Consider the following 114218-nt stretch of genomic DNA (forward strand, 5'->3'; position numbering starts at 1 on the left):
AGGTAGGGCGGAATCCCCCCTGAACGTTGCTGCCCTCAGCCTTCCCCGGTCACGCACCGTAGAAAACCACTCACCAGTTACAGTCCAGTGAACGTCAGTCGTGTTCGACGACGGTCAGGGTCCACCCGGCCGCCGCGCGGTCCAGCTCGGCGTTCCACCGCTCACCGATCAGCTTGTGCAGCGACTTCGGCGTCCCCGGGTCCTTGCCGGACTCCAGCAGGTGCCGCGCCACCAGACCGCGGGTGTGCTTGGCGTTGTGCGAGACGACCGAGCGCACGCCGCCGCGTTCCCGGACGACGTTCACCGACACCCACTTGTCCGCCTGGTCGCCGCTCGGCCGCCACGCCGCGACGTACGTCGAGGAGCGGCAGTCCACGATCACACCGTCCACGTCGGCCAGCGCGGCGCTCAGCGGATCGCGCCACACCGACGCGAGCGGTCCGTGGCCGGGCAGCGTCGTCCCCATCGAGAGCCGGTACGGCGGAACGCGGTCGCCCGGTCGCAGCGCACCCCAGGCGGCCGAGATGACCAGCAGCCGATTCGCGGCCCGGCGCTTCGAGCCCGCCGACAGCGTCGAGTAGCAGAGCGCGTCGTACAGAACACCGGAGTACAGCTCCGACACCGGCACGGACGGCTCGGTGCGCCAGCGGGTGTTGCGCTCGACCTCGTCGCGCAGCGAGGCGCCGACCTCGAGAACATCGTGCGCGTCGGCCGACGCGGACACCTTCGCCAAGGTCTCGAGGACCTGCTCGCGGACCGGGTTCAGCTCCGGGAACGACAGCGTCGCGAAGTCCACCGCACGACCGCGCAACCGTCCGGTCTTGCCTTCGGACGGCGGCAGGAGGATCAGTGTCACGTCAGGTCGTCCAGTGCGGCGAGGTCGGCGGCCGTCGGCTCCCACAGGCCGGCCCTGACGTTCTGCGCGATCTGGTCGGGGCTGGTGGCGCCCGCGATCACCGACGCCACCGCCGGCTGGGCTGCGAGACCGCCGATCGCGACGTCGATCATCGTCAGGTCGCGCTCGGCGGCGAACGTCTCGAGGGCCTCGATCTTGTCGAAGTCCGCGTGCGCCAGTCGCTCGGGCTGCGTCGCCAGCCGGGTGCCTTCCGGCGCCGTCGTACCGCGCTTGTACTTGCCGGTGAGCAGACCCGACGCGAGCGGGAAGAACGGCAGGATGCCGAGGCCGAGGTGCTCGCAGGCCGGGACCAGTTCGTCCTCGACGTCGCGCTCGAGCAGCGAGTACTGGTTCTGGGCGCTGACGAAGTGCTCCAGACCGTTCGTCCGGGCGGTCCAGTCGGCGTCGACGACCTGCCAGGCCGCGAACTGCGAGCTGCCGACGTACCTGACCTTGCCTTCGGCAACCAGCTCGGACAGCGCCGCCAGGGTCTCCTCGATCGGTGTCACCGGGTCGGGGAAGTGCAGTTGGTAGAGGTCGATCCAGTCGGTGCCGAGCCGCTGGAGGCTCGACTCGACGGCCTTGCGGATGTACCGGCGGGAGCCGCGGACGCCCCAGTCGGGGCCGTTCACCCCGCCCATGTCGCCGCCGAACTTGGTCGCGATCACGACCTCGTCGCGGCGCGACCCGAGCGCCTTGCCGAGCAGTTCCTCGCTGAACCCGTGCTCGCCCCGGTAGATGTCCGCGGTGTCGAACAACGTGATGCCCGCGTCGACCGCGGCGTTCACCACGGCCTCGGTCCGGCCCGCGTCGAGCCGCCGGCCGAAGTTGTTGCAGCCCAACCCGACAACGCTCACCGTAAGACCGGAGTCACCCAGCTGCCGGTACTCCATATCACTCATGTGCTCAGCCTAATCACGGCATACAGTGACCCCCATGCCGAGTCTCACCGTCGACGGCGCCCGCACTCGGGCCGCCGCGCTCTCCGTCCAGTCGTACGACGTCGATCTCGACCTCACCCAGGGCGATCGGACGTTCGGGTCCACCACCACGATCAAGTTCCGGGCCACCGATCCGTCCACCTGGCTGGACGTGAAACCCGACGAGCTGATCTCGGTGACCCTCAACGGTGCGGCGGTCGACGTCGCCGGGCTGAACGACGGACGGCTCGAGCTGACCGGCCTGCAGCCGGACAACGAACTCGTCGTGGTCGCCTCGATGCTGTACTCGCACGACGGCGAGGGGCTGCACCGCGCGGTCGACGCCGCCGACGGACTCACCTACACCTACGCGATGTCGTTCCTCGACGCCGCCCCGCGGATCTTCGCCTGCTTCGACCAGCCCGACCTCAAGGCGCCGTACCGGATGACGGTGACCGCACCGCAGGACTGGCTGGTGCTCGGCAACGGCGCCTCCACGCAGGTCTCCCCCGGCCGCTGGGAGCTCGCCGAGACCAAGCCGCTGTCGACGTACTTCGTCACCGTCGTCGCCGGACCGTACTTCCAGATCACCGACGCGCACGACGGGATCAACCTCAGCGTCGTCTCACGGCAGTCGCTGAAGGACGCCCTCGAGCGCGAGGCCGCGGACATCTTCGAGGTCACCAAGCAGTCCTTCGACGCCTACCACCGGATGTTCGGCTACCGGTACCCGTTCGGCGACTACCACCAGGCGTTCGTGCCGGAGTTCAACGCCGGCGCGATGGAGAACCCGGGCTGCGTCACGTTCCGGGACCCGATGGTGTTCCGCTCGGCGGTCACCGACGGCGAGCGCAGCAGCCGGGCGCGGACGATCGTGCACGAGATGGCGCACCAGTGGTTCGGCGACACCGTGACGATGAAGTGGTGGAACGACCTCTGGCTGAACGAGTCGTTCGCCGAGTACATGGCGCACCGGGTCTCGACCGAGGCGACCCGGTACACCGACAACTGGATCGACTTCGCCTACATCCGCAAGTGGTGGGGCCTGCAGGCCGACCAGCGGTCCTCGACCCACCCGGTCGCCGCCGACGCGGTCAAGGACGCGCTCGCGTCGCTCGACGACTTCGACGGCATCTCGTACGCCAAGGGCGCCGCGGTCCTCAAGCAGCTCGCGGCGTACCTCGGCGACGACGTCTTCCTGGCCGGCGTCAACGCGCACATCGCCGCCAACGAGTTCGGCAACGCCACCTTCGCCGACCTGGTCGCGAAGTGGACCGAGGCCGGCGCGGCCGGTCTCGACGACTGGGCGCAGGCCTGGCTGCGGACGGCCGGGCTCGACACGATCAGCGTGTCCCGCACCGCCACCGGCATCAAGCTGCACCGCAAGGCACCCGAGGCGTACCCGGCGGCACGGCCGCACAAGCTCACCGTCGGCGGGTACGACACCGACGGGAACCGGACCACGGCCGACGTGCTGATCGACGCCGACGAGGTGGACGTCGACCTGGACCCGGCGCTCGCGGTCGTGATCCCGGACGCCGGTGACGACAGCTGGGCGAAGATCCGGCTCGACGCGGTCAGCCTGGAGAACCTCGCGGCGCTGCTGCCGAAGATCGACGACGGCGTCACCCGCGCCGTCATCCTCAACAGCGTGCGGGACGCGGTCGCCGACTCGGAGCTCGACCCGAAGGTCGGCTTCGACGTGGTGCTCGGCATGCTGCCGACCGAGACCAGCGACATCGCGGTCGGCACGCTGCTGAACTGGTCGGGCACGCACCTGCTCGGTGTCTACCTGCCGTACGAGCCGTACCGCGGGCAGCTGGCCGACGTACTGCGTGCGCGGCTGGAGACCGTCGAGGCCGGCAGCAGCGTGCAGCTGTCGGTGGCGCGCGGGTTCGCGCGGTTCACCGACGACGCCGACCTGCTGAAGGGCTGGCTCGCCGGTGACGGCGTACCCGAGGGCGTGACGATGGACGCCGACCTGCGCTGGATCGTGACGCTGCACCTGGCCCGGCTCGGCGCGATCAGCGAGGCCGACATCGACGCCGAGGTCGAGCGGGACTCCTCGTCCGAAGGCGTCGTGCACGCCACCCGGTGCCGGTCCGCGCTGCCGACGGCCGAGGCCAAGGAGCGCGCCTGGACGCAGATCACCACCGATGCGGACCTGGCGAACTACGAGCTGTACGCCGCGTGCGAGGGGTTCTGGCATCCGACGCAGGCCGCGGTCACGGCGCCGTACGTCGACCGGTACTTCGCGGAGATCGCCGGCACCGAGAAGCTCCGCTCCGGCTGGGTCGTCGCGACCAGCGCGAAGCTCGCGTTCCCCCGGTACACGGTCGAGCAGCGCGTGGTCGACCGGGCCGCCGACCTGATCGCCGACGATTCCGTGGCGGCCGGCATCCGGCGGTCCGTCGGCGACGGCGCGGACGACCTGAAGCGTGCGCTTGCGGTGCGTTCGGCCTACACGAACTGACAAGTCGGTTAGCTGTCACACCGTGTTGTGACTAGTGTGACTGGTGTGATCAGGAGGACCCTGGACCAGGCAAGATGTGTTTTCGTGACGTAACCTCCACAATGACCGCGCGGCACGGCGCGCCGGTCTTGGTCAGGCCCAGCGTCCGGGAGAGACTGTCTAGAACCGCACAGGAGAACAAGGTCAATGCGCGAGGCGAGGCTCGTCGGTCTGAGCCAGGACGGAACCCAACTCGTCCTGGCGATGGCAGAGACGGGTGAGGAGTTCGCCGTTCCGGTCGACGACCGGTTGCGTGCGGCCCTCCGCGGCGACCGTGCCCGACTCGGCCAGCTGGAGATTCAAATGGAGAGCGCGCTGCGCCCACGAGACATCCAGGCTCGTATCCGCGCCGGCGAAAGTCCCGAGGCGGTCGCAGCCGTCGCCCAGATGCCGATGGAACGCGTGATGGCGTTCGCCGGCCCGGTCCTCGCCGAGCGCGATCACATCGCCAGCCTCGCGCAGCGCGCGTCCGTCCGCCGTCGTGGCGGCGGCGACGCCCCGACCCGCAACCTCGGCGCCTGGGTCACCGATCGGCTGCGCACGCGCCAGATCGACCCGGCGTCGGCCGAGTGGGACGCGTGGCGCCGTGAGGACGGCCGCTGGGCCGTCCGCGTGTCGTACTTCGTCGAGTCCGAGGACAGCGAGGACTCCGGGACGGAGCAGAAGGAAGAGAAGATCGCCATGTTCGCGTACGACGCCCCCGGGCGGTACGCGGTGCCGGACGACGACGAGGCGCGCTGGCTGGTCGGCGAGCAAGCGCAGGTGATGCCGACGCCGGTTCAGCCGCAGCCCGGTGAGCGGCGGCTGGCTGCAGTCGCGGACATCGACCCGCTGATCGCCCCTGACCACGGCGCCGACAGTTACGAGGCGGGCTTCGAGGACACCATCGCGCTACGGCGCCGAAACCACCCGGTTTCCCGCGACGGCCGCGAGTTCGGTCTGGAGACCCGTGAGGTCACTCGCGACAACGGTCGAGAGCAGCCGCGCGAATTCCCCCGAGAGGTCGCGCGGGACGCTTCGCGGGAGGTGGAGCGCGGCCCGCGGCGTGTGCAGTCGGTGCCGGACCCGGACGAGGAGCCGACCCTGATCGACGTACCTGTCGACCAGCCTCCGGCGCCCCGGCCGTCCGTCCGCGCCGTCGAGCGTCCCGCCGAGCCGCCGGCGTTCGCCTCCCCCGCCACCCCGGACGACCGGGCCTCGGAGGAGCGAGCCGCGGACGAAGAGCCCGACGCGCCGCAGGCACCTCGCCCCGCGGAGCCGCGACCTGCTGCTACTGCTCCCGCTGCTCGCGCGGAACAGCCGCGCCGTCCGCAACCCGGGCCCGAGGAGCGCTCGCCTCGCCCAGAGCCCGTTCGCGGCCCGTCGCCAGAGGCGCCGCGTCCCGAGCCTGTCGCGGCTCCGGCTGCACAGGAGGCCCTGCCCGACGCCGCCGAGAACGCTCAGCCCGCCGACGACACCCCGGTCGAGCCGAAGAAGAAGCCCGCCCGCCGCGGCAAGCGCGCCAGTGTCCCGAGCTGGGACGAAATCATGTTCGGCAAGAAGGCCGACTGAACCCCTGGTCCAGTAGCTTCGCGGACCGTGCGCACGGACCTCGAGCAAGCTGCCCTGACCGCAACCGAACTGGCTGTACGACGCGACCCGGCAGCCGCCGACGCTGTCGAGAAGTGCCGCGAAGCGCTGGCCGAGCGGGTTCCTGACGCGCAGCGGATCGCGTTCCTGATCGGCTGGGCCTACCTGGCGCTCGACGACCCTGCCTCGGCCTGGGAAGCCTTCCGCGCCGCCGCCAGCTCCGACCGAACCGTCGACTCCGGTCCTGACGATGAACCGTCGGTGCTCGGCCGCGCCGCACTGCTCGCCGGACTGATCTCCTTCCGTTTCGGGCCCGAGGTCCACGGCCTCGCTGCGTGGAGCAGAGCCCACACCGAGGTGACCGCCGTACTCGGCAAGCTCGACTTCACTCGCGACCTAACTGGTCAGCTCACCGACGACCTGATCTGGCCGGACAACGAAGAGCTCCGATCCGGCGACCCGGTCCTCGCTCCGCTGCTGTCGAACTTCGACACCGCTGACCGGTCCCGGGCCGCGCTCGGCCTGTACACGCTGCATCTGATGCGGGACGAGGAGGAAGCTGCGGCCCGGGCTGCCAAGCAGGTCGTTGCGATCGGTCACCCCGACTTCGTCGGCGCGGCCTGGCTCGGCCTGGCCGACGTGCTGGTCGCGGCCGGCGACAAGACCGCCGCGGCGGAAGCCTGCGAAAGGTCCGCCGCCACCGCTCCCGGCGGGCGGCCGGTGTCCGCGATCCTCGGCGTCGAGGACGACTCGACCGCCGACGTACCCACACGCGCCAAGACACTCCTCGGCATCCTGCAGCGCGAAGCGGGCGACGACGACCTGGCCATACGGACGCTGACCGACGCCGCGCGCGGTGACGACCCCGAAGCCGTGTTCGCGTTGGCGCAGACGCATCAGAAGACCGGCGACTTCGAGGCGGCCCGCGCGGTCTACCTGACGATCGCCGACCGCAAGAGCCCGGTGCTCGACAAGACGATCTACCACCTCGGGCTGATCGCGAAGCACGACCGCGACCTTCCGGAGGCCAAGCGCTGGTTCGGGCACTTCGTCGAGTCCGGGTACGACGGTGCCCCGCTGGCGGCCGCGCATCTCGGGGAGCTGTGTTACTGGCTCGGCGACAAGGCCGGCGCTCTCCGCTGGTACGGGTACACCTTGGCCAACACCGAAGTGCCCGAACTCGTCGAGGAGGCCGAGCAGCGTACCGCGGAGCTGAACGGCTAAGCGCCGATACGGCTGAGCGCCTGCATGGCGTTGCGTTCGATCTGGGCGACGTCGTGGAGGGCGGCGCCGGCTTTCACGAGGTACTGCGGGTCTTCTGATTCGCCGGCGCGAGTGATCAAAGCTGCGACCTCGGTCCAGACGATGGCCGCCTCGGCGTACAACCTGTGGCCGGTGCGAAGGTCGTTGCTGTCGAGGATCTCGGTGCACTCGCCGAGGAAGTCGCGGTAGAGATTGCGGAACAGCGCGCCGCCCGTGCCCGCCTTCTCCATGAGCAGTGCGGCCTGTGGCAGGTCCCTCTCCGGGGTGTCGGTCCGCTGGAGCCACGTCCGCACGAGCTTGCCGGCCTTGTCGATGCCTCGGTGCCCCACGTTGGCGATCGGGGGATGCAGGAACGCGTCCGCGCACGCGGTGATCGCCGGAACGATCCGGTCGGGTAGGTCCGGCATGCCTCTCGGGGCGGTGAGGGTGAAAGACCTGTGCCTGGCTGTCATCGGTCCTCGCGCGGCCCTGGCCTCAGCGAGGCTCGTCAAGCTGGTGGTCACCTCGCCGCCCTGCTGGGGCGTGTCCACCAGATGTGCGGAGTGGTCGTCGTACCCGTACATGGCCACGACATGACCGCCGAAGTGCACCTTCGAGCTGAAGTACTCCAGGTAGTAGCTGTCCAGCTGCAATCCCACCGGCTGACCGTCGTCGATCGACGCGGCGACGTTCTCCCAGGCCTTCCGCGGCGACGCCGTCTCCCGGACCAGGAGCTCCAGCTCGAGCCTTCCGACCAAGTTCCTGGTCAGCTCGAACGGCTTGATCCGTCCGCCGAGGAAGGGAAAGTCCAGCTGCTTGCTGTCCCAGTAGATGAACGACAGCGCGGATCCCAGGCCGAAGATCATCGGCTCGGACAGCTCGAGCCCCTGATGCCTGAGCAGCACGCCCAGCGTTGTCGTCTCGCAGTGCTCGTGACCTGACACACCGGCATCATGGACCCTCCGGCAACCGGAGAGTCCAGGTCCCCTCAGACTGCGTCGACACTGTGCCTGACACATCACGGACAGTCGTCCCAGATCGCGGACGGTGTTTGGTGCTCGGCCGTCCGTGCTGTCATGATCTTCGGCATGCAGATGCTGTGTTGTTGCTGTTGTCGCTGACGAGCGCCGGCTCCCGGCGCACGAGGCCCTGACCTTTTCCGTGGCCCGCCCGCCGACACAGCACACACAGGAACATCGCATGAATCTCCCGGCTCTCGCCGATCTGCTCGCCTCTCGTGGTCTCCGGCTCCTCCCCGGCTCGTACGCCGTACCGGTCGAGCTGCTCGTCCAGTTGCCCGACGCAACGATCGCCCGGTTCACCGCCCGCGGTACGACGCTGCGCCTGCGCACCTACGCGCCGGACGCACTGACCGCGATCACGATCCCCGCCGAGTGCGGCTGCGGCGACCACCACCCGCAGACCGGCCCGTCCCGCGTGACGCTCAGCCGATACGCCGTACCGCTCGCGGAGCGCACGCTCGACGGCGAGCTCGAGTTCGGCTGGCGCCGGAACGAAGCGGGCCTCCTCCGCCTCCCCGACGCGACCACCCACTTCCTCGCCCTGCTCACCACCCTCCCCACCCGCGAACTGGCCGGCGTCGCCTGACCAGCCGAGCGGGACGGTGTGCACGGACGACAGGTAGTGCACCGGCGAGACACTGTACGCGCGGACGGATCCACGCTCAGGTGCACTACCTACCGGACTGACACGTCCTGTCGAGCTGACACGGGCCCCGAACTTCCGCACGCGAGGGGATATCCCCTCGCGTTGGGGGTTCTCAGTTGGTATGCGAAGGAAGAACCCCCAACGTCAGTGGATATCCCCTGGTACGCAGCCGGGCGGAGCCGCGGCGCGCGACCGGCGTGGGCCAGGAACGCCCAGCTCATCGGTGGCACAGGTCAAGGTGCGCGGATCAAGCCTGGAAGGCGGAGTGGGGCGTCGGCAATCCGACCCACGCGGCACGGCCAAGCCCGCGCGGGTCAGCGGTGCGGCAGGTCAGGGGTGCGGCGGAGCACGGCGGGTCAGGTGCAGGGTGGGTCAGGTGCACGGCGGGTCAGGGGCGGCGGTGGGCGGGTTCGTGGGTGTCGAAGTGGTGGCGGGCTTTCGCTACTTTCGCCAGGTTCGGGGACCACTCGGCGAGGGAGTGGAAGAGCGGGGCGAGGCTGCGGCCGAGAGGGCTGATGTCGTACTCGACGCGGGGCGGGACCTCCGCGTGGTACGTGCGGGTGATCAGGCCGTCGCGCTCCAACTGGCGCAGGCGCTGGGTGAGCACCTTCGGCGTGATCACCCCGATCCGCCGCTGTAGCTCGACGAAGCGCTGCCGCCCGTACTCGTTCAGCGTCCACAGGATCGGCGTCGTCCACCGACTGAAGACCAGGTCCACGACCGGCGCGATCGGACAGGCTGCGACCGGATCGACTGCTGTGTTCTCCTTCACAAACCCAATACTATCCTCTAGGTACCTACTATCCCGAGGCCAGTAGCGTCGTCGTCATGATCGTGATCACCGGAGCAACCGGCAACGTAGGCCGCCCACTCGTCCAGACCCTGACCGCCGCCGGCGAAGATGTCCTCCCCGTCTCGCGGCACGGCGACGGACACCAGGCCGACCTGACCCGTCCCGAAACCCTGACCCCGGCCCTCGACGGCGCGAAGGCCGTCTTCCTCCTCACCTCCGCCGACTTCCTTGCCGGCGGCAACCTCCAGCCCGTCGTCGACGTGATCCGCGACGCCGGTGTGCCGCGCGTCGTGCTGCTGTCGTCGCAGGGCGTCGCGACCGAGCGCCACCCGGCGATCCACGAGGACGCCGTCACCGGGTCCGGTCTGGAGTGGACGATCCTGCGTCCCGGCAACTTCGCCAGCAACGCGTTCGCGTGGGCCGAGTCGATCCGCACCCGGCGTGCGATGGCCGCGCCGTTCGCGGACGTCGCCCTGCCCGCCGTCGACCCGCAGGACATCGCCGAGGTCGCCGCCGCAGCTCTCCGCGAGCCCGGCCACGCCAACACCGTCTACACCCTGACCGGCCCCGCCGCCATCTCACCCCGCCAGCAAGCCGACGTGATCCAGACCGCGATCGGTACGCCGATCAGCTTCACAGAACTGACCCGCGACCAGGCACGCGCCGGCATGCTGACCTTCATGCCGGAGCCTGTCGTCGAGGCCACCCTCAACGTCCTCGGCACACCAACCCCCGCCGAACAACAGCCGAGCCCCGACATCGAGACTGTCCTCGGCCGCCCACCCCACACCTTCGCCGACTGGGTCCACCGAAACATCCACGCATTCCGCTAAACAAGCACAGCCGCTCCACGCCCCGCCGTCCAGCCGCCTGCCACCAACTCCCCCGCTTCGTCCTTGTCATGGTTGGCGGCGGGACCGAAGCGGAGGCCAGGCGCTCGACGATCCGTCGCTCCGTCGGGTGCCACCACCTTCCCGGCTCCCGCGCTTGCCGCAGGAAGCGGCGGGAAGCGGCGGGAAGGGAGCGGCGGCCAGGCGCTCGACGACCTGTGGTTCAGTTGCCTGCCACAACCTCTCCCACCCCGTGATCGCCGCGGGAGGCGGCGGATCGAAGCGGAGGAGCAGGCGCTCGACGACCCCGTGGTTCAGTTGCCTGGCCACGATCTGTCCTGCTTCTTCCTTGCCACGGGAAGCGGCGGCGGACCGAAGCGGAGGGCAGGTGCTCGACGACCTGTCGTTCTGTCGGCTGCCACAACCTCCGCCGCCCCCGTGCTTGCCGTGGGACCGGAGTGCGGGACTGTTGTTCAGTTGGCTGGGAGAACCTCTGCGGCTTCTTCCTTGCCGTGGGGGGAGGTTGGGGTCGGGGCGGGGCGGGTTTCTAGTTGGTGGCGGAGGGTTTCGGCTACCTGTTCTGCTGCTCGTTGGGCGGCGTTGAGTGCGGCGAAGCGGTCCTCGGCGGCCTTCTTCACGTCGGCCAGCTGGGACTGATGGTCCGCGCGTAGCTGCTCGCGGTCGGCACGGAAGTCGCTGCGCACCGCGTCGAGCTCGGCGCGGTGCCGCTCGCGCTCTTGGCGCAGCTCGGTGCGCAACTGGTCGGCCGACTGTTGCGCGGTCTGGCGCTCGGCTTCTGCCGCAGCCTGAGCGATCCGGGCGGCCTCGGCCTCGCTGCGGGCCTGGCGGAGCTGCTCCTCGGCCGCGGCCTGCAGGTCGCGGATCCGCTGCTCTGCCTCGGCGCGGACCAGCTCCACCTCCGCAGCCGCGGCCTCACCGGCAGCCGCGATCTCCTGCCGGGCCTTCTCCAGGTCAGCCGCTGCGCTCTCACGCACCGCCGCCGCGTCCAGCCGAGCCTGCTGTGCCGCTTCCTCGGCGACCGCTACATCGGCACGCGCTTCGTCGAGCGCGGTGACTGCTTCCCGTGCAGCCTCGTCGGCCTCATCCCGGGCATCCTCGGCCTCGGCCGCGAGCTGCTCCGCCTGGCGCCGGCGGTGCTCTTCCTGGCCTCGCTGCCGCTCGACGTCGGCGAGCTGTGCTCGCGACGACGCCTGCAGTTGCTCCACCTCGGCCGCGACCGCTTCCGCATCGCCGTACGTGCGGACTGCTTCCGCGATCTGCGCGAGGTATCCCTCCAGCTCCTCCACCAGACGCGGCAGGTTGCCCTTCATCAGCTGCTCAAGCGTCATCCGGGCCGCGGTCACCGGACCCGTCGCCGGTTCGGAGCCGGCCGGCGCCGCGGTGTCACGCCGCACCGGCTGTCTGGCCAGACGGTTCTTCGCAGCCCACGCGTTCGCCTTGTTGTGCAGGACGGGCTTCCCGTCGACGCCCGCTCCCTCTCGCCCGCAGTATTTCGGCGGGCGGCCCGGCGTCCCGGGGTCCACCTGCTTCGGGTTGGCACAGCTCACGCCCGGGAACTCGCACAGCCCTTGCCGACGCTGCGCGCCGAGATCCGTTTCCGTCATGACGCCACCCTACCGGTTTACGTCGATAAAGTTGCCCTTTTCGTTTAGTTTTCGCACTCTACTTTTGACTGAACGAAACGGAACTGAAGTAGCGCATAATCCCCGTTATGCGCTAGTTTCTCTGTGTGAACGATCTGCCGGAACCGCTCGTATTTCGCCCAGCCGAGACTGCGGTCGAGCTGCCGGCGCCTGACCCGATCACCGAAGCCGCCGTACGGCGCTCCCTCGGCCGGCGGCGTCCACTGCACGGCCAGGGGAACGAGCAGGTCGACCGCCTCGACCTGCTCGCCGAGGCGCTTACCCCGGAGTTGACCGCGCTGGTCGTGCTGTGGCTCGGCGGCTCCCGGCGGGCCAGCCACGACACCCGCATCGGGTATGCCGACGACCTGCTGCTGTGGGCCGACTGGGCCCGTCGCGAGCTCGGCCACGAGCGGTTCGGCCTGGATCTGCATCGTGGCGAGGTGACGATGTGGCTGACCTGTCAGCAAGATGCGGGAGCGGCCGCGTCGTCGATCTCCCGCCGGCTGTCGACGCTGTCCAGCCTGTACCGGTACGCCGCGGGCTGGGGTCTACCGGCGGTCTGCCCCATCTCCGACGACGACCACCGGCCGAAGTTCCACCGCGGCCGGCGCGCCACGTCCGCGCGGGTGCTGGACGCCGACCAGGTCGAGGCCTTGATCGCGGCAGCGGGAGATGTTCGTGACGCGCTGATCGTCGGCCTGCTCTACACCGGTGCCCTGCGAGTCTCCGAGCTGTGCGGGGCCGATGACACCGACCGCCATGACGAGGGCCGGAGGACGTGGTTGGTCGTGACTCGCAAGGGCGGGAAGTCGGTTCGGGTCCCGCTCGAGACCACGGTCGCCGAGCTTCTCGACCTGTATCGCGCGATGCGCCCGGCCTGGACCGGCACGGGACCGGCTCCCCTCGTCGCCGATGCCAATGGAGGTCGGCTCGACCGGCACGACGTCACCCGACTGCTGCGCCGCCTGGCCCGGGCAGCCGGTATCCCCCGCCCGGAGACCGTTGGTCCGCACGCACTACGCGCTACGGCGATCACCGACCAGAAACGCCGCGGCCACGGCGCCGAGGAGCTCCAGGAGCTGTCCGGTCACGCCGACGTCCGCACGGTCATGATCTACATCGACGACGACGGCCGCGCCGAGCGGGTCGCCGCACTCACCGACGACCTCGGCCGCGTCATGACAGCCGTCCCCCGCCACCTCAAGTCCCCCGGCTGAGCCACAGGTGAGGACCGCGCGGGCAGGTCGGCCGTGGCGAACTCACCGCGCCGCGCTGCACGATCATCGCCGTCGCGCCGGTCGTGCGGCCGTACACCTCCGGACCGACGTCCGGCGCCTCGGCCATCAGCCCGCGGATCGTGTCCGGTCCGAGCTGGGTGGGGCCTCTGCCGCGGCACATCACGGCTCAGGGACTCGATGTCCACCTGCGGAATGCTCGGCAACATCCACTACCCGGCCGGCGGCCCAGGCGGCGTCGACCGGGACCGCTTCCGGTTCGGCACGTCGACCGCCCGGGATCGGTGCGCAGTGCGAGCAGCACGATCGGCGCCGACGATGCCGCGCCGGCGCCGGCCGAGCAGCGGTACGACGGTCCGATCGGGATCGAGCCGACCAGGTTCGGCCGGTCGAGGACCTTCCCGGGCAACGACCACGGCGGTCGAGGGACCAGGCGTTCTTGTCGTGCACCGTCGGCGTCCAGTCGCCAACGAGACCGCACGTGAGCTTCAGCACCCGGATCATGCGGCAGCTCGGCCGACCGTCCGATGGGGCGACGTCCGTCGTCTTGCAGGCCGGCCGTACCCGGGATCGCCTCAGCTTCGGCCGTCGGATTCAGCGTGCTGGGCCTCTTCTTCCCGGCTCTTGAATTAGTAACACGCTTGGTTTAACTTATCCGCGCAGCTGCAGACGCATGTACTTCCGGTCCGCCACCTGGAGGTTTCGACATGTCCAGACGCCTGCTCGCGCGGGTTCTCCCTGCCGTCTTTCTCGGCACCTTCCTCGTCGTCCCGGCGGCACACGCCGCCGTCATGTATCCCAGCGGAGTCGGCGCCGACCTCGGGCCGACGCCTACAACGCTCGGCGTGCGACCCGCCGCCGGCGACGATCCGGCCGGGCTGCGTACCGGCACCGAACAAGGACGCACCTACTGGCAGACCGACCGGGCGGCCGGCACCGGCTACCTGGAGTTCGACGTCGACCACGACTATGTGGACGAGATCGGCACCGACGACGTCCTGGTGACGGTGACCTATCTCGACAGCGGCTCCGGCACGCTCGAACTGCAGTACGACGCCGCGTCGAACCCGCAGCAGGACGCGACCGATGTGCAGCTCACCAACACCGGTGTCTGGAAGACCGGCGTGTTCGCGCTCACCGGCATCGCGTTCACCGACCGGCTCGGTGACGCCGACGTCCGGCTGTTCGGCGGCAGCAGTGACATCACGGTCGCCGGCCTGCGGATCAGTACGGCGGGCGCCTCCGTGCAGCTCGGCGCGGCGCCGGTACAGAACGGGATCAGCCCGCGGGCCGGCGACGACGCCTCGCACCTGATCACCGGCGTCCAGGAGGGCCGCTCGTACTGGCAGACCGACCGCACCGCGCCGTCGCCGGGCACGAACTTCTTCTACATGAACGTCGCCGACACATACCTGTACGACAACCGCGCTCTCGTCCTGGTGAGCATCGACTACTTCGACGAGGGCAACGGCCAGTTCGGGCTGCACTACGACTCCCCCGGCGAGACGATCCCGGAGAAGTTCAAGAACTCCGAGGTGGTCCGGTACGGCGACACGAAGACCTGGAAGACGTACACCTTCGCGCTGCCCGACGCCGTGCTGACGAACCGCTCCAACGGCGGCGACTTCCGGATCCACAACGGCGACGGCGCTGTCGACCTCAAGGTCGCCGCGGTCCGGGTCGCCAAGGTCGCCACCACACTCGACGTCACCGAAGGCCTCGTCGACCTGATCGCCCAGGCCACCCGGACCGAGAAGGCGGCCCGCGAGGGGACACGCGACGGCCAGTACCCGGCCGGCAGCCGCGCCACGCTGCAGGACGCGATCGACAACGCTCAGGCGATCGCGTCCACCCCGGGCGTCACCGACGGACAGGTCAAGGACGCGCTCAAGGCGTTGCAGGCCGCCCTCGACACATTCACGGCATCCGTCGTCGACACGAACTTCGCCGACGACGGTACGGCGACCGCGAGCGGCGGAACCGGCGCTGCGAACGCGAACGACAACAACCACCAGACCACCTGGACCGGTGCGGCCGACTCGTGGTTGCAGGTCGACCTCGGTGCCCCGCGACCGGTCAACGACGTACGCGTGGAGTGGGCCGAGGCGTACTCCCCCGACTACACCGTGCAGGTCTCGAACGACGGCAAGAACTTCGTCGACGTCGGACTGACCGGATCGCCGGGCGGCAACCAGTTCAGCCGCACGCGGTTCGCGACGGTCAGCGCGCGCTACGTGCGGGTCGCGATGACCGGCGCCGACTCGTTCGGCGTCAAAGAGCTGCAGCTGCGGCTCGTGCCTGTCGTGACGCCGGCGCCGCGGCTCGTGACCACCGGCAACCCGACCGAGGACGGTGTGGTCGCGGACTTCGACGCCACGCAGTACGGCGCCGATCGCAGCGGCCGCCGCGACTCCACGAAGGCGATCCAGCAGGCGATCTACGCCTGTCAGGACGCGGGCGGCGGCACGGTCTGGCTGCCGGCCGGGCGGTACAAGGTCACCGACACGATCGAGGTCCACGCGTTCTGCAGCCTCCGCGGCGACCACGGCCAGAAACTCGGCACGGGCACGGTGATCGTTGCCGACCTGCGATCCGGTGACGACGGGCCGAGCCTGTTCCGGATCGGCGGCAGCGCCGGCGTTCTCGGCGTGACGACGTACTACCCGAACCAGAGCGCGGCCGCGCCGGTCCCGTACAACTACACGTTCGAGATCCCCGGCGGCGCCTGGATCGGCAACGAGAACTACATGATGGCGACGGTCTCCGACGTCACGATGCTGAACTCGTACCGCGGTATCGGCGTCAGCACGATGCCGAACGACCACGGCAACGCCCCGAGCTCGGGGCAGGTGCACGAGTCCACGACGATCCGCAACGTCCGCGGCACGGCGCTGTTCGAGGGTGCTCGTGCCTACAACGGCGCCGACGTCGGCACCTGGGAGAACGTGACGTTCAGCAACTCGTACTGGTCGGCCGCTCCAGCGGCGTTCCACCCGCCGGCCCGTGCGGCGCTGGACGCGTGGACCCGCGCGAAGGGCACCGGTCTGGTGCTCGGCGACCTCGAATGGGACCAGTTCTACCGGATCGCGTTGTCCGACTACGCGGTCGGCATCCACGTGGTCGCGGGCCAGCGGGCCCAGTTCACGGGCAGCTTCCTCGAACCCGACGTACGCCGGACCGCGCTCGGCCTCAAGGTCGACGTGATGGACGACCGGTGGGGCCTGACCCTGGCCGGCGGTCACGTCGACGGCGGCATCGCGAACAACTCCCGTGGCTACGTCAAGCTCACCGGCACCGAGGTCACCGGCGCGCAGACCGGCATCATCCACCACATGTCCGGCACCGCCCCGACGTACACGCAGAAACCCCTGCCCAAGCCGGTGCAGAAGTTGTACGTCGTGGACGCGCCGCACGGAGTCGGCTACCTGCCGGCCGCGGACACCACGCGTGCGGTGCAGAAAGTTCTCGACCGAGCCGGGCGTGAGGGCGGCGGGATCGTCTACCTGCCCGCCGGGTGGTACCGGATCAGCACGCACCTGAACGTCCCGGCGAAGGTCGAGTTGCGCGGCGCTTCCGCCGTACCGAACCGGGACCAGGGCGGTGCGAGTGGCGGGACTGTGCTGCAGGCGTTCGAGCGGAACACGGACACGGCGTTGATCACGCTGCAGAACCGCGCCGGAGTGCGTGGACTGCGGGTCTTCTACCCGGAGAACAACCCCGGCCGGGCCGAGGGTGTGCTGCCGTACCCGTACGCGATCCGCGGGCATGCCGGAGCGAACTACGTCGTCAACGCCGGTTTCCCGAACGCCTGGAACGGCATCGACCTGAGCGGTGACGACGTGGTGGTCCGCAAGGTCGCGGGCGCGTTCTTCGACCACGCGATCGCGATCGGCCCGGGCCGCAACGGCCGGGTCGAGGGCGTGCTGTCGAACGGGAACGCGGTCACCCGGGTCGGCTACCAGCAGCCGTACTGGATGAACGAGGGCCGCATCTTCGAGCTCGTCATCGACAAGTACATGCGCAAGACCGCGAAGATCGTCACCGTCGACGGAGCCCGCGGGCTGACCTTGCTGAACGTGTTCGCGTACGGGTTCCACGACGGTCTCGTGGTGAACTCCGGCCAGGTGGACGCGTTCAACCTCGGTACCGACAATCTCGGCGGCGACGGGCACACCGTGCGGGTGGCGAGCGGCGACGTCGAGGCGACGAACCTCGCCCGCTACAACGGCGCCACGCTGAGCGGGTCGGCGACGCTGCGCAACGTAATGGTGATCAACGTCGTGCAACGCAGCGTGTCCGTCCGGGCGGCCGGCAACGGCGCCGTGGCGATCGCGGGGAACGAGTCCGAGCCGGGAACGTACGAGGTCGGCGCGCAGGTCACCGTGACGGCGGCGTCCGGATCGGATAGCGTTTTCCGGGATTGGACCGTGGACGGGACCGTGGTGTCGACAGCGCCGTCGTACACCTTCACGGTCGGCACGGACCAGATTCTGACCGCTAACTTCACCCCGAAGTAGGAGCGAGATGGCTGACACACAACAGCAGGTCGCGATCGTCGGGTGCGGCATCATCGGCCGCACCCACGCCCAGACCGTCGCGGAACGGCCGGACGCGATCGTCACCGCCCTGGTGGACGGTGACGCCGCGGCCCGGGAGGCACTCCGGGCGCACCTGGTCGAACTCGGCGAGCCCGAGCCGAAGATGTACGACGACCTGACCGCGGCGCTGAGTGGGTCGGACGTCTCCCTGGTGGCGATCTGCACGCCCAGCGGCACGCACGCGGCGCTGGGCGAGCAGGCGCTGAACGAGAAGAAGCACGTCGTCATCGAGAAGCCCCTCGACGTCGACCTGGTCCGGGCCCGCCGCCTCGGCGCGGCGGCCACCCGGGCCGCGAACCACGGTGTGGTGTCGTCGGTGATCAGCCAGCACCGCTTCGACGCCGGCAGCGCGGTGGTCAAGCAGGCGATCGACGCCGGCCGGTTCGGGCAGCTGACGTCGTCGGTCGCGACGGTGGCCTGGTGGCGCAGCGACGAGTACTACGCGTCCGCGGGCTGGCGCGGGACCTGGGAGCAGGACGGCGGCGGCGCGCTGATGAACCAGGGTGTCCACACCGTCGATCTGATGCTGTGGTTCATGGGCCGCCCGGTGACCATCCAGGCCCAGGCGTTGCGGGCGGCTCACCACGCGATCGAGGTCGAGGACACCGTCGTCGCGACGCTGACATTCGAGAACGGCGCCGTCGGAACGCTGCACGCCACCACGGCGGCCTTCCCCGGTGGCCGCACCCGCGTCTCCGTCCACGGCACCGACGGCGGGGCCGAGGTAGAGAACGACCGCCTTCGCCGCCTGAACGTGGACGGCGACAAGAACGACGCCCCCACCGACGCCGGTGACCCGGGCGGCCACAAGGCGCAGTACGACGACATCCTCAAGGCCATCACGGACGGTTCCCAGCCCGCGATCACCGTCCAGGACGCGATCGACGCGCTGGCGACGGTGCGAGCGGTCTACATCGCCTCCACGCTCCAGCGCCCGGTCAAGTTCATCGACGTCCTCGAAGGCAGGTACGACGACGTCGACGTCTCCCGCGGCATCGGCCTGCCGCCGAACTGACGCCGAACTGACGCGCAGGGCGAGCCGTCTCAGGCCGGCGGCTCGCCCGGCGCGCGCGTGTTGAGAATGCGGTGGTAGAGCTTGCTGTCGCGCCACTGGCCGTTGATGTGCAGGTACTCCGGCGCGAAGCCGTACTGCTCGAAGCCGCACTTCTCCAAGACGCGCTGTGACCGGGTGTTGTCGTGGTTGGTGCTGGCCGCGATCCGGTGCAGCAGCAGCACCTCGTCGGCGAGGCGGCACACCTCGGTGAGCGCCGCCGTCGCCAGCCCCTTGCCGGCTTCCGCGACGTCGACCCAGTAGCCGATGTCGCCGTTGCGCCAGGCGCCGTGCACGATGTTGGTCAGCGTCGCCGTACCGATGACGCGATCGCCCTCGGCGAGGACCCACGGGACGGCGTTGTCGAGCTTCAACTGATCGGCGAAACGCGTCGCCTGGAACTCCGGGGTGTACCAGTGCTCCGGCCGCCGGGGCTCGTACGGAGCGACCTGCTCGCGGCTGCGCCGGATCGCCTCGCAGTACGAGGCCGCGTCCTCGGGGCGGACCGGGCGGAGGGTGACCGTGCCGGTGAGCGGAGCGGTCAGGGCATCGGTGAGGGTCGGATCCACCCGGGCATCCTAGATCGGCGCCGGGCGATCCCTACTTGGGCAGTCTCCGCGCCTGGCTGGAGCCCGACACCCGCGGCGTGAACGCGTCGTGGAAGATCGTCGACGCCGCGCCGACCGCGGCCGCGTCGGTCTGCAGCATGGACTCCTCGACCAGCACCGGCCGGGTCTCCCGGGCCACCGGGTGCGCGTTCACCGCGCGCCCGATCTCGGTCAGGAAGATCTCCGAGATCTCCTGGCCGAACGCCGGTCCACCGAGGACGATCAGGTCGATGTCGAGCAGGTCCACGAGGCCGACCGCGCCTTGCCCGATCACCCGCGCGACCTGCGCGACCGCCTTCACCGCCGCCTCGTTCCCGTCGGCCGCCGCCTTGCACACGGCGCGGTACCGCTTGGCCTCGTCGGTGGCTCCGGCATCGGTCTCGACGTACCCGAACTCGCCCGCGATCACTGGCAGCGACGCCGTCGGGTTGCACTCCGGCACCATCCGCGGGCCGTTCTCCGGGTCCCACTCCCCCATCCGGAGCGCCGCGATCTGCCCGAACTCGCCCGCGTTCGCGGTCCCGCCGCGATAGATCGAGCCGTTCAGGATCAGGCCGCTGCCGACGCCGGTACCGAGATAGAGGTAGGCGAAGTCGCGCGCCCGCGCCGACCGCCCGATCCAGCGCTCGCCGATCGCGGCCGCCGTGCCGTCCTTCTCCACCAGCACGGGGTGGTTCAGCTTCTGCTGCAGCAGTTCACGGATCTTCAGCCCGCGCCAGGCCGGTTGCAACGGCAGCGCGAGCAGGGTCCCGTGCGCGTCGATCGGGCCCGGCACCGCGACGCCGACACCGAGCATCGAGGCGAGGTCGATCTGGCTGATGCTGAGCGCCGCGGTGACCGTCGCCGCGGTCAGGTCGATCAGCTTGTCGGCCGCGAGACCGTCGGCGAGGTCGACCGTCTCGCGGCGCACGATCGTGCCGTCCAGGTCGACCACGGCGACGGTGAGCAGCTCGGGATCGATGTGGATGCCGACCGCGTGCGCGGCGTTCGACCGCAGCCGGACCGGCGTCCGCGGCTTGCCGAGCCGTTCGGCGCGCTCCTGCGCCTCCTCGACCAGCAGGCCCTGCTGGAGGAGGATGCGCAGGATCCGCGACACCGACTGCTGGGTGAGACCGGTCCGGCGGGAGATCTCGGTCCGGCTGATGATGCCGGCCAGCCGGATCGTCTCGATGATCACGGCCTCGTTGAACGAGCCCAGGTCGTACTGGTTCGCGCCCGCGCGCCGCAGCTCCGCGAGTCCCTCGACCGAATCGCTCATCGCCACCTCCCCGTCTCGTCCCTCACTGGCCGTGATCGTACTGCCGGACCGCCCGGATCACGGTGCCTCGAGCGCTCCGTCGATCCGCCGGACGCCGGCCGCCCACTCGTCGTGACCGGACAACTCCGCCGGATAACGGGCCGCCGCCTCCAGGTCGACGTCGATACCCCAGCCGGGCGCCTCGTTCGGCCGCAGCCAGCCGTCCTCGATCCGCAGCGTGCCGGGAAACACCTCGTACGTCGCCTCGTTGTAGAGGTGCCCCTCCTGGATGCCGAAGGCAACAGAGGTGACGTCCAGCGCCACGTTCGCCGCGGCGCCGATCGGCGAGGTGTCGCCCGGTCCGTGCCAGGCCGTCCGGACGCCGCAGAGCTCGGCGAGATCGGCCAGCTTCCGCGCCGGGGTGAGACCGCCGATGTCGGACACGTGCGAGCGGATGAAGTCGACACCGTGCTCGCGGACCAGCCGGACGGCGTCCGTCATCGACGTGGTCAGCTCGCCGACCGCCAGCGGTACCGGCGACGCCGCCCGCACCTCGGGCAGCCGGTCCCAGTGCTCGGGCGGCAGCACGTCCTCGAGGAAGAACAGCCCGTACGGCTCGAGAGAGCGCGCCAGCAGGACTGCTTCCTTCGGGGTCAGCCGCGAGTGCACGTCGTGCAGCAGTTCGATGTTGTCCGGCAGCGCCTGCCGCGCCTCCGCGAACAGCTCCGGCGTGGTGCGCAGGTAGTCGCGGGCCGACCAGCCGTTGCGATACGGCGAGTCGGGGTAGAGCGTCGGCACCTGCGGAGCGCCGTACCCGCCGCCGCCCGGGGTGGAGACCTGCAGCCGGATGTGCCGCCAGCCCTGCGCGATCAGCTTCTGCGCGTGGTCGATCGTGTCCTCGATCGACTTGCCGCTGGCGTGGATGTAGGTGTCGGCGGCGGCGCGGACCTTGCCGCCGAGCAGCTCGTACACCGGCATCCCGGCGCGCTTGCCGGCGATGTCCCACAGGGCCTGGTCGATGCCGGAGATCGCGTTGTTGGTGACCGGACCGCCGCGCCAGTAGCCCGAGTACGACGCGAGCCGCGTGAGGTCGCCGATGTCACCGGGGTAGCGGCCGACGAGCAGCCGCGCCAGGTGCTCGTCGACGAACGTCTGGACCGCCTTCCAGCGCTGCGTGAACGTGGCGCAGCCGAGCCCGTACAGGCCCGGTTCGGTGGTGTCGATCTTCACGACCACCAGCGGGATGCCTTGCGGTGCTGTGACGATCGCCTGCACCTCGCGGATCCGGATGTCGTCCCGCGCGGTCCACGGCTGGTCGAAGTTGCTCGGACTGTGCACAGCCATTCAGGGCTCCAGAGTCAGGGTCGGTAGGTCCAGTTCGTGCCGGGCCTCGAAGCCCAGCACGGTCCGTACGGCAGTCAGGTCGATCGGCACCTCGCGCCCGGTGAACGCGCGCGACCGCGGCACGTCCGGCGCGTACGCGTCGAGCAGGTCCTCGGTCGGGTACGGCGCGATCGTGGTGCTCGCGGTGACGAAGAAGGTGTGCGCGCCGGACAGCGGCGCCGTCAGTCCGAGCTCGACGGCGTACGCCGCGTCCCGGGTGTCGAGGTAGCTCCACGCCTCCCGCAACCCGCCGGCCGGATGCTTGCGGACATGCTCGGACATCTCCTGCAGCACGTCCGGCGAGTTCACGTGCGGGAACCGGAACGCGACCACGTCGATCCCCCACCGCCGCCACGCCATCCGCGCGGTGTTCTCGTCGTTCTGCTTCGACAGCGAGTACGCGTCGCCGACGTCGCTCGCCGCCTGCTCGTCCCACGGGAAGGACGGCGGCCGGATCTCGTGCGGGTTGAACGGCACGCCGGTGGCGTTGATGCTGCTCGCGATGACGGCCCGGTCGATGCCGAGGGCACCGGCCTGGGCCAGCACGTTGAACGTCGACACCACGTTGATCGAGTACACCTCGTACGGCGTGCCGGCCGATGGGTGCGGGAGCGCCGCCAGGTGGACGACGTACTCCGCGCCCTCCAGCGCGTGCGCGACGTCGGTCTCGGACCGGGTGTCGCCGATCAGCACCCGGTCCGCCTTCAGGTCCGGGTGCTCGACATTGCTCAACGCGGTCACCTTCGCACCCAGCGCGTTCAGGTGCTCGACCGTCGTCATCCCGATCCGCCCGGCAGCCCCCGTGACCAGCACACGCCGGTCGTTCAGTTCAGTCACTCTTTGATTCCTCCGGCCATTCCCACCCCGCGCAGGAACTGTTTCTGGAACAACAAGAACAGCACCACAGGGATCAGCACCGCGAGGAACAGGGCGCTCATCTGCAACGAGATCTCTGTGGTTTTCTGCACCCGCGGCAGCGCCACCGAGATCGGTTGCAGCCGTGGATCCGGCAGCACCAGCAGCGGCCAGAGGTAATCCTTCCACGAGCCGATGACGGTGAGCAGGGCGACCACTCCGACGATCGGCTTCGACAGCGGCAGGATCAGTGCCGTGAACAGCCGCAGGTTGCTCGCGCCGTCGATCCGGGCGGCCTCGATCAGCTCGCGCGGGATCGAGTCGAAGTACCGCTTCATCACCAGCACGTTGAACGCGCCGGCCGCCGACGGCAACCAGACCGCCCAGAACGTGTTCTGCAGGCTGATTCCGAGCAGCGGCAGCTTCAGCACCGTCATGTAGAGCGGCACCAGCGAGATGACACCAGGCAGGAACAGCGTCGCCAGCACCGCGCCGGTGATGATCGGCCCCCACTTCGGCCGCAGGATGCTCAGCACGAAGGCGCCCGTCGTACACACGAACAGCGTCGAGATCATCGAGCCGATCGCGATGAACGCGGTGTTGCCGAGGTACGCGCCGATCTGCACGCGGTTCCAGGCGTCGGGGATGTTCTGCACCTGGATGCCCGACGGCCACAGCTGCATCGGGCCGCGCACGATGTCCTGGCTCGTCGAGACACCGGACTTCAGCAGCCACAGCAGAGGTCCGACACCGGCGATCACCACGCCAATGAACAGCAGCACCTGGATCGCCGGCAACCCGTAGCGGACCGCCGAAACTTTCCGGTCGGCGATGGAGATGATTCCGCGTTCCGGGGAATTGTCACGGGTCATGTCGTACTCCAGCGGCGGGTGACGAAGTGGTAGACGACCGACAGCACGCACAGCACCCCGGCGAGCAGCACGCTGAGCGCGGTCGCGGCGCCGAAGTCGCCGTTGATGAACGCGTACCGGTAGATCAGCAGCAGGATCGACAGGGTGGCGTTGTTCGGGCCGCCGCCGGTGAACAGGAACGGCTCGGTGAACACCTGGAACGTGCCGATCAGCTGCAGCAGCATCATGATCAGGATGATTCCGCGGATCTGCGGCAGCGTGACGTGCCAGACCCGGCTCCAGATCCCGGACCCGTCCAGCTCGGCCGCCTCGTACAGCTCCGTACGGACGCCGGTCAGCGCCGCCAGGTAGATGATCGAGGTCGCGCCGGCGCCGGCCCAGGTCGCCTCGAGCACGATCGCGGGCATCGCCAGCGACTGCGAGTTCAGCCAGGCGAACGGCCCGATCCCGAACCAGCCGAGGATCGAGTTGAACACGCCCGTCGTACTCGGGTCGTAGAAGAACTTCCACAACAGGATCGCGGCCACCGGCGGTACGACGGCCGGCAGGTACGACAGCACGTTGTACAGCCAGCCGGTGCGGCGTAGCTCGCTGATGAACACGGCCAGGAACAGCGGCACCGGGAAGCCGAAGACCAGGGCCAGGAAGGCGAAGTACAGCGTGTTAAGCGCGGCCTGCGGAAGTTGCGGGTCGGTCAGCACGTAGCTGAAGTTCGCCATCCCGACCCACTCCGGCGCCTGGACGAGATTGTTCTTCTGGAAGCTGAGCACCAGGCCGCGGACGATCGGGCCCCAGGAGAAGTACAGGAAGATCAGCACCAAGGGCACGGCGAACAGGACGGCGCTGAGCCCGCCGGAGCGGTACCAGGTGGTAACACTCCGGCCGGACTTCTGCGTTCTTTGCTGGAACATGGGGCTACCGCGCGAGGCGGGCGTCGATCTTCGAGGCGGCGTCGCTCACCAGCTTGTCGATGTCCGCGTCCTTCTTCGTCAGCACCTGCTGGACGACCGGATCGAGCAGCGAGTAGACCTCCTGGCCCTTGTTCGACGGCTCGGGCAGCAGCTTCAGGCTCGTGGTCGAGTCGATGTAGCCCTGGAACTGCTTGACCGGGACGTTCACGTACGGCTCGCGCCACTTGTTGTACTGGTCGTACGTCTCCTGGCTGAGCGGCGTGATGCCCGGTCGCCCGACGAAGCCCTTGTCCGCGATGGTGGTCTTCGCGTCCTGCACGGCGAGCGCCTCGGTCGTGTACTTGTCGAACTGGTCGAACTTGATCCACTTCAGCGCCGCGACGATCTCGTTCTTGGTTGCCTTCGGGCTGATCATCTTCAGCGAGCCGCCGGTCAGCGTGCCGTGCGGGCCGCCGTCCTGCGGCAATGCGCCCGCACCGAAATCGGCGGGCTTCATGCCGAAGTTCTTGACGCTCATGTCGTACGCGTCCGGCGCCTGCAGGACCATGCCGATCTTCCCGGCGGCGAAGTCCTGCCGGATCTCCTCCTGGTTGTAGAGGAAGTTGCTGCCCATCGAGTTGTCGGTCCAGCGCATGTCCTTGAGCAACTGCAGCGCCTTCTTGGTCGGCGCGTCGTTGAAGGTGCTCTTCTTGCCGTCCTGGCTCTCGACGGTGCCGCCCATGCTGTACGTCATCGTGGTCAGCATCCAGCCGCCGGTGTTGTTCGTGGTCAGCTGCGCGTAGCCGGCCTTACCGGTCTTCTCGGCGATCTGCTTGGCGTACTGCCGGACCTCGTCCCAGCTCGTCGGCGGCTTGTCCGGGTCGAGACCGGCCTGCGTGAACAGCGCCCGGTTGTAGGCCAGGCCGACCGAGAACACGTCGATCGGGACGCCGTAGATCCGCCCGTTCGCGTCCTGGACGATCTTCAGCACGTTCGGGTTCAGGTCCTTGGTCAGGTCGACCCGCTTCAGCTCGTCGGTGATGTCCGGGAGCTGCTTGTTCGGGATCATGTTGGCCGGCTCGGTGAAACTGATGTTCATCACCGTCGGCAGCGTGCCGCCGGCCACCTGGGCCTGGAAGGTCTGCGCCTCCCACTTGGTCTCGGTCGACTTCACCGTGATGTTCGGGTACTTCGCCGTGAAGTCCTTGATCTTCTGCTCGAACGCCTTGATGTCGTTCGGCTTGTCAGGGGTCGGGCGGTCGCCGATCGTGATGGTGACCGGCGCCTTCTCGTCGATCTCGCCGCCGGCCGCAGCAGCGCCGCCGGACGACGGGTCCGTCGCCTTCGCGCAGCCGGCCGCCGCGAGCAGCAGCCCGGCCACCCCCAGGGCGGTCCCGTAGCGGCCCCACCTGCTCACTCTCGTCATCGGAACTCCTCAGGTTTCCGGATGCCGCCGATGTGCTCTGAGCCACACACCGGCCAGGTCCCGAGTAAGTTAAACCAAGCGTGTTACTAACTCAAGACCTGACGCCCGGCTTTTGCCACAACGCTTTCGCAACATGTCGAGCCGCCGGCCCGGACACCGACGTACCAGGGACGAAAGGAGCCAGACATGGCCAACCAGATCGTGCACTTCGAGATCACCGGTACCGATCCCGCCCGGCTGCAGGCGTATTACCGCGGCCTCTTCGGGTGGAGCTTCGAGCTCGGCGACACCGTGTCCGGGAAGGTTTCGGAGCCGGGGCGGTACGGGTTCGTCGACGCCGGGGTCGCCGGGTTCAACGGAGGTGTGGGAGGCGGGGCGTCGCTCCGGGCGAAGGTGCTGTTCTACGTCGGGGTGGATGACGTCGAGGCGGCGCTGGGACGGGCCGAGGAGCTTGGTGGACAGCGCGTGTTCGGGCCGGAGGGCGTGCCCGGGAAGCTGGTGGTCGGGCAGTTCACCGACCCCGAAGGCAACCTGATCGGGGTCGCCGGGGCGCAGTAAATCGGGTGCAGGTCGATGGTGCCGGCGGGAAGGATGGGCGCATGAAGCTGCGACCGGCGACCGCTGCCGACCTTCCCTTCCTGCTCGAGGTGTTGCTCGAGGCGTGCAACTGGGACGGGACGCCCTGGTACGACGAGGAGAAGGCGCGGGCCGACGACCACGCGTGGCGGTACCTCGACGGCTGGCCGCGCGAGAGCGATTTCGGCGTGGTCGCGGAGCTCGACGGCTCCCCCGCCGGTGCCACTTGGGCCCGTCAGCTCTTCGCGGACCGCCCCGGCTACGGGTACGTCGGCGACGACGTACCCGAGCTCACTCTGGGCGTCTCCCCCGCCTTTCGCCGGCGCGGCGTCGCGCGAGCCGTCCTCACCGAGCTGATCACCCAGGCGCGCGCAGCGTCGTACAAGCGACTCTCACTCAGCGTCGATCCGGACAACCCGGCCCGCGGCCTCTACGAGTCCCTCGGCTTCCGCAAGACCGGTGTGGTCGGCACCTCGGACACGATGGTTCTCGAGCTCTAGCCGAAGCCGCGGACGCGGAACTGCATGACTCGGTAGGGCCAGCCGTTCGCCGTGTTCCACTGGCTGACGGACAGGTGCAGGTCCGAGAGCGTGGATCCGGGGATGACGTACCCGCCGTACAGCTGGGCGACGTGGTTGCCGTCCTCGGAACCCCAGGCGCCGCCGTAGATCAGGGTCTGCCGGTACGCCGTGTAGAGGTTGGACGTCGGCGTGTCCATGATCATGCCGTCGATCCGGTAGTCGCCCGCGTTGAACCAGGTCAGCACCCATTTGCCGCCGAGCGGACGCAGGCTCATCTCGCCGAAGCTCCCGGTCAGGATCGGCGTCGCGGGGTTGCCCCACGCCCAGACGCCGTCGCGGTAACCCCACGGCTCGTACGCCGCCGGGTTCGCGATCTGCTCCTGGCGGACGCGCTTCAGGATGATCGGCTTGTTGCGCTGGAAACCGGTCGAGTAGACGTACACGTACCCGTCGTTCCCGAGGCCCCAGGTCAGCAGCTGGAACATCCCGCCGTCGATGTTCGGGTCGAACTTCGCGCCGGTGTGGTACCAGCTCGCGCCGGAGTTGTCCGACCGCCAGATCTCGGTCCAGACCACGTTGCCGAGCCCCTTGTTGACCATCGCGTGCAGGTACATCGACCCGCCGATGGTGATCACGTCCGACGGCAGCACGGTCGAGAACGTCGGGTTGTCGTGCGGGTAGTCCCACAACTGCTGCGCGGCGTCCCCGCCCACCGCGCCCGACCACTTCACACCGGTGCTGAGGTTCGAGGTCGTCGACCAGAGCGCAACCGGTGATCGCCACCAACCGCCGCCGACCCGGGCCTCCTCGAACGTGTCGCCGAACATGAACAGCAGACGCCCGTCCGGCGTCCGCGCCGGGATCCCGAGATCCGTGGCCGCCATCCGGAACCGGTCGGTGAGGCCCGGCCCGGTCAGATCGGCGACCTTGTTGGTCAGCACGGCCTGGCTGCCTGCGAAGGCCCGGCCCGGTCCGGCGGCCAGCACGCCGGCGCCGAGCGCGCCGCGGAGGAACGTGGATCGCTTCATCATCAGGACTCCCAACGGGGCGGTGGATGGGAAATCGATTTCTGGCTCACCCTCCCGCAGGTCCGATCCGAAGTCAACCCTTGAATCGGGCGCCGAAAGGCGTGGTGCAGCTCACGGTCACACGGGGCAGCGCGCCGGCATCTCTTGGGCATGACGAACACGACAGCGCTCATCACCGGCGCGAACAAAGGACTGGGTTACGAAACGGCTCGCCGGCTCGGCGAGATGGGATGGAAGGTCTTCCTCGGCGCACGCGACGAGCACCGAGGGCGAGAGGCTGCAGGGAAGCTTGCCGCGGACGGCATCGACGTCGTCTTCGTCCAGCTCGACGTCACCTCCGACACCTCGGTGGCCGGCGCGCTGGACGCCGTACGGCGGCACACCGAGCACCTCGACGTACTGGTCAACAACGCCGGCGCACCCGGACAGGTGATCCACCCGTCCGAGGCTTCCGCCGACGAGCTGCACGCCGTGTACGACGCGAACGTCTACGGACCGGTGCGGGTGACGCGGGCGTTCCTGCCGTTGCTCGAAGCGGCAGACAACCCGCGGGTGGTGATGGTGTCCAGCGCGGGCGGCGCCTTCAGCGTCGTACAGGACCCGGAGCAGCCGGTCTCGAAGATGCACGAGCTCGCCTACAGCTCGTCCAAGGCGGCGCTGAACATGCTCACCGTCCGGTACGCGCAGGCGCTGCCGGGCATCAAGTTCAACGCCATCACCCCGGGCGAGGTCGAGAAGCAGACGTTCGCCGCCACGGACATGAACCAGCACAAGGGTCAGCTGACCGTCACCGAAGGCACCGACTCGATCATCCGGCTGGCGACGATCGGCCCGGACGGCCCGACCGGAACCTTCGAGGACCGGCTGGGACCGATCGCCTGGTGATCAGTCCTTGCCGGTCGCTACCGGGCGGGTGGGGTCGGTGATCCACTCCGACCAGCTGCCGATGTAGACGGTGGCTGGGATGCCGGCGGATTCCAGTGCGAGGGTTTCGTGGGCGGCGGTGACACCGGAGCCGCAGTAGACGGCCACGTCGGCGCCTTCCGTGACGCCCAGCGCGGTGAACCGCTCGCGGAGCTCGGCGGGCGTCCGGAAGTGCCCGCTCTCGGTGACGTTGGCGCCGGTCGGCGCGTTCACCGCCCCCGGGATGTGCCCGGCCACCGGATCCATCGGCTCCACCTCCCCCGCAAACCGCTCCGGAGCCCGCGCGTCCAGCAGAATCCCCTTGGCAGCAACCGCGGCGGCGCCTTCAGCATCCAGAACAGGAATATGCCCAGGAGTCGCTACGAACCCACCTGGCACACCACCTGACGGTGCCTCGGTTGTCAGCTCTTCGCCTGCTGATTGCCAGGCGGCCAGGCCGCCGTCCAGGACTTTCACGTTGGTGAGTCCGAAGTAGCGGAAGGTCCACCAGGCGCGGGCGGCCGACATGGCGTTGTTCGCGTCGTAGACGACGACGGGGGTGTCGGCCGAGGTGATGCCGAGGCGCGCGAAGGTGGCTGTCACGGTGGTTGCGGTGGGCAACGGGTGGCGGCCGGGGCCGGGCGGGGCGGCGAGCTCGGTGTCGAGGTCGACGAAGTACGCCCCGGGCAGGTGGCCGGCGTCGTACGCCTCCTTGCCGGGCGGACCGGCCAGGTTCCACGTCACGTCGACGAGCACCGGAGCGGTCTCCAGCGCGCGCAGCTCGTCCACTGTGATCAACGGGCTCATGAAGCAGCTCCTCCGAACGGCAGGACTTCGGGTGACAGGGTGGCCCGGGCGCGGGCCTGGGTGAGGCGCCGGCGGTGGTGCCGGCGGCAGAGCACCTCGTACGCGACTTCGTGGTCCCGTGTCACGATGTCGCCCACCACCAACTGCTCGCCCTCGGTCACCATCTCTCCACCGATCGTACGGGCGTTGTGCGTGGCCCGTTCACCGCACCAGCACAGCGCCTCGACCTGGAGCAGTTCCATCCGGTCGGCGAGCTCGACGAGCCGCGCCGACCCCGGGAACAGCGACGCCCGGAAGTCGGTCAGGATGCCGAAGCAGAACACGTCGATCTGCAGCTCGTCGACCAGCCGCGCGAGCTGCTCGATCTGCAGCGGGCTGTAGAACTGCGCCTCGTCGCACACCACGTAGTCGATCCGGCCGCCGTGGGTCAGCTCGCCGACGACGTAGTCCCAGAAGTCGAACTCGGTCCGCACCTCGACCGCGTCCGCGGACAGCCCGAGCCGCGACGAGAGCACCGACTCCCCCGCCCGGTCGTGGCTGGTGAAGATCCTGCCGAGCCTCCCGCGTGCCTTGTGGTTGTGATCCATCTGGAGTGCCAGGGTCGATTTCCCACAGTCCATCGTCCCGGTGAAATACAGGAGCTCCGCCACGGGCGAACATCCTGCCAAGTCAGAGGGCCGCACCGCACTCCGGGGTGTGTCGGAGGGGTGGCTTGGGTTCTGAGCCCCGGTTCAGCTTGAATGGATCGTGCGCAAAGCTCTGCTCGTCGTCCTCGCGGCCGTCCTGACGGTCGCCTCCGCCACCCTTCCGGCCGGTGCCGCGCCGGTCCGGTTCGAGGCGGGTCTGCGGGCGTACTTCGTGATCACCGCCCCCGGGCAGACCGGCAAGGTCACCGGCGCGATCACGCAGAACGGCGGCACGGTCTACGCGACGTACGAGGCGATCGGCGTGATCGTCGCGCACTCGGCGACGGCCGGTTTCGCGGACCAGCTGCGCGGTGTCGACGGCGTCGAGAAGGCGGGCGCCACCCGGACGTCGGACCTGCCCGCGGACGTCGCGAACCCGGCGATCCCGCAGGCGGTCCCGGAGACCCAGACGACGCAGGCCGAGACCGACCGCTCCGACATGACCCAGATCGGGGCGGACCGCGCCGGGGCGAAGAACCCCGGCTCGAAGAACATCACCGTCGGCGTGCTCGACACCGGCGTCGACGACCTGCACCCGGACCTGAAGCCGAACTTCGACGCGACCCGGTCGGCGTCGTGCGCGTACGGCAAGGTCGACACCCGGCCCGGCTCGTGGCGGCCGGTCGGCGAGCACGGGACGCACGTGGCCGGCACGATCGCCGGTGCGAAGAACGGGATCGGCATGATCGGGGTCGCACCCGGTGTGAAGGTGTCCTCGATCCGGGTGGCCGAGGCCGGCAGCCAGTTGTTCTTCCCGGAGAACACGGTGTGCGCGTTCATGTTCGCCGCCGACAAGGGCGTGTCGGTGACCAACAACAGCTACTACGTCGACCCGTGGCTGTTCAACTGCCCGAGCGACAAGGACCAGGACGCGATCGCGGAGGCGGTCCGCCGCTCCGTCGCGTACTCCGACAGCAAGGGCGTCGTGAACGTCGCCGCGGCCGGCAACGAGGACTACGACCTCGCGAACAAGACCGACGACGTGTCCAGCCCCGACGACTCGACCGCGACCGACCGCGCGGTCACCAACGACTGCATCAGCCTGCCGACCGAGCTGCCGAACGTGACCGTGGTCGCGTCGGTCGACCCGACCAGCGCGAAGTCGCCGTTCTCGAACTTCGGCGACAACAAGATCAACCTCGCCGCCCCGGGCCAGGCCGTGTACTCGACGGTGCCCGGCGGCGGCTACAAGATCCTCGAGGGTACGTCGATGGCGTCGCCGCACGTCGCGGGCGTCGCGGCCCTGATCCGCAGCGCCGACCCGAAGCTGTCGCCGGCCCAGGTCCGCGCCCGGCTCGCCCAGCAGGCCAACGACCTGGCCTGCCCGCCGGCTGCCTCCGGTGAGTGCACCGGGTCCGCGGGCAACAACTCGTACTACGGTGAGGGCCTCGTCGACGCCGCCGAGGCGGTCGGTGCCGCGGAGGCCCAGCCGCAGGGCGCGATCTCGATCACCGAACCGTCCGAGCAGCTCGGTGTCGGTGGCATCCCGGCGATCCCGCTGCTGATGAAGGGCACCGGCGGCACCGGCGACATCAGCTACTCGGCGACCGGTCTGCCGCCCGGCCTGACGATCGACCCGGAGCGCGGCTGGATCACCGGCGTGCTGACCCCTGGCGCCGGTCGCTACAAGGTCACCGTCACCGCCCGCGACGGCGAAGCGAAGACCGCCAGCACGAGCTTCTTCTGGGACGTCTGGAGCTTCTAGTAGCCCGCGTCGACGAGGAGCGGGATCTCCATCTCGTCCGCGGTCAGTGAGCCGTGCAGGCCGATCAGCCCTGCCTCTTGCGCGGCGCGCTTGCTCGCGACCAGGGCGACCGGTCCGAGCGTCGCCACGATGACATCTCCGAGTCGTGGCGTCACCCGGTCCTCGACGAGCGGGCCGAACCAGCCGCGCGCGATCGCCTCGGAGCGCGGGAGCACCAGCGCCTTCTCGCCCAGCCGCTCCCGGTAGACGGCGAGGACATCGGCCTCGGCGCCGCGAACGCAGTACAGGTGCCGGAACCGCGACTCGCCGCCGACGAGGGACACGCCCTCGGTCAGTGCGGGCTCCAGGTCCAGGTCGACGCGGTGCTCGGGTGCGACATCGACCATGCCGTGGTCGGCGACGACGACCAGGACGGCGTCTCGGGGCAGCGCCGACCGCACCTGCTGCGCGAATGTGTCGGCCGCGGTCAGCTCCTTCTGCCACTGCCAGGAGTCGCAGCCCTGCTGGTGGCCGATGTAGTCCAGCTGCGAGTCATACACGTAGACCAGCGACGACTGGCCTTCCCGGCTCGCGAACCGGGTCGCGTCCAGGCGGTCCTCGACCGTGTCGGCCCCGCGGTGCGCACTCCCCCGGAACGCGGCGGCCGTCAGCCCTGAGCTGTCGAACCGCGACTTGCTCACGTTGCGCGTGGCGACGCCCGCCGCCGCGGCGCGGTCGAAGACCGTCCCGTGCGGCTGCCAGCGGCGGGGATCCACCGGGGCGTCCCAGGCCAGCGCATTCAGCAGCGCGCCGGTCTCCGGGACGATGGACGTGTACCCGACGATGCCGTGCGCGCCCGGCGGCAGCCCGGTGCCGAGGCTCGTCAGGCTGACAGCGGTCGTCGACGGCACACCGGCGGTCAGGCTGCGGCCGGCAGGCATCAGCGACGACAAGTACGGCGCGGCGTCGCCGTAGCGCTTCAGGAGGTTCCAGCCGAGGCCGTCCAGCAGCAGAACGGCATACCGCGAGGCGGGTGGCAGGTCGAGCAGGTTCGTCTCGCCCGGCACCGACAGCGCGCCGGCCACCGAGGGCAGGACGTCGGCGAGCGCGCCACCGCCGTACTGCGGGGCAACCGGCAGGATCACGGCATTACCTGCTGGTCGCGAACGAGAGGGCCTTCGCGAACTCGAGCACCTGCTGGATGCCCGCCGGGCCGTCGGCCGCGGCACTGATCCGCAGCGAGATGTCGTCGGCGGCGACGGACCCGGTGTAGCCGTGGTCGGCCTCGCAGTTCGGGTCGGCGCAGACGGCCGGCTCCAGGTCGATCCGGTTCACCATGCCCCAGCCGATGGTCAGCACGACCTCGCCGCTGCCCGCCACCGCGGGATCGGCCTTGCCGGTGGCGTAGCCGGCCGGGTTCGGCACAACGCGGTTCACGACGACGGCGTTCACCCGGTGCAGCGGGATCGCCTCGGTCGAGGTCGACGCATACGGCGCGCGGATCAGCTCGTCGGCCGCGTGCTCGTCGGTGTGGCCGACGATCAGCCGGGACGGGGTGAGCGCCAGGATCGTGATGTGCCGCCGGACCTCGTCGCGGTCGAACGTCGGCTCGTGCTGCAGCACGTAGGCCCGGATCGGCTCGCCGGCGATCGCCACCTCGAGCGAGTCCGTCACCACGTCGGGGTAGTAGCCGCACCGATCGATCGCCGCGCGCAGGTCGGCGGACGCATCGGTGAGCTCCGGTGCATTCAGGTCACGCATGCCCTCATCCTTGCACGACCGTGCCCCGGAGCGTTTCACCCAACACCTGCACCTGTGGACAACCGCGATCAGTTCGCACTTGCCTTCCGCAGCACGGGTGCACCGGCCGTACCGGCGAGCGTGACGAGGACGAGGCCCGCGACGACCTGTCCGAGCAGCAGCAACACCCCGGAACTCCCGTCGGTCATCACCTTTCCGCCGCTCAACGCCAGCCCGCACAACGCGCCGAACCCGACGACGGGCAGGCCGACCCCCACGACAGGTACGACGGCCGCCAGCCGCGCGGCCCGCTCGATCACCGACAGCGGCACACCCGAGCGCCGCAACGCCCGTGCGGGAGCCGCCTGGTCCAGCGCCGTACCGACTGCGCCCGCGGCAGTCGAGGCGGCCACGGTGAGGAACACCAGCGACAACAGCAATGCCACACCGATCCGCATGTCGTTGAAGCTCGGGTCGTCCTTACCGGGCGGCATGAACACCGAGATGAAGCCGGTGACGAAACCGGACAGCACGAGTGCGGCCACGGGCCGGAAGGCGCCCTTCGGGTCGTCGACCAATCGCCGGCCGGCCAGCAACATCACCGGACCGTTCGCGGCCTTGGCCATTGCCTTGCCGACCAGTTGCACCGCCCACGGTCCGATGACGCGTACGGCGAGTGCGGCGAACCCGACCCCGATCAGCAACGGCAGCACGGCCGCCTGCATGCCGTAGTACGCCAGGATCACCGGGCCGATAATCAGGAGCCCCAGCCGCAGCACGCTGAGGCCCTTGCGCGTCTGGCCGCGTACGACGCCCAGCGGGGTGATGCTGACGCGCCCGAGCCCGATCAGCGCGCTGATCACGGACAGAACGGGTACGGCGGCGAGTACGACGAGCACTGTCCACCACTGAACGGTGATGTCGCCGACGTACCAACGGCCGCCGCCGAGCGGGATCCGCGCGATCAGCGGACTCAGGACCGTGTAGCCGACCAGGCCGACGACTGCACCGGCCAGACCGAGCACGGCTTGTTCTACTGCGCTCAGCCAGAGCACCTGGGTCCGAGTGGCGCCGGCGAGACGCAGTGCGGCCAGCCGGTGCTCGCGACGCTTCGCCGCGACACCAGCGGCCTGTCCGACGAGGCTGAGGATCGGGAACAACACCAGAGTGATGCCGAACGCCACAGCGATGAGCAGGCCGAGCATGCGACTGTCCCAGACCTTCTCGTGCCAGCTGCTCACATACTGCGGGTGCTCGTCGGCGGGGATCGTTTCGACGCCGCGGATGACGATGAACTCCTCCGGCGACGACAGTCCCTTGTCGCTGATCACACCGGTCGGCTTGTCGACGCCGTACTCCTTGCTGAGGCTGGACCAGCGCTTCGCAACCTCCGGGGACACGAAAACCTCTCCGGCCTTGGGTGTGTGGTCGAGGCCGGGTGGCGGCGCCAGCTCGTTGGGCTTGAGCGTGGCCAGTTCGAGGACTGTGAGGCGGTGGCCGTCGACGCGCTGGTCGTCGTCGAGCTTCATCGTTCCGATGGCGGTCGCCGGATCGGCCTTGTCGCCGCTGCGCCACCCGATCCGCTCGGAACGCTGCGACAAGCCGAGCGATCCGGCGATCAGGAACGTGACGAGCAGCGCCACCACCGCGGTCGCCCCGAACGCGGCGAGGTTCGCGGCCCGCCCGCCCGGCCCCGGCCGCCGTACGAACCGCAGCCCCAGGTCAGTCATCGGGTTCACGGCCGCACCCCCGGCCCGAGCGGTCCGGCCGTCGGAGCGAAGCCGGTCCCGTCGCTGACGCGGCCGTCGACGATGTGCAGGGCTCGGTGGCAGCGAGCGGCAACCGCGTTGTCGTGGGTGACGACGACTACCGCGGCGCCGCGGTACGTGGCCGCGCCGACGAGCAGGTCGATGACCTGGGAGCCGGTGGCGGCGTCCAGTGCGCCCGTCGGCTCGTCGGCGAACACCACTTGCGGCTCCCCGACCAGGGCCCGCGCGATGGCGACCCGCTGGGCCTGACCGCCGGACAGCTCACCGGGCCGGCGGCCCACCTCGGCAGCAAGCCCGACCTGGGCCAGCGTCGTACGCGCCCGTCCGATCGCCTCATGCCGGCTCAGACCATCGACCATGAGCGGAAGGGCGACGTTCTCGTCCGCGGGGAGCTCGGCGAGCAACTGGTTGTCCTGGAACACGAAGCCGAGACGACGGCGGCGCAGGACCGTCCGGGCCGCGTCGTTCAACTGGTCGACACGTTCGCCGCCCAGCCACACCTCGCCCTGGTCCGGCGTGAGGATGCCGGCGAGCACATGCAGCAGGGTGGTCTTGCCGTTACCGCTCGGGCCCATGACCGCAAGCGCTTCGCCGGACCGGACGGCGACGTCGACGCCGGCCAGGCCGACCACGCTGCCGTAGTGCTTGACCAGGCCGTGACCGCTGAGCACGACCTGGGGCTGGGGACTCTGAAAGTTCATACCGCAGAGCCTTCCGGGAACGGCGACGGCGATCGTCGGCCCGCGGACCGGTCTTGCCGTCGCCTTCCGGCACCTTTCGACTGTGCGACGTACGACCCAGGTCGTACGTCAGTCGGTCCGAAACGCCGACGGGTAGGCGTCGCGATAGCTCGGGATCGCGCCCGCCGGCGTCTGCACGGACTCGGCGTTGAGCATCGCGTGCACGATCGCCCGCGACAGGGTCCGCGCGCCGGCGGCGAACACGGTCTCCAGCTGACCGATCGCGGCCGGATCGGTCACGCCCAGCCGCGGCTCGCCGGCCGCACCCGTCGACAGCGCGAAGATGCTGTCGCCGTCGACCAGCGTGTGGATCGGGTCGATCGCCCGGGCCAGACCGTCGTGCGCGATCATCGCCATCCGTTGCGCGGCGGCCTTGTCCAGCGGTACGTCGGTGGCCAGGACGGCGATCACCGTGTTCATCGAGGGCCCGGGGATCAGGTTGCGCCCGGGCGCGGCGGGCGGCGGCGGCTCGACCGGTGTCCGCAGGTGACCGAACTCGGCGCCGAGGCCGAGGCGGGCGCCGTACAGGTTGCCGTCGGCATCCACCGTGGAGCCGGCCGCGTTCACGATCACCAGCGCGCCGACCGTCGTCCCGTCGTCGAGCCGGACGCTCGCGGAACCGACACCGCCCTTCAGGGACCGGGCCCGGGCGCCGGCCCCCGCGCCGTGGTTGCCGAGGGCAACCGGTCCGTCGGTGGCGGCGTCGAACGCGTCCGCTCCCCAGGACGGCTCCGGGCGGGCCTTGAAGTCGCCGCCGCGGGCGAGGTCGAAGATCACCGCGGCCGGCACGATCGGCACCACGTCGTACTCGCCCTGGCCGACGCGGACGCCTTCGCCGCGCTCCTCGAGCCGGTGCATCACGCCGCCGGCGGTGTCGAGCCCGTACGCGCTGCCGCCGGTCAGGACGACCGCGTTCACCCCGCCGTTGGAGTTCACCGGTGCGAGCAGGTCGGTCTCGCGGGTGCCGGGCGCGCCGCCGCGGACGTCGACGCCGGCGACGGCCGTCCCGGGGGCGTAGACGACCGTCGTACCGGTCAGGTACGGCGGGTCGACGCGCTCGACCTGGCCGACCAGGATTCCGGGGACATCGGTGATCGCGTTGTGCGGACCAGGTTGCATGCCGACGATCCTAGAGGTCGCGCAAAGAGGCGGCGCGTAGCAGGTGTCACCTCTTTGCGCGACCTCGAAATGCGGTTGCGGGCCGCACTAGCGTGAAAGCATGAACGCCGATCAGCTCTGTGGTCTGCTGGCCGAACCGTCGAGGTTGCGGACGTACGCCGCGATCGTCCTCGGCGCCTCCACTCCCGAGCAGGTCGCCGGGAGCACGGGGCTCGCCGCGCCGGTCGTGGCGAAGGCGTTGCAGCGGCTGACGAAGGGCGGACTGATCGCGGCCAGCCGGGACGGGTTCACGGCCGACGAGGGCGCGTTCAAGGACGCCGTGCGGGACAGCCGGCCGGAGTGGGTGCCGCTCGATCCCGACCCGGCGCGGGACAACGTGCTGAAGTCGTTCATCCGCGAGGGGCGGTTGACGCACTTCCCGACGTTCCCGGACAAGTACCGGGTCGTGCTCGAGTACATCGTGCAGGACTTCGAGACCGGCCGCGGATACCCCGAGCCCGAGGTCAACGAGATCCTCAACCGCCGGCACCCGGACCACGCGGCCCTGCGCCGCGGTCTCGTCGACGCGCGGCTGCTCAGCCGGAAGAACAGCATCTACACCCGGTCGGCCTGAGCAGGGTGCCAGCTCGACAGGACGTATCCGCCCACGACGCCGGATCGCCGGTGCCGCTGAGCGTGAACTCGGGCAAGCCGGCCGGACACGTCCTGTCGAGCTGCCACATCAGGTGAGGCGGCGGGCGGGCGTGTCTTGCCGCGGTTTCTCGTTCGGAGCGATGCGGACCCGGGTGTCCAGCACGGTGGCGCCCTGGGCGGAGACCAGGACCGAGCGGAGGTCCAGGCGGACCACCTCTTCGAGGTCGAGGGTGAGCCTTGAGACGCGGTGCAGGAGGTTCTCGATGGCGGAGATGTCCACCGGGTCGGAGCCGCGGTAGCCGTACAGCAGCGGGGCCGCCTTGACCTCGCGGACCATCTCGGCCGCGTCCCGCGTGGTCAGCGGCGGCATCCGGTACGAGCGGTCGCCGAGCAGGTCGGTGGCCACGCCGGACAGCCCGAACGTGACGACCGGCCCGAACGACACGTCCTCGATCGTCGAGATCACCACCGGTACGCCGGGCGGCGCCATCTTCTGGACGACGAACTGCGCCCGCCCCGGGTCCGACGCGACCCCGAAGGTGTGGGTCATCTCGGCCCACGCCGCGCGCATGTCGTCCTCGTCGTGGATGTGCCGCCAGATGTCGGCGAGGTCCGGCCGCATCCGCCACTGCTCCGCGGTCGCCTTCAGGATCACCTCGAACCCGAGGTCCGCGGCCCGGTCGACCGCCTCGTCGGCGCTCAGCACCGGGAACGCCGGAAGCACCGAGATGCCGTAGAAGCTCAGCAGCCGCTGCCGATCGGCGTCACCGAGGTCCGCGCCGCCCGGGTGCCGCTGCAGGAACTCCGCGACGAAGTCCTCTCCCCCGGCGGTGTCGATGTCCGGCAGGTCCGGGATCCGGCTGTCCGAGCGGCGCCGCCACTCGGCGTACTGCGTCGCCTTCGCGAGCGCGCCGACGGCGTACTGCGGGTTGAGGAACGAGGGGATCGAACCGCGGGCCGCGCCGCCCTCCTCGTCCGGCACCCGCAGCTGTTCGGGCACGCTGCGGGAGGCGAGGAACGTCGACACCACCGGCTTGTCCGAGCCGGCGGCGGCCGCGGCGAGCACCTGCGCGACCTCGCCGCCGTTCGACTGCACCGGCGGCGTGTAGATCACCACGACCGAGTGCACCTTGTCGTCGGCGAACACCTCCGACAGCGCGAGCCCGAAGTCCGACGCGGTCGCGTCGGGGCTCAGGTTCCGCGGCTCCCCCGCCACGTCCAGGCCGCAGCCGGCCATGGTGTCGAGCGCGAGCAGGGTCAGCGCGTCGGAGTTTGAGACGATCGCAACCCGGCGGCCTTTCGGCAGCGGCTGGTGCGCGAGCAGCTGGGCGACGTCGAACAGCTCACCGGTGGTGTCCACCCCGATCAGGCCGCTCTGCCGGAACATCGACTCGATCGTGGCCGGCGGCAACTGGCTGCGCCGGACCATCTGCCCGACCGGCACGCCCTGCGTCGCCCGGCCCGACTTCAGCGCGATCACCGGCTTGCGGCCGGCCAGCCGCCGGGACACCCGGCTGAACTTACGCGGGTTGCCGAGCGACTCCAGGTACAGCAGGACGACCTCGGTGGCCTCGTCGGAGTACCAGAACTGCATCAGGTCGTTGCCGGACACGTCGGCCCGGTTACCGGCCGAGACGAAACTGGACAGGCCCAGGCCACGACCGACCATGTCGGCCAGGATCGGCACCCCGAGCGCGCCGGACTGGCAGAAGAACGCCACCCGGCCCTTGCTCGGCATCAGCGGTGACAGCGTCGCGTTCAGCGAGACGCCGCTCGCGGTGTTGATCAGCCCGAGCGCGTTCGGCCCGATCACCCGCATGCCGTACGAGCGGGCGAGGCCGACCAGGTACCGCTGCCGCTTGCGCCCCTCGTCGCCGATCTCGGCGAACCCGCTCGAGACCACCACCAGCCCGCGCACGCCCTTGGCGGCACAGTCCAGAACGACGTCCGCGACCATCTCCGCCTTGACCGCGACCACCGCGAGGTCGACCGTGCCGTCGACCTCCCGGATCGTGGGGTACGCCGGGACGCCTTCGATCTGTGTACCGGGGCTGGCCTTGGTGTCGGTGTTCACGGCGTACAACCGGCCCGGGAACCCGCCGTCGCGGAGGTTGCGCAGCAGCGCGTTGCCGATCGTGCCCTCGCGGCGGCTCGCGCCGATCACCGCGACGCTCTGCGGCGTCAGCAGCCGCGCGATCGACAATGCCTCGGAGCGCTGCTCGCGGGCCTGCATCACCCCGAACGACGTGTCGGTCGGCGCGATGTCGAACTCGACCATGATCACGCCGTCCTCGAACTCCCGGGCGACCTTGTAGCCGGCCTCGGTGAAGACCGTGATCATCTTCCGGTTGTCGGGCAGCACCTCGGCGACGAACCGGTGGATGCCGTTCTCGCGGGCGGCCTGGGCGAGGTGCTCGAGGAGCAGCTGGCCCAGCCCGCGGCCCTGGTGCGCGTCCTCGATCAGGAACGCGACCTCCGCCGTCCGGCGGCCGGTGCCCTCGTAGCGGCCGACGCCGATCATCTCGTCACCGACGGTCACGATCAGCGCCAGCCGCTGGTGGTAGTCGACCTGCGTGAACCTCGCCACATCCCGCTCGGACAATTCGGGATACGGGGCGAAGAAGCGGTAGTACTTCGACTGTTCGGACACCCGGGCGTAGAACGCCACCAGCAGGCCCGCATCGGCCGGGGCGATCGGGCGCAGGTGCGCGGTCGCGCCGTCCCGCAGGACGACGTCGGCCTCGTACTCCGCCGGATAGCCGTCCGGCAGCTGCTGGTCATACTGGTCCGGCACCTGGCAAGCGTACTCAAACCCACCCGGTGGAGGTGATGAATTTGGTCGAGCGGATCGCGCCCGTGCTGGTGTTCCTGATCGCTGTGACCGTCATCGCCGAGCTGGCCGACCAGGCCAAGGTCTTCGACGTCGCGGCCCGCGAGGCGGCGCACCTGGCGCGCGGCCGGGTGTGGCGGCTCTGGCTGCTCGTCGTCGCGCTCGCCACCGGCCTCACGATCGTGCTGTCGCTCGACACCTGCGCGGTGCTGCTGACCCCGGTCGTGCTCTCGATGGCCCGCCAGCTCGGCATCCCGCCGAAGCTCTTCGCGTTCACCACCGTCTGGCTGGCCGGGACGGCGTCGCTCCTGCTCCCGGTGTCCAACCTCACGAACCTGCTCGCTCTGCATCCGTTCCGCCAGCTGGACGTCAGTTACCTGTCGGTGAGCTGGCGCCCGGCGATCGCGGCGATCCTGATCACCGTCGCGGTGCTCGCGGTGCTGTTCCACCGCGACCTCCCGCGCCGGTACCTCGTCCCGCCGACACCGGCGGTCGACGACAAGGTCCTGTTCTGGGGCTCCGCGGCCGTCTGCCTGCTGCTGGGCCCGGCGTTCGTCTCGGGTATCGAGGTCGCGTGGCCGGCGAGTATCGGGGCCGTCGTCCTGGTCGTGCTCTTCGCGGTGCGGCGGCGCAGCGTGCTCAGGTGGTCGCTGGTCCCGATCAAGCTCGTCGGCACCGTCGTGGTGCTGTTCACCGTCGTCGGGTTCCTCAGTTCACACGGGCTCGAGGACATCCTGCGCCGCATCGCCGGGACCACCTCCGAGCTCCGGCTGAGCGCGACCGCCGCCCTCGGGGCGAACCTCTTCGACAACCTCCCGGCGTACCTCGCCATGGAGCCGGTCGCCGCGGACAGCCCGCACCGCATGCTCGCGCTGCTCATCGGCGTCAACTGCGGCTGCCTGCTGACCCTGTGGGGTTCGCTCGCCACGCTGCTGTGGAGGGCGCGCTGCGACACCGCCCGGGTCGACATCTCGTGGTGGTCGTTCCTGTGGCGCGGACTGATCCTCACGCCACTCGTAGTGACCGGAGCCGTTCTCGCGCTGAATGGGTAATGTGCGCTGCATGGCGACGGAGCAGAGCACTTCGGCGGTCACCCGGGAGTTCCGGGACGCGCGGGACTTCCTGGTGGCGCATCGCGACGACTACGAGACGGCGTACCGGGACTTCCGCTGGCCGGCGTTCGAGCGGTTCAACTGGGCGCGCGACTGGTTCGACGCGCTCGCCGTCGAGCAGCCCGAGGTGGCGGCGCTGACGATCGTCGAGGAGGACGGCGAGGTCAACGGGCGGACGTACGCCGAGATGGCCGAGCGGTCCCGCCGGGTGGCCGGCTGGCTGACCGAGGCCGGCTTGCGGCCGGGCGACCGCGTGCTCATCGTGCTGGGCAACCAGGTCGAGCTGTGGGAGACCATGCTCGGCTGCATCCGGGCGGGGGCCGTCATGATCCCCGCGACCACGCTGCTCACCGACGCCGACCTCGCGGACCGGATCTCCCGCGGCAACGTCCGCGCCGTCGTCACCAGCGGCGCCGACGCCGGCCGGTACGCCGGGATCGCGGACCACTGCATCCGGGTGGCCGTCGGCGAGCCCGCCGAGGGGTGGCTGCGCTACGCCGACTCGCTGACCTACGACGGCCCGGTTCCGACGGTCGACACTGCGGCCGACGACTCGCTGCTGCTGTACTTCACGTCCGGTACGACGAGCCAGCCGAAGCTGGTCGAGCACACGCAGGTCAGCTACCCGGTCGGTCATCTCTCGACGATGTACTGGATCGGTCTGCAGCCCGGCGACGTCCACCTGAACGTGTCGTCGCCCGGCTGGGCGAAGCACTCGTGGAGCAACGTGTTCGCCCCGTGGAACGCGGGCGCGACCGTCTTCCTCTACAACTACACGCGGTTCAACGCCGAGAAGATGCTGCAGGTGCTGCAGGAGTACGTCGTCACCACGTTCTGCGCACCGCCGACGGTGTGGCGGATGCTGATCCAGGCCGACCTGTCCGCGGTCGACGTCCTGATCCGCGAGTGCATCTCGGCCGGCGAACCGCTGAACCCGGAGGTGATCGAGCAGGTCCGGGCCGCCTGGGGCGTCACGATCCGGGACGGCTACGGCCAGACCGAGACGACCGCACAGATCGGCAACCCGCCCGGCCAGCCGGTGAAGCTCGGCTCGATGGGCCGCCCGCTGCCCGGGTACAGCATCGCGCTGATCGACCCGGCGACCGACGAGATCGGCGACGACGGCGAGATCTGCATCGAGCTCGCGCCCGCGCCCGTCCCGCTGATGCGCGGGTACCGCGACGCGCCGGGGCTCACCGACGAGGTGATGCGCAACGGGTACTACCACACCGGCGACGTCGCGAGCCGGGACGAGGACGGCTACATCACCTACGTCGGCCGCTCCGACGACGTGTTCAAGGCCAGCGACTACCGCATCTCGCCGTTCGAGCTGGAGTCGGTGCTGATCGAGCACCCGGCGGTCGCCGAGGCCGCCGTCGTGCCGTCGCCCGACCCGGTGCGCCTCGCCGTGCCGAAGGCGTACGTCGTGCTCGCGGCCGGGCACGAGCCGTCCCGGGAGCTGGCCGGCGAGATCCTCGCGTTCTGCCGCGAGCACCTGGCGCCGTACAAGCGGATCCGGCGGCTCGAGTTCGCCGAGCTGCCGAAGACGATCTCGGGCAAGATCCGCCGGGTCGAGCTGCGCGCGGACGAGGCGGCGAAGGTGGAGAGCGGGACCGGCGGCCAGACGTACGACGAGTCCGACTTCCGGTAAGTGTCCTTCCATACCGGGCTCGGCTGGGCCGCCGTCGTCGTCCTGCCGCTGCTGATCGCGCTCGGGGTCGTGGCGTCGCGGTACGCCGGGCTCCGGCACGACAAGGGCATCGTCACGGCGGCGTTGCGCGCTGTCGTGCAGCTCGCCGCCGTCGGGGCCGTCGTCGGGGTCGCGCTGCAGCACACCCTCGGCGCGATCGCGTTCGTCCTGCTGATGTTCGTGGTCGCGACCGTGACGAGCACCCGCCGGATCCAGCACACCGTGCGCGTCCCCCGCCAGTGGGCGTACTGCGCGGCGTCGATCGGCAGCGGCGCGTTCGTCGTACTGCTGCTCCTGATCCTGCCCGGTGTCGTCCCGCGGAACCCGGCGAGCATCCTGCCGATGGGCGGGATCATCGTCGGCGGGGCGATGACCGCGACCACCCTGGCCGGCCGCCGGGTGCTCAGCGAGTACCGCAACCGCTACGGCGAGTTCGAGGCGGGACTGTCGATCGGGCTGCTGCAGCCGGACGCGTTCAAGCTCGTCGCCGGGCCGGTCGCGGGGGACGCGTTGCTGCCCGCGCTCGACCAGACCCGGACCGTCGGCCTCGTCACGCTGCCCGGCGCGTTCGTCGGCATGGTTCTCGGCGGCGCCTCACCGACGCAGGCGGCCGCGCTCCAGCTGGTCGTCCTGATCGGGCTGGTGGCCGCCGAGGCGCTGGCGATCCTGGTGCTCACCGAGCTGCTGGCGCGCTCGGCCCTTCCGGACGGGCGTACGGTTTCCCCATGAACGACGACAAGAGCATCTTCAGCCGGATCGACGAGCTGGTGTCCGAGGAGCACGAGCTGCGCTCGAAGAACGCCGCGGGACAGGTCGACAACGCCGACGAGCAGACCCGGCTCCGGGCGCTCGAGGTCGAGCTGGACCAGTGCTGGGACCTGCTCCGCCAGCGCCGCGCCAAGCGCGAGTTCGGCGAGAACCCCGACGACGCGCAGGCCCGCTCGAGCGACACCGTCGAGGGCTACCTGAACTAGAAACCCCTCAGTTTCCCGGGAGTGATCCGGACCAGCACCGAGTAGTCCTGGTGGAACTGGTCCGGAGTCATTCCGAGGCCGGCGATGTCCGCGGCGTACTTCGCGTTGTACGCCGCCAGCGCCGCGCCGCCGATCGGCTCCGCGTCGATCACCGCCGTCCCGGAGATCACGCCCACGGCTCCCCCGGTGTGCGTCGCGTTGAAGTGCACCGCGACCTGCGGATGGGCGGCGATGTTGCGCAGCTTCGCCGTGCCGGGCTGACTGCTGATCAGCAGCTCGTCGTCGTGCCAGAGGAACCACACCGGTGTCGGCGCCGGCGTCCCCGACGGGGCCACGGTGGTCAGCCAGATCACCCGCTCGTCACCCAGCTGCTGCGCGATCCGCTGACCGAACCCGGTGGAAGTGTCGATCGTGAACATCGGTGCCCTTCAGGAGGTCGGTCCGAGACGGCCCCACTCGATCGCCGGGCAGTGATCCATCACCATCATGAGACCCGCGGCCGTCGTCCGTGCGTAGGCGTCCTGATCCACTACATCGAGCTGGAACCACACGGCCTGGGCGTTGATTCCCACCGCCTGGTCCGCGATCGCCCCGGCCAGTTCGGAGCGCACGAACACGTCCACACAGTCCACCGCGAACGGGATCTCCGCAAGCGTCGCGTACCCCTGCTCGCCGTGGACCGTCTCCGCCGCGGGATGCACCGGCACGATCCGCTTCCCGTGCCCCTGCAGGAACCGCCCCACGCCGTACGCCGCCCGGCTGGTGTTGTTCGAGAGCCCGACCACGGCCCAGGTGTCGCACTCGGCCAGGATCCTGCGGATCGCCTCGTCCATCACTAGCCCCTCAGGTAAGTCAGTACCGCGGACACGCGCCGGTCCAGTCCATCATCCAGCTGCAGCTTCGCGAAGATGTTGCCGACGTGTTTGCGGACGGCGGCCTCGCTCACCACGAGCTGCTCGGCGATCGACGCGTTCACCCGCCCTTCGGCCATCCGCGCGAGCACCTCCAGCTCGCGCGGTGTGAGCGCTGACAGCGGCCCGTCGTTGCGCCGGCGGGCGAGCAGCTGCCGGACGACCTCGGGGTCGACCACGGTTCCGCCGTCCGCGACGCGGTCGAGCGACTCGAGGAACTCCGCGACATGGCCGACCCGGTCCTTCAGCAGGTACCCGATGCCACCGGTCGTTGACTCGAGCAACGACGAGAGATAGGCGTCGGCGACGTACTGCGAGAGCACCAGGATGCCGATCGCGGGCAGCTCGGCCCGGATCGCCGCCGCCGCGCGCAGCCCTTCGTCGCTGTGCCCGGGCGGCATTCGTACGTCGGTGATCACCACGTCGGGCGGATCCTTGCGGACGACGGCCAGCAGCGTGTCCGCGTCCCCCACGGTGTCCCGTACCTCGTGCCCGGCGCGATCCAGGATGCTGGCCAGGCCCTCGCGGAGGAGCAGCGAGTCTTCGGCCAGCACGATGCTCAGTCGCCGAGTCGGCACGGGCACTCCATTCGCAGTCGGGTCGGCCCACCGGGTGGGCTGTCGACGTCGAGTGTGCCTCCCAGGGCGTCCAACCGCGTCACGAGCCCGGTCAGACCGGTCCCGGCACCGAGTCGCGCACCCCCGACGCCGTTGTCCTGGATCGTGATGACGAGCCGGTCGCGGTCGACCCGGCCGGACACCTCGCACGTGGAGGCCTGGGCGTGTTTCGCGACGTTCGCCAGTGCTTCGCTGACGACGAAGTACGCCGCAGCCTCGATCGGCCCCGGCAGGCGCGCCGCGATCGACAGCTGCAGCGTGACCGGCAGCGGCATCCGGTCGGCCACCTCCTGGACGGCAGCCTCGAGCCCGTGATCCACCAGCACCCGCGGATGAATGCCTCGGACCGCGGCCCGCAGGTCCGCCAGCGCCGCCTCGGCCTCGGCGTGCGCCTTCACCACCAGGCGCCGCCCCTCGCCGTCCGGCAGATCCAGCTCGGCCAGGCCCAGTGTCATGGTGAGCCCGACGAGCCGCTGCTGGACCCCGTCGTGCAGGTGCCGTTCGATCCGCACCCGCTCGGTCTCGAACGCGTCGACCAGATCCAGCCGGGAACGGCGCAGCTCGGCGAGATTGCGTTGCAGCTCCTCCTGCCGCGGGCCGAGCATGGCCTTCGCGAGGGACGCCTGGGCGCCCGCGACGACCCCGATCAGGTACGAGCTGACGACGTAGAACACCGGTCCGAACAGCAGCAGGAACAGCAGTCCTTCCCGCGCCGTGTCCATCGTCCACGGCCCCATTCCCATCTGGTCCCCGTCCGCGATGACCGGCGCCGCGAGCGTCGTCACCAGCACGGTCGCGCTGATCCCGGCGAAGAGGGCACTCAGCGGCCAGACGACGGTGCCGAGCACGAAGCCGTACCCCAGCGCCCGCATCGACGCCTGCTCCCGCCTGCGGAACGTGAGCTTCGCCCGGGACGTCAGCCCGGCCGGCAGCTTCGCGTGCGGGCTCTTGATGCCGTCGAGCAGCATCAGCCCGGCCCGGCGCCGCTCCACCGAGCCGATCGCCGCGCCGATCAGCGGGAACGCCGTCAGCATCAGGATCCCGATCAGGATCGGGCTCAGCAGCGCGCTCAGCCCGGCCAGCCCGACCAGGACCACGATCGACACCATGCCGATCGGCACGGACGTGAACAGGTACGCATAGCTCCGCCACGGCCACGAGGAGATCAGGTAGCGCGGCGACGCCAACGCGGCCCACACGGTCATGCCTCAACCCTAGGGCGGCGGCCGTCCGCCGGGCGGTAGCGTGCGCGCTACTCCAGGTCTCCCGCGCAGGCCAGGGCGCGAACCGTCGTACGGCGGTTGGCTGGCTACATGACCGCTACCGCGCCCATGTACACCGCCTCCACGCCGATCGAGCCGCCTGCTCTGGTGCTGGACGGAATCACCAAGACGTACCGTTCCAAGGCGGGAGCGGTCGACGCGCTGCGCGGGGTGACCTATCACTTCGCGCGGGGCTCGTTCACCGCGGTGATGGGCCCGTCGGGCTCCGGCAAGTCGACGCTGCTGCAGTGCGCGGCGGGGCTCGACCAGCCGACCACGGGGACCGTCGTACTCAACGGAGTCACGCTGCTCGGGCTGAACGAGGTCGAGCTCACGAAGCTGCGCCGGGCCGAGATGGGGTTCGTGTTCCAGGCGTACAACCTGCTGCCGTCGCTGACCGTGTACGACAACGTGGCGCTGCCGCTGCGGCTGACCGGTCGCCGCCCGGCGCGCAGCGACGTACTGCGCGTGCTGGAGCAGGTCGGTCTGGACGGGAAGGCGAAGCGGCGGCCGGCCGAGCTGTCCGGCGGTCAGCAGCAGCGTGTCGCGATCGCGCGGGCGCTGATCACCCGGCCGTCGGTGTTCTTCGCCGACGAGCCGACCGGCGCGCTGGACAGTGGCACCAGCCGCCAGGTCCTCGGGCTGTTGAGAGAGGCAACCGACCGAGCCAGGCAGACCGTGGTGATGGTCACCCACGACCCGGTCGCGGCGGCGTACGCCGAGCGGGTGCTGTTCTTGTCCGACGGACTTCTCGCCGGCCACCTCGACCGTGCCACGCCCGCGCAGATCGCGGCGGCGATGAGCGAGCTGGAGCGGTGATGTTCTCGCTCAGCCGGCAGACCGTCCGCCGGAACTGGTCGCTGTACGCCGGATCGTTCGTCGCGCTGGCGGTCGGGGTGTTCCTGCTCGGGCTGGCCGCGACCGCAACGGCCGCGACGGTCGCGTACCACGGACCCGCCTCGGCGAGTATCGCCGTGACCACGCTCGGCGGCGACGGTACGCCGCCCGAGCGGGTCAAGGTGCCGCTGTCGGACGCGGACGTGTCCGGTTTGCAGACCGTGCTCAGCATGGTCGGCACGCTCTGCGGGTTCATCACGATCTTCGTGATCGCCAGCACGTTCGCGTTCGCCGTCGCGTCGCGGCGGCGCGAGCTCGGGCTGCTGAGGCTGATCGGCGCGACGCCGCGGCAGATCCGGCGGATGGTGCTCGACGAGGCACTCGTCGTCGCGCTCGCCGCTTCGCTCACCGGGGCGTTCTTCGCCCAGCTCGCGACGCCGGTGCTGCTGCGCAAGGCGTCGTACACCGAGCTGGCGCCGGTGAAGCTCGAACCGGCGTCGCCTTGGGTTCCGCTCGCCATCGCGGTCGGGGCCGGGTTGCTCGTTGCGATGCTCGGCGCCCGTTCGGCGGCGCGGCGGGCGGCGCGGGTCGCACCGGTCGACGCGCTCCGCGAGGCCGCGCTGGAGCCGCCGCGGATCGGGCCGGTGCGGGTCGTGTTCGGGGTGGTGTTCCTGGCCGGCGCGGTCGCGATGCTGACGCTGATCCGGCCGTCGAGCGGCGAGGGCGCCGTACCGCTCGCGATGTTCACGCCGATGGTGCTGGTGATCGCGCTGACGCTGCTCGCACCCCTCGTCGTGCCGCCTGTGGCACGCCTTTGGGCAGTCCCCGTCGTGGCGTGGACCCAGGTGTCGGGCCGGTTGGCGCGCAGCAACGTGCTCGCCGCACCGCGGCGGAGCGCGTCCCTGGCCGCGCCCATCCTGGCGATCTCAGCGATCGCCGGCTCGATGGTGCTCAGCCTGAGTTTCGCCGCCGACAGTGCCGAGGCGACGATCCGTGATGCTGTTCGCGCCCCGATCGTGGTGACCGGAGCACCACCTCTCGACGGCCCCGGAGTGGAAGCGGTTGATGCTGGGCTGCCTGTTCAGATGGTGCGGGTTGCGGCGGATTACGCGGAGCTGGAGGACGCGGAAGGAATCGATCCGGAGATCGCCTCGCGGACGCGGGATCTGCGCGTGCTGTCCGGTGACCTCGGGAAGCTCTCCGGGAACACTGTTGCCGTCAGCAAGGAGATGTCGGGGTTCGAGGGGTATCGGGTCGGCGACGAGGTCTCGGTGGTGTTCCTGGACCGGGCGGCGGTCAAGCTGCGGGTGGTCGCGGTCGTGAAGGACGCGTTCGGGGTGAACCCGTCGTTCCTGATCCCGCTCGACGTCGCGCGTCAGCACTCACCGGGCGCGCAGGTCGAGCGCAGCTTCGTGCTGCCGGCCGACGGCACCGACCCCGCCGAGCTCGTACGGCGGATCCCCGGCGCGCAACTGGCGACCGGCTGGGAGGCGGACCAGGCCGTCGGCGTACGGAAAGGAAACCAGCTCGGGCTGGTCATGCTCCTCGGCCCGGCCGCGCTCTACAGCGCCATCGCGATCGCCAACACGCTGCTCATGGGGAGCCTGCAGCGCCGGCGGGAGTTCGTCACGTCCCGGTTGCTCGGAGCGACGCCGGCGCAGATCCGGCGGATGGTGCTCTGGGAGTCCGCCCTGGTCGGCGCGGTCGCGCTGAGTCTCGGGACCGCGATCACGGTCGCCGTCGGGATCCTGATCCGGCACGCGATGACGGCGGGCGTGGCCGACGTACCCGTCACGGTGCCGTGGGGCGTGCTGCTGGGGATCGGCGCGCTTTGTCTGACCCTGGCGGTAGGGTCCGCTCTGGCCCCGACGACGTACATCCTGCGCCGGTCACAGCCCGCTGCAGCGGTCGAGTAATGCTGGACCAGACCGCTCAGCGGCCGGAGATCGGACGCCGGGCGGGTCGTGGCCGGGCAAACCGCCGTTCACCAGGGACAATGGGCACGGCGCCGACCGTCGCGGCGCCGGACCGCTTGATCGAGGAGTTCGTAGACCCGCATGGCACGCCGTACCAGCACCGCCGAACCCGAGGACTTCGAGGAGCACATCCTCGACATCGACGTCTCCGACGAGATGCGCACCAGCTACCTGGAGTACGCCTACTCGGTGATCTACTCCCGGGCGCTGCCGGACGCGCGGGACGGGCTGAAGCCGGTCCAGCGGCGGATCCTGTTCTCGATGGCGGAGAACAACATCCGCCCGGACCGCGGCCATGTGAAGTCGGCCCGCGTGGTCGGCGAGGTGATGGGTAAGTACCACCCGCACGGCGACGGCGCGATCTACGACGCCCTGGTCCGGACCGCTCAACCATGGTCCATGCGCGTCCCCCTGATCGACGGACATGGCAACTTTGGAAGTTTGGACGATGGTCCGGCGGCCATGCGCTACACGGAATGCCGGATGGCGCCGCCGGCGATGGCGATGACCACCGGGCTGGACGAGGACGTCGTCGACTTCAAGCCGAACTACGACGGCCAGGAGACCGAGCCGTACGTACTGCCGGCCGCCTTCCCGAACCTGCTCGTCAACGGCGCTGCCGGGATCGCGGTCGGGATGGCCACCAACATGGCCCCGCACAACCTGGTCGAGGTGATCCAGGCGCTGCGGCACCTGATCAAGACGCCGGAGGCCGACCTCGACGACCTGATGCGGTTCGTCCCCGGGCCGGACCTGCCGACCGGCGGCAAGATCGTCGGCCTGGAAGGCATCAAGGACGCCTACGCGAGCGGCCGCGGCAGCTTCAAGATGCGCGCCACCGCCCGGATCGAGAACGTCACCCCGCGCCGCAAGGGCATCGTGGTCACCGAGCTGCCGTACTCGGTCGGCCCGGAGAAGGTGATCGAGAAGATCAAGACCCTGGTGCAGAGCAAGAAGCTCCAGGGCATCGCCGACATCAAGGACCTCACCGATCGCACCCACGGCACCCAGCTGGTGATCGAGGTCAAGAACGGGTTCGTCCCGGAGGCCCTCCTCGAGCAGCTCTACAAGCTGACCCCGCTCGAGGACGCGTTCCACGTCAACAACGTCTGCCTGGTCGAGGGCCAGCCGCGCACGCTCGGCCTCAAGGAGCTGCTCGGGGTCTACCTCGAGCACCGGTACGACGTGACCCGGCGGCGCAGCGAGTTCCGCCGGAAGAAGGCGCAGGACCGGCTGCACATCGTCGACGGCCTGCTGATCGCGATCCTGGACATCGACGAGGTCATCCAGGTGATCCGCAGCAGCGAGGACTCGGCCGAGGCGCGGTCCCGGCTGATCGAGATCTACGACCTGTCCGAGATCCAGGCGAACTACATCCTGGACATGCCGCTGCGCCGGCTGACGAAGTACTCCAAGCTCGAGCTGGAGACCGAGAAGGGCGAGCTGGAGCGCGAGATCGAGGCGCTGACCGCGATCATCGAGGACCCGCAGCTGCTCCGCAAGATGGTCTCCGACGAGCTCGCCGAGGTCGCGAAGACGTACGGGACGCCGCGCCGGACCGTGCTGCTGGAGTCGTCCGGTGCGACCAAGACGGCCGCCGTGCCGCTCGAGGTCAGCGACGACCCCTGCTGGATCCTGATGAGCTCGACCGGGCTGCTCGCGCGCACGAACGGCGTGGAGCCGTTCGGTTCCAGCGAGTCGCGCGCGAAGCACGACGCGATCGTGTCCGCGGTGAAGAGCACCGCCCGCGGTCAGTACGGCCTGGTCACCAGCGCCGGCCGGTTGATCCGGCTCGAGTCGCTCGACCTGCCCGCCGTCCCAACGACCGCGAACGCGCCGAACCTGCAGGGCGGCGCGCCGATCGCCGAGTTCGTGTCGCTGGAGCCGGGTGAGCGGGCGCTGGCACTGACCACGATGGATCCCGACTCGGTCGGTGTCGCGCTCGGGACCGCGGGCGGCGTCGTGAAGCGCGTCGTTCCGGACCACCTGAGCAACCGCGACTCGTGGGAGATCGTCGGGCTGAAGGACGGCGACCAGGTCGTCGGGGCGATCGAGCTGACCACCGGCGAGGAGGAGCTCTGCTTCATCACGTCGGACGCCCAGCTGCTGCACTTCCCGGCGTCCGCCGTGCGGCCGCAGGGCCGGACCGCGGGCGGTATGGCCGGCGTCCGGCTCGCCGCGACGGCGAAGGTGGTCTTCTTCGGCGCCGTCGACACCGCGCGCGAGGCGCAGGTGGTGACCATCGCCGGCTCGTCGTCGGCGCTGCCGGGGACCGAGGTCGGCGCGGTGAAGGTGACGCCGTTCAGCGAGTACCCGGCCAAGGGCCGCGGGACCGGCGGTGTGCGCTGCCAGCGGCTGCTGAAGGGCGAGGACGGGCTCCTGCTCGGGTACATCGGCACCGCGCCGGTGAAGGCCAGCGCGAGCAGCGGCGCACCGGTGGAGCTGCCGCCTGTCGACATGCGGCGGGACGGCTCCGGCGTGCCCGTGGCGCAGCCCATCGCTGCGTGCGCTTCCGATCTGGCAGGCTGACTCCGTGAAGAGAGTGCTCGCGCTCGGCGCGATCGTCGTACTCGCGGTGGCGGGCTGTACCGACAAGAAGGATTCGGGCGGCGGGGGCCAGTCCGGTGGTGACGCGGTCGCGCTGCTGACGGACGCCAAGAAGACCATCGACGAGGCCTCCAGCGTGCACATCGTGCTGACCGGGCGCGACCTGCCGGACAACGCGCAGACGCTCGCCAGCGGTGACGGCGTCGCGACGCACGCACCGGCGTTCAAGGGCAAGCTGACGGTCCGCTCGTCCGGTTCGCCGATCGACTCCGAGGTGGTGGCGGTCGGGGGCAAGGTCTACGCGAAGGTGTCGTTCGCGCCGGCGTTCATCGAGCTCACGCCGTCGCAGCTGGCCGGGCTCGGCGCACCGGACCCGGCGGTCCTGCTCGATCCCGCGAAGGGCCTGACTGCGGTCCTGCCGGGCCTGAAGGACCCGAAGGTGAAGGGCGAGACCCGCGAGGGCTCGAAGGTCCTCACCGAGGTCACCGGCTCGGTCCAGGGCAAGTCCCTGCAGGGCATCTTCCCGAAGGCGCCGGCCGACCAGGACTTCCCGAGCACCTTCAAGATCGACAAGGACACCAAGCAACTGGTCTCGGCCACCATCACCGGCCCGTTCTATTCCGGCGCGACCAGCAGCTACGACGTCACCCTGGACAAGTACGGCGAGAAGGTCGAGATCACCGCGCCGTGAGCACGGCGAGGACCCGTCTCACGCTGGCGTCGGTCGCCGTCGCGTTCGCGGCGGCGGACACGTACGTCGTCGTGCTCGCGCTGCCGGACATGATGGCCGGGGTCGGGTTGTCGGCGGACGAGCTGCAGCGGGCGGCGCCGATCATCTCGGGGTTCCTGCTCGGGTACATCGCCGTCCTGCCGCTGATCGGCCGGATCGCGGACGTCGCCGGGCGGACGCCGGTGCTCGTCGGGTCGCTGTTGCTGTTCGCGGTCGGGTCCTTGATCACGGCCGGCGCCTACGATCTGTCCCTGGTGGTAACCGGTCGGTTTCTCCAGGGCGTCGGCGGTGGCGGCCTGGTTCCGGCCACGTTGGCGCTGGTCGCCGACCTCTGGCCGGCGGAGCGGCGCGGCTTGCCGCTCGGCGTGGTCGGGGCGGTGCAGGAGCTGGGCTCGGTGCTGGGTCCGCTGCTGGGTGCCGTCGTCCTCGCGGTGGCCGACTGGCGCTACATCTTCTGGCTGAACCTGGTGGTCGCCGTCGTCCTCGCGCTCCTGCTCCGCGGCCGCTGGCGCCCACGGGTCTCGGAGGCGGTCGGCCTGCTCGCCTGCATCGCTCTCGGCCTCACGCTCACGGCACCTGATCGACTCGCCTCCGGCGTCACGCTCGGGCTGCCCTTCGTACCGTTCACCGGCACGTCCCGCCTGCTCACGCCGATCGGAGTCGCCACGCTGGTGCTGGCGCTGATCTGGCTCGGCCTCGTGCTGCGGCGCGCCCGCGGTCACCTGGCGGAGGTGCTCTCGCAGGTCGATCTGGTCGGCGCGGTGCTGCTCGCGCTCGCACTGGCCGGTGTCGTGCTGGCCTTCGCGACGGCCGATCCGGAGCGGGAGCTGATGTCTCCCGCGGGGCCTTGGTTGCTCGTCGCGGCCGCGGTGTTCGCGGCCGGGTTCGCCTGGTGGCAACGGCGTACGGCGGCTGCGATCGTGCCGCGTGGGTTGTTGGGCGGTCGTCCCGCGTGGGGTGCGCTGGTGGTCAGCTTCCTGATCGGCTGCGCGTTGATCGCGGCGCTGGTCGACGTACCGGTGTTCGCTCGCACGACCCAGGGCGGCGGTCAGTTGGCGGCTGCGCTGGTGCTGTTGCGGTTCCTGATCGCGCTGCCGGTCGGCGCGGTCGTCGGCGGATGGCTGACGCGGCGGTACGGGCTCGGGCTGATCACGGGCGCCGGGCTCGGACTGTCCGGGGCCATGTTCGTGGTGATGGCGTTCTGGAGCCGTACGGCGCTCGATCACTGGCCGGCGACCGTCGTCCTGCTCGTCTGCGGCTTCGGGTTCGGGCTGGCGTTGTCGCCGGTGAACACCGCGATGCTCGGCGCGACGCCCGCCGACAGCCACGGACTGGTCAGCGCGCTCGTGGTGGTCGCCCGGATGGTCGGCATGCTCGTCGGCGTCTCGGCCCTCACCGCCATCGGCCTGCGCCGGTACTACGCGATTGCCGAGGGCATCAAATCGCCGAACGAACTGTGCCCGGACTCCCCCGGCAACTGCCGGCCGTTCGTGGACGCGCTGCGCGACGCCGCCGTTTCACAAGTTCACGCGATCTTCGCCGGCGCCGCGGTCTGCGCGTTCCTCGCCGCCGTCCTCGGGGTCCTGCTGCTCGGCCGGCGCGGTGCCGGGCCCGGCGCCCGGCGTGGTGCAGCGCACACATGATGATCATCATGAGGGACAGGCGTCTCAGGTCGCGTACCGTAAAGCCGTGATCCCTGCCCCTGCCGCCGACCTGTGCTCGACGTACTGTCGGGTGCTGCGGGAGCCGTTGCCCGGCACGGCGGTGGTGGCGACCGGATGGGTCGTCGTCGAGCAGCCCGGCCCGTGGGGCGCGAAGGCGCCGACGCAAAGTCACCTCGATCCCGTTTTCGGTGGATCCTTCGACGACAAGTGCAAGAAGGTCGACGTCCGCTTCGGTCTGATCCGCTCCCCCGGCCGGCACGCGGACTTGGTCGAGCGGTCGCACCAGGTGTTCGTGGCCTCGACGATCCCCGGCAGGACCTGGCTGCTCGGCGGACAGGTCGCGGACCCGTCCGAGCTGGCCGCCCTCGACCTCGGCGCGGTCGCACGCGGTGACCGTAAAGCGGTCGCCGCGTCACTGCCCGCGCTGGTGCCGGTCGACGAGCCGATCGTGCTGGTCTGTACCAACGGCAAACGCGACGAGTGCTGCGCGATTCTCGGCCGGCCGCTCGTGTCCGGGCTGGCCGAGCGGGCACCTGGGCGGGTGTGGGAAGCCAATCACCTCGGCGGGCACCGGTTCGCGCCGACCGCGACGTACCTCCCGGCCGGCACCATGCACGGGCATCTCACGGTCGAGACGGCGGTCGAGGTGCTCGCCGCGGCCGACCGTGGCGAGACGGTGCTGACCGGGTTGCGCGGCCGGTCCACGTGGACCAAGCGCGGTCAGGCCGCCGAGGTCGCAGTGCGTGAACTCACCGGGGAGCTCGCCCTGGACGCGTTCCGAGTCGTCGGTGAACACGCCGACACAGTCGCTGTCCAGCACGTCGACGGCCGATCGTGGACCGTGCCGGTCACGAGTGCACCAGCTGATCCACCCCGACCTGACTCCTGCGGAAAGGAAGCATTCGCCATGTCTGTCCTGCAAGCCGGTACCCCCGTGTCAGGATCCGTGCGATGAGCGGCGGTTTCGACGACGTGCTCGCCGCCAACGCCGAGTACGCCGCCGACTTCCACTACGGCGGGTTCGACGGGATCGCCCATGCGGGGATCGGCGTGGTCACCTGTATGGACTCGCGGATCCCGCCGCTGGAGATGCTCGGCCTGAAGCCCGGCGACGCGAAGGTCCTGCGGTCCGCCGGCGGCCGGGTCACCGAGGTCACGATGACCGGCCTGGTGCTCGGCGTCCAGCTGCTCGGCGTCCGCCGGATCATGATCATCCCGCACACCCGCTGCGCGATGGCCGCGATGTCCGAGGACGACCTGCGCGCCAAGGTCGAGCTCGCCGCCGGCAAACCGGCCGGCTACCTGCCGATCTCGGTCATCCCCGACCAGCACGAGGCCCTCCGCCGCGACGTCGCCGCGGTCCGCGAACACCCGCTGATCGGCGACGAGATCCTGGTCGGCGGCTTCATGTACGACGTCGACACCGGCCGCATCGCCCAGATCGACTGATCAACTCAGCACGACTTTGCCGGTGTCGAGCTCGTAGTACGCGCCGGCGAGCTCGAGCTTGCCCGCCTTCTCGAGCGGGGCGATGACAGGTGACTGACGGAGCTTGGCCAGGGTCAGGTCGACGTTGGTCCGGATCGCGTTCGTCAGTCGGTCGCCCGGTGTGCCAGTGGCGCCCTGCACCGCCGGTGTGAGGGCCTCGACGACGTAGTCGATCTCGCCGTGGTCGGCCGTGCGGTGGGCTGAGTCGACGGCGTTCATCGCGGCGGTGAGGGCGCCGCACCGTTGGTGGCCGAGGACCATCAGGAGCGGCGTGTGCAGCTCGGCGACGCCGAACTCGACGCTGCCGATGACCGAGTGGTCCAGGGCCTGACCGGCGCTCCGTACGACGACCAGATCGCCGAGGCCCTGGTCGAAGACGAGCTCGATCGGCACCCGGGAGTCGACGCAGCCCAGGATCGTCGCGAACGGGTGCTGTCCCTTGCTCACCGCGATCCGGCGGGCGATGCCCTCGTCCAGATCCTGTTCCTGAGCGGCGACGAAGCGCGCGTTACCTGCCAGCAATCGCTCCAGCACTGCGTTGCCATCAGCAACCACCGGCGGACTTGCAGGACTTGGCGCTCCGCCGGGCGCAGAACCCGAGGCACCGCAGCCGGCCCCCAGTGCGGCCGGAATCGTCGTGGCGAGCACAGCAGCGAGAACTCGCCGCCGTGACCAGGCAGGTGTCGGGAAGCGAAAGGGGGAAGGCATCATCGGGGTGCTCCTCACGCACAGACGGCGGGGCGGGTCCGTCTCCTCGACCGTAACAGATTGCATACAGTCTGCAGTACCCACGACCGGTGAGGATCTCTCGGATCGCGGGCGAAAATCTGATAGACAGCCCTTATGAGACTCCGCCCCAGCTCATTCCACCGTTCCCTGGTCGCCGGCGCCTTGGCGTTGACCGCAGTCCTGTCCGGCGCACCGGTCGCCCACGCGGCGTTCCCCGACGCCGCGCCCGCGTATCGCGGCGGCCCGGTGACCGGATGCCTTGATCAGTCGATCGTCGGCACCGTCGAGGAGCAGCGGCTCAGCAGGGGCGTCAACGGCGGCCCTTCAGTACCCGCCGAGATTCTCCGCCGCTCGGGCTTCGATCGCCAGGTCGACCTGTTCACCCAACTCCTGTGCCGGGTCCCCAACCACCAGGCCGCCACGGTTCTCGTGCGCACCCACGGCGAGGCCCTCTGGCGTGCGGCGACCCGCCGCGCACAGCAGGCACCACAGGGCTCCGACGCGCTACCGTCCACCGATGACCGCGGGCTGTACTGGGCGCGCATCTCGATGGCCCTCGCCCTCCGCCAGTGGCAACCCTCCTTCGGTCTCGGCACGGCGGAACGCGACAGCCTGATCCGCTCGTTCGAGTACGCCTCCCGCGGCATCACGAGCACCCGCTTCGCCCCGGGCGTCCGGAAGATCCTGCTCACCGGATTCGACCCGTTCACGCTCGACGCAGACATCCGGATCGGCAACCCGTCCGGCGCCAACGCGCTCACCCTCGACGGCCGCCGCTGGACCGTGAACGGCACAGAGTACGAGATCCAGACCGTGGTCTTCCCGGTTCGGTACACCGACTTCGACGAGAGCATGGTCGAGAACGCGCTCGCGCCGCACTACCGCCCAGGTCCGCAGCACGCGGATCTCGTGATGACCGCGAGCCAGGGCCGGGTGGGCATCTTCGACCTCGAGGTCTTCAACGGGCGCCGCCGGTCCGTCAGCTCGATCGGCGACAACAACAACCTCTGGGGCGGCGGCACGATCAGCGCTCCGGTCGTCTCCCCCAGCATGCCGGCGGGACCGGAGTGGATCACCTCCAGTCTTCCGCTCGCGCGGATGGCGCAGACCGACGTCACTCCGTTCCGGACGCGCGTCAACACGTCCGTGCTCGAGATCCCCGCCGGCCAGACCACGCCGGTGCGGCGGCCGGACGGCCCGACCACCGGGTCGATCGCGTCGGAAGGGGCCGGCGGCGGTTACCTCTCCAATGAAGTTGCCTACCGCAACACTCTGCAGCGCGACCTGCTCGACCCGTCGATGCCGGCCGGCCACCTGCACGTCCCGGTGCTGTCCTTCGATCTCGCCAACAAGACCGCGATCACCGACCCGACGTACGAGGCCAACCGGGACGCGATCGTCGCCGGTGCGCACGCGATCCTCCGCAGCGCCTTGTGATGCTCAGAATAGTGGTCATGTGATCACTATTCTGATCACAGCCTGAGCAGGTCGGACGTGTTGACGGGCAGGCCTGTCTCGAAGGAGCGGTTCGCAGCCAGGCCGGTCACCAGGGCAAGGGCTGCCTGACGTGCGTCCGCGATCTCGGCTCCTTCGGTCTCCTCACCGTCCAGCAGAGCCGCCAGCACTCGCGGGTCCGCGCCGCCGTGCCCCTCGTGATCGTGGTCGACGGTGTGGTCGATCGGCTCGGACCACAACGGCCGCAGCGTGATGCTGGTAAATGTCGACTCTTCTACATTCAGTTCGAGCCGGCCGCCGGATCCGTTGAACATCACGCGGTAGCCCTCGGCCGGCGAGTACGCGGTCAGGTGGTAGGTCATCGTCGCTCCGGTGTCGTACGAGACCAGCACCGCCATGTCGTCCTCGATGGACACGCCGGGGCCGAAGACGTTGCGGTCGCGGTAGTACCCGTCCTCCCCCTCGGCATCCAGATACAGGTCACGCATGGTCGCGTTGCCGGCCAGCTGCAGCGCGAACGGATCATCCGCAGCGGCGCTCGATCCGTGCGCTCGTAGGTAGTCCCGCGCGTAGCCGTGGTCGCGCCCCGGTCCGTAGAACGCCAGCTGTCCCTGCGCGTAAACCGTCCGCGGTTCCGCGCCGAGCCACCAGTTCACCAGATCGAAGTGGTGACTGGCCTTGTGGACCATCAGCCCGCCCGAGTTCGCCTTGTCGCGATGCCAGCGCCGGAAGTAGTCGGCACCGTGCGACACGTCGAGCATCCACTCGAAGTGCACAGAGTGCACCGACCCGATCGCACCGTCGGCCAACAGCTGACGTACCCGCCGATGCACCGGGTTGAACCGGTAGTTGTACGCGATCGACAACGAGCCGCCCGTCCCCCGGACCGTGTCCAGGATGCTCTGCGCCTTCACCGCGTCGGTCGTCATCGGCTTCTCGCAGATCACCCGTACGCCGGCGCGCAACGCGGCCTCGATGTACCGGTCGTGCGTCGCGTCGACGCTCGTCACCACGACGAGTTCGACGCGCTCGACCCGCAACATCTCCTCGTACCGCGCCGGCGGCCACTGATGCGCCGTACGGCGGCCGGCGGCGAGCAGCATGCGGTTGTGGAACGCCATCCGCACCGAGTTCGGGTCGCACAACGCGACGACGTCGTACTCGTCGCGCTTGGCGAGCCCTTCGGTGAAGAGCTGGGCCCGATGGCCCGTGCCGACGATCGCTGCCCGTACAGGCATCCGGACCTCCTATTGCTTGACCGCACCGGCCAGGCCGTTGACGAAGAAGCGCTGCAGCAGCACGAAGAGCAGGATGATCGGCGCGAGCGTGATCACGGTCCCCGCGCAGAGCAGGGTCCACTCGGTCGAGTTCTCGCCGATGAACGCGTACATGCCGATGGCCAGCGTGCGCAGCTCGGGCCGGCCGAGTGTGAACACCAGCGGGATGAAGAAGCTGTTCCAGGCGGTGATCGCGGTGAACAGCCCGACCGTGGCGAGCATCGGCCCGGACAGCGGCAGCATGATCCGCGCGAACGTCTGGTGGAAGTTCGCGCCGTCGACCTGGGCGGCGTCCTCGAGCTCCCGGTCGACGGCCATGAAGTACCCCATGAACAGGAAGGTTCCGAAGACCACTCCCCCGGACGCCTGGACGATGATCACCGACCACAGGCTGTTCAGCAGCTGCAGCCGCTGCATCAGGTCGAACACCGGGATGATCGTGTAGCCGTGCGGCAGGAACAGCGTCGCGGACACCAGCCCGAGACAGAACCCGCGCCCCGGGAACCGGGTCCGGGCCAGGACGTAGCCCGCGCAGGAAGTGACTACCAAAGTGATCACCACCGTGCCCAAGGTGATCAGAATTGTGTTCATGAAGTACCGGCTGAACGAGGCCTCCTGCCACGCGTTCAGGTAGTTCGCCCACAGGAAGTGCGACGGCATCGGGTTGAGCCCGTCGGTGAAGAAGTCGTCGTCGCTCTTCAGCGAGCTGCCCAGCGCCCAGAACAGCGGATACAGCCAAGCCAGTCCGCTGACCAGCAGCGCGACGTGCGTCATCGCGGTCACTGCCCGGCGCCGTGTCATGCGATGCCTCCCGTCCCCCGCCGGCGGGCGAGCGTCCGCAGGACGACGACCTGCACCACGGAGAAGCCGATCAGCAGGACCCCGTAGACGAACGACGCCGCGGACGCGAGCCCGATGTCCGGCTGCACGGCGTTCGCGTTACTGCCGCCGAACGCCAGGTGGTAGATGTAGGTGTTCACGACCTCGGTCGCGAAGAACGGCCCGCCGCTGGTCAGCACCTGGACCAGGTCGAAGATCTGGAACGTGCCGATCACCGCGAGGATCACGATCACCACGCCGACCGCGCGCAGCATCGGGATCGTGATGTACCGGAATGTCGCGAGCCGGCCCGCCCCGTCCAGCCGCGCGGCCTCGTACAGCTCCTCCGGGATCGTCTGCAGGCCCGCGAGGAAGTACACGAGGTTGTAGCCGAATGTGTGCCAGATCCCGACCAGGATGATGATCCCGAGCGCGAAGTGCGGATCCCCGAGCCAGTCGATGTGCTGGTCGGTCACGTGCAGCGCCAGCAGGAGCGAGTTGATCGAGTCGCCGAAGTTCGACACGAGCAGCTGGATGACGACACCGATCACGGCGGCGGACGTGACGACCGGCAGGAAGAACAACGTCCGGTAGAACGACGCGAACCGCAGCCGCTTGTTGTTCAGCACGAGCGCCAGAGCCAGCGCCAGCACGAGCTGGACCGGTACGACGAACGCCGCGTACACGAAGGTGTGCCCGAGGGATCGCCAGAAGATGCTGTCGTGGACGATCTGCCGGAAGTTCCCGAACCCGACGAAGTCCGACGGATCGCCGATCCCGTCCCACCGGTAGAACGTGTAGCCGAGCGAGGCGACGATCGGGTACACCACGAAGACCAGCAGCAGCACCATCATCGGCGCGAGGTACACGTACGACCACAGGTACGTCCGGCGCCGCGCGCGACGTCGCCCGGCCGAGCGCGGCGGCTCGGCGCGGGAGACGTCCTCGCGGACCGTGGCGGTCATCACCATCAGGCGCCCGGCTTGGTCGTGTACGGCTTGGTCAGGTCCCAGTCCGCGAACGCGAAGTCCTTCGCGCTGACGCCCAGAGCCTTCTTGATCGCGTCACCCAGCGCCTGGTTCAGCTTGCCGGTCAGCTCGTTCAGCGCGGCCTGCGGATCCTTCAGCTGTCCGGTGTAGACGCCGGCGAGGACGTCGTTGATGTCCGGCTTCACACCCGGCAGCTGGACGGCGCTCACCTTCGGGTTGCGGATCGTCGGCTGCGGCCCGACCACCGCGGCGCCCGACATCGCGACGTACTGCGCGAACGGTGCGAACGTCACGCTCTTCGGGTCGTTGTTCTTCGCGTACACCGAGAGCCCCTGGCCCTGCTCGACCCACCGCTTCCCCGCTTCGGCGCTGTACAGCCAGTCGAACCATGCCCAGGCCTCGTCGGCGTGCTGGGTCTTCGAGTTCACCGCGACAAACTTGCCGCCGGGCGGACCGTAGAACAACGCCTTCGGGTCGCCGGCCGACGGCGTCGGCAGTGTGACCAGGCTGTAGTCGGTGAACTTGTGCTTGGTCCACTCCGGCTGGTTCCAGACGCCGCCGACCGTCATCCCGAACCGGCCGCGCTCGAAGAAGGCCCGGGCCTGCTCGTCGGAGATGCTCATCGAGTTCGGGTAGAACCAGTTCTTGTTCTTCCACTCGAGCAGCAGGTTGATGACGTCGAGGTAGTTCCGGTCACTGCCGAACGTCCACTGACCGACGCGGTAGTCCATCCCGTCGATCCCGCCGACCGCCGCGCCACCGGGTGATCCGGCGCCGCGGACGAACAGATCGAGCCACCAGGCCAGGGTCGTGTTCGTCGAGTTGCCGAAGCCGAACGGAGCTACCTTGCCGCCGCTCTTCGACGCGATCGCCTCGGCGGCTCTGGTGACCTCGTCCCACGTCTTCGGCACCTTCACGCTGCCGTCGGCGTTCGTCAGGCCGGCGTCCTTGAACACGCCGTGGTGGATGTAGAGCTGCAGCGACGGAGCGGGCGCGGCGAACGGTGCCGTGTAGACCTTGCCGCTGAAGACGTCGACACCTTCGACGAAGCTGTTCTCCGGGAATCGGCTCTGCCACGCGTCCGTGGCCCACTTGTCCAGTGGCAGCAGCCAGTCCTGCGAGATCTGCTGGCTGAGCTGCGGGCTCTTCGGCACCATCAGAATGTCGGGCGCGTTGTTGCTCCGGTAGGCCAGCGACACCAGGTCGGCGTACTTGTCGCTGACCTGCGTGGTCTTCTTGACCGCGATTCCGGGATGGGCCTCCTGGAACAGCTTGATCTCGTTGTCGACCCAGCCGGCCTGGCTGGCGTACCAGTCCCAGTAGGTGATGGTCGTCGCGGCCTTGGATCCTTTGGCCCCGCTGCTGTCCGACGAGCAGCCGGCCAGTGCACCGGCGCCGGCCATACCGGCTGCTCCCAGGAGCAGGGTCCGTCGTGAGATACGTGATGGCATGACTTGTTACCTCCGATGAAGGCCGGCGGCTGCCGCACCGCACGCCGGTGACGTGGACGAAGCGGTCTGCGTCAGCGCGCCGAGCCGCCAGGTGAGTGGGCTGCCGTCCCAGGTGACCGCCACGCGCCGCGGCCGCTGGAAGGGCAGGAAGGAAACGCTCTGACCGCGGTCCGAAGGCCCCGGGCTGAAGGCGTTGTCGGCGCCTATCGGCACCGGGAGGTAGTAGTTGTTCGCGTTCGAGTAGCCCCAGTACGCCGTGTAGCTGTTGTCGCCCTGGTTCCGGACGACACACGCCGCGGTCGGCTGGACCGGGTTGAAGGCGGTCTGCTCGACGCCGGCCGGCTGGAGCGCCGCGTCGTCGACGGACACCTGACCCGAGCCCGATCCCGACACGACCCACTCGGCTTTGCTGAGCGTTCCGCTCCAGCTGACCGGGACGTTGTTGGCGGCAAGCTTCGTCCAGCCGCTCAGCGTTCCGGACGCGAGCGGCACGGTCGTGACGGTCGCATCGGACATCGTGAGCTTCAGATCGATGCGCGCCGTCCCCGAGCCCGAGATCCAGGCCGACGTCTTGTACGACGCTCCGTTGGTCACCGAGACCGTCTGCGTCGGTGTGGCGCCGAGGATCGAGCCGGATCCACCGTGCACCACGCCGGTCTGTGCAGTGCAGGCGCAGGTCCAGCCATCGGTGCCCTGCTCGGCGTCGCCGTTGGTCAGCAGATCGCGGCCCGCGACCGTCTTCGCCATCGGCGCGAACGACACGTCGTCGACCAGCAGATCACCGGTTCCGGACGTCGTGCTGATCCACCACTCGGCCTTCGTCAGCGTGCCGGTCCAGGCGACCTTCGCGTTGGATGCCGAGATCCGCGCCCAGCCGCTGCTCGTCACCGGCGCCGAACCGAGCCGGATCGTCGTCGATCCGGTCGAGGTCGTCAGCTTCAGGCTCACCATCGCGGTGTCCGACCCGCTCGCCAGCCGTACCCAGGCGGACGAGTCGTACAAGCCTCCGTTCACCACCGCCACGCCCTGCGCCGGACCGGCCCAGGCCGCCGCACGTCCGGTGACCGACAGGTCGCCGCTGCCCGAATGCGGGGTCGTCGACGCGTTCTTCAGCGTGCAGGTGCCGAGGCAGTACCAGCCGGTCGTGTTCGTCTGGTTCTCGAGCGTCCCGTTCGCGAGCGCCGACGGCGTCGGCAGGTACGGCGTGGTCGCCGGCGGCGCCTGTGCGACGGGTGGGGTGCCGTTCGTCGGAGTGATCGCGAGATCGTCGAGAGCGCACTCGGTGGAGACCGGGTTCGGGTTCGACCACGCGAACGCCTGTATCCACTTGGTCCCGGTCGGCGGGGTGAAGGCGGCCAGCTTCTGTGTGTACGAGCGCTCGTCGGCGTACGTCAGCTCGTACTGGAAGGTCGGCGTACCGGCCGTCGCGCCGCCGCGCACCCCGGCGTAGCACTGGGTGCCGCCGCCGTTGAGCCTCCCCCAGCCGGACAGCAGGTAGCTCGTGCCTGGCGTGACGCCGGTGAGGTTCTGCGTGACGCCTGAACCGGGGCTCAGCGACAGCGCGGTGTGGCCGCTGTGCGCGTTCGCTGCGGTCGCCGGGCCGGTGCCGAGCGGGGTCCAGCCGCGGGTCCCGCTCTCGAAGTCGCCGTCGCCGATCGGGTTCGGTGTCTCTGTGCGCACGGTCGTGGTGATGCCGTCAGCGATCACCTTGACGGAGGCGCCGGCCGTGGTCGGCATGGCGACCTTCACCTGCTTCGAGATGCCGTTCACGGTGACCGTCACCAGGTAGTCACCGAGGAACCCGCGCGTCCCGAACGTCCCCGCCGCGCCGGTCTGACCGCTCACGCTCGTGTGCCACTGGCGGGTGATCAGGTCCTCCCAGACGAGCGCGTTCGGCTTGGGTGACCAGTCGTCGTTGTAGAGCGCGACGCGCGGGTTGTAGATGTTCTTCGTCCAGAGACCGAAGTTGCTGATCTGGTTCACGTTCGGGTTCGAGAACATCGCGGTGATGAAGTCGCGCGTGTAGTCCGCCTGCAGCTGCAGGTCGTCGGTGTCCACGTCGAACTCGGTGATCGCGACCTGCACGCCGAGCCCGGCGAACTGATCCACGATCGCGAGCAGGTCGTCGGGTGAGGTCAGTTGCACCCCGTTGAAGTGGCTCTCGAAGCCGACCAGGTCGATCGGAGCACCGGAGTCCTTGAGCGACTGCACGATGTCGTGGACATGGTCGCGGTGCCGCGTCTCCCAGCCGTTGTTCTCCACCAGACCGTAGTCGTTGAGCGCGAGCTTCGCGTTCGGGTCGGCCTGCCTCGCCAGCCGGAACCAGGACGCGATCTCGTCCGGCCCGAGGATGTCCTGCAGGCTGTGCTCGGAGTACGGCTCGTTCACCACGTCCCACTCGTCGACGATCCCGGCGAGCGCGCCGGCTACGTCCAGAACGTGGTTGTTGACGCGCGTCCGCAGCGCGGTCGGGTCGTTCTGCAGCGTGCTCAGATCCGCAGGCAGATAGCCCCACGACGGCCAGACCAGGTTGTGACCGCGGATCCGCAGCCCGTGCTCGCGCATCCACTGCAGTGCGGGCAGCGTGATCGTGTCCCGCTCGGTCTGGTTCTCCCAGTGGTTCCACTTCAGATTGTTGCCCAGAGCCCCTTGGTCGAAGATCGTGGACGCCTTGGTCTGGTACTGCGCGAGGTCGGCCGCGCTGATCCCGCTGGACGGATCGCCGATCAGCCGCGAGCCGTCCGACGCGGCGCCGAACTTGAACGCGCTGGTCTGCTGGACGGCGGACACCGTCGCGCCGCTGACCGGGTTGCCGGCCGGGTCGACGACGGAGACGGCGAGATTCCCCTTGCGGTACTGGTCGATACGCGCGTCGGCCGCCGTCCGCCAGGCCGCGTTCGCGTCGCGCCCGTCGTACGTCGCCTGCGGGTAGCCGGCCGGCGTACCCGGTCCCCAGTTCTGCACCGAGACACCGGCGATCTGGAACGTCTGCGCGCCGTACCCGAGCCAGAGGTTCAGGTGCGCCGCCGTTGTCGCACCGGCCGTGTACGTCGTGGTGGCGCGGAACGGGAACTGGAACTTCTGCCACTCCGTGCCGTAGCGCAGCGCGGCGTTGAGCGACTTCTTGTACGGCGACCCGTCGGTCTCGAACACGACGTGTGCGTTGCCGGCCGCCGGCGAGATCGCCCGCGCCCACAACGTCGCGACGAGCGCGTCCCCTTCGGTTACAGTCGCGGCGGCCGGTACGCCGAGCGTGATCTCGTACTCGCCGTCGAGGCCGGGGCTCTGCGGGCCGTTCGGGACGGCGATCTGGAGTGCCTTGCTGAAGTTCGGGTTGCCGGTGATCGGGACCTGTTCGGTCGCGTCGGCGGGCAGGCTCTTAAACTCGGTGAAGTTGGCGACGGCGTCGGGCGGGAGGACTTCCACGGGGGCGGCGTGCGCGGCCGGCGGGACCGCGACCACTGCGGCGGTCGCGAGCAGCGTGACGGTCACCCCGGTGGCCAGTTTTCTGATCACTGGAGGGTTCCTTCCAGAGGGCGCACAGCAGCGCGGACCCGCCGGCGGTACGCCGGGGTCCGGACAGGGACTGCTGTGATCGGGCGGTCGGGCGGGACCTCGATCCGGGCGGATCAGGCCTTGGCGGGCGTCGTGGTCGGCTGCGTGCGTCCGCGCGCGGATCGGGTCACGGGCGCCGGCCCGCAACTCGCCCGGACGATCAGGCTGGTCGGCATCACGAGCCGGGGAAGCTCGTCGGCCGGTTCCTCCGCCGCTTCTCCGGCGGGTGGTTCGTCGGTGGGCCCGATCGCGTCGAGGAGCAGCTCCGCGGCGCGCTTGCCCATGTCGACGAACGGCTGCTGGATGGTGGTCAGCGGCGGCCGGATCTGGGCCGCCGACTCGATGTCGTCGAAACCGATCACTGAGACGTCCTCCGGCACCCGCAGCCCGGCCTCGGCCGCGGCGGTCATCACGGCGTACGCCGTGACGTCCGAATGCGCGAACACGGCGGTCGGCCGCTGGTCCGCAGGCAGCGCGAACAGCTCCCGCGAGCGGGCGCGGATCTGCTCGGGCAGGAAGTCACCGGGTTTGGTGAGCTCGGGATCGGGCTGGATACCGGCGGACCGGAGCGCGTCCAGGTAGCCGCGGTAGCGGTCCTGGCAGCACCGGTAGACCATCCGGCCCTGGACACAGGCGATGCGCTCGTGCCCCAGCTGGAGCAGGTGGTCCATCGCCGTCAGCGCCCCGTCGTAGTTGTCGGCGGTGACCGACGGCAGGGCGACATCGGCGTCGATGGTGTTCACGAGGACGACCGGCAGGCCGTCGGAGTGCAGCTGGACGAGTGGTTCCAGCGGCTGCTCGTGGCTGACCACGAGCAGGCCGGACACCATGCTCGACGTGAGGATCCGGTCGATCAGCGAACCGTAGTCGCGGTCGTTGGTCGCGGTGTACAAGATGATGTCGAACCCGCTGCGCTCGGTCACCGCGGCCACCCCGATGTTGATCGAGGCAACCATGTGCCAGGACAGGCCGGGCACGACCATGCCGATCAGCCGGGTGCTGCCCTTGGCCAGCGCGGTCGCCGCGAAGCTCGGGACGTAGCGGTTGCGCCGCATCACCGCGAGCACGTGCCGCCGCGTCGCCGGGTCCACCTTCGGGCTGTTGTTCAGCACCAGGGAGACCGTCGACTTGGAGACGCCGGCCAGTGCGGCGATGTCCCGAATCGTCAGCTTCGCCATCCGCGGGTCCTTCTGGTCGATCCGTTGGACTGGTCCAACGGGGTGTGCACCGGAACGTAACAGCGGGCCGGAACGCCGTCAACACCTCGTCCGAAAACGGTTTCCCACCAGGCCATTGCGCCGTACGACGCACTCGTGTCACGATCGGCGCACCGTGTTGGACCGGTCCTACGCAGGCCGGGATCACCTGCCGGGACCGGTCCGGCACGCCGCGCCCGCAACGGGCCATCCAGGAGGCCGCCCATGCCGCCGTACGCCCTCGACGACTTCAGCTTCGACCTGCGCCGCGCCGTCCCGCCCGCCGGGATCTGGGTCCGCAGCGGGACGGGGACCGTCACCCAACTGGCGAACACCGTGTGCGGCGTGGGCGGGTGGTTCGCTCCCCCGCAGGCGGCGCCCGACAGCCGGTTGACGATCGCGTTCGAGGTCGACGGTCGGCGCGTCGTCGACGAGGCCAGGCCGGGCGCCGGCGATCGTGGCCTGCTCCCGGCCGGCGGCACCTGGTACCCGGACCGGCTGGTCCGGCGCGGGACCTACCACCAGTACGCCGATGGGCGGCTGACCTCGCTCGCCGTCGAATCAACGCTCATCGCGGGCGCGGCGGGGTACGAGCTCGTGCTGACGGTCCGGAATCGTTCCGCCAACGTCCACCAGATCACGGTGCTTCCGGAGCTGGCGCCCACGCGCGTGCATCGTGTGCCGTTGTCGGCGTGGGGCTGGGTGCCACCCGGGCCGGGCGCCGACGCCGAGATCGATGTCCACCATGGCTCTCTCGCGGCGACGCTCGTGCCGCACGCCTCGGCGACCTTCACGTTCGCGGTTGGTTCCTCGCCACGGCCGAGCCGGTGGAGTGTTGTCGACGTACTCGATCGTCTTCCGGTGCTCGCCTCGGACATCCCGGGCCTCGCGCAGTACTACCTGCGCTCGGTGGCGAGCGGTCTCGTGTGCTGGTGGGACCATCCGGGGTTCGTGACGCGGCCGTTCGTCGCGACGTCCGGGCTCGACGGCGGGGCGGTCTGTGCGTACGCGTGGGACACCGGCGGGTATGCGCCCAACCTGCTCAGCCTGATGCTCGGCGACGACGTCGTCGACGTCATCGAGTCGTTCCTCGACGCCGACCTCACCGATCGGTACGCGATCGCTCCCGACGGCACCGGCCTCGGCGTCGCCTACGCGTACAGCGGTTCCTCCCTCGTCGCCCTCGCCCGCGCGGCGGCCGCCCGTCGCCCGCTCGATCCCGCACTGGTGTCACGGCTGTACGACGTACTCGTCGCGCTCGACAAGCGGTTCCAGCCGGACGACCGGACCGGCGTACTGCGGGACTACGGCGATCAGGGCAATCTGCTCGAGATGCGCAGCTCCGGTTGGGAGCACGTGGTGGCGAGCCCCAACGCCGAGCGTGCCTGGGCGCTCGAAACCATCGCCGAGCTGTCCGACCTCACCGGCGCCGCGCTCCCCGCCGACGAGCTGCGCACCTCCGCCCGCCAGATCCGCAACGAACTCGTCCGCCAACTCTGGGATCCAGCAGCCAAGTGGTTCCGCAGCCGCTACCCCGACGGCCACACCGAGCTCACCTACTCGATTCAGGCCTACGACGCGCTCAGCGCCTGCCCGCCCGAGGTGGCCGCCGATCTTCTCAGCCATCTCCGCCCGGGCGCGTTCCTCGGCGAGTACGGCGTGAGCAGCGTCAGCGCCGAGGACCAACTCCACTACGAGACGGCCGACATCGACTGGTCCGGCGCCGGCGCGTACACCGGCGAGGCGCCGCAGCTCGCTCTGACGCTGTGGGAGCGCGGCGACTCCGATCTGGCGTGGGACATCCTGCGGCGGCTGTTCTGGATGGGCGAGCACTACCCGTACTTCCCGCAGGACCACTACTGCGACCGCCCCGGCGCACCGGCGTCCGGGCGACGCGTCAACATCATCGCCGGCCTGACCGGAGCCGAGGCCATCCTGCACGGTCTGCTCGGCATCCGCCCGCAACCTGACGGATCACTCGTCGTCCGCCCACAGCCCGGTGCGCCCGGCGCCGTGCAGCTCACCAACTACAACTACCGGGGTCGCTCGATCGAGGTCGCGATCGAGCCCGGCCGTACGGCGATCACCGTCGACGGCAGCGAGGTGGCACCTGGCCAGGTCGTCCCACCGCGTGTCACTGAGTGACACGCGAGCCTGGTCAGCAGGCCCGCGTCTCCCGGACATTTGGGGGACGCCCGCCGTCCGACGGGCACGCCTGGCTCGAGGACGCCTGGGGGAAGCTTGGCCATACGAACGTCCACCGACCTGCAACTGGGTCGGCAGGTCCGCGCTACACATGCCCTCGGGGCTCTCCAACTGCTGCTCGCCGTCGCCGCGTCGGTGGTCGGCACCCTGCTCAGCGGCTTCTTCGACATCGGGCGTCCGGGCACGCTGATCGGCGCTGGGATCGCACCGTTGGTGACTGCGGTCTTCACGACCCGGGGCAGTGGAGTCGCTCGGAGCATCGGCATCGGCGTACTCACGACGCTGGCACTGCTCATCACCGTCAGCGGCTTCACGATCTCCGACGTGCTGCGCGACGGCAAGTCTCCGGTCGCGAGCCGCGAGGGCACGTTCTGGAAACCTCCGCTGCCGGGGCCGTCCTCGAAGACGTCCGGGTTGTCGGTACCGGAGCAGGTCACGTGCCCGGCAACCGAGGTGCACCACACCGCCGACTGCCGTTTCGGCGTGAAGCCCGCCGGCAGTTCGACCGTCAGCGTGAACGGCGCGGCGCTCGACGGCCGCGACCAGGACGACTTCCGCATCACGAAGCAGTGCAAAGGCACTCTCAAACCCGGGACCGCCTGTTCCATCCGGCTGAAGTTCACCCCGTCCGCCGCGGGTGACCGCGAAGCCGAAGTCACCGTGCGGTTCGGGAGCGGGAGCACAGTGGTCGAGCTTGTGGGCAAGGGCGTCGACGGAGCGAACGGCTGCCGCGACGGGTTCGAACCGCGGCGTGCGACCGAGTCCGACACCGTCTGCGTGACGCCTGACGAGAAGGCAGCGGTACTGCAGCAGAACCAAGCGCACCAGGACGAGCATCGCGATCGCGGCGACGGTTACTGCGTCGACGGCTTCGTCTGGCGCGAAGCCACCTCGGCAGACCACATCTGCGTCACGCCGGCCCAGCGAACCGAAGCCGCACAGCAGAACGCGCAGAATTCCGAACGCTCAGCAGGTTAGGCGTTCTCGGCGAGGATCACCGCGAACGCCTCCACCACGGAGTCGACGTGGTGATCCGCGACCGGCGGATCGGCGGCGTGCTGGTTCCCGACGCGGATGGTTCGCAGGCCAGCCGCGATCCCACCCGCGACGTCGTACGCCGGGTGGTCGCCCACCATCCATCCGCCGTCGAGCTCGACGCCCGCGCCGGCCGCCGCTCGCTCGAAGATCTCCCGCTGCGGTTTGCGTACGCCGACCGCGGCCGAGATGCAGCAGTAGTCGACGGCCTGAGCGATCCCGGTGTGCTGCAACTTGCCTGTCTGCTGCACCACGGTCCCGTTCGTCACCACGGCGAGGCGCCACCCGGCCGCCCGCAGCCGCGCCAGTCCGTCCAGCACCGCGGGCTCCACCCAGGTGAACAACGGATGCTCCCGGTCGTACTCCTCCACCGAGATCGCCACGCCGAACCGCTCCGCGAACCCGGCGAACAACTCCGGCCGTGGGCGGAACCCGCCGTTGTCATGAGCAACCAGCCACTCGACCGCGTCGCTCCCCAACCCGGCGCGCGCCACGAACCACCGGGCCCACGCCAGGAACGCGCCGTCCCGATCGATCAGCGTGTTGTCGAGATCGAAGCAGACCAGGGCCACGGCGTCAGACGTCGATGCGGTTCTCGTCGAGCTCGTAGGCGCCCTGCACGAGGAACTCCTTGCGCGGGGCCACGTCGTTGCCCATCAACAGGTCGAAGACCTGGGCGGCGCCCTCGGCGTCGTCGACGGTGATCCGGCGCAGGGTGCGGTGCCGCGGGTCCATGGTGGTTTCGGCCAGCTGGTCGGCGTCCATCTCACCGAGACCCTTGTATCGCTGCGGCGGCTCCTTCCAGCGGACGCCCTTCTTCATCAGCTCGGCCGTCTTCCGCTGGTACTCCGCGTCGCTGTAGGTGTACAGGTACTTGTCCTGACCCTTCTTCGGGTTCGTCAGCTCGAACCGGTGCAGCGGCGGGACGGCGGTGTAGACCCGCCCGGCCTCCACCAGCGGCCGCATGTACCGGAAGAACAGCGTCGCGAGCAGGCACCGGATGTGTGCGCCGTCGGAGTCGGCGTCCGCCATGAAGATGATCTTCCCGTAGCGCGCCTGCTCGAGGTCGAACGTCCGCCCCGACCCGGCGCCGACCACCTGGATGATCGACGCGCACTCGGCGTTCTTCAGCATGTCGCCGACGGACGCCTTCTGCACGTTCAGGATCTTGCCGCGGATCGGCAGCAGCGCCTGGAACTCCGAGCTGCGCGCCAGCTTCGCCGTACCGAGCGCCGAATCACCCTCGACGATGAACAGCTCGGACCGGTCGACGTCGTTGCTGCGGCAGTCCGCGAGCTTGGCCGGCAGCGCCGACGACTCCAGCGCGGTCTTGCGCCGCTGCAGCTCGCGGTGCTGACGCGCGGCCACCCGTGTCCGGGACGCGGCGACGATCTTCTCCAGCACCGCGCGGGCCTGCGCCTTGTGCTCGCGTTTGGTCGAGGTCAGGAACGACTCGAGCTCGGTCTGCACGACCTTCGCGACGATCCGCGAGGCCGCCGGCGTGCCCAGCACTTCCTTCGTCTGCCCGTCGAACTGCGGCTCGGCCAGCCGCACCGTGACGACCGCGGTCAGACCCTCGAGGACGTCGTCCTTGATGATCTCCTCGCCGCTCTTCAGCAGCCGCGTGCCGTCGAGCGCGCTCGTGAAACTCTTCGACAGCGCCCGCTCGAAGCCGTTGACGTGGGTGCCGCCCTTGGGCGTCGCGACGATGTTCACGAACGAGCGCAGCTCGGTCTCGTACCCGTCGCCCCAGCGCACCGCGACATCGACGTCGAGGTCCCGCTCGACGTCGGTCGGGGTCATGTGGCCGGCATCGTCGAGCATCGGCACGGTCTCGGTGAAGTGGCCGGTCCCGGTCAACCGGACGACGTCGGTCACCTTCTGGTCGGTGGCCAGGAACTCGCAGAACTCCGAGATGCCGCCGTCGTGCTTGAACTTCTCCTCGGTGACCTCGTCGCCGCGCTCGTCGCGGATCACCAGCTCCAGGCCCGGCACCAGGAACGAGGTCTGCCGCGCGCGGGTGACCAGCTCGTCGTAGTTGAAGGTCGCGTCCTTGGTGAAGATCTGCCGGTCCGCCCAGTACCGGATCCGGGTGCCGGTGACGCCCCTCTTGGCCCGGCCGGCCTTCCGCAGGCCCTTGGCCGGCGTGAACGACGCGTTCGCCCCGTCGCCGTCGAACTCGCCGGCCACGCCGCGCCGGAACGAAGTGGTCCAGACCGTGCCGCCGCGGTCCACCTCGACGTCCAGCCGCGCGGACAGCGCGTTCACCACCGAGGCGCCGACGCCGTGCAGACCGCCGGACGCGTTGTACGACCCGCCGCCGAACTTGCCGCCGGCGTGCAGCTTGGTGAAGACGACCTCGACACCGCTGAGCTTGGTCTTCGGCTCGACGTCGACCGGGATGCCGCGCGCCCGGTCGATCACCTCGACCGAACCGTCCTGGTGCAGCACGACGTCGATCCGCTCGCCGTGCCCGGCCAGGGCCTCGTCGACGGCGTTGTCGATGATCTCCCACAGGCAGTGCATCAGGCCGCGACTGTCGGTCGACCCGATGTACATCCCCGGCCGCTTCCGGACCGCCTCGAGACCTTCGAGGACGAGCAGGTGGCGGGCGTTGTACGTCGGGTCGATCTCGGTACTGCGAGGCGTCGGGGCGGCCACAGGGCTCCTTCACTGGTTCACACGCTGACGCGTACAGCCTATGCGGCCGCACCCCCAAAACGCCGCAGGCATGCCCTCCGGTGACATGCGGCCGGGTACCGGAGGTACGTGTCGCGGCAGGTATCGATCCGGACTCTTTTCGAAGTGGCGTACGACACTCCGATCCCGAGCAGACGGTGACGGCTCCATGGCGCACAGTGAGAGAAGAAGCACTGCTCCTGCGTGACTCACCAGAAATCCGCCACTACCCGAAACGATTCCGCGTCAGCAAGCGTCATACGAGGACAGGTGGTTCGTCTCACATACGGACACGTTGTCCCCACCGGGAAGCGATCCGCATGTCAGGATGTTGCTATCTGGTGAGTACGGAACTAGATGAGATGAGGCCTCAATGACTACAGCACTCGCCCCGAGTTCGGCCCTGTCGGCCGCGGATCGTTGTGACCGCTGCGGTGCGCAGGCCTACGTCCGAGTCACCCTGACCAGCGGTGGGGAGCTGCTCTTCTGCGCCCACCACAGCCGGGAGCACTCGGAGAAGCTGCGCGACATCGCTATCACGATCCACGACGAGACCGGCCGGCTCGACGCCACCCCCGCGATCGCCACTGAAGACGAGCGGTGACCCACAGGCTGTTCTAAACGCGCCAACGGCGGCGCCAAAGTCAGACAGGCTTCGATGGCGGTTCACCCGGAAGGGTGACCGCCATCCTTTTGTGCGCGAACAGTCCCTTACACAACAGGTACTCCGGGGCCGGGGCCGTGCCGCCGCAATTCCTGCCAGGCCCGCGACAGCCTGCCGACCGCGTCCTCGAGGACCTGCTCCGAGTAGGCGAACGGCACCCGCAGGTAGTCGTCGTGCGCACCCGACGGATCCATCGCCTGTCCGGCGACCACCTCCACCCCGTGCCGCAGCGCCACCTGCGCGAAGACCCGCGCGTCGGTGTCCGGCAGGCGGATCCACAGCGCCGATCCACCGGTCGGCAGCGACCACTCCCACTCCGGTAGCCGCTCGGTCAGCAGCTCCCCCATCAGCTTCTTCCGCGTGGTCGCGACCCGCGCCCGGGCCGCGGTCAGCTCGCCGAGCCGCGGCAGCAGCCTGGCCGTCAGCGCCTGGTCGATGACCGGACTGCCGAGGTCGGCCAGCGCCTTGTGCCGGGCCAGCCGCTCGGCGACCGGCCGCGACGCCCGGATCCAGCCGATCCGCAGCCCGCCCCAGACCGCCTTCGACACCGATCCGATCGTCAGGACCTCCGCGTCGTCCGGCGCGTACGCGGCGAGCGGCGGCGGGATGTCCGGGCCCGCCGGGTCCCAGGCCGAGTACGCGTTGTCCTCGACCACCACGACGCCGTGCCGCGCGGCCAGCTCGGCGACCTGCCGGCGTCGGTTCGCCGACATCAGCCGGCCGGTCGGGTTGTGGAACGTCGGCATCACGAACAGCATCGCCGGCTGGTGCTCCGCGAACGCGGCCGCCAGCAGGTCGGGCCGGATCCCGGCGTCGTCCAGCGGTACGCCGGCCACCCGCCCGCCCGCCGCGCCGAACAGGTCGAAGCACCCCGGCCAGCTCGGCTGCTCGATGGCCACCGCGGCACCCGTCCGCAGGTACATCTGCGTCACCAGCGCGATCGCCTGATGCGCGCCGGTCGTCACCACGATCTCGTCCGCCGACGTCGGCAGTCCGGACTCGGTGAAGTGCTCCGCGATCCGCTCGCGCAGCACAGGCAGGCCGCGGGGGTGATAGCCGACGTCGCCGAGCAGGTCCGGCAGGTCGGTGGACGCCAGATCGATCAGCTCCGACGCCAGCTCGGGCAGCCCGGGGTCCACGGCGTACGTGAGCGAGATGACCTCGCCCGGCCCGACCGTGATCCGGTGGAACAGCGACTCGCCGTACCCGGCCGGCATCCGCTTGTCCGCTCGTGAACGGCCACGACCTGCCGCGCGTGCGACCGTCGTACCGCTGCCTTGCCGGCTCTCGACCAGGCCGCGGGCGCGCAGTTCGTCGTACGCCGCGACGACCGTGGAGCGGCTGATCGCCAGCGCGTCGGCCAGCCGCCGCTCGGCCGGGAGCCGGGCCCCGACCGGAAGCTCGGCGGAGCCGATCAGCGCGGCGATCTCGTCGGCGAGCCGCCGGTACAGGCCGCCGCTGCGGCCGCTCAGCCGGTGGCCGATCAGGTCAGCCAGCGCGGACGGGTCTCCAGAACGGTCCACTTCTCCTCGGATTGGCTCGGGTGGACTGCTTCCGACGCCGCCAGGCTAGTACGGCAACGCAGTCCAGTTCGAGGAGAAGACGATGGGGATCGGTCAGCTGGCGGGATTCGCGGGCGCGACGGCGGTGCTGGTCGGGATGCCCGGGCCGAACAATCTGTACATCTCGCTGCGCAGCATCACCCAGGGCCGCCGGGCCGGTGTCGTCTCGGCCCTCGCGATCGAGACCGGCACGCTGGTCTACATCGTCGTCACCGCGCTCGGCCTCGCGACGCTCGTGCGGACGTCGCCGACGCTGTTCGCCGCGATCACCGTCGCGGGCGCGCTCTACCTGGCCTACCTCGGCCTCAAGATGCTCAAGGCGTCGGCCGGCGAGCACTCGGCCGGCCTCGAGGTGGCGCCGCTCGGGCGCGTGTTCCGGGACGGTGTCGTGGTGAACCTGCTCAATCCGAAGGCCGCGCTGTTCTTCCTCGCGTTCCTTCCGCAGTTCGCGACCCGCGGCGCCGGCGGAGACCAGCTGCGCAGCGAGCTGTTGCTGCTCGGCGTCGGCGCGCTGCTGATCGGTCTGGTCTTCGACCTTTGCTACGCGGTGGGCGCCGACGCCATCGGTCGGCGCTTCCGCTCGGTCCGTACGACGAGCCGCTGGCGAAACCTGACCGTTGCGGCGATCTACCTGGGCCTGTCGGCGTTCGCGCTGATCACTGCCCTCTGACGACGGTCGCCTCGCCGCCCTCCCACCGCACGGACAGCCGCTCGCCGCCGACCAGCAGTCCGTCGAGCTCGAGCTTGTCCCACGGCACCGACTCCGCCGGGTTGACCGCGAGCGTGCCGCCCGGGACGTCGGGCTCGATACCGAGCGCGGCCACGAGCACCGCGACCGCCGAGGCCGCGGCCCACGCCTGCGGGCGGCACGAGAGCGGATACGGCGTCGGCGTGCTCTCCTCACTCGTCCCGCGGCCGCCATACAGCTCCGGCAGGCGGTACCCGAACGCCTCGGCGGCGCGCACCAGCCCTTCGACGTACGACGACGCCACCTCGGACTGCCCGCTCGCGAACAGGCCTTGCACCGTCATGGCGGTGTCGTGCGGCCACACGCTGCCGGTGTGATAGCCGAGCGGGTTGAAGCGAGTCATTGCCGTCGACAACGTTCGCAACCCGAAGCCGCTGTTCAGGTCGGCGCCGGCGAGGATGTCGGCGACCGTCTGCTCCTCGTCCGCGTCGAGCAGTCCGGTGCCGAGCAGGTGGCCCATGTTCGACGCGCGGCCGATGACCGGGTTCTTCGCACCGTCGAGGGCGATCGCGGGGTAGCCGTCGACCCAGAAGGCGGCGCGGAAGCGCTCCTGCAGCGCGGCTGCCCAGGCCCGCCACTCGTCGCCGGACTCACCGTGCGCCTCGAGCAGCTCGGCGCCCTTGATCGCGGCCGCGTACGCGTATCCCTGGACCTCGCACAGCGCGATCGGCGCGACCGCCAGCGTCCCGTCGGGCCACTGCACCGCGTCGTTCGAGTCCTTCCAGCCCTGGTTCGCCAGACCGTGCCCCGACTCGTCGATGTACTCGAGGAAGCCGTCGCCGTCCGGGTCGGCGTATTCCTTCATCCAGGCGAGGGCGCGCCGGAGGTTCGGCAGCAGGTCACGGACCTCGTCGGCGGGCATGCCCCAGCGCCACGCCTTGTGCAACGTCATGACCCACAGCTGGGTCGCGTCGTGCGTGCCGTAGTACACCGGCGGGAGGACGAGTCCGCCGCCGTGATCCGCGACCTCGGCGCGCAGCTCGTGCGGGATCTTGCCCGGCTGTTCCGCGGACCCGGCGTCGACCTTCGTGCCCTGCCTGGCGGCCATCGCGCGCAGCGTGCCCGCGGCGAGCGTGGGATCGACCGGAATCATCATGCCGGACGAGATCAGCGAGTCGCGGCCGAAGAGCGTCAGGTACCAGGGCGGGCCGGCGCCGAGGTAGCGGTCGTCGTCCGCGGCCAGTTGCAGTGCGCGAACGTCGTCCAGTGACCGGTCGAGCCAGCGCCCGACGCGCTTGTCGTCACAGCGGACGCTGACGTCGTACGGCGCGCGCTCGGCCGGCGGCTCGATCGAGAAGCCGGTGTTCGACTTCGGGAAGTCCGCGGTCACGCGCAGGGTGATCGTGAACTCCTCCCCCGGCTCGACATGCGGCGTCGCCGAGACCCCCGGGTCGGCGGTGACCACGACGCGGGTGTCGTCGTTCTCCCAGCGCGTCCGCTCTGGACCGTCAGGAAGCGGCGCGAGCTGCGGCAGGGTCGTGGCCGCGCCGCTGCGCACCGCGGCGGTTCCCGCGAGATCGGTGCCGAGGGCAACGTCCAGGCGACAGTCGACGGCCGCCCGGGAGCGGTTGACGAGCGTGATCCGCTCGGTCATGCCCGTGGAGTCGACGATGCGGGTCCGGTAGAGCATCACGGTCGGGTCGTGCCGGGTGTCGCCGAGGCCCTCGAGCATCGCGACGTACTGATGGGTGGCCGCGTCCTGCTCGTCGACGTGCACCGGGAGCGGCTCGTGCCCGTCGACTGTCACGCTCAGCCGGGACAGGATCCGGCGGTCCCGGGCGTACACGCCCTCGGCGCCGGATCCGGTGAGCTGCCCGGAGCGCGGCGACAGCACCACCCACGGAGCGGCGAGCGCGGTGACCAGTTCATGCAGTGGGGACGACATGTCTCCACCCTAAACGGCGCCGCGATGCGGTTAAGTAGGACTGTGGAGACTGGCGTGAACCTTCTGGTCGGCATCGCGATCTTCGTCGGGATCGCGGGCATCGTCGTGCCGATCCTGCCCGGGGCGATCCTCAGCCTCGCCGCGATCCTGGTGTGGGCGATCGTCGAGCACAGCGCGACCGGGTGGGTGGTGTTCGCGATCGCCGCGGTGCTGATCGGTGCCAGTCAGGTGGTCAAGTACGTCGTACCGGAGCGCCGGCTCCGGGAGGCCGGCGTACCGCGGCGGTCGATGGTCGTCGGGGTGCTGCTCGGTATCGTCGGGTTCTTCGTGATCCCGGTGGTCGGCATGTTCGTCGGCTTCCCGATCGGCGTGTACCTGTCCGAGCTCCAGCGTCAGCGCACGCACGCGGCCGCGTGGACCTCCACCAAACACGCCCTGCGCCAGACCGGCGTCTCGATCCTCATCGAGCTCATCGGCACATCGCTCGCCGCGGCTGTGTGGCTGGCCGCGGTCCTGTTCGTCGTCTGAACTGCCAGGGACTTTCCAGTCCCGCCGCAGCGCCGTCCAAGGTCCGCCACGAACGGTGGAGGGACCAGCGCCGGACACCTCCCGGCGCGCAACGGAAGGCACTGCAGTATGGCGTTGCATCAGAAGCTCATCGACAACCGCTGGCGGGCGGCCGGCACGATCGCCGCCGTCGCGGCGACCACTGTCGGTGGCGGCGTCGCGTTCGCGGCCACCGGGGACAACACCCCGGCACCCTCGACAGCACCTTCAGACGGTTCGTCCAACGGAACCCAGAAGGCGCCCGATCACGACAGGGGCCCGCGGGACGGCCTGTTCGGTGCGTTGCACGGCGAGTTCGTCGTCCAGAAGGACGGCGGCGGGTACCAGACGGTCGCCACGCAGTCCGGCTCGGTCACGGCGGTCAGCAGCACGTCGATCACCGTGAAGAGCACCGACGGGTACACCCGGACGTACGTCGTCAACGCGGACACCAAGGTGAACCGTGACGGCAAGATCGCCGACATCAAGACCGGCGAGACCGTGCGGATCCGGGCCGTCGTGTCCGGGGACACCGCGACCGCGAGCTCGATCGACGACGGCAGCAACCGCCCGGCCCCGCCGGACGGCGCCAAGCCCGGCACGTCGAAGTAGTCCGTCCACACGGTGAGGGCCGGTTGCGGCCGGTCCTCACCGCAGGCGACCTCTAGGGTCAGGTCGTCCACGCACCGTTCTTAGGTGATTGCCAGCTTCTTCTTAGGCCTGTCGGAGGTTGGTCCAAGCTGGGTCGGCCATTGTGAGAAGCACCAGTGCCGGGTGACGTCCCGGCACGCAGTACGGAAGGCACAGCAGGATGAAGCTCTCACAGAAGCGGTGGCGGCTGCTCGGCACCGTCGCCGCCGTGGCCGTGACCACCACTGCCGGCGGGGTCGCCTGGGCGGCCAGCAACGCAGACCCGACGCCGTCGCCGTCGGCCTCCCCGTCCAGCCCGTCGACGCCGGGTCAGCAGAAGCCGGGCGGACCGGGCAAGGGCGGCTTCGGGCACGGCGAGTTCGGGCTGGGCGGCGCGCTGCACGGCGAGTTCGTCGTACCGAAGGACGGCGGCGGGTACCAGACGGTCGCGACGCAGCGTGGCGAGGTGACCGCGGTCAGCAAGGAGTCGATCACCGTCAAGAGCGAGGACGGCTACAGCCGGACCTACACGCTGACCGAGGACACGCTGGTCAACGCCGCCCGCGACGGCATCGACGACGTGAAGACCGGGAACACCGTGCGAGTCACCGCCGTGGTCACCGACGGCAAGGCGACCGCAAGCTCGGTCAACGACGGCACCGTCCGCGACGCGGCCGGTCAGAAGTGGGGCTTCAAGCACGGCCCGCGCTGATTCACGTCGCGGACGACTCACAGCTGATTGCCAGGAACCTTCCAGGCTTCGCACGGTTCCCGGCGGCACACTGAGAGCATGAGTCCGCATCTGCTGGTCGTCGACGACGAACCGAACATCGTCGAGCTGCTCTCCGCGAGTCTGCGTTTCGCCGGGTACGACGTGACCACGGCGACGCACGGCGCGGAGGCGCTGCGCAAGGCCCGGGACGTGGAGCCGGACCTGGTGGTGCTCGACGTGATGATGCCCGGGCTGGACGGGTTCGAGGTCGTACGCCGGCTGCGCGGTGAGGACCGGCATGTGCCGGTGCTGTTCCTCACCGCCCGGGACGCGGTCGAGGACAAGGTCCTCGGGCTGCAGACGGGTGGGGACGACTACGTCACCAAGCCTTTCAGCCTCGACGAGCTGGTCGCCCGGGTGCGCGCGCTGCTGCGCCGGTCCGGTCATCGCGAACAGACCGCGACCGAGGCCGCCGTACTGCGCTATGCGGACCTGGAGCTCAACGAGGACAGCTACGAGGTGTTCAAGTCCGGCCAGGCGGTGCAGCTGTCGCTGACCGAGTTCAAGTTGCTGCGGTGCCTGCTGGAGAACGCTGAGCGCGTGATGTCGAAGGGACAGATCCTGTCCGCGGTCTGGAACTACGACTTCGCCGGGGACGCCGGCGTGGTCGAGTCGTACATGTCGTACCTGCGCCGTAAGGTCGACACCGGCGACCAGAAGCTGCTCCACACCGTCCGCGGGGTCGGCTACGTCCTGCGTACCCCTCGAGGCCCCAACTGATGGAACTGAACCACCGGCGGTTCGCCGACCGGTACCCGCTGCGCGTCACGATCGTCGTCGTCCTGCTGACGCTCGTCGCACTCGCGCTCGTCGCGTCCGGGGTCCTGGCGACCACAATCATGCGCGGCTACCTGCTCGACCGCGTCGACGACCAGCTCCGGCAGGCCGCGATGCCGCTGTCGCACGTCGCGACGGACCGGCGTCCCGTGCCGCGCCCCGGCGGCGGACCGGGACCGCGACAGCTGCCAAGTGAGTTCGTCGTGCAGTTCAACGACTCCGAGGGCACGAGCGACAAGGGCCCGGTCGGTTCCCGGCTCGCCGAGGCCGAGCCGCTGCCCAAGCTGCCGACGCTCAACCTGAACCAGGTCCGCGCACTCGACGGGAAGTCGTTCGAGGTCGACGCCGAGTCCGGCGGGGCGACCTGGCGGGTGCTCGCGGTGCCGACCGAGGACGAGCAGGGCTCGGTCATGGTGGCGCAGAGCCTGAAGGACATCGACCACACCATCCAGCGGCTGATCGGCATCCAGGCCGCGGCCGGCGTGATCCTGCTCGTGCTGCTGGCCGGCGTCGGGACGTACGTCGTACGGCGAAGTCTGCGCGGGCTCGAGGACGTCGAGCACACCGCGGTCGCGATCGCCGGCGGGGACCTGAGCCGCCGGGTCCCGCAGCGGGATCCGCGGACCGAGGTCGGGCGGCTGTCGCTCGCGCTGAACCAGATGCTCGGACAGATCGAGACCGCGTTCGCGCAGCGTACGGCGTCCGAGTTCGCCGCGCGCCGGAGCGAGGACGCGGCCAGGCAATCGGAGGAGGCCGCCCGGCAGTCCGAGGACCGGATGCGGCGGTTCGTCGCCGACGCATCGCATGAGCTGCGCACGCCGTTGACGTCGATCCGCGGGTTCGCCGAGTTGTCCCGGCACCGCGGTGACGTGACGGACCCGGACACGATGCGCCGGATCGAGGACGAGGCGAAACGGATGGGGCTGCTCGTCGACGACCTGCTGCTGCTGGCACGCCTCGACCAGCAGCGCCCGCTGCGCGCGGAGTCCGTCGACCTGCTCCCGATCGCGGCCGACGCCCTGCACAACGCGCAAGCTGTGCAGCCCGACCGCCACATCTCGCTGACGATCCTGCCCGACTCGGAGGCGCCAGTTGTCTCCGGTGACGAGGCTCGACTGCGGCAGGTGCTCGGCAACCTGGTCAGCAACGCCCTCCACCACACCCCCGTCGACGCACCCGTCACCGTCTCCGTCGGCACCCGCGGCACCGAAGCCATCCTCGAAGTCACCGACACCGGCCCAGGCCTGACCGACGAACAAAAGGCCCGCATCTTCGAACGCTTCTACCGAGTAGACACCGCCCGAACCCGCTCCACCGGCGGCTCCGGCCTGGGCCTGTCCATAGTCGCCGCCTTGGTTGCCGCCCACAACGGCCACGTAACCGTCACCGACACGACTCCCCACGGTGCAACCTTCACCGTCCACCTCCCCCTCAGCACCTAACCCGACCCACGCTCGACTGGTAGATCCGACCCACTCTCGCTACGCGGCCGCTACTTCGTCACTCCGCTCCTCAACGCGCCCACTCCGCAAGCTCCCACCCACCCCTCGCTTGGCGCGGTGCATTTGCTTCCGGCTGGTGCCGGGAGTTTCCGGCTGGCGCCGGGATTGCTGGCTGGCGCCGGGCTGTTTCCAACTCGCGCGGGGAGTTTCCACGCTTGCGCCGCGGTGCTTCCCGCTAACGCCGGGCTGTTCCGGCTATCGCCCGGAGTTGCCGGCTGGCGCCGGGATGCTTGCGCCGGGGTTGCCGGCTGGCGCCGGGTTGTCTCCCGCTCACGCCGGGCTGTTTCCGGCTGCCGCCAGTCTGTTCCGGCTACCGCCTGGAGTTACCGGCTGGCGCCAGGATGCCTCCGGCTTGCGCCGGGCTGTTGCCAACTAGCCCGAGGGGGTTTCCGGGCTTGGGCCGGGCTGCTTCCGGCTAACGCCCGGAGTTTCTGGCTGGTGCCGGGGTGCTTCCTCCTGCGCCCGGCTGTTTCCGGCAAAGCCGAGAGTTTCCGGCGGGTGCCGGCGAGCTGGTGCTCGCGGGCGACTGCTAGGTGGATGCGCACCGCACCCGCACTGCGCCGGGCGGGTGGTCTGATGATCCGCAACGGCGGCTGCTTGCTCGGGCGTCGTAAATGTGAGCGACAGGGCAAGACCACGCCGGTAGCCTGGCGAGGCCATGGAGATGCCTGAAATCACGCGCGCGATCGCGGCGACGACGTCCATCGCCTCATCGCTCGGTCTGCCGGTCGAGGACGCAGTTGTTCTGCACAACTCGAACAAGTTGGCGCTGCGATTGAAGCCATGCGAGGTCTTCGCTCGGGTAGCACCAATTGGGCAAGAGGTTGCGCAGCTCGAGATTGAGATCGCTCGGCAGCTGACGGACCTCGGGAGCCCGGTGGTTGCGTTGGAGCCTCGGGTCGACCCGCTCGTGTACACGCGCGACGGCTTCGCAGTGACGCTGTGGACCTACCACGAACCCGTGACCCCCAGCGTCTCCCCGCCCGACTTCGCCAACGCGCTCGAGCGCCTGCACGCGGGTATGCGCAAGATCGACGTACCGACCCCACGGTTCACCGACCGAGTCACCGAGGCCGAGCAGATCGTTGCCGACCCGGACCTTTCGCCCGAGCTGGCCGACGCCGACCGCGAGCTGCTCACCACCAGGCTGGCAAGCCTGCGCCAAGCGATCGACGACCGCGGCGCCCCGGAACAGCTGCTTCACGGCGAACCGCATCCGGGCAACGTGCTCAGCACGAAACGCGGCCCGCTGTTCATCGACTTCGAGACGTGCTGCCGCGGGCCGGTCGAGTTCGACCTCGCCCACGTACCGGAGGAGGTCTGCGCGTCGTACCCAGGCATCGACCAACAACTGCTGGACGACTGCCGCCAACTCGTCCTCGCGATGGTCGCCGCCTGGCGCTGGGATGCCGGCGACCAGTTCCCGAACGGAAGACTCTTCGGCGACGGACTCCTGCACATCCTGCGTGAAGGCCCACCCTGGCCGACCCTCGACCAGGTGACCACTCGGCTCGGCGTTCTGTAGATCAAGCGACTTCCACCACCACTGAAGCAGGCTGTGACGCGATGCCCAGAACCGTCTTCCTCTCCGGGCCGGCCGGCTCCGGCAAGACGACCGTTCTTCGACTGAGCCACGACCAGAAACGCACCATCTGGGGCCGAACCGCCGCGATCGACACCGACCACCTGTTCCTCATGGTCGACCCCGGCTGGGACCTCCCGTACGACGACGCCCGCACCGCACTCGTACTCCGTCAATGCGTCCAGCTCGCGGAATCGTTCTTCGGGGCGGGCTACGAGAACGTCCTCATCGCCGGAAACGCGATCTACGACGCCTTCGACCTGAACCCGGTGCTCCCGGACCTCCTGCGACTCGGCCGGGTCTTCCACTTCTCCCTCGATCCCTCCGAAGAAGCCGTACTGCGGCGGACGGCCGACGACCCGGACCGATCACCGGCCCACCTCCTGAAGGAACTGCACCACTTGCGGGTCAAGAGGTCTCCTTGGTCCGCACCCGTCGACAACTCGAGCCTCACCCCGCTGGAAACACTCCAGAAGGTCGCGCACCTGGTCCAGTCAGGCGCGGGAGAAATCCACGGACCGCTGGCTTCCTGAGCTCGTCAACAGCCTCGCGGACGTCACCAACGAGCGAGCCGAAACCGCCCTGCGGTAGCCCCATGGCCCTAACGAGGCTCGAAGTACTTCCAGGTTTTGCCGTGGTCGGTGCTGGTGATGGTCTGGTTGCCGTTGTACTGCATGCCGTAGACGAAGTCGCCTACCGCGGACAGCTGGCCCAGATCGGGCGGCGGAGTGTACGGGGCTCCGGCACCGGGACGGAGGAGTTCCCGCTTCTTGCCCTGATAGAGCGCGAGCCCCGTCCCGTTGCCGAAAGCAACCGGAGAGGACAGGTACGGAGCGTTCCGGCCGGCCACCGTCGTCCACTGCCGGCCGCCGTCGGTCGACAAGCGCAGCGGCAGCAGGTCACCCGGCGCGCCAGGCTTGCCCGGTGCGCGGGGCTTCATGCCCGGGATCACGACCAGCGTCTTGCCGTCGGGGCTGACGGCCAGTTGGCCGCCGGTCCGTCCCGCGCCGATGATTGAGTGGTCCCAGGTCTTGCCGCGGTCATCGGTCCAGTAGATGTTGCCGACCCCGCTGTTCTTCGCGCCGACCATCCACCACCGTCCGGTGTTGTCGCGGAACGGCTCGTAGGCGTTGTCGACCCCGGGGATCTTCACCTCCCGCAGGACGCCGGTCTCCAGGTTCAGGGCTCGCAATGTGCCGTACGCCAGCAGCACCTCGCCGTCGTCGAACTCGCTGGTCGGCGGAGCCCACCGCAGCTTCTTCTCGATCCGGCCCTGATCGGTCAGGCGGACCATGACGGACTGCGCCCAGGTCGGATCAGTCCCCTTCGTGCTCGTCGGCATCGACAGCGCCAGGGCCTCGTCACCGGCCCGCAGTACGACGTACTGGTTCTTGCGCACCGGCGCTGTCGTGCGGACACCGTCGCGGCTGAGCACCGCGGCGTAGTTCCAGGTGTATCCCGGCTGAGGCAACAACCAGCCCGCCGCCCACCGCGTCGGTGTGGCGAACGCGATGCCGGAAGCGCCCGACTTCTTGTTGTGGATCAGCTTCTCGGCCGCCTGGTCGACCGGGATCGACGCGGGGGTGCCAGCTGTCTTCTCCGTACCGGTCACGTTTCCCAGTGGTAGAACGGCTGCCAGTACCGCGAGGGTCACCGCCGCGACGACTCCCAGCCCGGTCAGCGCGTGTCGACGGCGACGGCGGCGGATGCCCCGGCGCTCCAGAGCCTCGAAGGGCAACGGCTGGACGGTCTCCTGGACGTCCCAGGACAGTTCTTTCAGCTCAGACATGGTTGACCTCCTCGACGTCGTCGGCGAACTCGTGGACCAGCGGCGCCAGGCGGGACCTGCCGCGCGACAGGCGGGCCTTGACTGTCCCCTCCGGGACCCGCAGCTGTACGGCGATCGCGCTTACCGGGAGGTCGACGATGTGGTGCAGCACGATCGCTTCACGCTGTTCGTACGGGAGTTGGCGCAGGGCCTCGACCAGAGCCACCCGGTCCGCGGAGAGTGCGCTCAGAGTGGTTTCAGGGACGCCTGCGCGGGAGAGCAAGCCGTGGAAGCGGTTCGCGCGGCGGTAGCGCCGGCGTACGGCGTTGAGCGCGACTGTGCGCAGCCACGCCTCCGGATTGTCGAGCTGAGCGAACCGGCGGGGTTTCTCGACCGCCTGGACGAAGGCTTCCTGTACGGCGTCTTCAGCCTCGCCCAGGTTTCCGCAGATCGCGAACAGCTGCCCGACAAGCCGCCGGTAACACCCCTCGTACAACTCGCGCACCATGTCGCCGTTAGCCATCACCACTCCCCAGATCGGACCCTTGCCAGCACGAGTCCTGGCAGAACGATCCGGTTGCATCACCCGAGCACAATGCCCGAGAACCAGGTCTACGCATGGTGCGGGGGTGCCGTCAGGAAGGTGACGAGCTGGTCGAGGTCCTCGAGCCCGCGGCCAGCAGTCACCATCCCGGCTCATCAGGTGCGCTCGCCCCGACGCGTCCGGGTGGGTGCGCTATCTACCACGCTCACGAAGTAGCGCCTGCATAGCGAGCGTGGGTCTGATCTACAGGACAGGGAAGGTGCGGGTGGCGGATTCGCCGTGTTCCAGGACCTGGGCGGCGGGGCCGAGGAGTTTGGGGTCGGGGTGGGCTACCAGGGTCTTGTCCTTGTCGGTGTAGTCGTACAAGGAGAGGACGTGGCGCATCGCCTCGAGGCGGGCGCGTTTCTTGTCGTTGCTCTTGACCACGGTCCACGGGGCGTACGGCGTGTCGGTGTAATGGAACATCGCCTCCTTCGCCTCGGTGTACGCGTCCCACTTGTCCAGCGACGCGAGGTCAGTGGGTGAGAGCTTCCACTGCCGGACCGGGTCGATCTGGCGGATCGTGAAGCGCGTCTGCTGTTCGGCGCGCGACACCGAGAACCACAGCTTGACCAGCAGGATCCCGGACCGCACCAGCATCCGCTCGAACTCCGGCGCCTGCCGCATGAACTCCTCGTACTGCTCCTGCGAGCAGTACCCCATCACGTGCTCGACGCAGGCGCGGTTGTACCAGGAGCGGTCGAACAGCGTCATCTCGCCGGCGGCCGGCAGATGCGCGACGTACCGCTGGAAGTACCACTGCGTCTGCTCGCGTTCGGTCGGCTTCTCCAGCGCCACGATGCTCGCCCCGCGCGGGTTCAAATGCTCCATGAACCGCTTGATCGTCCCGCCCTTGCCGGCCGCGTCGCGGCCCTCGAAGACGATCACGAACCGCTGCTTGGATCGCTTCACCCAGTACTGGAGCTTGAGCAGCTCGATCTGCAGCAGCCGCTTGTCGCGGTCGTAGATCTCCCGCGGCAGCCGCTCGCCGTACGGGTAGCCCTCGCGCCAGGTGTCGACCGGCGTGCCGTCGGCGCGGAGCAGCACGGGGTCGTCGTCCTCCTCGTCCAGCACGCGGAAGCCGAGCTCTTGCACCAGATCAGGAGTGGTCATGGCCCAAGGCTCGGTCCCGCGAATGACGCAGAGGTGAACAGGTCAGCGCCGGCGCAGCTTGACCGTGGAGTCGCGTCGGGTGATCGGTACGCCGTCGCGCAGGACCTGCCCGCGGTCGTGTTCGCGGCTGACCAGCGTCTCCCACGCGCCGGCGGGCAGGGCGAGGCTGTCGATGACCTCGTCCGGTGCGGGAAAGTGGATGTCGGGGTGCGGGTTGTGCTCGTCCGACGGGAACCCCATGTGCCCCTCGATCAGCAGCACTCCCCCGGGCGCGACGGCGGCGGCCGCGCTGCGCAGGATGCCGTCGCGCGGCAGTTCCGTCTTCGAGTGCAGGAACTGCGCCGACACGAGATCGAACTCCCCGTGCGGGAACGACGCGCCGAGCTCGTGCTGCTGCCAGTCGATCCGGTCGGCCACGCCGGCGTCCTCGGCATGCTGTACGGCGCGCCGCAGCGCGACCGACGAGATGTCGACCGCGGTCACGGTCCACCCTTGCCGCGCGAGCCAGATCGCGTCGGCGCCCTCGCCGCAGCCGAGGTCGAGGGCCCGGCCCGGCGTCAGCCCGGACACCTCGTCCACGAGGACAGCGTTTGGTTTGCCGCTCCAGATCTGGTCGTGCTCCGCGTAGAACGCGTTCCAGTAGTCCTCGGGGAGTTGTTCCGTCGTCATACCGACGATCGTGCGCCGACCCTGCCGCGAGGAGCAAAGAGGTTTGCCAAGTCGGCAATCAGGTGTCGCGAACCGGCAGTGGTTCCGCCTTGCCGACCACGAACGCGTACGTCAGCGCGCCGATCACCGCGACCGCGCCGGCCACCGCGAACGCCGGCAGGTACGACCCGTGGTAGATGTCGAGCAGCAGCCCGAAGACGTACGGGCTGATGATCCCGGCGATGTTCGACGCGAAGTTCTGGATGCCGCCGATCGACGCGACGTGCCGCGACGACGGCGCCACGTCGCCGGGCAGGGACCAGATCCCGGTCGCCGCGATCGCCAGGCTCGCGTACGAGATCGCCAGGAACAGCAGCGCGACGTACGCCGACTTCGCCGGCGCCGCGAACACGATCACCGCGCCGCCGAGCAGCCCGCCGACCATCACGGCCTTCCGGACCCGGGTCACGTCCGCGCCGGCCCGGATCCGCCGGTCGGCGACGATCCCCGCGATCCAGCCGCCGGCGATCGCGGTGATCCCGGGCAGCGTGCCGAGCGTGCCCAGCTCGGCCAGGTCGAGGCCGCGTGCGTCCTTCAGGTACGACGGGAACCAGGTGAGGAAGAAGTAGATGACGAAGTTCAGGCAGAAGAAGCCGAGCATCATCCCGCGGATCGTGCGGTACTTGAACAGGTCCCGCCAGCGCATCTGCGCCGCGGCCTCGTCGTCGTTGTCCTCCAGCCGCGCGCCGTTCTCGGCGATGTAGGCGCGCTCCTTCGCGTTCGCGTGCCGGTGCTCCATCGGGTCGCGGTAGTACCAGTACCAGACCGCCGCGAGCATGATCCCGAGCACGCCGAGGACCACGAACGAGAAGTGCCAGCTCACCAGCGCGATCAGCCCGGTCACGACCGGCAGCGACAGCACCGTCCCGACCCGCGAACCGGAGTCGATCACCGCGGTCGCGAACGCCCGCTCGTGCTGCGGAAACCACCGCGACGCCGCCTTGGCGGCACTCGGGTACGCCGGCGCCTCCCCCGCGCCGAGCGCGAACCGGAACGCGAACAGCGACCAGAACCCTCGCGCCAGCGGAGTGAGCGCAGTCACCACGCTCCACCACAGCGCGGCGAACGTGAACGCCTTACGCGAGCCCACCTTGTCGGCGAACCAGCCCGCCGCCAGCATCGCCCCGTCGTACGCCCAGAAGAACGCGCCGAGGATCAGGCCCTTCTCGGCGTTGCTGAGCTCGAGGTGCAGATCGTCCTCGATGAACGGCAGCGCCACGCTCAGGTTCGCGCGGTCCAGGTAATTCAGTGAGAGTCCGACGAATGCCAGCCCTAGGATCAGGTACCTCGTCCGGCTGGCTCCTGGTGGAGCTTTCACAGTGGTCATGGCGGTCACCCGACTGGAGCGGTGGGGCGGGGAAGGCATACGCAGAGCCTCCAATCGACAGCGGATCGTGGCACGCTACCCCGGACGCCATCTTTGTGCAGACAAACGTTTCATCCAGTGGAATGAGGGTGCAGTGATCGAGGACGGCGAGGAGATCCCGCTGCTCGGCGGCGACGTGACCGAGGGCCTGGTTCGCGTCGGCGACACCGTACGGCGGCCGCCCGGCGAGCGGGCCGAGCTGGTCCGGGACGTGCTGCTGTATCTGGAGAAGGTCGGGTTCGACGGCGCGCCGCGGTTCCTCGGCATCGACTCGGCCGGCCGGCAGGCGCTCACGTACGTCGAGGGCGAGGTTGCCGGACGCCCGCGACCGTCGTGGATCGCGGACGAGGAGCGGATGGCTTCGGTCGCGCGGTTGCTGCGTGCGTACGACGACGCGGTGGAAGGGTTCGGCATGCCGGAGAACCTGCCGGCGCCGATCGAGCCGCCCGGGCTGCCGGAGCTGGACGACCCGCCGGAGCTGGTCGGGCATCAGGACGTCACGCCGGAGAACGTGGTCTTCCGGGACGGTCGCGCGTACGCCCTGATCGACTTCGATCTCGCCCGTCCGGTGAGCCGGGCCCGCGAGTTCGTGAACCTGATGCTGTGGTGGGCCCCGCTCGGCGCCGAGGAGGATCTCGATCCCGAGTTCCGCGGGCTCGACCGCCCACGCCGCTGCCGGCTACTGGCCGACGCCTACGGCCTGTCCACCGCCGACCGTGCCCGGGCGCTCGAGCTCACCATCGCGCTGAACGAGCGCGCCTGGCACACCATGAAGTACCGGGCCGAAACCCTCGGCGGCGGCTGGCAACGCATGTGGTCCGAAGGCGTAGGCGACAAGATCGGCAACCGCACAACCTGGCTCGAGACCAACGCCGACACCCTCACTTCCGCTCTGCTCGCCTGACTCGACGGGTTGGTTGCCCGAGGCCACTACCTCGGGCAACCAGCCTGGTCAGCGGGTGATCTTCACCTCGGCGCCGGTCTTGGCGCTCTCGTAGATCGCGGTCAGCATCCGGGCCATCTCCAGGCCCTGCGCCGCGGTGGCGTCGGCCGGGATCTCGCCCCGGCAGATGCTCAGGAAGTGGTCGATCTGGTTCGCGAACCCGACCTTGAAGTCGAACCCGAGCGAGTCGATCTGCGGCTGGACGTGCAGCAGCGTGTCGTGCCGCTCGGTGACCATCAGCAGCTGCGGCTCGATCTCCGCGCCGCCCTTGTCACCGTGGATCCGGACGCTGATCTCGTTACGCGCGTGCAGCGAGAACGACGTGTCCACGTCGAGGACCGCCCCGCCCTCGAAGCGGATCTGCGCGGTCGCGTAGTCCTCGACCGTGTTCGGCCGGGCCGCCGACGCGGCCTTGTACCGGGTCAGGTTCTGGATGTTGTCGCGGGCGCCCAGCGGGGCGAACGTCGCGCCGGACGCCGACACCGCCTTCGGCATCCCCATCAGGTACCAGCACAGGTCGATGATGTGGACGCCGAGGTCGATCAGCGGACCGCCGCCGGACAGCTCCACGTCGCCGAACCAGCCGCCCGGGTTGCCGGCCGTCCGCAGCAGCGTGGCCCGCGCCGCGTAGATGTCACCGAACTCGCCCGCGTCCAGGAACCGCTTTGTGACCAGGGCGTTCGGCGCGTACCGGCGCACGTACCCCACCTGCAGCGCCTGGCCGGTCTCCTCGACCGCCTTCACCAGCGCCTCGGCCTCCGGCACGTTCACCGTCATCGGCTTCTCGACCAGTACGTTCTTGCCCGCCCGCAGCGCCGCCTCGGCGATCGGGGCGTGCAGGGTGTTCGGCACGCAGACGCTGACCGCGTCCACGTCCGGGTCCGAGAGGATCTCCTGGAAGTCCCCGGTCACCCGCGCCACGCCGAACTGCTCGCCGCGCGCCTTCGCCCGCTCGAGGTCGACGTCGCAGACGGCGACCAGCTCGGCCCGGTCGTTGGCCTGGTACGCCTTCAGGTGCTCGACGGCGATCGAGCCCAGCCCGATCACCGCAATCCGCGTCGTCATGTCACGCCACGCTTTCGTTCAGTCGGATGATGTTCGCGAGCGAGCGCTCGATGGCGGGCAGCGGCGCCTCCATACCCTCGAACTCCAGGCTCACCGGTACGTCGGGCTTGGTCGCGACGAGCGCCAGCAGACCGGGGATGTCGACGTCGCCGTGGCCGGTGACCGTGCCGAGCAGGTAGTCGCCGGCCAGCGTCTTCAGCCAGCCCTCCCCTGCCGAGCGGCGGATGTGGAAGTCCTTGATGCCGATGGACGCGGCGACGTCGATCAGCCCGGCGGCGGTCTTGCCCGGCACCTCGCCGACGCACAGGCCGTTGCCGAGGTCGAGCGTGACCCGGAAGTTCGGGCGGTCCACGGCGTACACGAGCCGGGCCAGCCGCTCGCTGCCGTTCATGAAGAAGCCGTGGTTCTCGATCGTCGACACGATGCCCAGGTCCGCGGCGTGATCGGCGACCGCGCGGCAGCCTTCGATGACCTGCGCGAAGGTCGACTCGAACTCGCCCGGGTCCTGCTCCCGCCACGCCCACGGTGCGACATCGTGCCGGAAGACCGTGGCGCCGAACGCGTGCGCGACGTCCAGCTGCCGGCGGAGACGGTCGACCTCGTTGCTGTCGGCGGACCGCAGGTCGCCGCTGACCAAGTAGTTCACGATCGGTACGCCGATCTCCTCGGCGTGCTTGGCCGTGTCGCGAACGACGGCCTCGTTCTCCAGGTAGTACTCACCGTCCATCGCGGCGATCTCGATATGCCCGGCCGGCGAGGCCGCGACCCAGTCGAGCACGCCGATCAGGTCCATCTCGCCGCTCGTCATGAGCTGGCGGAAACAGTACGAACTGACTCCGAGCTTCACTTTTCAACTCCGATGTGGGTGTGGAACTTCAAGGTGGAAAGGCCACCGGAACGGTGACATTTCAGAAACTGTCGGTCCATCGTGGTGAGGTTCCTTCCATGACGACGCCGAGCTCAGGTGATGCAGGTGAGGCCGGGGAGACTGCGCGTGCGAGGTACACATACCGATTGCGGGCGTCGTCGACTGCCGCCGACGCACTTCTCCGCGAGTGGGATCGTTGTCGCTGGGTCTGGAACGAATGCGTCGCGAAAGCCCGGCAGACCTATCTGAGCAACCGGACCGCCCCCGACCACAAGTTGACCTGCGGCGCGGCGCAGCTCGACAAGATGCTGACGCAGGCCCGCGCTCGCATGCCCTGGCTGTCCGCCGGGGCGAGTGTCCCTCAGCAGCAGACGATCAGGGACTTCGCCAAGTCGAGAACGAAGGCGTTGAAAGACATCAAGGACAGGGTGCCGGCGCGGCAGCGCGCTGGCATGCCTCGCATGAGGAAAAGGCGGGTTGCACGCCCGACCCTGAACTACACAAGAAACGGCTTCCGGCTGAAGAGCGGGCGCCTGCATGTGTTCCGTGACAGCCTGGGGCACTGGTACGCGGCGTTCGTCGTGTCCGCGCAGATCGATCCGCTGCCGGCCACCGGACGGGTGATTGGCGTGGACTGGGGTGTCAGTGAAACCGCGACCACCACCTCCGACGCCCACGACTTGCCGCACGCGCAGCACGGCAAGACCGCCGCCAAGCGGCTCGCACGGCACCAACGCGCCATGGCTCGCAGGAAACCGGTCAAAGGACAAGCGGCGTCGCGCCGGTACCGAGCCATGAGACATCAGGCTGCGAAGCTGCAGAAGAAGGTCGCGAGACAGCGACAGGACACCGCTAGGAAATGGGCGAAAGCAGTTGTTCGCGACCACGACGTCATCGCAGTCGAAGACTTCCGGCCGAAGTTCCTCGCCACATCGTCCATGGCCCGGAAGGCTGCCGACGCGGCGATCGGCGCGACGAAGCAGGCCCTGCTCGAGATGGGCCGAAAGCACGGGCGCGATGTGCGTCTCGTGAATCCCGCGCACACCACAATGGACTGCGCGGCGTGCGGTGCGAGAGCCAAGCACGCACTTCCCCTTTCCGAACGTACCTATACCTGCCTGTCGTGCGGTGCTGTGTCGTCGAGAGACAAGAACTCCGCTCGAGTGATGCTGGTCCGGGCTGGTCTGTCCCCGGCTGGTGCTGACGGCGTAAGACCCAGCGCAGCGCCGCTGTCCGGGCAGCCCGAGCCAGAAATTTCCTCTCCTGCGGGGAGGAAAGCAGTCAATTGGTGGTCCTCTCCACTTCGTGAGTGATGTGGGTCCACGGACCGGGATAGTCGTGGACCCCGTAGATCGCTGAGCTGCACCGGTCGAACGCGTTGCCGACCGCCCCGAGCACCACTGCTTCCCGCCCCAGTGCGGAGGCGACGAAGGGTGGGCGCTCGGGGAAGACCAATTCCTTCTCGACCGCGGCGGCGAGGGGACGCAGCAAGGCGCCGCTGTCCTTCGCCGCTCCGCCGCGGACGACGACGACCTCTGGGTCGATGACCAGCAGGACGGTCGCGATCCGCGCGGCGATCTGCGCGCAGAAGTCCTCGAGCTCCGCCTGCGCGTCGGCGTCGCCGGCGGCGGCCGCGCTCAGGACCTCCGCGCTGGTCGGTCGCGCCGACCACACCAGTTGCCCGCGTTGCGCGTTGCGCGTCCAGCGCATGCCGCGCTGCGCGCCGAGCTCGCCCGCCAGGCGGTGCCGGCCCTGGCGGATGACGCCGTTCAGCACGATCGACATCGACAGCCGGTGGCCGATCTGGAGGTAGACGACATCGGAGTACCCGCGACCGGCGCCGCCGCGCTGCTCCGCGAGCGCGGCCAGCTTGATGTCGTTGTCCACGACGACGGGCTGCCCGAACTCCTTCGCCAACAGCTCTGAGACCGGAAGACCGACCAGTTCGGGCATCGCCAGGCTGGCCCGCAACTGTCCGTCCGCCTCAACCACGCCCGGCAGCCCAACACCAACGGCCCGCAGCCGACCGAGGTCAAGTGCCCCCACCCCCGCCGCACGGTGGTCGGGTATGGGGGAAGCGGCGGCCGCTTCCAGTGCGCGTGGGATCAGCGAGAGTGCGTCGGAGCCGTCGAGCTGGGGCGCCACGTCGGCCCCGCCGCGGGAGGTGCCGCCTGCGCCGGGTGCTCTGTGGGCGCGCAGCGGGCGGGGGGTGGCATCCGCCGGAAGTTCGGCGTACCCGACTCGGCGGCCTGACAGGTCGCAGATGATTGCGCGTGCGCCGCGGGGGCCGAGGTCGACGCCGGCGACGAGACCAGCCTCGCGTACGAAGCGGAAGGCGCGGGCGGGCCGCCCCGGGCCGGCTGTCGCCGGGCTGGTGGACTCGACCAGTCCGGCGTCGGCCAGGTCGTCGAGGACAGCGTGCACGGTGGGTCGCGACAGGCCGGTGGCCTCGCTGATCACCCCCACCGTGCGCGCCTCGTCGGCGTCGGCCATGAACCGCAGGCACGCGACCTGATTGGCCGCCCGCTCCGCCTGGGCGGCTCCGCGTGCAGTGTCCATCGACCCCAACCTATTATGGAACCGGCTTTAATAAAGACGGTAACAGAACGCCCCACGCAACGGCAACGCCCATCTCAGCCCGTCCAGCACGAGTGGATATCCATCCGTGGTGGGGGTTCTCCGCTGGTACAAGAGCGAAGAACCCCACAGCCCGACGGATATCCACTCGTGTTGCGGACTTCGGGTCGGCAACTACCGCTGGAGGATGGTGCGCTCGACGACCGTCCAGGTGGTGGTGGTCAGCACGTACAGTCCGGCCGCCAGCGGCACGAAGGCTGCCGTCAGCAGCGTGCCGTACGGCAGCAACTGCGCGAGCCGCCGCGACAACCGAGGCGCCGCCGGATCCAACTGCCGCAGTTGCAGCCGAGCAGAGAACCAGGCGACCACAGCGAGTAGCAAGGCGATCACGATGTACGCCGGGGTGCCGGTGACGATCGGCCAGTGCACACCGAGCGGCGCACCGAGCAGGCTCCCGCTGATCAACTGGTTCGACTCCCCCGCCACCATCGTCCGCGAGAACAGCGTGTACATCAGCCAGAAGAACGGCATCTGCGCGAGCGTCGGCAGGAACCCGGCGAACAACGACGTACCCGACTCGGTCTGCAGCTTCGCGACCTCACGCTGCAGGCGCTCCGGGTTGCCCTTGTGCCGCTCGGTCAACTGCTTCAGTTGCGGCATCAACTCCGCGCGGGCGCGCAAGCCGCGATGCGCCCGCACGCTGAGCGGCAGCAACGACAGCCGAACGACGAGGGTGCACAGCACGATCGCGACAACGGCGGCATACGCACCGGCGAGCGGCTCGAGGACGGTGACGAGGGACGTGAGCAAGTGATAGGCACCGGCGACCGGTGCCTCCAGGAAAGAAGGCACAGCAGAACTCCACGAGTGAGAAGGAACGAGTAGGCGTGCGCGCTACCCGAACCGGCCGCGGAGGCGGTGGCTCGGCAGCGCGGGCGCTACAGTCCCGGTGCTCGTGGTCGGGGTCTCCCGGCTGCGTCGGGATCCCGGAGGGAGAGATACGCCGTACGCCGGGCGTTGGCCCGGGCGGCGCTGGAACGAGCCGGCAGCGGCGAGGCGATGGGCGTGCGCGCTGCCGACCGGGCGGCCTGGAAGGCCAGGAACAGCACGGCCGCCGCCGTGAACACGGCGACGGCCATCAGACCCGATTGCGGGCCGAGGGCAGGCATCGCCAGCGACCAGACGCCGGCGAACACCTGCCCCATCGTCATCAGTCCAGGTAGTCCCGCAGGACCTGCGAACGCGACGGGTGCCGCAGCTTCGACATGGTCTTGGACTCGATCTGGCGGATCCGCTCCCGGGTCACGCCGTACACCTTGCCGATCTCGTCGAGCGTCTTCGGCTGGCCGTCGGTCAGGCCGAAGCGCATCGAGACCACGCCGGCCTCGCGCTCGGACAGCGTGTCCAGGACCGCGTGCAACTGCTCCTGCAGCAGCGTGAACGAGACCGCCTCGGCCGGCACGATCGCCTCGGAGTCCTCGATCAGGTCACCGAACTCGGAGTCGCCGTCCTCACCGAGCGGGGTGTGCAGGGAGATCGGCTCGCGACCGTACTTCTGCACCTCGATGACCTTCTCCGGGGTCATGTCGAGCTCCTTGGCGAGCTCTTCCGGAGTGGGCTCGCGGCCGAGGTCCTGCAGCATCTGCCGCTGCACCCGGGCCAGCTTGTTGATGACCTCGACCATGTGCACCGGGATACGGATGGTGCGGGCCTGGTCGGCCATCGCGCGGGTGATGGCCTGCCGGATCCACCAGGTGGCGTACGTCGAGAACTTGTAGCCCTTGGTGTAGTCGAACTTCTCCACCGCGCGGATCAGACCGAGGTTGCCCTCCTGGATCAGGTCCAGGAACAGCATGCCGCGGCCGGTGTAGCGCTTGGCCAACGACACCACCAGGCGCAGGTTGGCCTCGAGCAGGTGGTTCTTGGCGCGCCGGCCGTCCTCGGAGATCCACTCGTACTCGTCGCGGACCTTCTCCTTGAGCTTGGCCGCCTCGTCGGCGATCTGCTCCTCCGCGAACAGGCCGGCCTCGATCCGCTTCGCGAGCTCGACCTCCTGCTCGGCGTTCAGCAGCGGGACCTTGCCGATCTGCTTCAGGTAGTCCTTGACCGGGTCCGCGGTGGCACCGGCGACCATCACCTGCTGCTCGGGCTCGTCGGTCTCGTCGGCCTCGGAGACGATGAAGCCCTGGTCCTCGGTGAGCTCCTTCTCGAGCCCCTGGACCTCGCCCGGCTTGAAGTCGGCCTCGTCCACCTCGTCGAGCGCGCGCGGCTTCCCGGTCTTCGGGTCGATCGACAGACCCGCCTCGGACACTGCCTTCTTCGCCGGAGCCTTCTTGGCAGCGGCCTTCTTCGCGGGGATACCGTCCTCCTTGGTACCGGCGGGCTTCACCGCCGCCTTCTTCGCCGCCGCCTTCTTGGCAGCGGGGTCGGTCACTCGGGCGCTGGTCCTCGGAGCCGTGCTACGGGCCGTGGCGGCCACGGCCCGGGCCGGCTCGGCGGGAAGATTCTCGGACGAGCTGGACGACACGAATTACCTCTCGTCTGACGCAGGGTTTGTACGACGGTACGACGTTGTGTTGCTGAGTCTTTGGGTACTGCTGTTCGCGGCTGCTCGCTGGTCAGGCGGCGGCAACAGTCCATTGTAATCCGCGAACCAAGCTCAGGCGTCGCACGACCCCCCAGAGAGCCCCATTTCAGCCGGTCGTCCGTCGGTCCCGCTCACCCGTTCCGAGTCTGCCGCAGCGGTCTGGCCACCACCGGCCGCCGGACCAGTTGCTGCTCCTGCTTGAACTGCCGCACCTTCACCAGTGACGCGACATCGATGACGTCCGCGACGGACTTGAAGGCACCGTCCTCACCGTACGGCTCGGAGGCCTCCCGCCAGCCGCGCGGCCGGACCTTCAGCTGTTTGCCGAGCAGTGCGACGAAGATCTTCGCCTTCTGCGCGCCGAAGCCCGGCAGTGCCGACAGCCGGGCGAGCAGGTCGTCACCGGACTTCACGTCGCACCACAGACCCGAGGCGTTGCCGCCGTACTGGTCGTCCAGGTGCTTGGCCAGGGTCTGGATCCGGGCGGCCATCGCGGTCGGGAAGCGGTGCACGGCCGGCGGGCCGGCGACCACCTCGACGAACGCGTCCGGGTCGTAGTGCGCGACCGTGGCCGGGTCGAAGGGACCGATCATCCGCTTCGCGATGGCGACCGGGCCGGCGAACGCCCGCTCCATCGGGATCTGCTGGTCGAGCAGCATGCCCACCAGCAAGGCGAACGGATCTCTGCTCAGCATCTCGTCGGCGTCGGGCTGCTGGGCCAGGCACAACTTCCTGCTGCGTGTCGAAGTCACCTCAGTCCTCCCCTTCCTCGGCCTTGACGGCCAGCACCGGACACGGAGCATCGAGCAGCACCCGCTGCGCGTTGCTGCCGAGGATGAGCTTGCCGACCGGGGACCGGCGCCGGAGCCCGATCACGATGAACTCCGCGTGCACCTGCTCGGCGACGGCCACCAGGTCCTCCGCCGGGTCCAGGCCACGCACCAGCTGCCGCACCTCGTACGGCACGCCGGTCGAGTCGAGCTGCTCCCGTACTTCCGTCAAAGCGGCGTCACTCGCCGCAGCCTCGTCGCTGTCGAAACTGCGCCCACCTCGATGCGAGTTCACCACCACCAGCTTGGCGTCCCGCAGCGTCGCTTCCTCCGCTGCGCGCCGAAGGGCCGCACGGCCTTCCGCCTTCGGCACATAACCCACGACGATGGTCGTCATCGCCCTGCCTCACCTCCGGGTGTGTGTCGACCCGTCTCGAACGATACTGCTCCCGACCGCGGTCGGCATCCGCTGCATTTGCACCTGTTGTGTCGCACCGGTGACGGAGGGCTGCCGGTGCCCGTGTACTACCCGCGGCGGGCCGACCTAACCTTCCGGTGGCCACACCTTTGCAGGGCTGTCACCGAAAGCGCCACCCCTGTAGTCCGGGTCGTTATCGAACTCGCCCGGGAAATCGCCGATCCCGTTGCCCAGGGCAAGATCGGACCGGCCGCCCGGCGGTTCCGCCCGGAGGACCCGGGTTCCGCCGGCGGCTGTCCTACGTTGTCGTGGGGACGCCGGAGCACGCGAACCGGTTCAGTCGATCGGCCATTCGTGCACCGGCGTGTTGTCGTGCATGTGGTCGCGATACCGGCCGAGCATGCCGCGCAGGGCGTCCCGCCGGCCGTGCGACCCCTTCGTATACAGGCGGTGGAACTCCTCGGCCTGCCACGACGCGCCGTTGCGTCCGGTGAGGCAGCGCTGCTCGATGATCCCGAGCAGCCGGTCCCGCACCGCGACGTCCACGCCCCAGGCGTCCAGACCGCGAACCGCCAACGGCAGCAGGCGTCTGAGCACCAGCTCGGTCGCGCGCGCGGTACCGACGCCCGGCCAGAACACCTCGGCCTCGATGCCGTTGCGGGCCGCGGCGTGGAAGTTCTCCTCGGCCGCGCTGAACGACATCTGCGACCAGATCGGCCGCTCGTCGTCGGCGAGCGCGCGGACCAGGCCGAAGTAGAAGGCGCCGTTGGCAATCGTGTCGACCACGGTCGGGCCGGCCGGCAGGACGCGATTCTCGACGCGCAGATGCGGCTTCTCCCGGACAACGTCGTACACAGGGCGGTTCCAGCGATAAATCGTCCCGTTGTGCAGCCGCAATTCCGAAAGGGCCGGCGTGTCACCGCGGTCCAGGACCGCGATCGGATCTTCGTCCGAGGTGACCGGCAGCAGCGCCGGGTAGTAGCGCGCGTTCTCCTCGAAGAGGTCGAAGATCGAGGTGATCCAGCGTTCACCGAACCAGACGCGCGGCCGGACGCCCTGCGTCTTCAGCTCGTGGGTGCGGGTGTCGGCGGCCTGCTCGAACAGCGCGATCCGGGTCTCGCGGAGCAACTCCTTGCCGAACAGGAACGGCGAGTTCGCGCCGACCGCGAGCTGGACGCCGGAGATCGCCTGCGCCGCGTTCCAGTACCGCGGGAACGCCTCCGGTGTGACCTGGAGATGGAACTGCGTCGACGTACAGGCGGCCTCCGGGACGATCGTGTCGGCGGTGACCTGCAGCCGCTCGACGCCGTCGATGGAGATCTGCACGTCCTCGCCGCGGGCGGCGAAGATCTGGTCGTTGAGCAGCGTGTACCGCGGGTTGGTGCTGAGCGACTCGCGGCGGATGTGCTCGGTCAGCAGCGTCGGCAGGATCCCGACGATCACCATCGACGACCCGGTCCGGGCCGCCTTGTCCTCGGCCGCGTTCAGGCTGTCGCGGATGTTCGACTCCATGGTGTCCAGCCCGAGTCCGTCGATCTGGCCGGGCGGCACGTTGATCTCCACGTTGAACTGGCCGAGCTCGGTCTGGAACGCGTCGTCCTCGATCGCGCTCAGCACCTCGGCGTTCTTCATCGCCGGGTCGCACCGCTCGTCGACGAGGTTCAGCTCGATCTCGATCCCGGTCATCGGCCGATCGGGCGCGAACCGGTCCTCGCGCAGCATCCGCGCGAAGGCGTCCAGATTGCGATGGACCTGCTCGCGGAACGCGGTCCGGTCCGCCCGGGTGAACTCGACCCGGTCGACTTCCTCGCCCATCAGTGCCTCCCCTGCTGGCTCCTGTGCTCAGTGTGCCCGAAGGTGCCCCTCCGCGTACGGATCATTCGCGTCGCGGTTCAGACGGGGTACACGACGAAGTCGTCACGCACGATCCGCGCCGGTACGTCGCCCGCCGCGTCCAGCACCTGCAGCAGCTCGGTGAGTACGCCGGGCCGCAACTGCAACGCGTGCTCGTCCGGGTGCCGGTCCGCGCCCATCGCGTAGTCCCGGCCGGGCTGCCCGGTCATCTCGATGTGCGCTCCCAGTACCCATTCCACCGGATTGCCCTCAGCAACGAACGCGGCGAGCCGCCGGATGCTCGCCCGGTACGCCGCCCAGTCCTTCACGTACAGCCGTCCCGGGTAGAGCGAGTCCCCGGTGAACAGCAGCCGGGTCGTCCGGTCGTACAGCGCGATGTCCGCGCCCTGGTGTCCTGGGATCGGGACGACGTCGACGGTCCGGTCGCCCAGGTCGATCGTCGCGCGTCCGTCCGGCCAGTCGAGCCCGAAGTACTGCGCCACCTCCTCGGCAGTCCGCCCGACGACGGCATCGAACTCTCCGTCGCCGCCGACGTGATCCGAGTGCCCGTGCGTATGGGCGACGACGAGCTCGTGTCCGGGCCGCGTGCGGTCCGCCAGGAGGTCGTCGACCAGCGGGCGGAGTGGGGCGTGGCCGGTGCCGGTGTCGAGGAGGAGGGCTCGCTCGGCGCCGAGCAGCAGGTACAGGAACGGGCCCTCGAAGTTGGTGCGGAGCGACTGGCGGATGATCGCCGTACGGTCGTCGTACCAATGGACCTGATGGTCCGGGGCGGCCGGGTCGGTGCCGTCGGCCCAGTGGTCGGGGAAGGTCATCCGGCAATTGTCGGTGACGGCAGGGACACTGGTCGGGTGCGAGATGATCCGTCGGTGCTGCACGTCGACCTGGACGCGTTCTTCGCGGCGGTCGAGCAGCGGGACAAGCCGTCACTGCGGGGGAAGCCCGTGGTCGTCGGCGGGATCGGCGTGCGCGGAGTCGTCTCGACCGCGTCGTACGAGGCGCGCAAGTACGGCGTCCGCTCGGCGATGTCGACCGCCGAGGCCCGGTCGCGGTGCCCGCACGCGGCGTACCTGAGTCCCCGCTTCGAGGTGTACCGCAGCAGCAGCCGGGCGGTGATGGCCGAGATGCGCGCGCTGTCGCCGCTGGTCGAGCCGCTGTCGCTCGACGAGGCGTTCATCGACCTCGCGGCCAGCGGGCTGTCCGGGCTAACGGTCGACGACGTGGAGGCGATCGCCAACGACCTGAAGGCCGCGATCCGGAAGGTGTCCGGCGGTCTCACCGCGTCGGTCGGCGCGGGCACGTCGAAGCTGATCGCGAAGATCGCCAGCGACCTCGACAAGCCCGACGGCGTGGTCGTCGTGCCGGCCGGCACCGAAGCCGAGTTCCTCGCGCCGATGCAGGTCACGGTGATCCCGGGCGTCGGCCCGGCGACCGCGCAGCGGCTCGGCATGGCCGGCGTCCGCACGGTCGCGGACCTGCAGCAGCTCGACGAGGACGAGCTGATCCGCCAGGTCGGCTCGGCGCACGGCACCAGCCTGCACCGGCTCGCGGTCGCGGCCGACGACCGTCCCGTGGTCAGCGACCGGGAGACCAAGTCGGTCAGCGTCGAGGACACCTTCGAGACCGACCTCATCGACCGCGCGCTGCTGACCGCGATCAGCGACCGGATGGCGCACCGGGTCGCCGAGCGGCTGCAGAAGGCGCAGCTGTCCGGCCGGACCGTCACGGTCAAGACGCGGATGCACGACTTCACCACGCACACCCGCTCGTCGACCCTGGCCGGACCGACCGACGACGCGCGGGTGATCGCCCGGGTCGCGCGCCGGCTGCTCGACGACAGCGACATCGGCGGCGGCATCCGTCTGCTCGGCGTCGGCGTCTCATCGCTCGCCGACTGGATCCAGGACGACCTCTTCACCGAGGACGAGCACGCCGAGAACCCCGTCGAGGTGATCGAGCTCCCCACCCGGCCACGCGACCAGCTCGGCTTCCACCCGGGCCAGGACGTCAACCATCCCGACTACGGCCACGGCTGGGTCTGGGGCTCCGGGCGCGGGCGCGTCACGATCCGCTTCGAGACCGCGGACACCCCACCGGGCCCGGTCCGCACCTTCTCCGTCGACGATCCGGCGCTGACGAAAGTGCGGCACACCGGCGCCGATGCGGACGACGAACCTCCGACTGACCACAATGTCTCGGGTGAATGAGGAGCGGCGGGGGGTCTACCCGTTCTGTGCGCCGTGTACGGCGACGTCCGAGGCATCGGAGGCTTGGCGGGCCGTGTCGACGGCGGGGCCGATGGGGAGCAGGTTCTACGGGCACCGGAGTGTGTGCGAGAGCTGCGGGTCCTCGGTGCGCACGCTGTACAACACGGTGCTGTGGCTGCCGGTCGGCAAGGTCGGGCGGTTCCGGATCATCCCGACCGGCGGCCGGACGTATGTCGGACGCAAGGTGATCGACCAGCCGGTGCACAGCGTCGTACGGCGGGTGCCGGCGTCGGCGATCGTGGAGCATCCGGAGCTCGACGGCGCGCCGGACTACCGGCAGGCCGAGGCGCACTGGGACGAGCACGAGCCGGGACTTGCGCTGCCGTACTACCAGTCGGCGCTGGCCGAGCGGGAGAAGGTGCTGGCGGCGGACGATCCGGCGACGCTGCGCGTGCGGCTGCGGGTCGCGCAGGGTCTGCTCGCGACCGCCAATTACGGACGGGCGATCGCCTGGTTCGAGCTCGTGACGCCGCAGCTGGTCGACGTGTTCGGGCCGCATCACGAGCTGACCCGGGCCGCGACCGAGGCCGGCACCGGCGCGCGGTTGATGGTCGGCGGTCCGCGGTCGGAGGCCCAACTGCTCACGGACATCGTCGCGGCCGACAGCCTCGGCACCGACGACCGTCAGCTGCTCCGGGACCGGGCCGCGCTCGGGAAGGCGCTGCTCGCGTGCGGGGACATCGCGGAGGCGGTCGACGAGTTGACCAAGGTCGTCCGCGACGCCACGCCGCGGCATCCGGACACCGCTGTCTACCGCACGGCGCTGAAGGTGGCGTGCGAGGTCGCCGAGGCGCGTGGCAAGCGGCGCGACGTACAGCTCGCCGCGGCGGCGCGGCAGTTGCTCACCGGCGTAGACGTACCGACAAGCAGGTCACACAGCCCTCAAGCTTCTCGAACTCGCTGATGTCGACGACGACCGGCCGATAACCCAGGCCCGCGAACAACTCCGCCGACTTCGGCGCGGACGCGGCCATCAGCAGCCGGTCGTCGTCGAGCAGTACGACGTGTGCGCCGGCCTCCTCGGGCACCGGACGGAACGCTTCGAACGCGGCCGCGTCGTCGACGAGCGGCTCGTATCCGACGACCGTGCCGTCCGGCAGCGCGGTCACAGCGGACTTCAGGTGCAGCACCTTCCGCACCGGAACCGCACGTACGTCGGCCCCGAGCGGCGCGAACGCGGCCTGCAGCTGCTCGAGCCCCGCCGCGTTCGTCCGGCCGCCCTGCCCGACGTAGATCGTCGAGCCGATCTTCAGGACGTCGCCGCCGTCGAGTGTGCCGGGCTCGACGATCCGCACGATGCGGTAGCCCTGCCCCGCGACGGTCTCCTCGGCCGCGGCCGCTTCCGCGCGCCGCTCGTCCGCGCCGGCCCGGGCGATCACCGCGAAGTCGCCGTACACGACCATCGTGTCCTCGACGAACACGCCGTCCGGGCAGTCGTCGATCGCCGGGACCTCGACCGTTCGCCAGCCCGTGGCGTGGAGCGCGTCGACGTACTGCTGCCATTGCCGGAACGCCAGCGCGACGTCGACCGGGGTGCGCTCGATGTGGGTGACAAGTCCTTCGGCCAGGCGCGGGCTCGGAGGGCGGATCAGGGCTGACGGCATGTCCGCAGCGTATCCGGGGTACCTGCACGCATCCGAGAAAGGAGACGACGGATGCCGAAGATCCTTCCGGCAACGGGTGGAGACGTGGTCGAGATCATCCTCGCGGACCACCGGTGGTTCGAGGAGGCGCTGCGCGAGCTGCGCGACGTCCGCAGCGACCGGGCGGCCGTGCTCGCCGACCTGGCCACGGTGCTGGTCGCCCACGCCGAGGCGGAGGAGTCGAAGGTCTACCCCGCCCTGCGGCGCAAGGACGCGATCGACGCCGACGAGGTCGAGCACTCCGAGCACGAGCACGCCGAGGGCAACGAGGCTCTGCTCGCGCTGATGGAGGTCGCCGACACGGCGAGCGAGGAGTTCAGCGAGAAGCTGCACGAGCTGTCCGAGGCCCTCACCCACCACCTCGACGAGGAGGAGCGGGACGTCCTCAACCCGGCGCGTACCGAGGTCGGGGAAGACGTCCGCCGCAAGCTCGGCGACACGTTCGCCGAGGAGCGGTCCCGGTTGATCGACTCCGGCTGCGGCGAGCTCGCGAACGTCCGGAAGATCGTGGCGGCCGAGCAGCACACCTAGGGTGGTGGCCGTGCGCGAACTCACTGCCCGGATTGAGCTGACGGTGCCGTCCGACGTCGCCTTCGAGATCTTCACCGACGAACTCGGCCGCTGGTGGCCGCCGGAGTTCTCCTGGTCGGGCGCCGGGCAGCTGACCGACATGGGCATCCTGGACGGCGTGCTGTACGAGCTGGGTCCATACAACCTGCAGTGGGACTGGGGCCGCGTCCTCACCTGGGAGCGCGGCCGGCGGTTCGTGTTCAGCTGGCAGATCGGCCCCGACCGGGTACCGGTCCCCCGTGCCGAGGACGCGACCGAGGTGGAGGTCACCTTCGACGGGTCGGCCGTTCACGTCGTGCATCGCGGCTGGGAGCGGCACGGCGACGCCGGCGAGGAGTACCGCAAGAGCTTCGAGGAAGTCTGGCCCTACGTACTCGGCCGGTTCGCCGAGTACGTAGGGCTCAGAACGTCAGCGTGAGGCCTTCCTCGGCAGCGATCACTTCGCCGTCGAACATGCGCCGCGCCTCCGCCACGGACACCGACCGATCGGACCCGGGCCAGAAGTGCGTTAGCAGCAACCGCTCCGCCCCTTTGGCGCCTTGGGCTGCCTCGCTAGCCGTCATGACATAGCGGGGCTGTGTCTGCGGCGACTCGCCTTGAAGCGTCGCATCCGAAATGAACAGGTCAGTCCCGTCGGCCAAGCGCGCCAAGTCCGGCGACGGGCCGCTGTCACCTGTGTAGGCAACCGACACACCCGGCGCGCTCAGCCGCACCCCGAGGTTCGTCTTGTAGTGCGGCAGCTCCACCGTCTGTACGTCGAACGGGCCGATCCGCGTCGTCGACGCCAGCTCGTGGACGGCGAACACGTCTGCCGGATCCGGGTGCGGCTCCAGCGCCCGCAGTACGTCGAGGACGCCCGGAGCGCAATGCAGGGCGACGGGAGGCTCGCCGGGCGCCTCGTAGTACCGGACCCTGGCCAGACCGCTCACGTCGACGCAGTGGTCAGGGTGCTGGTGCGTGACCACAACCGCATCGACCGCGCCCTTCGGGCAGAGCTCGAGCAGGCGCGGCAAGGCGGCGTACCCGAGATCGAGGACGACGCGGAAGCCTTCGTACTCGAGCAGGAAACCCGCGCACGCCCGGCCCGCTTCCGGCCAGGCGCCGCAGGAGCCGAGGACCGTCAGCGCCCTCACGCGAACGGCCGGTCGGTCGGCACGATCGTCTTGCCGAGCGGGACCAGCGAGACCGGGATCAGCTTGAAGTTCGCGATGCCGAGCGGGATGCCGACGACGGTCAGGCACAGCGCGATCCCGGTGGTCAGGTGACCGAGCGCCAGCCACCAGCCGGCGACCAGGATCCAGATCAGGTTGCCGATCAGCGCGCCCGCGCCGGCGCTGCGCTTGTCGACGATCGTCCGGCCGAACGGCCACAGCGTGTACGCCGCGATCCGGAACGACGCGATACCGAACGGGATCGTGATGATCAGCACGCAACAGATGATCCCGGCGACCGCGTACCCGACCGCCAGCCAGAATCCGGCCAGCACCAGCCAGATCAGGTTGAGGAGCGTCTTCATGTCTCCCAGCGTGCCACCTTGCGGGTGTGATCCCGTACGAGGCCGGCGACAAGTCCGGGATCGTTCCGGGGCATCCAGTGGCCACCCCTGATCACCTTGACGGTGAGGTTCGGGGCCCAGGTCTCGACACCGGTCTGCAGCGGGGTGGTGACGAACGGGTCGGCGTCGGGCGAGACAGCGAGCACCGGTACGTCGGTACGGCGCGGCGCGGGGCGGAGGAGTCGCGGGAGGACGTTCGCGCGGTACAGCTTGATGCCGTTGACGTAGTCGGCGACCGACCGGCCGTCGTGGGAGTGCTGTCTCTCCAGGCGGTTGAACGCGCGGTGCGCCCAGCCTTTGCGCCAGCCACGCTCGGGAAGCCATGGCAGGTGGAAGTAGACGATGTACCAGGAGTGGATCAGTTGTTTGAGGGTCGCGCGGTTGCGGCGGCGGATGAAGTATCCGGCGTGATCCAGCGACGGCCCTGAAATCGAGACGAACGAGGCGATCCGGTCCTGCAGGCTCACTCCGGCCGTCGGGGCGGGGTCGGTGACGAAGTGCCAGGACTGGATCGAGCCCCAGTCATGCGCGAGGACGTGAACCGGCTGGTCGGGTGACACCTGGTCGATCACTGCGCGGAAGTCTTCTTGCAGGCGGTCCAGGGTGTAAGCCTTGGTGCTGCTCGGGTGGTCGGAGTGACCGGCGCCACGCACGTCGTACGTGACCACCTGGAAGTCGTCGGCGAGCAGCTCGGCAACGGGCTCCCACAGCGTGGCGTTGTCCGGGTAGCCGTGGACGCAGACCAGCACCGGGGCGCCGCTGTCGCCGTACGTGTAGATCGCGAGGCGCGTCCCGTCGGAGCTAGTAGCTGTCGACTTCGAGGGTGGCAAAGGTCATCCCCGCTCTCACCAGTCGCTCGCGCAGAGCGGGTCCCATGGCCGCGGCCGTGGTGGTCTGGCCGGCCGTCTCCGGCAGGTCGTCGAGCGCCAGGCACAGGGCGCTCTCGCCGAGCATCTTCGCGGTCTCGTCGTACCCGGGGTCGCGGCCGGCCACCTCGGTGATCACCTGCTTGCCACCGCCGCGCCCGACGAACCGGACGTTGAACCACGACCGCGCCCGCTGCTCGGCGCTCGGACCGTCACCTGGCTGCAGCCGGCCCAGCAACGCCTTGCGGACCGGCGGGATCTGCGCGCCCGCGATCAGCAGACCGACACCGCCGATGCCGGCGGCAACCGTCGGGAGGTGCTTGACCGCGGCGTAGTGCGAATACCGGAAGTCCGGTCCGTAGCGGTCGAGCAGCCGCGCCGAGTACCCGACGATCTGCGGGTCGATCGTCGGCAGCGGAACCGCCCAGAACCCCTGCTGCCGGTGGATCGTCCCGGCGACGGCGCGCGCAGTGCGGCCCGTCGGACGCGGCTCGGCCGAACGCCGGGCGCGATGCGCGTCCAGGTTCTGCTTCGGCCGGGAGAAGGCGGTGATCGCGGTGTGGAACGTCCCGCCGGACGGCCGGCCGCCGGCCCGAAGCAGGCCGTCGACCTTGATCGGCACGTTCTGCGGCAGTTGTTCGACGGTGTACTGCACGCCGAGGTCGTACGGGATCGAGTCGAAGCCGCACGCGTGGATGATCCGGGCGCCGGTCTGCGTCGCGCGCTCGTGATGGCGCACGTACATCCGGTCCAGGAACTCCGGCTCGCCGGTGAGGTCGAGGTAGCCGGTCCCGGCCTCGGCGCAGGCCGCGACGAGTGGTTCGCCGTACTGGACGTACGGCCCGACCGTGGTGGCGACGACCTTCGTCGACTCAGCCAGTTCGCGCAACGACTTCGGGTCGGTCACATCGGCGTACAGGATGTCCTCACCGAACTGCTCCAGCTTGGACTTGTTGCGTCCGGCAACCGCCCAGCGGAGGCCTTCGGGTGCGTTCTTCCGCAGGTACTCCGCGGTGAGCGCTCCGGTGAACCCGCTCGCGCCGAGCAGGACGACGTCGTACTCGCGGCTCACCGGCGCGCAGCCTTCTCGGCGTCGGCGAGGCCGCCGGCGCCCGTCGGCCGGGACGACTCGGCGGCTCCGCGCGCCCGGACGTCGGCGAGCGCGGCCGCGTCGGCCTTCGGCACACTGAACCGCGAGCCGGCCTCGATGACGTGCGGGATCACCCAGCGGAACATCTTCAGCGCTCCGATCCAGCCCGGCACGTGCACGGTCCGCGAGCGCTTCTTGATGCCGTCGACGAACTTCCCGACGGCGAAGTCCAGCGGATACGTCTTGCTCACCATCGGGATCCCGGTCCGGACCTTCCCGAACACCGGGTGCGTGTCGACACCGCGGACCATGTCGGTGTCGACGAAGGTCATGTGCGCGACGCCGACCCGGACACCGAGGTGCTTCAGCTCCGGCCGCAGCGTGTCCCCCATCGCCTCCACGCCGGCCTTCGACACGTTGTACGACGCGAGGCCCGGGATGTGCACGATCGCGGCCAGGGACGAGACGAGCAGCAGGTAGCCCTTGCTCTCCAGCAGGTACGGCAACGTCAGGTGGACGGTGCGCCAGACGCCGAGCAGGTCGACGTCGAGGACGCGCTCCCACACCTGCGGGTCCATGCTCCGGGTGAAGCCGGGCGCGGCGATCCCGGCGTTGGCCATCACGACGTCGATCCGCCCGTACCGCTCGGCGATCCCCTCGACCGCCGTCCGCAGCGAATCGGTGTCGGTGACGTCGGCCTCCCACCAGCCGGCGTCCGGGCCGCAGTCCTCGGCGACCCTCTTCAGTTCGTCCGGCTCGAGACCGACCAGCGCGAGCTGCGCGCCGTCCTCCGCCAGCTTCCGGGCGACCGCGGCGCCGATCCCCCGGGAGGCGCCGGTGATGAGCACGACTTGACCGGCCAACGGACGCATCTGGGACCTCCAGCTTGTTGAGTGGATACTCAACAGTAAGTGCTTGTTGACCGATTACTCAATAGACTGGCCGGGTGAGTCAGACCTCTTCGTCCGGGGCCCGCCTGCGGCCCGAGCAGCGGCGTACCCAGATCCTCGAGGCCGCGCGCCGGGTGCTGCTCGCGGACCCGCACCGCGAGCTCACCGTCGAGCTCGTCGCCGCCGAGGCCGGCGTCTCCCCCGCGCTGCTGTTCCACTACTTCGGCTCGAAGAAGAAGTTCCAGTACGCCGTCATCGAGGAAGCGGCCGCCGAGGTCATGCTGCGCACCGCGCCGGACCCGTCGCTGCCGCCGGACGAGCAGCTCCGGTCCGGGATCCGCGCCTTCGTCCGCGCCGTCCTCGAAGCGCCCCAGCTCTACCGGGCGACGCTGCTGATGTCGGCGGCCGGCGACCCGGAGCTCCGGGCGCTGCACTCCGAGCTGCGCCGTGTCTTCAGCCAGTGGGTGATCGGCGCGGTCGCTGAGCGTGGCATCGAGATCACCCCCGTCGTCGAGCTCGCGTGCCACGGCTGGCAGGGTTACGTCGAACAGACCCTGCTGGTGTGGATCGACAACCCCGACGTCTCGCCGGAGGCCCTCGAACGCCTCTGCGAGGATTCGCTGGACGCGATCCTCTCGACGACCTCCGAGTGAGAGTGATGAACAAGTTCTTCCTGACGGTCCACATCCTCGCCGCCATCCTCTGCGTCGGCCCGGTCACCGTGGCGGCCAGCATGTTCCCGCCGATCGCGCGCCGGATGCTGCAGTCCGACGCGCCGGACGCGGGCGGGCTGGACGTCCTGCACCGGATCACCCGGGTCTACGCGTGGGCGAGTCTCGCCGTTCCCGTGTTCGGCTTCGCGGTCGCCGGCGGCATGCACGTGATGGACGAGGCGTGGCTGATCATCTCGATCGTGCTGACGCTGGCCGCGGCGCTGGTGCTCGCGTTCCTGGTCGTGCCCGCGCAGTCCGCCGTACTCGCGGCCGCCGGTCAGCCGGCCGAGGTGCGCAGCGGTGTGCTGTCGAAGGCCAAACTGCTGTCGATGACGAGCGGCATCTTCGGGCTGCTGTGGCTGGTCGTCCTGGTGCTGATGGTCGTCAAGCCCGGGCACACCAGAGGGTAGGGTTCGGCCGTGCTGACGGTTGCCACGGTGAATGTGAACGGGATCAGGGCCGCCTTCCGGCGCGGGATGACGCCGTGGCTGGAGAGCACGGATCCGGACCTCTTGCTGATGCAGGAGGTCCGCGCCTCTGACGACGTACTGCGGGAACTGCTTGGCGGTGAGTGGAACATCGCGCACGCCGAACCGGCCATCGACGGGCACAAGGGTCGCGCCGGTGTCGCGGTCGCGAGCCGGCGGCCGATCAAGGACGAGCGCGGCGAGATCGGGCCGGAGCGTTTCGCCGGAACCGGGCGCTGGGTCGAGGCCGATGTCATCCTGGACGACGGGTCGACGTTGACGGCGGTCAGCACGTACGTGTTCACCGGCGAGTTCGAGACGCCGCCGCGGCAGGCGGAGAAGTACGCGTTCCTGGACGCGATCACGGCCCGGCTGGCCGAACTGCGCGCGGACGGACGGCACGTGCTGATGTGCGGCGACCTGAACATCGCGCACCGCGAGGTCGACCTGAAGGCGTGGAAGGCGAACCGCAAGAAGAGCGGCTTCCTGCCGGAAGAACGCGCCTGGCTGGACCGCCTGTTCGAGAACGGCTGGGTCGACCTCGGCCGCCGCTTCGGCGGCGAAGGCCCCGGCCCGTACTCCTGGTGGTCGTGGCGCGGCAAGGCCTTCGACAACGACGCCGGCTGGCGCATCGACTACCAGATCGCCTCCCCCGAACTCGCCGCCGCCGCGACCGGCTGCGTCGTCCACCGCGCCCCGACGTACGCCGAACGCTGGAGCGACCACGCCCCGGTCGTCGCGACGTACGACATCTGAATAGTTCTTGTCCGACGGCGCGGGTAGTCTCGCCGCATGGCTGAGACTTCTTCCGTCACGCCGCCGGTTGCTGCCCGGAAACCGGTCGAGCGGGTGCATCACGGCGACACCTTCGTCGACGACTACGAGTGGTTGCGGGACAAGACCGACGACGAGGTGCTGGCGTACCTGCGGGCCGAGAACGCCTACACCGAGGCCCGCACGGCCCACCTCGAGTCGTTGCGCGAGGCAATCTTCAAGGAGATCTCGGACCGCACGCTGCAGACCGACCTGAGCGTGCCCGCGCGGCGCGGCGGGTACTGGTACTACTCCCGCACCATCGAGGGCCAGCAGTACTCGCTGCACTGCCGGGTCAAGGTGGACGGCGACGAGCCGCCCGCCACCGACGGCGAGATCGCCGGCGAAGAGATCATGCTCGACGGCAACAAGGTGGCCGGCGACTCCGAGTTCTTCTCGCTCGGCACCGTCGACGTCTCCCCCGACGGCCGGCTGCTGGCGTATTCCGTCGACCTCAAGGGCGACGAGCGGTTCACCCTGCGGATCAAGGACCTGGACACCGGCGAGCTGCTGCCGGACGAGCTGCCCGAGGTGCACTACGGCTCGGCCTGGTCCGCGGACGGCTCGACGATCTTCTACACCAAGGTCGACGACGCCTGGCGGCCGTACCAGGTCTGGCGGCACGCCCTGGGCGCGACCGACGACGTGCTGGTCATGGAAGAGCCCGACGAGCGGTTCTGGGTCGGCGTGGACCTGACCCGCAACGAGCAGGCGATCATCATCGCGCTCGGCAGCAAGCTCACCAGCGAGGCCTGGCTGCTCGACGCGCACAACCCGGCCGGCGATCCCGTCGTCGTCGCGGCCCGCCGCGAAGGCGTCGAGTACGACGTGGAGCACGCCGGCGACAGGCTGCTGATCACGCACAACGCCGACGCCGCGAACTTCTCGCTCGCCTCCGCGCCGCTGGACGCTCCGGGCGACTGGACCCCGCTGATCGAGGGCGACAAGAGCAGCCGCCTGCTCGGCACGGACGCCTTCGCCGACCACGTCGTGCTGCACCGGCGCCGCGACGCCCTCACCGAGCTCGCGATCATGCGACGCACCGCTGACGGCTTCGGTGACCCCGAGCTCCTGGAGTTCGACGAGCCGATCCACACGGTCTCCCCCGGCCGCAACGACGAGTGGCACGAGACCCGCTACCGCTTCGGCTACACGTCACTCGTCACGCCGGGTTCGACGTACGACGTGGACGTCGCGACCGGCGAGCGGCGACTGCTGAAGCAGCAGCCGGTGCTCGGCGGGGTCGACCTCGGCGACTACACCCAGTACCGCGAGTGGGCGACCGCGCCGGACGGGACCAAGGTTCCGCTCTCGATGGTCGCGCGCAAGGACGTCGCCAAGGACGGGAACGCGCCGGTCGTGCTCTACGGGTACGGCTCGTACGAGAGCTCGATGGACCCGTGGTTCTCGATCCCGCGGCTGTCGCTGCTCGACCGCGGCGTGGTGTTCGCGATCGCGCACATCCGCGGCGGCGGCGAGCTCGGCCGGCACTGGTACGACGACGGCAAGATGCTGACCAAGCGGAACACCTTCACCGACTTCGTCGCGGCCGCCGAGCACCTGGTCGAGGCCGGCTGGACCCGCCCGGAACGGAT

The 114218-nt window shown here is 69.7% G+C and carries 104 protein-coding genes (1 of these 104 running past the window's edge); 46 read left to right on the forward strand and 58 right to left on the reverse strand.

Annotation, left to right across the window (positions count from 1 at the left end; translation table 11 throughout):
- Positions 1-94 precede the first annotated feature (94 nt).
- Positions 95-856, reverse strand: a complete 762-nt coding sequence (locus AB0I12_RS12265; RefSeq protein ID WP_359928347.1) for a peroxide stress protein YaaA — start codon at positions 854-856, stop codon at positions 95-97.
- Positions 853-1797, reverse strand: coding sequence for an aldo/keto reductase (locus AB0I12_RS12270; protein WP_359928350.1), 945 nt, complete (start codon positions 1795-1797; stop codon positions 853-855). The genes AB0I12_RS12265 and AB0I12_RS12270 overlap by 4 nt, the downstream gene beginning before the upstream one ends.
- Positions 1798-1831: 34 nt before the next feature.
- Between AB0I12_RS12270 and pepN the strand changes: the two genes are divergently transcribed.
- From pepN to AB0I12_RS12285, 3 genes are all read left to right on the forward strand, one after another.
- Complete coding sequence (gene pepN / locus AB0I12_RS12275) at positions 1832-4288, forward strand: aminopeptidase N (RefSeq protein WP_359928352.1); 2457 nt, start codon at positions 1832-1834, stop codon at positions 4286-4288.
- Positions 4289-4474: 186 nt separating this feature from the next.
- Positions 4475-5878: a septation protein SepH gene (sepH, locus tag AB0I12_RS12280; RefSeq protein WP_359928355.1), complete on the forward strand. Its 1404-nt coding sequence runs from the start codon at positions 4475-4477 to the stop codon at positions 5876-5878.
- Positions 5879-5905: 27 nt separating this feature from the next.
- Positions 5906-7120: a tetratricopeptide repeat protein gene (locus AB0I12_RS12285; RefSeq protein ID WP_359928357.1), complete on the forward strand. Its 1215-nt coding sequence runs from the start codon at positions 5906-5908 to the stop codon at positions 7118-7120.
- Here AB0I12_RS12285 and AB0I12_RS12290 read toward each other — a convergent pair.
- Complete coding sequence (locus AB0I12_RS12290) at positions 7117-8082, reverse strand: BtrH N-terminal domain-containing protein (protein ID WP_359928359.1); 966 nt, start codon at positions 8080-8082, stop codon at positions 7117-7119. The genes AB0I12_RS12285 and AB0I12_RS12290 overlap by 4 nt on opposite strands.
- Positions 8083-8338: 256 nt before the next feature.
- Between AB0I12_RS12290 and AB0I12_RS12295 the strand changes: the two genes are divergently transcribed.
- On the forward strand, positions 8339-8746 hold the full coding sequence (locus AB0I12_RS12295; RefSeq protein ID WP_359928361.1) for a hypothetical protein: 408 nt from the start codon (positions 8339-8341) through the stop codon (positions 8744-8746).
- A 448-nt stretch (positions 8747-9194) separates the two neighbouring features.
- On the opposite strand, the gene AB0I12_RS12300 is transcribed toward AB0I12_RS12295, so the two are convergent.
- Positions 9195-9578 (reverse strand): helix-turn-helix domain-containing protein, encoded by a 384-nt coding sequence (locus tag AB0I12_RS12300; RefSeq protein WP_359928364.1) that lies wholly within the window; start codon positions 9576-9578, stop codon positions 9195-9197.
- Between the two features lie 56 nt (positions 9579-9634).
- Here AB0I12_RS12300 and AB0I12_RS12305 point away from each other — a divergent pair, with 56 nt between their 5' ends.
- Entirely contained in the window at positions 9635-10432 is a 798-nt protein-coding gene (locus tag AB0I12_RS12305; RefSeq protein WP_359928367.1) for an NAD(P)H-binding protein, read from the forward strand.
- Positions 10433-10902: 470 nt separating this feature from the next.
- Here AB0I12_RS12305 and AB0I12_RS12310 read toward each other — a convergent pair whose 3' ends face one another.
- Positions 10903-12054: a hypothetical protein gene (locus AB0I12_RS12310; RefSeq protein ID WP_359928370.1), complete on the reverse strand. Its 1152-nt coding sequence runs from the start codon at positions 12052-12054 to the stop codon at positions 10903-10905.
- Between the two features lie 125 nt (positions 12055-12179).
- On the opposite strand from AB0I12_RS12310, the gene AB0I12_RS12315 reads away from it, so the two are divergent.
- The gene (locus tag AB0I12_RS12315; RefSeq protein ID WP_359928371.1) at positions 12180-13292 is read left to right on the forward strand and encodes a tyrosine-type recombinase/integrase; all 1113 of its coding nucleotides are present in this window, start codon (positions 12180-12182) and stop codon (positions 13290-13292) included.
- On the opposite strand, the gene AB0I12_RS12320 is transcribed toward AB0I12_RS12315, so the two are convergent.
- Positions 13276-13473, reverse strand: coding sequence for a hypothetical protein (locus AB0I12_RS12320; protein ID WP_359928374.1), 198 nt, complete (start codon positions 13471-13473; stop codon positions 13276-13278). The genes AB0I12_RS12315 and AB0I12_RS12320 overlap by 17 nt on opposite strands.
- A 544-nt stretch (positions 13474-14017) precedes the next feature.
- Between AB0I12_RS12320 and AB0I12_RS12325 the strand changes: the two genes are divergently transcribed.
- Complete coding sequence (locus AB0I12_RS12325) at positions 14018-17827, forward strand: discoidin domain-containing protein (protein WP_359928377.1); 3810 nt, start codon at positions 14018-14020, stop codon at positions 17825-17827.
- A gap of 7 nt (positions 17828-17834) precedes the next feature.
- A complete protein-coding gene (locus tag AB0I12_RS12330; protein ID WP_359928379.1) occupies positions 17835-18923 on the forward strand; it encodes a Gfo/Idh/MocA family oxidoreductase in 1089 nt (362 codons plus the stop codon).
- A gap of 29 nt (positions 18924-18952) precedes the next feature.
- Here the strand turns inward: AB0I12_RS12330 and AB0I12_RS12335 are convergent, their stop codons facing one another.
- Genes AB0I12_RS12335 through AB0I12_RS12365 form a run of 7 tightly spaced genes read right to left on the reverse strand, consistent with a single transcriptional unit; the run spans position 18953 to position 26230 of the window.
- Positions 18953-19528, reverse strand: coding sequence for a GNAT family protein (locus AB0I12_RS12335; RefSeq protein ID WP_359928382.1), 576 nt, complete (start codon positions 19526-19528; stop codon positions 18953-18955).
- 31 nt (positions 19529-19559) lie between these two features.
- Positions 19560-20825, reverse strand: a complete 1266-nt coding sequence (locus AB0I12_RS12340) for an ROK family transcriptional regulator (RefSeq protein ID WP_359928385.1) — start codon at positions 20823-20825, stop codon at positions 19560-19562.
- 57 nt (positions 20826-20882) lie between these two features.
- A complete protein-coding gene (locus AB0I12_RS12345; RefSeq protein WP_359928387.1) occupies positions 20883-22148 on the reverse strand; it encodes an enolase C-terminal domain-like protein in 1266 nt (421 codons plus the stop codon).
- Entirely contained in the window at positions 22149-23024 is an 876-nt protein-coding gene (locus tag AB0I12_RS12350) for an NAD(P)-dependent oxidoreductase (RefSeq protein ID WP_359928390.1), read from the reverse strand. It abuts the gene before it with no gap.
- The gene (locus AB0I12_RS12355; protein ID WP_359928392.1) at positions 23021-23914 is read right to left on the reverse strand and encodes a carbohydrate ABC transporter permease; all 894 of its coding nucleotides are present in this window, start codon (positions 23912-23914) and stop codon (positions 23021-23023) included. Before AB0I12_RS12355 ends, AB0I12_RS12350 begins: the two co-directional genes overlap by 4 nt.
- Entirely contained in the window at positions 23911-24825 is a 915-nt protein-coding gene (locus tag AB0I12_RS12360) for a sugar ABC transporter permease (RefSeq protein ID WP_359928394.1), read from the reverse strand. Before AB0I12_RS12360 ends, AB0I12_RS12355 begins: the two co-directional genes overlap by 4 nt.
- A 4-nt stretch (positions 24826-24829) precedes the next feature.
- Positions 24830-26230 (reverse strand): extracellular solute-binding protein, encoded by a 1401-nt coding sequence (locus AB0I12_RS12365; protein WP_359928397.1) that lies wholly within the window; start codon positions 26228-26230, stop codon positions 24830-24832.
- Positions 26231-26416: 186 nt separating this feature from the next.
- Here AB0I12_RS12365 and AB0I12_RS12370 point away from each other — a divergent pair, with 186 nt between their 5' ends.
- Together AB0I12_RS12370 and AB0I12_RS12375 are read left to right on the forward strand one after the other, a co-directional pair.
- The gene (locus AB0I12_RS12370) at positions 26417-26788 is read left to right on the forward strand and encodes a VOC family protein (protein ID WP_359928399.1); all 372 of its coding nucleotides are present in this window, start codon (positions 26417-26419) and stop codon (positions 26786-26788) included.
- A gap of 41 nt (positions 26789-26829) precedes the next feature.
- Complete coding sequence (locus AB0I12_RS12375; protein ID WP_359928401.1) at positions 26830-27306, forward strand: GNAT family N-acetyltransferase; 477 nt, start codon at positions 26830-26832, stop codon at positions 27304-27306.
- Here AB0I12_RS12375 and AB0I12_RS12380 read toward each other — a convergent pair.
- Positions 27303-28358: a DUF4185 domain-containing protein gene (locus AB0I12_RS12380; protein WP_359928403.1), complete on the reverse strand. Its 1056-nt coding sequence runs from the start codon at positions 28356-28358 to the stop codon at positions 27303-27305. The genes AB0I12_RS12375 and AB0I12_RS12380 overlap by 4 nt on opposite strands.
- A gap of 147 nt (positions 28359-28505) precedes the next feature.
- Here AB0I12_RS12380 and AB0I12_RS12385 point away from each other — a divergent pair, with 147 nt between their 5' ends.
- A complete protein-coding gene (locus AB0I12_RS12385; protein WP_359928405.1) occupies positions 28506-29240 on the forward strand; it encodes an SDR family NAD(P)-dependent oxidoreductase in 735 nt (244 codons plus the stop codon).
- Here the strand turns inward: AB0I12_RS12385 and AB0I12_RS12390 are convergent, their stop codons facing one another.
- Both AB0I12_RS12390 and AB0I12_RS12395 read right to left on the reverse strand, forming a co-directional pair.
- Entirely contained in the window at positions 29241-30065 is an 825-nt protein-coding gene (locus AB0I12_RS12390) for a sulfurtransferase (protein ID WP_359928408.1), read from the reverse strand. It lies immediately after the preceding gene.
- Positions 30062-30715, reverse strand: coding sequence for a thymidine kinase (locus AB0I12_RS12395; protein WP_359928411.1), 654 nt, complete (start codon positions 30713-30715; stop codon positions 30062-30064). The genes AB0I12_RS12390 and AB0I12_RS12395 overlap by 4 nt, the downstream gene beginning before the upstream one ends.
- A gap of 97 nt (positions 30716-30812) precedes the next feature.
- Between AB0I12_RS12395 and AB0I12_RS12400 the strand changes: the two genes are divergently transcribed.
- A complete protein-coding gene (locus tag AB0I12_RS12400; protein ID WP_359928413.1) occupies positions 30813-32456 on the forward strand; it encodes a S8 family serine peptidase in 1644 nt (547 codons plus the stop codon).
- Here the strand turns inward: AB0I12_RS12400 and AB0I12_RS12405 are convergent.
- From AB0I12_RS12405 to AB0I12_RS12425, 5 genes are all read right to left on the reverse strand, one after another.
- Positions 32453-33580: a nucleotide pyrophosphatase/phosphodiesterase family protein gene (locus tag AB0I12_RS12405; protein ID WP_359928416.1), complete on the reverse strand. Its 1128-nt coding sequence runs from the start codon at positions 33578-33580 to the stop codon at positions 32453-32455. The genes AB0I12_RS12400 and AB0I12_RS12405 overlap by 4 nt on opposite strands.
- Positions 33581-33584: 4 nt before the next feature.
- Positions 33585-34196: a DUF5998 family protein gene (locus AB0I12_RS12410; protein ID WP_359928418.1), complete on the reverse strand. Its 612-nt coding sequence runs from the start codon at positions 34194-34196 to the stop codon at positions 33585-33587.
- 68 nt (positions 34197-34264) lie between these two features.
- Complete coding sequence (locus AB0I12_RS12415) at positions 34265-35905, reverse strand: FtsX-like permease family protein (RefSeq protein WP_359929754.1); 1641 nt, start codon at positions 35903-35905, stop codon at positions 34265-34267.
- Between the two features lie 5 nt (positions 35906-35910).
- Complete coding sequence (locus AB0I12_RS12420; RefSeq protein ID WP_359928420.1) at positions 35911-36645, reverse strand: ABC transporter ATP-binding protein; 735 nt, start codon at positions 36643-36645, stop codon at positions 35911-35913.
- A gap of 108 nt (positions 36646-36753) precedes the next feature.
- Positions 36754-37803 (reverse strand): P1 family peptidase, encoded by a 1050-nt coding sequence (locus AB0I12_RS12425; RefSeq protein ID WP_359928423.1) that lies wholly within the window; start codon positions 37801-37803, stop codon positions 36754-36756.
- A 100-nt stretch (positions 37804-37903) separates the two neighbouring features.
- Between AB0I12_RS12425 and AB0I12_RS12430 the strand changes: the two genes are divergently transcribed.
- On the forward strand, positions 37904-38416 hold the full coding sequence (locus tag AB0I12_RS12430; RefSeq protein WP_359928426.1) for a DUF2087 domain-containing protein: 513 nt from the start codon (positions 37904-37906) through the stop codon (positions 38414-38416).
- Positions 38417-38524: 108 nt separating this feature from the next.
- Here the strand turns inward: AB0I12_RS12430 and AB0I12_RS12435 are convergent, their stop codons facing one another.
- A complete protein-coding gene (locus tag AB0I12_RS12435; protein ID WP_359928429.1) occupies positions 38525-41230 on the reverse strand; it encodes a GNAT family N-acetyltransferase in 2706 nt (901 codons plus the stop codon).
- A gap of 35 nt (positions 41231-41265) precedes the next feature.
- Here AB0I12_RS12435 and AB0I12_RS12440 point away from each other — a divergent pair, with 35 nt between their 5' ends.
- Genes AB0I12_RS12440 through AB0I12_RS12455 form a run of 4 tightly spaced genes read left to right on the forward strand, consistent with a single transcriptional unit; the run spans position 41266 to position 45042 of the window.
- Complete coding sequence (locus tag AB0I12_RS12440; protein WP_359928432.1) at positions 41266-42318, forward strand: SLC13 family permease; 1053 nt, start codon at positions 41266-41268, stop codon at positions 42316-42318.
- 10 nt (positions 42319-42328) lie between these two features.
- Positions 42329-44029: an AMP-binding protein gene (locus tag AB0I12_RS12445; protein WP_359928435.1), complete on the forward strand. Its 1701-nt coding sequence runs from the start codon at positions 42329-42331 to the stop codon at positions 44027-44029.
- Positions 44030-44797: an ABC transporter permease gene (locus AB0I12_RS12450; RefSeq protein WP_359928438.1), complete on the forward strand. Its 768-nt coding sequence runs from the start codon at positions 44030-44032 to the stop codon at positions 44795-44797. It abuts the gene before it with no gap.
- Positions 44794-45042 (forward strand): DUF2630 family protein, encoded by a 249-nt coding sequence (locus AB0I12_RS12455; RefSeq protein ID WP_359928440.1) that lies wholly within the window; start codon positions 44794-44796, stop codon positions 45040-45042. The genes AB0I12_RS12450 and AB0I12_RS12455 overlap by 4 nt, the downstream gene beginning before the upstream one ends.
- On the opposite strand, the gene AB0I12_RS12460 is transcribed toward AB0I12_RS12455, so the two are convergent.
- From AB0I12_RS12460 to AB0I12_RS12475, 4 genes are read right to left on the reverse strand one after another with little or no spacing between them, the layout of a single operon-like run.
- On the reverse strand, positions 45039-45461 hold the full coding sequence (locus tag AB0I12_RS12460; RefSeq protein ID WP_359928443.1) for a TIGR03667 family PPOX class F420-dependent oxidoreductase: 423 nt from the start codon (positions 45459-45461) through the stop codon (positions 45039-45041). The two genes, AB0I12_RS12455 and AB0I12_RS12460, sit on opposite strands and share 4 nt — an antisense overlap.
- Before the next feature lie 9 nt (positions 45462-45470).
- The gene (locus AB0I12_RS12465; protein WP_359928445.1) at positions 45471-45875 is read right to left on the reverse strand and encodes a CoA-binding protein; all 405 of its coding nucleotides are present in this window, start codon (positions 45873-45875) and stop codon (positions 45471-45473) included.
- A gap of 2 nt (positions 45876-45877) precedes the next feature.
- On the reverse strand, positions 45878-46531 hold the full coding sequence (locus AB0I12_RS12470) for a response regulator transcription factor (RefSeq protein WP_359928446.1): 654 nt from the start codon (positions 46529-46531) through the stop codon (positions 45878-45880).
- Complete coding sequence (locus AB0I12_RS12475) at positions 46513-47775, reverse strand: sensor domain-containing protein (RefSeq protein ID WP_359928449.1); 1263 nt, start codon at positions 47773-47775, stop codon at positions 46513-46515. Before AB0I12_RS12475 ends, AB0I12_RS12470 begins: the two co-directional genes overlap by 19 nt.
- Positions 47776-47883: 108 nt before the next feature.
- Between AB0I12_RS12475 and AB0I12_RS12480 the strand changes: the two genes are divergently transcribed.
- From AB0I12_RS12480 to AB0I12_RS12510, 7 genes are all read left to right on the forward strand, one after another.
- Complete coding sequence (locus AB0I12_RS12480; RefSeq protein ID WP_359928452.1) at positions 47884-48651, forward strand: ABC transporter ATP-binding protein; 768 nt, start codon at positions 47884-47886, stop codon at positions 48649-48651.
- Positions 48651-50585, forward strand: coding sequence for an ABC transporter permease (locus tag AB0I12_RS12485; RefSeq protein ID WP_359928455.1), 1935 nt, complete (start codon positions 48651-48653; stop codon positions 50583-50585). Before AB0I12_RS12480 ends, AB0I12_RS12485 begins: the two co-directional genes overlap by 1 nt.
- A gap of 141 nt (positions 50586-50726) precedes the next feature.
- Positions 50727-53174 carry a DNA topoisomerase (ATP-hydrolyzing) gene (locus AB0I12_RS12490; RefSeq protein ID WP_359928458.1) on the forward strand — a complete coding sequence of 816 codons (2448 nt, stop codon included), beginning with the start codon at positions 50727-50729 and terminating at the stop codon, positions 53172-53174.
- A 4-nt stretch (positions 53175-53178) separates the two neighbouring features.
- Positions 53179-53883 carry an LppX_LprAFG lipoprotein gene (locus AB0I12_RS12495; protein WP_359928460.1) on the forward strand — a complete coding sequence of 235 codons (705 nt, stop codon included), beginning with the start codon at positions 53179-53181 and terminating at the stop codon, positions 53881-53883.
- A complete protein-coding gene (locus tag AB0I12_RS12500; protein ID WP_359928463.1) occupies positions 53880-55565 on the forward strand; it encodes an MFS transporter in 1686 nt (561 codons plus the stop codon). Before AB0I12_RS12495 ends, AB0I12_RS12500 begins: the two co-directional genes overlap by 4 nt.
- A 46-nt stretch (positions 55566-55611) precedes the next feature.
- The gene (locus tag AB0I12_RS12505; RefSeq protein WP_359928466.1) at positions 55612-56541 is read left to right on the forward strand and encodes a sucrase ferredoxin; all 930 of its coding nucleotides are present in this window, start codon (positions 55612-55614) and stop codon (positions 56539-56541) included.
- Positions 56538-57035 (forward strand): carbonic anhydrase, encoded by a 498-nt coding sequence (locus AB0I12_RS12510; protein ID WP_359928468.1) that lies wholly within the window; start codon positions 56538-56540, stop codon positions 57033-57035. The genes AB0I12_RS12505 and AB0I12_RS12510 overlap by 4 nt, the downstream gene beginning before the upstream one ends.
- Here the strand turns inward: AB0I12_RS12510 and AB0I12_RS12515 are convergent, their stop codons facing one another.
- Positions 57036-57629: a carbonic anhydrase gene (locus AB0I12_RS12515; protein WP_359928471.1), complete on the reverse strand. Its 594-nt coding sequence runs from the start codon at positions 57627-57629 to the stop codon at positions 57036-57038. It abuts the gene before it with no gap.
- Between the two features lie 288 nt (positions 57630-57917).
- Here AB0I12_RS12515 and AB0I12_RS12520 point away from each other — a divergent pair, with 288 nt between their 5' ends.
- On the forward strand, positions 57918-59240 hold the full coding sequence (locus AB0I12_RS12520; RefSeq protein ID WP_359928474.1) for a hypothetical protein: 1323 nt from the start codon (positions 57918-57920) through the stop codon (positions 59238-59240).
- Between the two features lie 35 nt (positions 59241-59275).
- Here the strand turns inward: AB0I12_RS12520 and AB0I12_RS12525 are convergent, their stop codons facing one another.
- The 6 genes from AB0I12_RS12525 to AB0I12_RS12550 form a co-directional block, all read right to left on the reverse strand.
- Entirely contained in the window at positions 59276-60496 is a 1221-nt protein-coding gene (locus AB0I12_RS12525) for a Gfo/Idh/MocA family oxidoreductase (protein ID WP_359928477.1), read from the reverse strand.
- Positions 60497-60505: 9 nt separating this feature from the next.
- Complete coding sequence (locus AB0I12_RS12530; RefSeq protein WP_359928480.1) at positions 60506-61336, reverse strand: carbohydrate ABC transporter permease; 831 nt, start codon at positions 61334-61336, stop codon at positions 60506-60508.
- The gene (locus AB0I12_RS12535; RefSeq protein WP_359928482.1) at positions 61333-62319 is read right to left on the reverse strand and encodes a sugar ABC transporter permease; all 987 of its coding nucleotides are present in this window, start codon (positions 62317-62319) and stop codon (positions 61333-61335) included. The genes AB0I12_RS12530 and AB0I12_RS12535 overlap by 4 nt, the downstream gene beginning before the upstream one ends.
- Before the next feature lie 5 nt (positions 62320-62324).
- Complete coding sequence (locus AB0I12_RS12540) at positions 62325-63794, reverse strand: extracellular solute-binding protein (RefSeq protein WP_359928485.1); 1470 nt, start codon at positions 63792-63794, stop codon at positions 62325-62327.
- Between the two features lie 6 nt (positions 63795-63800).
- The gene (locus tag AB0I12_RS12545) at positions 63801-67310 is read right to left on the reverse strand and encodes an endo-1,4-beta-xylanase (RefSeq protein WP_359928488.1); all 3510 of its coding nucleotides are present in this window, start codon (positions 67308-67310) and stop codon (positions 63801-63803) included.
- A 113-nt stretch (positions 67311-67423) separates the two neighbouring features.
- Positions 67424-68527, reverse strand: a complete 1104-nt coding sequence (locus tag AB0I12_RS12550) for a LacI family DNA-binding transcriptional regulator (protein ID WP_359928491.1) — start codon at positions 68525-68527, stop codon at positions 67424-67426.
- Between the two features lie 243 nt (positions 68528-68770).
- Between AB0I12_RS12550 and AB0I12_RS12555 the strand changes: the two genes are divergently transcribed.
- The gene (locus AB0I12_RS12555; RefSeq protein WP_359928494.1) at positions 68771-70690 is read left to right on the forward strand and encodes a hypothetical protein; all 1920 of its coding nucleotides are present in this window, start codon (positions 68771-68773) and stop codon (positions 70688-70690) included.
- 96 nt (positions 70691-70786) lie between these two features.
- Positions 70787-71728, forward strand: coding sequence for a hypothetical protein (locus AB0I12_RS12560; RefSeq protein WP_359928496.1), 942 nt, complete (start codon positions 70787-70789; stop codon positions 71726-71728).
- On the opposite strand, the gene AB0I12_RS12565 is transcribed toward AB0I12_RS12560, so the two are convergent.
- Positions 71725-72357, reverse strand: coding sequence for an HAD family hydrolase (locus AB0I12_RS12565; RefSeq protein ID WP_359928499.1), 633 nt, complete (start codon positions 72355-72357; stop codon positions 71725-71727). The genes AB0I12_RS12560 and AB0I12_RS12565 overlap by 4 nt on opposite strands.
- Before the next feature lie 4 nt (positions 72358-72361).
- Positions 72362-74446 carry a DNA topoisomerase IV subunit B gene (locus AB0I12_RS12570; RefSeq protein WP_359928502.1) on the reverse strand — a complete coding sequence of 695 codons (2085 nt, stop codon included), beginning with the start codon at positions 74444-74446 and terminating at the stop codon, positions 72362-72364.
- Between the two features lie 391 nt (positions 74447-74837).
- On the opposite strand from AB0I12_RS12570, the gene AB0I12_RS12575 reads away from it, so the two are divergent.
- On the forward strand, positions 74838-75068 hold the full coding sequence (locus AB0I12_RS12575; protein ID WP_355700620.1) for a hypothetical protein: 231 nt from the start codon (positions 74838-74840) through the stop codon (positions 75066-75068).
- A gap of 107 nt (positions 75069-75175) precedes the next feature.
- Here AB0I12_RS12575 and AB0I12_RS12580 read toward each other — a convergent pair whose 3' ends face one another.
- Positions 75176-76651, reverse strand: a complete 1476-nt coding sequence (locus AB0I12_RS12580; RefSeq protein WP_359928504.1) for a PLP-dependent aminotransferase family protein — start codon at positions 76649-76651, stop codon at positions 75176-75178.
- 82 nt (positions 76652-76733) lie between these two features.
- Between AB0I12_RS12580 and AB0I12_RS12585 the strand changes: the two genes are divergently transcribed.
- Positions 76734-77360: a LysE family translocator gene (locus AB0I12_RS12585; RefSeq protein ID WP_359928507.1), complete on the forward strand. Its 627-nt coding sequence runs from the start codon at positions 76734-76736 to the stop codon at positions 77358-77360.
- Here AB0I12_RS12585 and AB0I12_RS12590 read toward each other — a convergent pair.
- On the reverse strand, positions 77347-79323 hold the full coding sequence (locus AB0I12_RS12590) for a glycogen debranching N-terminal domain-containing protein (RefSeq protein WP_359928509.1): 1977 nt from the start codon (positions 79321-79323) through the stop codon (positions 77347-77349). The two genes, AB0I12_RS12585 and AB0I12_RS12590, sit on opposite strands and share 14 nt — an antisense overlap.
- A gap of 54 nt (positions 79324-79377) precedes the next feature.
- On the opposite strand from AB0I12_RS12590, the gene AB0I12_RS12595 reads away from it, so the two are divergent.
- From AB0I12_RS12595 to AB0I12_RS12625, 7 genes are all read left to right on the forward strand, one after another.
- Complete coding sequence (locus AB0I12_RS12595; RefSeq protein WP_359928512.1) at positions 79378-79851, forward strand: DUF456 domain-containing protein; 474 nt, start codon at positions 79378-79380, stop codon at positions 79849-79851.
- Positions 79852-79959: 108 nt separating this feature from the next.
- Complete coding sequence (locus AB0I12_RS12600; RefSeq protein WP_359928515.1) at positions 79960-80481, forward strand: hypothetical protein; 522 nt, start codon at positions 79960-79962, stop codon at positions 80479-80481.
- A 199-nt stretch (positions 80482-80680) separates the two neighbouring features.
- Positions 80681-81211 (forward strand): hypothetical protein, encoded by a 531-nt coding sequence (locus AB0I12_RS12605; protein ID WP_359928517.1) that lies wholly within the window; start codon positions 80681-80683, stop codon positions 81209-81211.
- Positions 81212-81289: 78 nt separating this feature from the next.
- Positions 81290-81991, forward strand: a complete 702-nt coding sequence (locus AB0I12_RS12610; protein WP_355481297.1) for a response regulator transcription factor — start codon at positions 81290-81292, stop codon at positions 81989-81991.
- On the forward strand, positions 81991-83490 hold the full coding sequence (locus AB0I12_RS12615) for a HAMP domain-containing sensor histidine kinase (protein WP_359928520.1): 1500 nt from the start codon (positions 81991-81993) through the stop codon (positions 83488-83490). The genes AB0I12_RS12610 and AB0I12_RS12615 overlap by 1 nt, the downstream gene beginning before the upstream one ends.
- A 718-nt stretch (positions 83491-84208) precedes the next feature.
- Entirely contained in the window at positions 84209-85075 is an 867-nt protein-coding gene (locus AB0I12_RS12620; RefSeq protein ID WP_359928523.1) for an aminoglycoside phosphotransferase family protein, read from the forward strand.
- A 41-nt stretch (positions 85076-85116) separates the two neighbouring features.
- Positions 85117-85665, forward strand: a complete 549-nt coding sequence (locus AB0I12_RS12625) for a hypothetical protein (protein WP_359928525.1) — start codon at positions 85117-85119, stop codon at positions 85663-85665.
- A gap of 68 nt (positions 85666-85733) precedes the next feature.
- Here the strand turns inward: AB0I12_RS12625 and AB0I12_RS12630 are convergent, their stop codons facing one another.
- From AB0I12_RS12630 to AB0I12_RS12650, 5 genes are all read right to left on the reverse strand, one after another.
- The gene (locus AB0I12_RS12630; RefSeq protein ID WP_359928528.1) at positions 85734-86921 is read right to left on the reverse strand and encodes a sialidase family protein; all 1188 of its coding nucleotides are present in this window, start codon (positions 86919-86921) and stop codon (positions 85734-85736) included.
- The gene (locus AB0I12_RS12635; protein WP_359928531.1) at positions 86914-87423 is read right to left on the reverse strand and encodes a sigma-70 family RNA polymerase sigma factor; all 510 of its coding nucleotides are present in this window, start codon (positions 87421-87423) and stop codon (positions 86914-86916) included. Before AB0I12_RS12635 ends, AB0I12_RS12630 begins: the two co-directional genes overlap by 8 nt.
- 264 nt (positions 87424-87687) lie before the next feature.
- Complete coding sequence (gene ppk2, locus AB0I12_RS12640; RefSeq protein WP_359928533.1) at positions 87688-88596, reverse strand: polyphosphate kinase 2; 909 nt, start codon at positions 88594-88596, stop codon at positions 87688-87690.
- 42 nt (positions 88597-88638) lie between these two features.
- Complete coding sequence (locus AB0I12_RS12645) at positions 88639-89265, reverse strand: class I SAM-dependent methyltransferase (protein ID WP_359928536.1); 627 nt, start codon at positions 89263-89265, stop codon at positions 88639-88641.
- A gap of 58 nt (positions 89266-89323) precedes the next feature.
- Positions 89324-90631: an MFS transporter gene (locus tag AB0I12_RS12650; protein WP_359928538.1), complete on the reverse strand. Its 1308-nt coding sequence runs from the start codon at positions 90629-90631 to the stop codon at positions 89324-89326.
- A 133-nt stretch (positions 90632-90764) separates the two neighbouring features.
- Between AB0I12_RS12650 and AB0I12_RS12655 the strand changes: the two genes are divergently transcribed.
- Positions 90765-91574: a phosphotransferase gene (locus tag AB0I12_RS12655; protein ID WP_359928540.1), complete on the forward strand. Its 810-nt coding sequence runs from the start codon at positions 90765-90767 to the stop codon at positions 91572-91574.
- A 48-nt stretch (positions 91575-91622) separates the two neighbouring features.
- Here the strand turns inward: AB0I12_RS12655 and AB0I12_RS12660 are convergent, their stop codons facing one another.
- Together AB0I12_RS12660 and AB0I12_RS12665 are read right to left on the reverse strand one after the other, a co-directional pair.
- On the reverse strand, positions 91623-92678 hold the full coding sequence (locus AB0I12_RS12660; protein ID WP_359928542.1) for a Gfo/Idh/MocA family oxidoreductase: 1056 nt from the start codon (positions 92676-92678) through the stop codon (positions 91623-91625).
- A 1-nt stretch (position 92679) separates the two neighbouring features.
- Positions 92680-93486: a TIM barrel protein gene (locus tag AB0I12_RS12665; protein ID WP_359928545.1), complete on the reverse strand. Its 807-nt coding sequence runs from the start codon at positions 93484-93486 to the stop codon at positions 92680-92682.
- Between the two features lie 137 nt (positions 93487-93623).
- On the opposite strand from AB0I12_RS12665, the gene AB0I12_RS12670 reads away from it, so the two are divergent.
- Complete coding sequence (locus tag AB0I12_RS12670) at positions 93624-94859, forward strand: transposase (RefSeq protein WP_359928547.1); 1236 nt, start codon at positions 93624-93626, stop codon at positions 94857-94859.
- Here the strand turns inward: AB0I12_RS12670 and AB0I12_RS12675 are convergent.
- From AB0I12_RS12675 to AB0I12_RS12710, 8 genes are all read right to left on the reverse strand, one after another.
- The gene (locus tag AB0I12_RS12675) at positions 94828-96105 is read right to left on the reverse strand and encodes an ROK family transcriptional regulator (protein ID WP_359928548.1); all 1278 of its coding nucleotides are present in this window, start codon (positions 96103-96105) and stop codon (positions 94828-94830) included. The two genes, AB0I12_RS12670 and AB0I12_RS12675, sit on opposite strands and share 32 nt — an antisense overlap.
- A gap of 192 nt (positions 96106-96297) precedes the next feature.
- Positions 96298-96975, reverse strand: coding sequence for a membrane protein insertase YidC (yidC, locus tag AB0I12_RS12680; protein ID WP_359928551.1), 678 nt, complete (start codon positions 96973-96975; stop codon positions 96298-96300).
- An 86-nt stretch (positions 96976-97061) separates the two neighbouring features.
- The gene (locus AB0I12_RS12685) at positions 97062-97334 is read right to left on the reverse strand and encodes a DUF6412 domain-containing protein (RefSeq protein ID WP_359928553.1); all 273 of its coding nucleotides are present in this window, start codon (positions 97332-97334) and stop codon (positions 97062-97064) included.
- Positions 97334-98650, reverse strand: coding sequence for an RNA polymerase sigma factor (locus tag AB0I12_RS12690; RefSeq protein WP_355700640.1), 1317 nt, complete (start codon positions 98648-98650; stop codon positions 97334-97336). The genes AB0I12_RS12685 and AB0I12_RS12690 overlap by 1 nt, the downstream gene beginning before the upstream one ends.
- 191 nt (positions 98651-98841) lie before the next feature.
- Positions 98842-99462 carry an HhH-GPD-type base excision DNA repair protein gene (locus AB0I12_RS12695; RefSeq protein ID WP_359928556.1) on the reverse strand — a complete coding sequence of 207 codons (621 nt, stop codon included), beginning with the start codon at positions 99460-99462 and terminating at the stop codon, positions 98842-98844.
- Between the two features lies 1 nt (position 99463).
- Positions 99464-99877, reverse strand: a complete 414-nt coding sequence (locus tag AB0I12_RS12700) for a universal stress protein (protein ID WP_131337975.1) — start codon at positions 99875-99877, stop codon at positions 99464-99466.
- Positions 99878-100234: 357 nt separating this feature from the next.
- Positions 100235-101713 (reverse strand): glutamate--cysteine ligase, encoded by a 1479-nt coding sequence (locus AB0I12_RS12705; protein WP_359928559.1) that lies wholly within the window; start codon positions 101711-101713, stop codon positions 100235-100237.
- 77 nt (positions 101714-101790) lie between these two features.
- Complete coding sequence (locus AB0I12_RS12710; protein ID WP_359928562.1) at positions 101791-102564, reverse strand: MBL fold metallo-hydrolase; 774 nt, start codon at positions 102562-102564, stop codon at positions 101791-101793.
- Positions 102565-102600: 36 nt separating this feature from the next.
- On the opposite strand from AB0I12_RS12710, the gene AB0I12_RS12715 reads away from it, so the two are divergent.
- Complete coding sequence (locus AB0I12_RS12715; protein WP_359928564.1) at positions 102601-103956, forward strand: DNA polymerase IV; 1356 nt, start codon at positions 102601-102603, stop codon at positions 103954-103956.
- Positions 103949-104920 carry a tetratricopeptide repeat protein gene (locus AB0I12_RS12720; protein WP_359928566.1) on the forward strand — a complete coding sequence of 324 codons (972 nt, stop codon included), beginning with the start codon at positions 103949-103951 and terminating at the stop codon, positions 104918-104920. Before AB0I12_RS12715 ends, AB0I12_RS12720 begins: the two co-directional genes overlap by 8 nt.
- Here AB0I12_RS12720 and ddaH read toward each other — a convergent pair.
- Positions 104859-105620, reverse strand: a complete 762-nt coding sequence (ddaH, locus tag AB0I12_RS12725; protein WP_359928569.1) for a dimethylargininase — start codon at positions 105618-105620, stop codon at positions 104859-104861. The two genes, AB0I12_RS12720 and ddaH, sit on opposite strands and share 62 nt — an antisense overlap.
- Positions 105621-105671: 51 nt before the next feature.
- Here ddaH and AB0I12_RS12730 point away from each other — a divergent pair, with 51 nt between their 5' ends.
- Positions 105672-106190, forward strand: a complete 519-nt coding sequence (locus AB0I12_RS12730) for a hemerythrin domain-containing protein (protein ID WP_359928571.1) — start codon at positions 105672-105674, stop codon at positions 106188-106190.
- 10 nt (positions 106191-106200) lie between these two features.
- Complete coding sequence (locus AB0I12_RS12735) at positions 106201-106647, forward strand: SRPBCC domain-containing protein (protein ID WP_359928574.1); 447 nt, start codon at positions 106201-106203, stop codon at positions 106645-106647.
- Here AB0I12_RS12735 and AB0I12_RS12740 read toward each other — a convergent pair.
- Genes AB0I12_RS12740 through AB0I12_RS12760 form a run of 5 tightly spaced genes read right to left on the reverse strand, consistent with a single transcriptional unit; the run spans position 106631 to position 110612 of the window.
- Positions 106631-107362 carry an MBL fold metallo-hydrolase gene (locus tag AB0I12_RS12740; RefSeq protein WP_359928577.1) on the reverse strand — a complete coding sequence of 244 codons (732 nt, stop codon included), beginning with the start codon at positions 107360-107362 and terminating at the stop codon, positions 106631-106633. The two genes, AB0I12_RS12735 and AB0I12_RS12740, sit on opposite strands and share 17 nt — an antisense overlap.
- The gene (locus tag AB0I12_RS12745; RefSeq protein WP_359928580.1) at positions 107359-107745 is read right to left on the reverse strand and encodes a YccF domain-containing protein; all 387 of its coding nucleotides are present in this window, start codon (positions 107743-107745) and stop codon (positions 107359-107361) included. Before AB0I12_RS12745 ends, AB0I12_RS12740 begins: the two co-directional genes overlap by 4 nt.
- Positions 107742-108614 carry an alpha/beta fold hydrolase gene (locus AB0I12_RS12750; protein WP_359928583.1) on the reverse strand — a complete coding sequence of 291 codons (873 nt, stop codon included), beginning with the start codon at positions 108612-108614 and terminating at the stop codon, positions 107742-107744. Before AB0I12_RS12750 ends, AB0I12_RS12745 begins: the two co-directional genes overlap by 4 nt.
- Positions 108586-109722: a saccharopine dehydrogenase NADP-binding domain-containing protein gene (locus tag AB0I12_RS12755; protein WP_359928586.1), complete on the reverse strand. Its 1137-nt coding sequence runs from the start codon at positions 109720-109722 to the stop codon at positions 108586-108588. Before AB0I12_RS12755 ends, AB0I12_RS12750 begins: the two co-directional genes overlap by 29 nt.
- Positions 109719-110612, reverse strand: coding sequence for an SDR family oxidoreductase (locus tag AB0I12_RS12760; RefSeq protein ID WP_359928588.1), 894 nt, complete (start codon positions 110610-110612; stop codon positions 109719-109721). Before AB0I12_RS12760 ends, AB0I12_RS12755 begins: the two co-directional genes overlap by 4 nt.
- Before the next feature lie 74 nt (positions 110613-110686).
- On the opposite strand from AB0I12_RS12760, the gene AB0I12_RS12765 reads away from it, so the two are divergent.
- The 4 genes in view from AB0I12_RS12765 to AB0I12_RS12780 are tightly spaced (at most 36 nt apart) and all read left to right on the forward strand, a layout consistent with a single transcriptional unit that may run on beyond the window.
- Positions 110687-111283 (forward strand): TetR/AcrR family transcriptional regulator, encoded by a 597-nt coding sequence (locus tag AB0I12_RS12765; RefSeq protein ID WP_359928590.1) that lies wholly within the window; start codon positions 110687-110689, stop codon positions 111281-111283.
- A gap of 5 nt (positions 111284-111288) precedes the next feature.
- On the forward strand, positions 111289-111753 hold the full coding sequence (locus tag AB0I12_RS12770; protein WP_359928593.1) for a hypothetical protein: 465 nt from the start codon (positions 111289-111291) through the stop codon (positions 111751-111753).
- 9 nt (positions 111754-111762) lie between these two features.
- Entirely contained in the window at positions 111763-112566 is an 804-nt protein-coding gene (locus AB0I12_RS12775; RefSeq protein ID WP_359928596.1) for an exodeoxyribonuclease III, read from the forward strand.
- A 36-nt stretch (positions 112567-112602) separates the two neighbouring features.
- On the forward strand, positions 112603-114218 hold the 5' portion of the coding sequence (locus tag AB0I12_RS12780; RefSeq protein ID WP_359928598.1) for a S9 family peptidase. Its footprint extends 466 nt past the window's final position; the window shows 1616 of its 2082 coding nt (coding positions 1-1616); it begins with the start codon at positions 112603-112605; its stop codon lies beyond the right edge, outside the window.

The organism is Kribbella sp. NPDC050459, from assembly GCF_040655315.1.
GTDB lineage: Bacteria > Actinomycetota > Actinomycetes > Propionibacteriales > Kribbellaceae > Kribbella.

Bases quoted from the DNA above. Each gene is read 5' to 3' on its own strand.
- AB0I12_RS12410 (WP_359928418.1), bottom strand. From the start codon at position 34,196: ATGCGTGACCTGAATGCACCGGAGCTCACCGATGCGTCCGCCGACCTG.
- AB0I12_RS12550 (WP_359928491.1), bottom strand. From the start codon at position 68,527: ATGGCGAAGCTGACGATTCGGGACATCGCCGCACTGGCCGGCGTCTCC.
- AB0I12_RS12645 (WP_359928536.1), bottom strand. From the start codon at position 89,265: ATGACGACGGAACAACTCCCCGAGGACTACTGGAACGCGTTCTACGCG.
- AB0I12_RS12370 (WP_359928399.1), top strand. From the start codon at position 26,417: ATGGCCAACCAGATCGTGCACTTCGAGATCACCGGTACCGATCCCGCC.
- ddaH (WP_359928569.1), bottom strand. From the start codon at position 105,620: ATGCCGTCAGCCCTGATCCGCCCTCCGAGCCCGCGCCTGGCCGAAGGA.
- AB0I12_RS12535 (WP_359928482.1), bottom strand. From the start codon at position 62,319: ATGACCGCCACGGTCCGCGAGGACGTCTCCCGCGCCGAGCCGCCGCGC.
- AB0I12_RS12480 (WP_359928452.1), top strand. From the start codon at position 47,884: ATGACCGCTACCGCGCCCATGTACACCGCCTCCACGCCGATCGAGCCG.
- AB0I12_RS12760 (WP_359928588.1), bottom strand. From the start codon at position 110,612: ATGCGTCCGTTGGCCGGTCAAGTCGTGCTCATCACCGGCGCCTCCCGG.
- AB0I12_RS12710 (WP_359928562.1), bottom strand. From the start codon at position 102,564: ATGACCTTCCCCGACCACTGGGCCGACGGCACCGACCCGGCCGCCCCG.
- AB0I12_RS12630 (WP_359928528.1), bottom strand. From the start codon at position 86,921: ATGTCTGAGCTGAAAGAACTGTCCTGGGACGTCCAGGAGACCGTCCAG.
- AB0I12_RS12355 (WP_359928392.1), bottom strand. From the start codon at position 23,914: ATGACCCGTGACAATTCCCCGGAACGCGGAATCATCTCCATCGCCGAC.
- AB0I12_RS12340 (WP_359928385.1), bottom strand. From the start codon at position 20,825: ATGAGCGATTCGGTCGAGGGACTCGCGGAGCTGCGGCGCGCGGGCGCG.
- AB0I12_RS12650 (WP_359928538.1), bottom strand. From the start codon at position 90,631: ATGACCACTGTGAAAGCTCCACCAGGAGCCAGCCGGACGAGGTACCTG.
- AB0I12_RS12475 (WP_359928449.1), bottom strand. From the start codon at position 47,775: ATGACCGTGTGGGCCGCGTTGGCGTCGCCGCGCTACCTGATCTCCTCG.
- AB0I12_RS12385 (WP_359928405.1), top strand. From the start codon at position 28,506: ATGACGAACACGACAGCGCTCATCACCGGCGCGAACAAAGGACTGGGT.
- AB0I12_RS12700 (WP_131337975.1), bottom strand. From the start codon at position 99,877: ATGACGACCATCGTCGTGGGTTATGTGCCGAAGGCGGAAGGCCGTGCG.
- AB0I12_RS12770 (WP_359928593.1), top strand. From the start codon at position 111,289: ATGAACAAGTTCTTCCTGACGGTCCACATCCTCGCCGCCATCCTCTGC.
- AB0I12_RS12575 (WP_355700620.1), top strand. From the start codon at position 74,838: ATGACTACAGCACTCGCCCCGAGTTCGGCCCTGTCGGCCGCGGATCGT.
- AB0I12_RS12555 (WP_359928494.1), top strand. From the start codon at position 68,771: ATGCCGCCGTACGCCCTCGACGACTTCAGCTTCGACCTGCGCCGCGCC.
- AB0I12_RS12270 (WP_359928350.1), bottom strand. From the start codon at position 1,797: ATGAGTGATATGGAGTACCGGCAGCTGGGTGACTCCGGTCTTACGGTG.
- sepH (WP_359928355.1), top strand. From the start codon at position 4,475: ATGCGCGAGGCGAGGCTCGTCGGTCTGAGCCAGGACGGAACCCAACTC.
- AB0I12_RS12520 (WP_359928474.1), top strand. From the start codon at position 57,918: ATGAGACTCCGCCCCAGCTCATTCCACCGTTCCCTGGTCGCCGGCGCC.
- AB0I12_RS12590 (WP_359928509.1), bottom strand. From the start codon at position 79,323: ATGTCGTCCCCACTGCATGAACTGGTCACCGCGCTCGCCGCTCCGTGG.
- AB0I12_RS12460 (WP_359928443.1), bottom strand. From the start codon at position 45,461: ATGTTCACGATCGACACTTCCACCGGGTTCGGTCAGCGGATCGCGCAG.
- AB0I12_RS12660 (WP_359928542.1), bottom strand. From the start codon at position 92,678: ATGACGACGCGGATTGCGGTGATCGGGCTGGGCTCGATCGCCGTCGAG.
- AB0I12_RS12585 (WP_359928507.1), top strand. From the start codon at position 76,734: ATGGGGATCGGTCAGCTGGCGGGATTCGCGGGCGCGACGGCGGTGCTG.
- AB0I12_RS12610 (WP_355481297.1), top strand. From the start codon at position 81,290: ATGAGTCCGCATCTGCTGGTCGTCGACGACGAACCGAACATCGTCGAG.
- AB0I12_RS12440 (WP_359928432.1), top strand. From the start codon at position 41,266: ATGAATTTGGTCGAGCGGATCGCGCCCGTGCTGGTGTTCCTGATCGCT.
- AB0I12_RS12485 (WP_359928455.1), top strand. From the start codon at position 48,651: ATGTTCTCGCTCAGCCGGCAGACCGTCCGCCGGAACTGGTCGCTGTAC.
- AB0I12_RS12525 (WP_359928477.1), bottom strand. From the start codon at position 60,496: ATGCCTGTACGGGCAGCGATCGTCGGCACGGGCCATCGGGCCCAGCTC.
- AB0I12_RS12620 (WP_359928523.1), top strand. From the start codon at position 84,209: ATGGAGATGCCTGAAATCACGCGCGCGATCGCGGCGACGACGTCCATC.
- AB0I12_RS12425 (WP_359928423.1), bottom strand. From the start codon at position 37,803: ATGCAACCTGGTCCGCACAACGCGATCACCGATGTCCCCGGAATCCTG.
- AB0I12_RS12420 (WP_359928420.1), bottom strand. From the start codon at position 36,645: ATGAACTTTCAGAGTCCCCAGCCCCAGGTCGTGCTCAGCGGTCACGGC.
- AB0I12_RS12360 (WP_359928394.1), bottom strand. From the start codon at position 24,825: ATGTTCCAGCAAAGAACGCAGAAGTCCGGCCGGAGTGTTACCACCTGG.
- AB0I12_RS12635 (WP_359928531.1), bottom strand. From the start codon at position 87,423: ATGGCTAACGGCGACATGGTGCGCGAGTTGTACGAGGGGTGTTACCGG.
- AB0I12_RS12310 (WP_359928370.1), bottom strand. From the start codon at position 12,054: ATGACGGAAACGGATCTCGGCGCGCAGCGTCGGCAAGGGCTGTGCGAG.
- AB0I12_RS12745 (WP_359928580.1), bottom strand. From the start codon at position 107,745: ATGAAGACGCTCCTCAACCTGATCTGGCTGGTGCTGGCCGGATTCTGG.
- AB0I12_RS12705 (WP_359928559.1), bottom strand. From the start codon at position 101,713: ATGGGCGAGGAAGTCGACCGGGTCGAGTTCACCCGGGCGGACCGGACC.
- AB0I12_RS12330 (WP_359928379.1), top strand. From the start codon at position 17,835: ATGGCTGACACACAACAGCAGGTCGCGATCGTCGGGTGCGGCATCATC.
- pepN (WP_359928352.1), top strand. From the start codon at position 1,832: ATGCCGAGTCTCACCGTCGACGGCGCCCGCACTCGGGCCGCCGCGCTC.
- AB0I12_RS12305 (WP_359928367.1), top strand. From the start codon at position 9,635: ATGATCGTGATCACCGGAGCAACCGGCAACGTAGGCCGCCCACTCGTC.
- AB0I12_RS12600 (WP_359928515.1), top strand. From the start codon at position 79,960: ATGGCGTTGCATCAGAAGCTCATCGACAACCGCTGGCGGGCGGCCGGC.
- AB0I12_RS12530 (WP_359928480.1), bottom strand. From the start codon at position 61,336: ATGACACGGCGCCGGGCAGTGACCGCGATGACGCACGTCGCGCTGCTG.
- AB0I12_RS12320 (WP_359928374.1), bottom strand. From the start codon at position 13,473: ATGTGCCGCGGCAGAGGCCCCACCCAGCTCGGACCGGACACGATCCGC.
- AB0I12_RS12465 (WP_359928445.1), bottom strand. From the start codon at position 45,875: ATGGACGAGGCGATCCGCAGGATCCTGGCCGAGTGCGACACCTGGGCC.
- AB0I12_RS12730 (WP_359928571.1), top strand. From the start codon at position 105,672: ATGCCGAAGATCCTTCCGGCAACGGGTGGAGACGTGGTCGAGATCATC.
- AB0I12_RS12675 (WP_359928548.1), bottom strand. From the start codon at position 96,105: ATGGACACTGCACGCGGAGCCGCCCAGGCGGAGCGGGCGGCCAATCAG.
- AB0I12_RS12380 (WP_359928403.1), bottom strand. From the start codon at position 28,358: ATGATGAAGCGATCCACGTTCCTCCGCGGCGCGCTCGGCGCCGGCGTG.
- AB0I12_RS12615 (WP_359928520.1), top strand. From the start codon at position 81,991: ATGGAACTGAACCACCGGCGGTTCGCCGACCGGTACCCGCTGCGCGTC.
- AB0I12_RS12325 (WP_359928377.1), top strand. From the start codon at position 14,018: ATGTCCAGACGCCTGCTCGCGCGGGTTCTCCCTGCCGTCTTTCTCGGC.
- AB0I12_RS12430 (WP_359928426.1), top strand. From the start codon at position 37,904: ATGAACGCCGATCAGCTCTGTGGTCTGCTGGCCGAACCGTCGAGGTTG.
- AB0I12_RS12365 (WP_359928397.1), bottom strand. From the start codon at position 26,230: ATGACGAGAGTGAGCAGGTGGGGCCGCTACGGGACCGCCCTGGGGGTG.
- AB0I12_RS12445 (WP_359928435.1), top strand. From the start codon at position 42,329: ATGGCGACGGAGCAGAGCACTTCGGCGGTCACCCGGGAGTTCCGGGAC.
- AB0I12_RS12510 (WP_359928468.1), top strand. From the start codon at position 56,538: ATGAGCGGCGGTTTCGACGACGTGCTCGCCGCCAACGCCGAGTACGCC.
- AB0I12_RS12605 (WP_359928517.1), top strand. From the start codon at position 80,681: ATGAAGCTCTCACAGAAGCGGTGGCGGCTGCTCGGCACCGTCGCCGCC.
- AB0I12_RS12295 (WP_359928361.1), top strand. From the start codon at position 8,339: ATGAATCTCCCGGCTCTCGCCGATCTGCTCGCCTCTCGTGGTCTCCGG.
- AB0I12_RS12665 (WP_359928545.1), bottom strand. From the start codon at position 93,486: ATGACGAGCGGCGAGATGGACCTGATCGGCGTGCTCGACTGGGTCGCG.
- AB0I12_RS12625 (WP_359928525.1), top strand. From the start codon at position 85,117: ATGCCCAGAACCGTCTTCCTCTCCGGGCCGGCCGGCTCCGGCAAGACG.
- AB0I12_RS12455 (WP_359928440.1), top strand. From the start codon at position 44,794: ATGAACGACGACAAGAGCATCTTCAGCCGGATCGACGAGCTGGTGTCC.
- AB0I12_RS12415 (WP_359929754.1), bottom strand. From the start codon at position 35,905: ATGACTGACCTGGGGCTGCGGTTCGTACGGCGGCCGGGGCCGGGCGGG.
- AB0I12_RS12540 (WP_359928485.1), bottom strand. From the start codon at position 63,794: ATGCCATCACGTATCTCACGACGGACCCTGCTCCTGGGAGCAGCCGGT.
- AB0I12_RS12685 (WP_359928553.1), bottom strand. From the start codon at position 97,334: ATGACGATGGGGCAGGTGTTCGCCGGCGTCTGGTCGCTGGCGATGCCT.
- AB0I12_RS12375 (WP_359928401.1), top strand. From the start codon at position 26,830: ATGAAGCTGCGACCGGCGACCGCTGCCGACCTTCCCTTCCTGCTCGAG.
- AB0I12_RS12345 (WP_359928387.1), bottom strand. From the start codon at position 22,148: ATGGCTGTGCACAGTCCGAGCAACTTCGACCAGCCGTGGACCGCGCGG.
- AB0I12_RS12490 (WP_359928458.1), top strand. From the start codon at position 50,727: ATGGCACGCCGTACCAGCACCGCCGAACCCGAGGACTTCGAGGAGCAC.
- AB0I12_RS12670 (WP_359928547.1), top strand. From the start codon at position 93,624: ATGACGACGCCGAGCTCAGGTGATGCAGGTGAGGCCGGGGAGACTGCG.
- ppk2 (WP_359928533.1), bottom strand. From the start codon at position 88,596: ATGACCACTCCTGATCTGGTGCAAGAGCTCGGCTTCCGCGTGCTGGAC.
- AB0I12_RS12390 (WP_359928408.1), bottom strand. From the start codon at position 30,065: ATGAGCCCGTTGATCACAGTGGACGAGCTGCGCGCGCTGGAGACCGCT.